At 65.7% G+C, this 113,023-nt stretch carries 104 protein-coding genes, 1 tRNA gene and 1 other RNA gene (1 of these 106 cut by a window edge); 61 read left to right on the forward strand and 45 right to left on the reverse strand.

Annotated features, from left to right (window positions below):
• From AB7F11_RS06675 to AB7F11_RS06700, 6 genes are all read right to left on the reverse strand, one after another.
• Positions 1 to 430, reverse strand: a 430-nt coding sequence (locus tag AB7F11_RS06675) for an ABC transporter substrate-binding protein (protein ID WP_428300729.1), incomplete at its 3' end; no start/stop codon positions are given.
• A 47-nt stretch (positions 431 to 477) separates the two neighbouring features.
• Entirely contained in the window at positions 478 to 2,334 is a 1,857-nt protein-coding gene (locus AB7F11_RS06680) for an AMP-dependent synthetase/ligase (protein ID WP_428299879.1), read from the reverse strand.
• Between the two features lie 1,201 nt (positions 2,335 to 3,535).
• Complete coding sequence (locus AB7F11_RS06685; RefSeq protein WP_428291438.1) at positions 3,536 to 4,324, reverse strand: ABC transporter ATP-binding protein; 789 nt, start codon at positions 4,322 to 4,324, stop codon at positions 3,536 to 3,538.
• Positions 4,321 to 5,151: an ABC transporter ATP-binding protein gene (locus tag AB7F11_RS06690; RefSeq protein ID WP_428291439.1), complete on the reverse strand. Its 831-nt coding sequence runs from the start codon at positions 5,149 to 5,151 to the stop codon at positions 4,321 to 4,323. The genes AB7F11_RS06685 and AB7F11_RS06690 overlap by 4 nt, the downstream gene beginning before the upstream one ends.
• On the reverse strand, positions 5,148 to 6,224 hold the full coding sequence (locus tag AB7F11_RS06695; RefSeq protein WP_428291440.1) for a branched-chain amino acid ABC transporter permease: 1,077 nt from the start codon (positions 6,222 to 6,224) through the stop codon (positions 5,148 to 5,150). The genes AB7F11_RS06690 and AB7F11_RS06695 overlap by 4 nt, the downstream gene beginning before the upstream one ends.
• Positions 6,225 to 6,236: 12 nt before the next feature.
• Positions 6,237 to 7,112 (reverse strand): branched-chain amino acid ABC transporter permease, encoded by an 876-nt coding sequence (locus AB7F11_RS06700; protein ID WP_428291441.1) that lies wholly within the window; start codon positions 7,110 to 7,112, stop codon positions 6,237 to 6,239.
• Between the two features lie 168 nt (positions 7,113 to 7,280).
• Between AB7F11_RS06700 and AB7F11_RS06705 the strand changes: the two genes are divergently transcribed.
• From AB7F11_RS06705 to AB7F11_RS06725, 5 genes are read left to right on the forward strand one after another with little or no spacing between them, the layout of a single operon-like run.
• Positions 7,281 to 8,675: an acyclic terpene utilization AtuA family protein gene (locus tag AB7F11_RS06705; protein ID WP_428291442.1), complete on the forward strand. Its 1,395-nt coding sequence runs from the start codon at positions 7,281 to 7,283 to the stop codon at positions 8,673 to 8,675.
• Positions 8,672 to 9,046, forward strand: coding sequence for an AtuA-related protein (locus AB7F11_RS06710; RefSeq protein WP_428291443.1), 375 nt, complete (start codon positions 8,672 to 8,674; stop codon positions 9,044 to 9,046). The genes AB7F11_RS06705 and AB7F11_RS06710 overlap by 4 nt, the downstream gene beginning before the upstream one ends.
• The gene (locus AB7F11_RS06715; protein WP_428291444.1) at positions 9,043 to 9,834 is read left to right on the forward strand and encodes a crotonase/enoyl-CoA hydratase family protein; all 792 of its coding nucleotides are present in this window, start codon (positions 9,043 to 9,045) and stop codon (positions 9,832 to 9,834) included. The genes AB7F11_RS06710 and AB7F11_RS06715 overlap by 4 nt, the downstream gene beginning before the upstream one ends.
• Before the next feature lie 9 nt (positions 9,835 to 9,843).
• Positions 9,844 to 10,683 carry an alpha/beta hydrolase gene (locus tag AB7F11_RS06720; protein ID WP_428291445.1) on the forward strand — a complete coding sequence of 280 codons (840 nt, stop codon included), beginning with the start codon at positions 9,844 to 9,846 and terminating at the stop codon, positions 10,681 to 10,683.
• A gap of 10 nt (positions 10,684 to 10,693) precedes the next feature.
• Positions 10,694 to 11,431: a type 1 glutamine amidotransferase gene (locus AB7F11_RS06725; RefSeq protein WP_428291446.1), complete on the forward strand. Its 738-nt coding sequence runs from the start codon at positions 10,694 to 10,696 to the stop codon at positions 11,429 to 11,431.
• 6 nt (positions 11,432 to 11,437) lie between these two features.
• On the opposite strand, the gene AB7F11_RS06730 is transcribed toward AB7F11_RS06725, so the two are convergent.
• Positions 11,438 to 11,878, reverse strand: a complete 441-nt coding sequence (locus tag AB7F11_RS06730) for an acyl-CoA thioesterase (protein WP_428291447.1) — start codon at positions 11,876 to 11,878, stop codon at positions 11,438 to 11,440.
• Between the two features lie 37 nt (positions 11,879 to 11,915).
• Between AB7F11_RS06730 and AB7F11_RS06735 the strand changes: the two genes are divergently transcribed.
• The 5 genes from AB7F11_RS06735 (at position 11,916) to htpX (ending at position 17,831) form a co-directional block, all read left to right on the forward strand.
• Positions 11,916 to 13,763, forward strand: a complete 1,848-nt coding sequence (locus AB7F11_RS06735; protein WP_428291448.1) for an ABCB family ABC transporter ATP-binding protein/permease — start codon at positions 11,916 to 11,918, stop codon at positions 13,761 to 13,763.
• Positions 13,764 to 14,060: 297 nt separating this feature from the next.
• Positions 14,061 to 14,987 carry a LysR substrate-binding domain-containing protein gene (locus AB7F11_RS06740; protein WP_428291449.1) on the forward strand — a complete coding sequence of 309 codons (927 nt, stop codon included), beginning with the start codon at positions 14,061 to 14,063 and terminating at the stop codon, positions 14,985 to 14,987.
• Positions 14,988 to 14,999: 12 nt separating this feature from the next.
• Positions 15,000 to 16,064, forward strand: coding sequence for a dihydroorotase (gene pyrC / locus AB7F11_RS06745; protein WP_428291450.1), 1,065 nt, complete (start codon positions 15,000 to 15,002; stop codon positions 16,062 to 16,064).
• A gap of 71 nt (positions 16,065 to 16,135) precedes the next feature.
• Complete coding sequence (locus AB7F11_RS06750) at positions 16,136 to 16,801, forward strand: DUF3025 domain-containing protein (RefSeq protein WP_428291451.1); 666 nt, start codon at positions 16,136 to 16,138, stop codon at positions 16,799 to 16,801.
• A gap of 160 nt (positions 16,802 to 16,961) precedes the next feature.
• On the forward strand, positions 16,962 to 17,831 hold the full coding sequence (gene htpX / locus AB7F11_RS06755; RefSeq protein WP_428291452.1) for a protease HtpX: 870 nt from the start codon (positions 16,962 to 16,964) through the stop codon (positions 17,829 to 17,831).
• A gap of 150 nt (positions 17,832 to 17,981) precedes the next feature.
• Here htpX and AB7F11_RS06760 read toward each other — a convergent pair whose 3' ends face one another.
• On the reverse strand, positions 17,982 to 18,686 hold the full coding sequence (locus AB7F11_RS06760; protein WP_428291453.1) for a glycine zipper 2TM domain-containing protein: 705 nt from the start codon (positions 18,684 to 18,686) through the stop codon (positions 17,982 to 17,984).
• 44 nt (positions 18,687 to 18,730) lie between these two features.
• Positions 18,731 to 20,596 carry an NAD(P)/FAD-dependent oxidoreductase gene (locus tag AB7F11_RS06765; protein ID WP_428287907.1) on the reverse strand — a complete coding sequence of 622 codons (1,866 nt, stop codon included), beginning with the start codon at positions 20,594 to 20,596 and terminating at the stop codon, positions 18,731 to 18,733.
• Between the two features lie 152 nt (positions 20,597 to 20,748).
• On the opposite strand from AB7F11_RS06765, the gene AB7F11_RS06770 reads away from it, so the two are divergent.
• From AB7F11_RS06770 to rnpB, 3 genes are all read left to right on the forward strand, one after another.
• Complete coding sequence (locus AB7F11_RS06770; protein WP_428287908.1) at positions 20,749 to 21,327, forward strand: DUF2239 family protein; 579 nt, start codon at positions 20,749 to 20,751, stop codon at positions 21,325 to 21,327.
• A gap of 27 nt (positions 21,328 to 21,354) precedes the next feature.
• Positions 21,355 to 22,710, forward strand: coding sequence for an MATE family efflux transporter (locus AB7F11_RS06775; protein ID WP_428287909.1), 1,356 nt, complete (start codon positions 21,355 to 21,357; stop codon positions 22,708 to 22,710).
• 23 nt (positions 22,711 to 22,733) lie between these two features.
• Positions 22,734 to 23,116: RNase P RNA component class A (gene rnpB / locus AB7F11_RS06780), an RNA gene on the forward strand.
• A gap of 3 nt (positions 23,117 to 23,119) precedes the next feature.
• Here rnpB and AB7F11_RS06785 read toward each other — a convergent pair.
• The 7 genes from AB7F11_RS06785 to AB7F11_RS06815 form a co-directional block, all read right to left on the reverse strand.
• Positions 23,120 to 24,841, reverse strand: coding sequence for an MBL fold metallo-hydrolase (locus AB7F11_RS06785; RefSeq protein ID WP_428287910.1), 1,722 nt, complete (start codon positions 24,839 to 24,841; stop codon positions 23,120 to 23,122).
• Between the two features lie 96 nt (positions 24,842 to 24,937).
• Positions 24,938 to 25,693, reverse strand: a complete 756-nt coding sequence (locus AB7F11_RS06790; protein WP_428299878.1) for an aspartate/glutamate racemase family protein — start codon at positions 25,691 to 25,693, stop codon at positions 24,938 to 24,940.
• Positions 25,694 to 25,700: 7 nt separating this feature from the next.
• The gene (locus AB7F11_RS06795; RefSeq protein WP_428287912.1) at positions 25,701 to 26,399 is read right to left on the reverse strand and encodes a GntR family transcriptional regulator; all 699 of its coding nucleotides are present in this window, start codon (positions 26,397 to 26,399) and stop codon (positions 25,701 to 25,703) included.
• Entirely contained in the window at positions 26,396 to 27,292 is an 897-nt protein-coding gene (locus AB7F11_RS06800; protein ID WP_428287913.1) for an ABC transporter permease, read from the reverse strand. The genes AB7F11_RS06795 and AB7F11_RS06800 overlap by 4 nt, the downstream gene beginning before the upstream one ends.
• A 2-nt stretch (positions 27,293 to 27,294) precedes the next feature.
• Entirely contained in the window at positions 27,295 to 28,194 is a 900-nt protein-coding gene (locus AB7F11_RS06805) for an ABC transporter permease (protein WP_428287914.1), read from the reverse strand.
• A 5-nt stretch (positions 28,195 to 28,199) separates the two neighbouring features.
• The gene (locus AB7F11_RS06810) at positions 28,200 to 29,495 is read right to left on the reverse strand and encodes an ABC transporter substrate-binding protein (protein WP_428287915.1); all 1,296 of its coding nucleotides are present in this window, start codon (positions 29,493 to 29,495) and stop codon (positions 28,200 to 28,202) included.
• 52 nt (positions 29,496 to 29,547) lie between these two features.
• Positions 29,548 to 30,573 carry an ABC transporter ATP-binding protein gene (locus AB7F11_RS06815; RefSeq protein ID WP_428287916.1) on the reverse strand — a complete coding sequence of 342 codons (1,026 nt, stop codon included), beginning with the start codon at positions 30,571 to 30,573 and terminating at the stop codon, positions 29,548 to 29,550.
• Positions 30,574 to 30,769: 196 nt separating this feature from the next.
• On the opposite strand from AB7F11_RS06815, the gene dapF reads away from it, so the two are divergent.
• The 26 genes from dapF to AB7F11_RS06945 all read left to right on the forward strand — a co-directional run bounded on the left by dapF (position 30,770) and on the right by AB7F11_RS06945 (position 59,450).
• Positions 30,770 to 31,645, forward strand: coding sequence for a diaminopimelate epimerase (dapF, locus tag AB7F11_RS06820; protein ID WP_428287917.1), 876 nt, complete (start codon positions 30,770 to 30,772; stop codon positions 31,643 to 31,645).
• Positions 31,646 to 31,666: 21 nt separating this feature from the next.
• Positions 31,667 to 32,350, forward strand: a complete 684-nt coding sequence (locus AB7F11_RS06825) for a DUF484 family protein (RefSeq protein ID WP_428287918.1) — start codon at positions 31,667 to 31,669, stop codon at positions 32,348 to 32,350.
• Positions 32,347 to 33,354: a tyrosine recombinase XerC gene (locus AB7F11_RS06830; RefSeq protein WP_428287919.1), complete on the forward strand. Its 1,008-nt coding sequence runs from the start codon at positions 32,347 to 32,349 to the stop codon at positions 33,352 to 33,354. The genes AB7F11_RS06825 and AB7F11_RS06830 overlap by 4 nt, the downstream gene beginning before the upstream one ends.
• A gap of 108 nt (positions 33,355 to 33,462) precedes the next feature.
• Positions 33,463 to 33,855 (forward strand): DsrE family protein, encoded by a 393-nt coding sequence (locus AB7F11_RS06835; RefSeq protein WP_428288168.1) that lies wholly within the window; start codon positions 33,463 to 33,465, stop codon positions 33,853 to 33,855.
• Positions 33,856 to 33,933: 78 nt separating this feature from the next.
• The gene (locus tag AB7F11_RS06840) at positions 33,934 to 35,010 is read left to right on the forward strand and encodes a CobW family GTP-binding protein (protein ID WP_428287920.1); all 1,077 of its coding nucleotides are present in this window, start codon (positions 33,934 to 33,936) and stop codon (positions 35,008 to 35,010) included.
• Between the two features lie 446 nt (positions 35,011 to 35,456).
• The gene (gene dksA / locus AB7F11_RS06845) at positions 35,457 to 36,437 is read left to right on the forward strand and encodes an RNA polymerase-binding protein DksA (RefSeq protein ID WP_428287921.1); all 981 of its coding nucleotides are present in this window, start codon (positions 35,457 to 35,459) and stop codon (positions 36,435 to 36,437) included.
• 41 nt (positions 36,438 to 36,478) lie between these two features.
• On the forward strand, positions 36,479 to 38,365 hold the full coding sequence (locus AB7F11_RS06850) for an STAS domain-containing protein (RefSeq protein ID WP_428287922.1): 1,887 nt from the start codon (positions 36,479 to 36,481) through the stop codon (positions 38,363 to 38,365).
• Between the two features lie 104 nt (positions 38,366 to 38,469).
• Entirely contained in the window at positions 38,470 to 39,018 is a 549-nt protein-coding gene (gene hslV / locus AB7F11_RS06855) for an ATP-dependent protease subunit HslV (RefSeq protein ID WP_428287923.1), read from the forward strand.
• 9 nt (positions 39,019 to 39,027) lie between these two features.
• Positions 39,028 to 40,368, forward strand: a complete 1,341-nt coding sequence (gene hslU / locus AB7F11_RS06860; RefSeq protein ID WP_428287924.1) for an ATP-dependent protease ATPase subunit HslU — start codon at positions 39,028 to 39,030, stop codon at positions 40,366 to 40,368.
• Positions 40,369 to 40,630: 262 nt separating this feature from the next.
• Complete coding sequence (gene mraZ, locus AB7F11_RS06865) at positions 40,631 to 41,056, forward strand: division/cell wall cluster transcriptional repressor MraZ (RefSeq protein WP_428287925.1); 426 nt, start codon at positions 40,631 to 40,633, stop codon at positions 41,054 to 41,056.
• Positions 41,057 to 41,061: 5 nt separating this feature from the next.
• Positions 41,062 to 41,988 (forward strand): 16S rRNA (cytosine(1402)-N(4))-methyltransferase RsmH, encoded by a 927-nt coding sequence (rsmH, locus tag AB7F11_RS06870; protein WP_428287926.1) that lies wholly within the window; start codon positions 41,062 to 41,064, stop codon positions 41,986 to 41,988.
• The gene (ftsL, locus tag AB7F11_RS06875; RefSeq protein WP_428287927.1) at positions 41,985 to 42,293 is read left to right on the forward strand and encodes a cell division protein FtsL; all 309 of its coding nucleotides are present in this window, start codon (positions 41,985 to 41,987) and stop codon (positions 42,291 to 42,293) included. The genes rsmH and ftsL overlap by 4 nt, the downstream gene beginning before the upstream one ends.
• Positions 42,290 to 44,023, forward strand: coding sequence for a peptidoglycan D,D-transpeptidase FtsI family protein (locus AB7F11_RS06880; protein WP_428287928.1), 1,734 nt, complete (start codon positions 42,290 to 42,292; stop codon positions 44,021 to 44,023). The genes ftsL and AB7F11_RS06880 overlap by 4 nt, the downstream gene beginning before the upstream one ends.
• The gene (locus AB7F11_RS06885; RefSeq protein WP_428287929.1) at positions 44,023 to 45,579 is read left to right on the forward strand and encodes a UDP-N-acetylmuramoyl-L-alanyl-D-glutamate--2,6-diaminopimelate ligase; all 1,557 of its coding nucleotides are present in this window, start codon (positions 44,023 to 44,025) and stop codon (positions 45,577 to 45,579) included. Before AB7F11_RS06880 ends, AB7F11_RS06885 begins: the two co-directional genes overlap by 1 nt.
• The gene (locus AB7F11_RS06890) at positions 45,576 to 47,012 is read left to right on the forward strand and encodes a UDP-N-acetylmuramoyl-tripeptide--D-alanyl-D-alanine ligase (RefSeq protein WP_428287930.1); all 1,437 of its coding nucleotides are present in this window, start codon (positions 45,576 to 45,578) and stop codon (positions 47,010 to 47,012) included. The genes AB7F11_RS06885 and AB7F11_RS06890 overlap by 4 nt, the downstream gene beginning before the upstream one ends.
• A complete protein-coding gene (mraY, locus tag AB7F11_RS06895; RefSeq protein ID WP_428287931.1) occupies positions 47,002 to 48,180 on the forward strand; it encodes a phospho-N-acetylmuramoyl-pentapeptide-transferase in 1,179 nt (392 codons plus the stop codon). Before AB7F11_RS06890 ends, mraY begins: the two co-directional genes overlap by 11 nt.
• Complete coding sequence (murD, locus tag AB7F11_RS06900; RefSeq protein ID WP_428287932.1) at positions 48,177 to 49,958, forward strand: UDP-N-acetylmuramoyl-L-alanine--D-glutamate ligase; 1,782 nt, start codon at positions 48,177 to 48,179, stop codon at positions 49,956 to 49,958. The genes mraY and murD overlap by 4 nt, the downstream gene beginning before the upstream one ends.
• Before the next feature lie 50 nt (positions 49,959 to 50,008).
• Positions 50,009 to 51,262, forward strand: coding sequence for a putative lipid II flippase FtsW (gene ftsW, locus AB7F11_RS06905; RefSeq protein WP_428288169.1), 1,254 nt, complete (start codon positions 50,009 to 50,011; stop codon positions 51,260 to 51,262).
• A 92-nt stretch (positions 51,263 to 51,354) separates the two neighbouring features.
• Positions 51,355 to 52,407, forward strand: coding sequence for an undecaprenyldiphospho-muramoylpentapeptide beta-N-acetylglucosaminyltransferase (gene murG, locus AB7F11_RS06910; protein ID WP_428288170.1), 1,053 nt, complete (start codon positions 51,355 to 51,357; stop codon positions 52,405 to 52,407).
• Entirely contained in the window at positions 52,404 to 53,813 is a 1,410-nt protein-coding gene (gene murC / locus AB7F11_RS06915) for a UDP-N-acetylmuramate--L-alanine ligase (RefSeq protein WP_428287933.1), read from the forward strand. The genes murG and murC overlap by 4 nt, the downstream gene beginning before the upstream one ends.
• Positions 53,810 to 54,787 carry a D-alanine--D-alanine ligase gene (locus tag AB7F11_RS06920; RefSeq protein ID WP_428287934.1) on the forward strand — a complete coding sequence of 326 codons (978 nt, stop codon included), beginning with the start codon at positions 53,810 to 53,812 and terminating at the stop codon, positions 54,785 to 54,787. The genes murC and AB7F11_RS06920 overlap by 4 nt, the downstream gene beginning before the upstream one ends.
• A gap of 17 nt (positions 54,788 to 54,804) precedes the next feature.
• Positions 54,805 to 55,608 (forward strand): cell division protein FtsQ/DivIB, encoded by an 804-nt coding sequence (locus tag AB7F11_RS06925; protein WP_428287935.1) that lies wholly within the window; start codon positions 54,805 to 54,807, stop codon positions 55,606 to 55,608.
• Positions 55,609 to 55,621: 13 nt separating this feature from the next.
• Complete coding sequence (gene ftsA / locus AB7F11_RS06930; protein WP_428287936.1) at positions 55,622 to 56,851, forward strand: cell division protein FtsA; 1,230 nt, start codon at positions 55,622 to 55,624, stop codon at positions 56,849 to 56,851.
• 166 nt (positions 56,852 to 57,017) lie between these two features.
• A complete protein-coding gene (gene ftsZ, locus AB7F11_RS06935) occupies positions 57,018 to 58,232 on the forward strand; it encodes a cell division protein FtsZ (RefSeq protein ID WP_428287937.1) in 1,215 nt (404 codons plus the stop codon).
• Positions 58,233 to 58,331: 99 nt separating this feature from the next.
• A complete protein-coding gene (gene lpxC / locus AB7F11_RS06940) occupies positions 58,332 to 59,255 on the forward strand; it encodes a UDP-3-O-acyl-N-acetylglucosamine deacetylase (RefSeq protein ID WP_428287938.1) in 924 nt (307 codons plus the stop codon).
• Between the two features lie 18 nt (positions 59,256 to 59,273).
• Positions 59,274 to 59,450, forward strand: a complete 177-nt coding sequence (locus AB7F11_RS06945) for a hypothetical protein (RefSeq protein ID WP_428287939.1) — start codon at positions 59,274 to 59,276, stop codon at positions 59,448 to 59,450.
• Here the strand turns inward: AB7F11_RS06945 and AB7F11_RS06950 are convergent.
• The 8 genes from AB7F11_RS06950 to AB7F11_RS06985 form a co-directional block, all read right to left on the reverse strand.
• Positions 59,447 to 60,703, reverse strand: a complete 1,257-nt coding sequence (locus AB7F11_RS06950) for an MFS transporter (protein ID WP_428287940.1) — start codon at positions 60,701 to 60,703, stop codon at positions 59,447 to 59,449. The genes AB7F11_RS06945 and AB7F11_RS06950 overlap by 4 nt on opposite strands.
• Positions 60,704 to 60,766: 63 nt before the next feature.
• Positions 60,767 to 61,315 (reverse strand): crossover junction endodeoxyribonuclease RuvC, encoded by a 549-nt coding sequence (gene ruvC, locus AB7F11_RS06955; RefSeq protein ID WP_428287941.1) that lies wholly within the window; start codon positions 61,313 to 61,315, stop codon positions 60,767 to 60,769.
• Positions 61,312 to 62,304: a phosphatidate cytidylyltransferase gene (locus AB7F11_RS06960; protein ID WP_428287942.1), complete on the reverse strand. Its 993-nt coding sequence runs from the start codon at positions 62,302 to 62,304 to the stop codon at positions 61,312 to 61,314. Before AB7F11_RS06960 ends, ruvC begins: the two co-directional genes overlap by 4 nt.
• Positions 62,304 to 62,921, reverse strand: coding sequence for a lysophospholipid acyltransferase family protein (locus AB7F11_RS06965; RefSeq protein ID WP_428287943.1), 618 nt, complete (start codon positions 62,919 to 62,921; stop codon positions 62,304 to 62,306). Before AB7F11_RS06965 ends, AB7F11_RS06960 begins: the two co-directional genes overlap by 1 nt.
• Entirely contained in the window at positions 62,918 to 63,664 is a 747-nt protein-coding gene (gene mtgA / locus AB7F11_RS06970; RefSeq protein WP_428287944.1) for a monofunctional biosynthetic peptidoglycan transglycosylase, read from the reverse strand. Before mtgA ends, AB7F11_RS06965 begins: the two co-directional genes overlap by 4 nt.
• 12 nt (positions 63,665 to 63,676) lie before the next feature.
• Positions 63,677 to 64,543 carry an energy transducer TonB gene (locus tag AB7F11_RS06975; protein WP_428287945.1) on the reverse strand — a complete coding sequence of 289 codons (867 nt, stop codon included), beginning with the start codon at positions 64,541 to 64,543 and terminating at the stop codon, positions 63,677 to 63,679.
• Between the two features lie 34 nt (positions 64,544 to 64,577).
• On the reverse strand, positions 64,578 to 66,650 hold the full coding sequence (locus AB7F11_RS06980; protein ID WP_428287946.1) for a ribonuclease catalytic domain-containing protein: 2,073 nt from the start codon (positions 66,648 to 66,650) through the stop codon (positions 64,578 to 64,580).
• Positions 66,651 to 66,692: 42 nt separating this feature from the next.
• On the reverse strand, positions 66,693 to 67,313 hold the full coding sequence (locus AB7F11_RS06985; RefSeq protein WP_428287947.1) for a YqiA/YcfP family alpha/beta fold hydrolase: 621 nt from the start codon (positions 67,311 to 67,313) through the stop codon (positions 66,693 to 66,695).
• Positions 67,314 to 67,336: 23 nt separating this feature from the next.
• On the opposite strand from AB7F11_RS06985, the gene rodA reads away from it, so the two are divergent.
• The 5 genes from rodA to AB7F11_RS07010 all read left to right on the forward strand — a co-directional run bounded on the left by rodA (position 67,337) and on the right by AB7F11_RS07010 (position 72,624).
• Positions 67,337 to 68,491 carry a rod shape-determining protein RodA gene (rodA, locus tag AB7F11_RS06990; RefSeq protein WP_428287948.1) on the forward strand — a complete coding sequence of 385 codons (1,155 nt, stop codon included), beginning with the start codon at positions 67,337 to 67,339 and terminating at the stop codon, positions 68,489 to 68,491.
• A complete protein-coding gene (locus AB7F11_RS06995; protein WP_428287949.1) occupies positions 68,488 to 69,387 on the forward strand; it encodes an NAD(P)-dependent oxidoreductase in 900 nt (299 codons plus the stop codon). The genes rodA and AB7F11_RS06995 overlap by 4 nt, the downstream gene beginning before the upstream one ends.
• Before the next feature lie 37 nt (positions 69,388 to 69,424).
• Positions 69,425 to 70,885, forward strand: a complete 1,461-nt coding sequence (gene tldD, locus AB7F11_RS07000; protein WP_428287950.1) for a metalloprotease TldD — start codon at positions 69,425 to 69,427, stop codon at positions 70,883 to 70,885.
• A gap of 208 nt (positions 70,886 to 71,093) precedes the next feature.
• Positions 71,094 to 72,227 (forward strand): 3-deoxy-7-phosphoheptulonate synthase, encoded by a 1,134-nt coding sequence (locus AB7F11_RS07005; protein ID WP_428287951.1) that lies wholly within the window; start codon positions 71,094 to 71,096, stop codon positions 72,225 to 72,227.
• A gap of 76 nt (positions 72,228 to 72,303) precedes the next feature.
• Positions 72,304 to 72,624, forward strand: a complete 321-nt coding sequence (locus AB7F11_RS07010) for a hypothetical protein (protein ID WP_428287952.1) — start codon at positions 72,304 to 72,306, stop codon at positions 72,622 to 72,624.
• Here the strand turns inward: AB7F11_RS07010 and mpl are convergent.
• Positions 72,618 to 74,072, reverse strand: coding sequence for a UDP-N-acetylmuramate:L-alanyl-gamma-D-glutamyl-meso-diaminopimelate ligase (gene mpl, locus AB7F11_RS07015; protein ID WP_428287953.1), 1,455 nt, complete (start codon positions 74,070 to 74,072; stop codon positions 72,618 to 72,620). The two genes, AB7F11_RS07010 and mpl, sit on opposite strands and share 7 nt — an antisense overlap.
• Before the next feature lie 89 nt (positions 74,073 to 74,161).
• Between mpl and AB7F11_RS07020 the strand changes: the two genes are divergently transcribed.
• From AB7F11_RS07020 to AB7F11_RS07050, 7 genes are all read left to right on the forward strand, one after another.
• Complete coding sequence (locus AB7F11_RS07020; protein ID WP_428287954.1) at positions 74,162 to 74,788, forward strand: hypothetical protein; 627 nt, start codon at positions 74,162 to 74,164, stop codon at positions 74,786 to 74,788.
• Positions 74,785 to 75,312, forward strand: a complete 528-nt coding sequence (locus AB7F11_RS07025; protein ID WP_428287955.1) for a TlpA family protein disulfide reductase — start codon at positions 74,785 to 74,787, stop codon at positions 75,310 to 75,312. The genes AB7F11_RS07020 and AB7F11_RS07025 overlap by 4 nt, the downstream gene beginning before the upstream one ends.
• Positions 75,313 to 75,553: 241 nt before the next feature.
• Positions 75,554 to 76,018, forward strand: coding sequence for an acetyl-CoA carboxylase biotin carboxyl carrier protein (gene accB, locus AB7F11_RS07030; protein ID WP_428287956.1), 465 nt, complete (start codon positions 75,554 to 75,556; stop codon positions 76,016 to 76,018).
• 16 nt (positions 76,019 to 76,034) lie between these two features.
• Entirely contained in the window at positions 76,035 to 77,384 is a 1,350-nt protein-coding gene (gene accC / locus AB7F11_RS07035; RefSeq protein ID WP_428287957.1) for an acetyl-CoA carboxylase biotin carboxylase subunit, read from the forward strand.
• Positions 77,385 to 77,391: 7 nt separating this feature from the next.
• The gene (gene prmA / locus AB7F11_RS07040; protein WP_428287958.1) at positions 77,392 to 78,303 is read left to right on the forward strand and encodes a 50S ribosomal protein L11 methyltransferase; all 912 of its coding nucleotides are present in this window, start codon (positions 77,392 to 77,394) and stop codon (positions 78,301 to 78,303) included.
• Positions 78,304 to 78,338: 35 nt separating this feature from the next.
• A complete protein-coding gene (locus AB7F11_RS07045; protein ID WP_428287959.1) occupies positions 78,339 to 79,424 on the forward strand; it encodes a DUF3426 domain-containing protein in 1,086 nt (361 codons plus the stop codon).
• Positions 79,425 to 79,440: 16 nt separating this feature from the next.
• Positions 79,441 to 80,325, forward strand: coding sequence for a carbohydrate kinase family protein (locus AB7F11_RS07050; RefSeq protein WP_428287960.1), 885 nt, complete (start codon positions 79,441 to 79,443; stop codon positions 80,323 to 80,325).
• 196 nt (positions 80,326 to 80,521) lie between these two features.
• Here AB7F11_RS07050 and AB7F11_RS07055 read toward each other — a convergent pair whose 3' ends face one another.
• The 8 genes from AB7F11_RS07055 to AB7F11_RS07090 form a co-directional block, all read right to left on the reverse strand.
• Positions 80,522 to 81,052 carry a histone H1-like DNA-binding protein gene (locus tag AB7F11_RS07055; RefSeq protein WP_428288171.1) on the reverse strand — a complete coding sequence of 177 codons (531 nt, stop codon included), beginning with the start codon at positions 81,050 to 81,052 and terminating at the stop codon, positions 80,522 to 80,524.
• Positions 81,053 to 81,284: 232 nt separating this feature from the next.
• Positions 81,285 to 82,472 (reverse strand): ribonucleotide-diphosphate reductase subunit beta, encoded by a 1,188-nt coding sequence (locus tag AB7F11_RS07060; protein ID WP_428287961.1) that lies wholly within the window; start codon positions 82,470 to 82,472, stop codon positions 81,285 to 81,287.
• A gap of 142 nt (positions 82,473 to 82,614) precedes the next feature.
• Positions 82,615 to 85,467: a ribonucleoside-diphosphate reductase subunit alpha gene (locus AB7F11_RS07065; protein ID WP_428288172.1), complete on the reverse strand. Its 2,853-nt coding sequence runs from the start codon at positions 85,465 to 85,467 to the stop codon at positions 82,615 to 82,617.
• Positions 85,468 to 85,930: 463 nt separating this feature from the next.
• Positions 85,931 to 86,551 (reverse strand): 1,6-anhydro-N-acetylmuramyl-L-alanine amidase AmpD, encoded by a 621-nt coding sequence (gene ampD, locus AB7F11_RS07070; RefSeq protein WP_428287962.1) that lies wholly within the window; start codon positions 86,549 to 86,551, stop codon positions 85,931 to 85,933.
• A complete protein-coding gene (locus AB7F11_RS07075) occupies positions 86,535 to 88,025 on the reverse strand; it encodes a sigma-54-dependent transcriptional regulator (protein WP_428287963.1) in 1,491 nt (496 codons plus the stop codon). The genes ampD and AB7F11_RS07075 overlap by 17 nt, the downstream gene beginning before the upstream one ends.
• Positions 88,022 to 89,827, reverse strand: coding sequence for a sensor histidine kinase (locus AB7F11_RS07080; protein ID WP_428287964.1), 1,806 nt, complete (start codon positions 89,825 to 89,827; stop codon positions 88,022 to 88,024). Before AB7F11_RS07080 ends, AB7F11_RS07075 begins: the two co-directional genes overlap by 4 nt.
• A 158-nt stretch (positions 89,828 to 89,985) precedes the next feature.
• Positions 89,986 to 90,228: a PP0621 family protein gene (locus AB7F11_RS07085; RefSeq protein WP_428287965.1), complete on the reverse strand. Its 243-nt coding sequence runs from the start codon at positions 90,226 to 90,228 to the stop codon at positions 89,986 to 89,988.
• An 11-nt stretch (positions 90,229 to 90,239) separates the two neighbouring features.
• Positions 90,240 to 91,040 (reverse strand): cytochrome C assembly family protein, encoded by an 801-nt coding sequence (locus AB7F11_RS07090; RefSeq protein WP_428287966.1) that lies wholly within the window; start codon positions 91,038 to 91,040, stop codon positions 90,240 to 90,242.
• Positions 91,041 to 91,192: 152 nt separating this feature from the next.
• On the opposite strand from AB7F11_RS07090, the gene ffh reads away from it, so the two are divergent.
• A complete protein-coding gene (gene ffh / locus AB7F11_RS07095) occupies positions 91,193 to 92,563 on the forward strand; it encodes a signal recognition particle protein (protein ID WP_428287967.1) in 1,371 nt (456 codons plus the stop codon).
• A gap of 52 nt (positions 92,564 to 92,615) precedes the next feature.
• On the opposite strand, the gene AB7F11_RS07100 is transcribed toward ffh, so the two are convergent.
• Complete coding sequence (locus tag AB7F11_RS07100) at positions 92,616 to 93,377, reverse strand: IclR family transcriptional regulator (protein ID WP_428287968.1); 762 nt, start codon at positions 93,375 to 93,377, stop codon at positions 92,616 to 92,618.
• 90 nt (positions 93,378 to 93,467) lie between these two features.
• On the opposite strand from AB7F11_RS07100, the gene AB7F11_RS07105 reads away from it, so the two are divergent.
• The 5 genes from AB7F11_RS07105 to AB7F11_RS07125 are packed head-to-tail and all read left to right on the forward strand — an operon-like array spanning position 93,468 to position 98,467.
• Positions 93,468 to 94,286 carry an SDR family oxidoreductase gene (locus AB7F11_RS07105; RefSeq protein WP_428287969.1) on the forward strand — a complete coding sequence of 273 codons (819 nt, stop codon included), beginning with the start codon at positions 93,468 to 93,470 and terminating at the stop codon, positions 94,284 to 94,286.
• Positions 94,283 to 95,590 carry a flavin-containing monooxygenase gene (locus tag AB7F11_RS07110; RefSeq protein WP_428287970.1) on the forward strand — a complete coding sequence of 436 codons (1,308 nt, stop codon included), beginning with the start codon at positions 94,283 to 94,285 and terminating at the stop codon, positions 95,588 to 95,590. The genes AB7F11_RS07105 and AB7F11_RS07110 overlap by 4 nt, the downstream gene beginning before the upstream one ends.
• 47 nt (positions 95,591 to 95,637) lie before the next feature.
• A complete protein-coding gene (locus AB7F11_RS07115; protein WP_428287971.1) occupies positions 95,638 to 96,564 on the forward strand; it encodes a bile acid:sodium symporter family protein in 927 nt (308 codons plus the stop codon).
• Positions 96,561 to 97,559, forward strand: coding sequence for an SDR family oxidoreductase (locus tag AB7F11_RS07120; protein ID WP_428287972.1), 999 nt, complete (start codon positions 96,561 to 96,563; stop codon positions 97,557 to 97,559). Before AB7F11_RS07115 ends, AB7F11_RS07120 begins: the two co-directional genes overlap by 4 nt.
• Positions 97,556 to 98,467, forward strand: coding sequence for an EamA family transporter (locus tag AB7F11_RS07125; RefSeq protein WP_428287973.1), 912 nt, complete (start codon positions 97,556 to 97,558; stop codon positions 98,465 to 98,467). The genes AB7F11_RS07120 and AB7F11_RS07125 overlap by 4 nt, the downstream gene beginning before the upstream one ends.
• 60 nt (positions 98,468 to 98,527) lie before the next feature.
• Here AB7F11_RS07125 and mdoH read toward each other — a convergent pair whose 3' ends face one another.
• The 11 genes from mdoH to AB7F11_RS07180 all read right to left on the reverse strand — a co-directional run bounded on the left by mdoH (position 98,528) and on the right by AB7F11_RS07180 (position 110,018).
• Positions 98,528 to 100,507: a glucans biosynthesis glucosyltransferase MdoH gene (mdoH, locus tag AB7F11_RS07130; protein WP_428287974.1), complete on the reverse strand. Its 1,980-nt coding sequence runs from the start codon at positions 100,505 to 100,507 to the stop codon at positions 98,528 to 98,530.
• Complete coding sequence (locus AB7F11_RS07135; RefSeq protein ID WP_428288173.1) at positions 100,480 to 102,012, reverse strand: glucan biosynthesis protein G; 1,533 nt, start codon at positions 102,010 to 102,012, stop codon at positions 100,480 to 100,482. The genes mdoH and AB7F11_RS07135 overlap by 28 nt, the downstream gene beginning before the upstream one ends.
• A 230-nt stretch (positions 102,013 to 102,242) precedes the next feature.
• Positions 102,243 to 103,673, reverse strand: coding sequence for a sigma 54-interacting transcriptional regulator (locus AB7F11_RS07140; RefSeq protein ID WP_428287975.1), 1,431 nt, complete (start codon positions 103,671 to 103,673; stop codon positions 102,243 to 102,245).
• Between the two features lie 14 nt (positions 103,674 to 103,687).
• Positions 103,688 to 104,380, reverse strand: a complete 693-nt coding sequence (locus AB7F11_RS07145; RefSeq protein ID WP_428287976.1) for a hypothetical protein — start codon at positions 104,378 to 104,380, stop codon at positions 103,688 to 103,690.
• Complete coding sequence (locus AB7F11_RS07150; RefSeq protein WP_428287977.1) at positions 104,374 to 105,786, reverse strand: sensor histidine kinase; 1,413 nt, start codon at positions 105,784 to 105,786, stop codon at positions 104,374 to 104,376. Before AB7F11_RS07150 ends, AB7F11_RS07145 begins: the two co-directional genes overlap by 7 nt.
• Before the next feature lie 49 nt (positions 105,787 to 105,835).
• Complete coding sequence (gene miaB / locus AB7F11_RS07155) at positions 105,836 to 107,179, reverse strand: tRNA (N6-isopentenyl adenosine(37)-C2)-methylthiotransferase MiaB (RefSeq protein ID WP_428287978.1); 1,344 nt, start codon at positions 107,177 to 107,179, stop codon at positions 105,836 to 105,838.
• 70 nt (positions 107,180 to 107,249) lie between these two features.
• Positions 107,250 to 107,669, reverse strand: a complete 420-nt coding sequence (locus tag AB7F11_RS07160) for a hypothetical protein (protein WP_428287979.1) — start codon at positions 107,667 to 107,669, stop codon at positions 107,250 to 107,252.
• A gap of 132 nt (positions 107,670 to 107,801) precedes the next feature.
• Complete coding sequence (locus AB7F11_RS07165; RefSeq protein WP_428287980.1) at positions 107,802 to 108,482, reverse strand: class I SAM-dependent methyltransferase; 681 nt, start codon at positions 108,480 to 108,482, stop codon at positions 107,802 to 107,804.
• A gap of 14 nt (positions 108,483 to 108,496) precedes the next feature.
• Positions 108,497 to 109,057, reverse strand: a complete 561-nt coding sequence (locus AB7F11_RS07170) for a YaeQ family protein (RefSeq protein WP_428287981.1) — start codon at positions 109,055 to 109,057, stop codon at positions 108,497 to 108,499.
• A gap of 58 nt (positions 109,058 to 109,115) precedes the next feature.
• Positions 109,116 to 109,192: transfer RNA gene (locus AB7F11_RS07175), tRNA-Met, on the reverse strand.
• Between the two features lie 37 nt (positions 109,193 to 109,229).
• Positions 109,230 to 110,018 (reverse strand): enoyl-CoA hydratase, encoded by a 789-nt coding sequence (locus AB7F11_RS07180; protein ID WP_428287982.1) that lies wholly within the window; start codon positions 110,016 to 110,018, stop codon positions 109,230 to 109,232.
• Positions 110,019 to 110,163: 145 nt separating this feature from the next.
• Between AB7F11_RS07180 and AB7F11_RS07185 the strand changes: the two genes are divergently transcribed.
• From AB7F11_RS07185 to AB7F11_RS07200, 4 genes are all read left to right on the forward strand, one after another.
• Positions 110,164 to 110,958 carry an enoyl-CoA hydratase-related protein gene (locus AB7F11_RS07185; RefSeq protein ID WP_428287983.1) on the forward strand — a complete coding sequence of 265 codons (795 nt, stop codon included), beginning with the start codon at positions 110,164 to 110,166 and terminating at the stop codon, positions 110,956 to 110,958.
• Positions 110,958 to 111,392: a hydroxyphenylacetyl-CoA thioesterase PaaI gene (gene paaI, locus AB7F11_RS07190; protein ID WP_428288174.1), complete on the forward strand. Its 435-nt coding sequence runs from the start codon at positions 110,958 to 110,960 to the stop codon at positions 111,390 to 111,392. Before AB7F11_RS07185 ends, paaI begins: the two co-directional genes overlap by 1 nt.
• Positions 111,389 to 112,684, forward strand: coding sequence for a phenylacetate--CoA ligase PaaK (paaK, locus tag AB7F11_RS07195; protein ID WP_428287984.1), 1,296 nt, complete (start codon positions 111,389 to 111,391; stop codon positions 112,682 to 112,684). The genes paaI and paaK overlap by 4 nt, the downstream gene beginning before the upstream one ends.
• A 161-nt stretch (positions 112,685 to 112,845) precedes the next feature.
• Positions 112,846 to 113,023 carry the 5' portion of a hypothetical protein gene (locus tag AB7F11_RS07200; protein WP_428287985.1) on the forward strand. The gene runs 323 nt beyond the window's last position, so the window shows 178 of its 501 coding nt (coding positions 1–178); it begins with the start codon at positions 112,846 to 112,848; its stop codon lies off the right edge, out of view.

A 113,023-nucleotide genomic window follows, 5' to 3' on the forward strand; every position in this document is an offset into this window, starting at 1 on the left:
GGAAGGGCTCGTACATTTCGCGCGCGGCCGTCACAGGGAAGAAGTTGATGACGTTCTTCTGGAACTGCACCGGCATGGCGGCCATGTTCTGTGCGGTGCCGATGTGGCCCACCATCATGAAGATCTTGTCCTGGTTCACCAGCTTCTGCGCCGCCAGCACGGCGTTGCGCGGGTCGTACTTCGAGTCTTCCACCAGCAGCCTGATCTTGCGGCCGTTGATGCCGCCTTGCTCGTTCACTTCGTCCACGCGCAGCATCATGCCCAGGCGCACTTGCTTGCCAAAGCCGGCAATGGGACCAGAGAGGTCCTGAATGGAGCCGAGCACGATCTCGTTCTTGCTCACGCCCTGCGTCTGGGCGTGGGCCGCGCCGGCCGCCAGCGCCAGGGCGGCTGCGGCGGTGGTCATGGTCAAAGTGAAACGGGTCTTCATGGTGCGTGTCTCCTGCGGGGGGTGGACGGTCGAGGGTGAGAAAAGGGTCAGCGGTACATGGCTTCGATCTGGGGCTCGTATTTGGTCTGCACCAGCTTGCGTTTGAGCTTCATGGTGGGGGTGAGTTCTTCGTCTTCTGCGCTGAGCTGGGTGTCGAGCAGGAAGAACTTCTTGATCTGTTCGACGCGGGCAAACTTCTTGTTCACGCGGTCGATCTCTGCCTGGATGAGTGCCTGCACCTCGGGGGCTCGGGTGAGGCTGGCGTAGTTGGAAAACGGCACGTCGTTGTCCTGCGCATACTTCTCCACGTTCTCCTGGTCGATCATGATGATCACCGTCAGATAGGGCCGCTTGTCGCCGATCACCACGGCGTCGGTCACGTAGGGCGAGAACTTCAACTCGTTCTCCAGTTCGCTGGGGGTGATGTTCTTGCCGCCTGCGGTGATGATGATGTCTTTCATGCGGTCGGTGATGCGGAAAAACCCTTCCTCGTCCACCACACCCACATCGCCCGTGTGCAGCCAGCCGTCGGCGTCGATGGTCTCGGCGGTTTTCTCGGGCAGGTTCAGGTAGCCCATGAACACATTGGGCCCGCGCACCAGAATCTCGCCGGTGGCCGGGTCCAGCTTCACTTCGTTGTAGCTCGCCGCAGGGCCGATGCTGCCGGGCTTGATGCGCTCGGCCGGAATGCCGGTGGATGCACCGCAGGTCTCTGTCATGCCCCACACCTCCAGCATGGGCACGCCCAGCGCCAGGTACCAGCGCACCAGGTCGGGCGAAATGGGTGCCGCGCCGGTCACGAGAAAGCGCGCGCGGTGGATGCCAATGAGCTTTCGCACGTTGTCCAGCACCAGCAGCCGAGCCACCGTGAAGCGCACTCGCAAGCTGCCGGGTACGGGCTGGCCGGACAACACGAGATCGGCCACCTGCTGGCCCACGCCAATCGCCCAGGCGTAGGCCGCCTGCTGCGCCTTGCTGGCTTCCTTCAGGGTGATCATCACGCCCGAGTAAAACTTCTCCCACACGCGCGGCACCGCGGTGAACACCGTGGGTGCGATCTCGCGCACGTTCTCGGGCACGGTTTCGGGGTTCTCCACGAAGTTGAGCTTGGCGCCGGTGTAGAGCGAGAAATATTCACCGCCCATGCGCTCGGCAATGTGACACAACGGCAGGAAACACATGCACTCGTCGTTCTGGTCGCGCGCAATCAGCGTGTTGTAGCCGCGCACGGTGTACACCAGACCGTGGTGGTTGTGCATGGCGCCCTTGGGCCGGCCAGTCGTGCCCGACGTGTAGACCAGGATGGCGAGATCGTCGGGCTTCACCGCAGCCACGCGAGCTTCCACTTCGCCAGGGTGTTGTTGCAGGTGCGTGCGGCCGAGCTCGCGCAGGGCGTCCAGGCTCATCACCTGCGGGTCGTTCAGCTCGCGCAGACCTTCCATGTCGCACACGATGATCTTCTTCAGCAGCGGCAATTGCGCACGCACTTCCAGCGCCTTGTCCAGTTGCTCGTCGTCTTCTACAAAAAGCACGGTGGTGCGCGAATCGGAGCAGAGGTAGTGCACCTGCTCGGCGGCATCGGTGGGGTAGATGCCGTTGGCCACGCCGCCAGCGCTGAGCACAGCCAGGTCGCACAGCACCCATTCGATCTTGGTGTTGGAGAGAATGGACGCGGTCTCACGCGCCTCGAAGCCCAGCGCCATCAGGCCATGGGCAATTTCACGCACCGCCTCGCCAGTCTGGTTCCAAGTCCAGCTGCGCCAGATGCCGTAGTCCTTCTGCCGCATCCAGATGTTGGGGCCGCGTTCCTTCACACCGTTCCAGAACAGGGCCGGAATGGTGTCGCCCTGCAGCACGACCTGCGTCTGCGGCTTGATGTGCGAGAGGTCCCAAAGGTAGCTCATGTTTTCTCTTCCTTCCAGGCAGAGCACACCCGCCATTCGTCTTCACCGCCCCACCGTTCAGGCCGAGCCTCCCACCGTTCGGGCTGAGCCCTCCACCGTTCGGGCTGAGCCTCCCACCGTTCGGGCTGAGCTTGTCGAAGCCTTCTTGCGATGCACCGTGCGAGCCCTTCGACAGGCTCAGGGCGAACGGGCAAGGGGCCATGCATCCAGTTCATCTGCTCGCCCGTCCAGCCTTCAACCCGAGCCAACCACCGTTCAGCTTGAGCCCCACAACGTTCGGGCCGAGCCTCCCGCCGTTCGGGCCGAGCCTCCCACCGTTCGGGCTGAGCTTGTCGAAGCCTTCTTGCGATGCACCGTGCGAGCCCTTCGACAGGCTCAGGGCGAACGGGCAAGGGGCCATGCATCCAGTTCATCTGCTCGCCCGTCCAAGCTTCAACCCGAGCCAACCACCGTTCAGCTTGAGCCCCACAACGTTCGGGCCGAGCCTCCCGCCGTTCGGGCTGAGCTTGTCGAAGCCTTCTTGCGATGCGCCTTGCGAGCCCTTCGACAGGCTCAGGGCGAACGGGCAAGGGGCCATGCATCCAGTTCATCTGCTCGCCCGTCCAGCCTTCAACCCGAGCCAACCACCGTTCAGCTTGAGCCCCACAACGTTCGGGCCGAGCCTCCCGCCGTTCGGGCCGAGCCTCCCGCCGTTCGGGCCGAGCCTCCCGCCGTTCGGGCCGAGCCTCCCACCGTTCGGGCTGAGCTTGTCGAAGCCTTCTTGCGATGCACCGTGCGAGCCCTTCGACAGGCTCAGGGCGAACGAGCAAGGGGCCATGCATCCAGTTCATCTGCTCGCCCGTCCAGCCTTCAACCCGAGCCAACCACCGTTCAGCTTGAGCCCCACAACGTTCGGGCCGAGACCCCCGCCGTTCGGGCCGAGCCTCCCACCGTTCGGGCTGAGCTTGTCGAAGCCTTCTTGCGATGCACCGTGCGAGCCCTTCGACAGGCTCAGGGCGAACGGGCAAGGGGCCATCCATCCAGTTCATCTGCTCGCTCGTCCAACCTTCAACCCGAGCCAACCACCGTTCGGGCCGAACCCCCCACCGTTCGGGCTGAGCCTCCCACCGTTCGGGCTGAGCTTGTCGAAGCCTTCTCGCGGTGCACCGCACAAGCCTTTCGACAGGCTCAGGGCGAACAGGGACGGGTGTGGGTCGCACGGTCATCTCCAGTTCTTCTTTTTCTTCCAGCGCCGTTCACCGCGCTCGCCGGCTTCTTTCATGCCCAGGTAGAACTCCTTGATGTCGTCCTTCTCGCGCAGGTGGGCACAGGTGTCTTCCATCACGATGCGGCCGTTCTCCAGCACGTAGCCATAGTCCGACGCGTTCAACGCCATGTTGGCGTTCTGCTCCACCAGCAAAATGGTGGTGCCACGTTCGCGGTTGATGCGAACCACGATCTCGAAAATCTCTTTCGTGAGCTTGGGTGAAAGGCCCAGGCTGGGTTCATCGAGCAGGATCAGGTCGGGGTTGGCCATCAGCGCGCGACTGATGGAAAGCATCTGCTGCTGGCCGCCCGAGAGCAGGCCCGCGTCCTGCGTGGCGCGTTCGCGCAGGATGGGGAAGTAGTTGAATACCGCCTCCATGTCGCGCGCCACGCCGTCACGGTCCTTGCGCGTGTAGGCGCCCATCAGCAGGTTGTCGCGCACGCTGAGCAGCGGAAACACCTCGCGCCCCTCGGGCACATGGCTCAAGCCCTGCTGCACGATGAAGGCCGGGTCCTGCGCGGTGATGTTCTCGCCTTTGAACTCGATGCTGCCCTTGCGCGGGTCGATGATGCCGCTGATGGTCTTGAGGATGGTGGTCTTGCCCGCGCCGTTGGAGCCCAGCACAGTGGCAATTTCGCTGCGACGCACCTGCAGGCTCACGCCGCGAATGGCCTTGATGGGGCCGTAGGCACTTTCCACGTTGAGCAGTTTCAACACGGGCGCATCGGATGTCGCAACGCTCATGCCGTCACCTTGTGGTTCTCGCGCCGCAGGCTCGAGACGTCGTCCACCGAGCCCAGGTAGGCCTCGATCACGCCCGCATCGCTCTGCACTTCTGCCGGCGTTCCGGTGGCCAGCTCGGTGCCCATGCTCATGGCCAGCACACGGTCGCTCACCTTGGAGACCAGGCTCATGTCGTGTTCCACCATCAGCACCGTGATGCCCAGTTCTTTCTGGATGTCGCTGATCCAGAACGCCATGTCTTCGGTCTCCTCCACGTTCAGGCCGGAAGAAGGTTCGTCCAGCAGCAGCAAGCGTGGTTCGGTACACAGCGCGCGGGCCAGTTCCACCACCTTGCGCACACCATAGGGCAGGCCCGCCACCAGCGATTCACGGTGGTGTTGCAGTTCCAGCAGGTCGATCACGTGCTCCACCTTTTCTCGCGCTTCGATCTCGGTAGCGCGCGTCTTGCTGGTGAAGAAGATCTCGCTCCACAGGCCGGTGCGCCGGTGCGTGTGGCGCCCGATCAGCAGGTTTTGCAACACCGTGGCGTGCTCGAAGAGCTCGATGTTCTGGAAGGTGCGTGCGATGCCCAGCTTGGCAATGCGGTGTGGCGCCTGGTCGGTCAGGCGCAGCGTGCCGTCGGGGCCGGCGTAGTCGATGGTGCCGGTGGTGGGCGTGTAGATGCGGCTGATGAGGTTGAACACGGTCGTCTTGCCCGCGCCGTTGGGGCCGATCAGCGTGAACACCTCGCCGCGCTTCACGTCGAAGCTCACGTTGTTCACCGCCAGCACGCCGCCGAAGCGCACGCTCAGGTTTTTCGCCGAGAGAAGGATGTCGTCTTGGTTCATTTCAGCCGGTCCGACTTCTGGAAGGTTTTCTGGCGCTTGAACATGCCCTTGCGGTAGAAGGGGAACAGCTGGAAGTACGCGCGCACCTTGAGCCAGCGGCCATACAGGCCCATGGGCTCGAACAGCACGAAGGCGATCAGCACCATGCCGTACACCGCTCCCTGGAGACCCGCCGCCTGGCCTATGGCTGCCGGCAGGAAGTCTTTGCCGAGCGAGATGAGCTGCGGCATGACGATGAGGAAGATCGCGCCGAGAAACGCGCCATGGATCGACCCCAGGCCGCCGATCACCACCATGAGCAGCAGGTCGATCGACTGGATGATGCTGAATTGCTCGGGCGAGAGGAACTGGATCTTGTGTGCGTACAGAGCGCCACCCAGGCCCGCCAGCGCCGCCGACAGCGCGAAGCTCAGGGTCTTGTAGCGCGCCAGGTGAATGCCCATGCTCTGTGCCGAGATTTCCGAATCGCGGATGGCCACAAAGGCGCGACCGGTGGACGAGCGCATCAGGTTGACCACGCCCAGCGTGGCCAGCACGGTCACCACCAGGCACAGGAAGTAGAACTCGTTGGTGGAATCCAGCTCCCAGCCGAAGAGACTGGGGTAGTTCACCATCAGTCCCTTGTTGCCACCGGTCAGGTGCTCCCAGCGCGCGATCACTTCTTCGACGATGAAACCGAACGCCAGCGTGGCCATGCCGAGGTAGATGCCTTTCACGCGCAGCGCGGGCAGACCCACCACCATGCCCACGGCGGCCGAGAGCAGGCCCGCGCAGGCCAGCGCGATCGGAAACGGCACGCCCGCGTTCACCATGATCGCCTGCGTGTACGCGCCCACGCCGAGGAAAGCCGCATGGCCCAGTGAGAACAGGCCGGTGAATCCGGCCAGCACCATCAGCCCCAGTCCCACGACGGAATAGATGAGCACGAAGGTGAGCTGTGCGAGCCAGTATTCCTGGATCACCCAGGGTGCAGCCACCAGGAACAGCCCGAGCAGGCTGTACCAGAACGTGTGGCCGCCGTGCTTGGCCAATCTGATGTCCTGGTCGTAGTCGGTCTTGAAGACGAAGCGCATGACGTGGTGGCCTCAGACTTTCTTGCGCAGCTTCTCGCCGAACAGGCCGTTGGGCTTGAGCACGAGCATGAGCAGCACCACGACGTAGGGAGCCACGTCCTTGAAGCCTTCGGGCAGGTAGAAGCCCGAAAGCGCTTCGACGATCCCGATGATGAGGCCGCCCACGATGGCGCCAGGCAGGCTGCCAAAGCCGCCCACCACCGCCGCAGGGAAGGCCTTGAGGCCGATGAAGCCCATGTTGGCGTGCACGAAGGTGATCGGCGCCAGCAGCAGGCCGGCGATGGCGGCCACGCCGGCGGCCAGTCCCCAAACCAGGCCGTTGAGCCGCTTGACTGGAATGCCCATGTAGTAGGCCGCCAGCTGGTTCTGCGACGACGCCTGCATGGCGATGCCGAGCTTGCTGTAACGGAACATGGCAAAGAGGCCGGCGCACAGAATGGCGGTGGAGCCGATCACCACCACCTGTTCGGCAGACACCACCAACCCGCCCATGCGCAGCACTTCGTTGGCGTAGGGAACGGGCAGGGTGTGCGTCTCGGTGCCGATGTCCGGAATCATGGTGATCAGCCCGCGCAGCACATAACCCACGCCGATGGTGAGCATGACGATGGAGAACGCGGGCTGGCCGAGAATGGGGCGGATCACCACGCGTTCAAGCACCACGCCGAACAGGCCCATGCCGATGATGGCCGAGGGCACCGAAAGCCAGAACGGGAAGCCCAGCATGGTCATGGCCGCCAGACCAAAGAAGGCGCCGACCATCATGAGATCACCCTGGGCAAAGCTCACTGTTTCGGTGGCCTTGTAGATCAGCACGAAGCCCAGCGCGATGAGTCCGTAGATACAGCCCTGGGCCACGCCACTGATCAGCAGCTGCAGCAGTTGCACTCGATGTCTCCTGGGTTTTCTTATGGGTCTGTGACAAGAGGGTGCTGCTGCAAACTTGATGGCAGCCTCCCTAGACAGTGTGGGCAATTTATAGCTGTCTTGCCCGGGACTGACGCTAGGGGTTGTCCCCCATCCAGAGTCGCCGATGCGCCATGAAGATGACGTTCCATGAAATCCATTCGCATCGGCGCAGGCCTCGGGTTCTATGGCGACAACTGGGAACCCGTGGCGGCGAGCATCGAGCGCGGCGGTGTGCAGTTCATCGCCAGCGACCACCTGGCCGAGCTGACGCTGGCCATCTTGCAGAAAGACCGGCAGCGTGACCCGGCGCTGGGCTATGCGCGCGATGTGGTGCCCATGCTCATGAAGCTGTGGCCGCTGATGCGCGAACGCGGCGTGCGCTTCGTCTGCAACGCTGGCGGGCTGAACCCGCAAGGTGCGGCGCAGGCGTTGCTGGCGGCATTTGGCGCCAAGGGCTGGAAGGCGCGCATCGCGGTGGTCAGCGGCGACGACGTGCTGCCTCGCTTGCAGGACGAGGCCTCGCCCCCTGGCGAATTTGCGCACCTGTTCACCGGCGAGGCGGTGGCGAGGGTGCGCAGCCACCTGGTGTTTGGCAACGCTTACCTGGGTGCGCGGCCTATCGTGCATGCGCTGGATGAGGGCGCAGACATTGTCGTCACCGGACGTGTGGCCGATGCCGCCCTGTTCCTCGGTCCGCTGGTGCATGGGCTGCGCTGGAATCTCGCTGGCGCCAACGCCTGCGAAGACCTGGACCGACTGGCCCAGGGCCTCACGGTGGGCCATCTGCTGGAATGTTCCGGCCAGGGCAGCGGCGGCAACTTCGGCAGCCAGGGCGCGTGGCAGGCCATCCCCGATCTGGCGCACATCGGTTACCCCATTGCGGAGGTGTGGGAAGACGGCAGCGCGCTCATCACCAAGGCGCCAGTCACCGGGGGGCGCGTGAATTTCGATACCGTGCGCCAGCAGCTGCTGTACGAGGTTCACAACCCGCACGCCTACTTTTCGCCCGACGTGGTGCTGGACATGGGAGGCATCGAACTGAAGGACGAGGGCGAGGACCGCGTGTGGCTGACCGGTGCGCGCGGCACCGCGCCCACGGACACATTGAAGGTGGTGGCGGGTTTCCGCGATGGCTACAAGGCGGAAGTCACGTGGGGGTTCTCCTGGCCCGACGCCTGGGACAAGGCGCAGGCCGCACAGGCCACCATTCGCGCGCTGCTGAAAGACAAGCGCATTCCACACGATGAGCTTTACGTGGAGTACCCGGGCCTGAACTCGGCGCACGGCGCACTGGCGCCGCTGCCGGCGGCCGACGCGCTCAACCAGTCCAACGAAATCTGGACGCGGCTGGTGTTGCGCACGCAGGACAAGACCGCAGCCGATGGTTTCGGGCGCCTTTTCCCCTGGATGGGCCTGAGCGGACCCGCCTACACCTGCGGCTTCACCGGCCTGCACAACACCAGCGAGCTGCTGGGCATCTGGCCGACGCTGATTCCGCGTTCGCTGGTGGAGCAGGCCGTTCGCGTGGAGGTGCTGTCATGAGCAGGGTCCGCATACCGCTGGTGCGCATTGCCCACGCCCGCAGTGGCGACAAGGCCGACTGGGTCGATTTCGGCCTGTTCGCCTGGAACGAAGCCGGCTACCGGCTGCTGGCGCGCGAGGTGACCGCCGAACGCGTGCAGGCGCACTTTGCACCCTGGCTGAACGGCGAGGTGGACGCCTGGCCACTGCCCAACCTCCTGGCGTTGAAGTTCGTGCTGCGCGGCGCGCTGCAGGGCGGCGGCGCGCGCAATCTGCGGCTGGACAACCTGGGCAAGTCGATGGCGGGCGCGCTGTTGAGAATGGAGGTGAACGTGACACAGGACGAGCTCAACGATGCCGTGAGCCAACCCCGCGTGGGGGTGTGGCCATGAACACGGTGACCACCGAAAAGCAGGGCGACGTCTGGATCGTCATCCTCAACCGCCCCGAGGTGCGCAACGCGGTGGACCGCCCGACCGCCCGCGCCCTGTTCGACACCTTCCTCGCGTTCGAGGACGACACCGACGCGAAGGTGGCGGTATTCCACGGCGCACACGGCCACTTCTGCGCGGGCTGGGACCTGCAGTACGGCGCGCGGCTCTCCGAAACGGGCGGAACCGGAGGCCTCGACCTGGATTTCAACGCCTGCGATGCCCGCCCGCTCGGTCCCATGGGCCCTTCGCGCCTGCATCTGACCAAACCCGTGATCGCCGCCGTGAGCGGCGCTGCCGTGGCTGGCGGCATGGAACTCGCCCTGTGGTGCGACTTGCGCGTGATGGAAGAGGACGCCTACTTCGGCGTCTACTGTCGCCGCTTCGGCGTGCCGCTGATCGACGGCGGCACCGTGCGCCTGCCGCGCCTGGTCGGCATGGGCCACGCCATGGACCTCATCCTCACCGGTCGCAAGGTGGACGCGGCCGAAGCCCTGCAGATGGGCCTGGCCAACCGCGTGGTGCCCACGGGCCAGGCGCGCGAGGCCGCCATCACCCTGGCGCGCCAGCTCGCTGCCTTTCCGCAGGCCACGATGCGCGCTGACCGCGAAAGCGCGCTGCGGCAATGGGACCTGCCGCTGGACGAGGCGCTTCACCAGGAATGGTCGCGTGGGCGAGAGCGCATACCCGACGCGCTGGAAGGCGCTCGGCGCTTCGCCTCGGGCCAGGGTCGGCATGGAAAGTTCTGACGGCTGCCGATGAAGCGCTTCTGGTGGCTCATCTGCCTCGGGGTCGCCAATGGCCTGGCCCACGCGCAGACCGCGCCCGGCGCCTGCGGCGAACCCCTGGCCCTGGAAGCGCCGCCGGGCAGCACGCTGCGCTACGCGTTTCAGCCGCCCAGCGGCACGGCGGCGCCCGTCACCCTGCTGCTGCTGCCAGGTGGGCATGGCTTTCTCGATCTGGACGCAAAGGGCTGTGCGCGCAAGCTCAAGGGCAACTCGCTGGTGCGTTCCCTGCCGATCTTCCAGGCGGCCGGCTTTGGCACCGCGCTGCTGGACGCGCCCGTTGGTTTCCAGGGCGAAGATGGGCTGGGCGGATACCGCATCGACCCGCACCACGCGCAGGACATCGGCCGTGTGATCGTCGACCTGCGTGCCCGCACGGGTGGCGCGGTCTGGGTGCTGGGCACCAGCCGGGGAGCGATCTCGGCGGTGAACGCCACATCCCGCCTCTCCGGTGAAGCCGCGCCCGATGGCGTGGTGCTGTCGTCGGCCCTGATGGCGGGCCAGCCGGGTGCGCGCAAGTCCTGGGTGGCGCACTCGGTGTTTGACCTGCCGCTGGAAAACATACGCCAGCCGGTGCTGGTGCTGGGCCATGCGGCGGACACCTGCGTCCGCTCACCCGCCAGCCTGATGGATCGCATCACCGCACGCACCCAGGGCGTGCGCGAACAGCTCGTCACTGTCACGGGTGGGCCGGGTGGTGCCCAACTTTCCAGCGTGGACGCCTGCGAGGGGCGCTCGCCGCACGGCTTTGTCGAACAGGAGGCCGAAGTGGCGGCTGGTATCGCACGCTTTGTGCGCGGGGGGCGGTATTAGGATCGGGTTCATGCGTGTCCCTTTGCCTGAGCCTGCCGATGTCCTCGTCCTGCAACATCTGAACGATGACGGCCCGGGCTACCTGGGCGAGTGGCTGGATGCGCAGGGCGTTGCCTGGCATGTGTGCTGCGCCGAGGCGGGCGAACCTTATCCCCTCAGCGTGCGCGGCTATGGGGGGCTGGCGGTGCTGGGTGGGGCCTGGAGCGCCAACGACGACCGCCCCTCGCTGCGCCAGGCCGAGGCGCTGATCCGCGAGGCGGACGTGCTCGGCGTTTCCGTGCTGGGGCATTGCCTGGGCGGCCAGCTCATGGCGCGGGCCCTGGGCGGCCGGGTGGAGCGCCTGGGCCAGCCCGAGGTGGGCTGGTGGCCGATCGCGCACACCGGCAGCACCGCGGCCCGCGACTGGCTGGGCGAGGATGTCGCACCCACGGTCTACCAGTGGCACCAGGACGGGTTCGTCGAACTGCCCACCGGGGCCGAGTTGCTGGCCTCGTCGCCCGCGTGCGCACACCAGGCCTTCGCCATCGGCCCTCACCTGGGCATGCAGTTCCACATCGAGATCACGCCGCAGAAGATCGCCGCCTGGCTCGCCGAGCCAGGCCAGGCCTATCCGGACAACGTGCGGCAATTTCCCGGTAGCGTGCAGGACCCGGCGACCATGAATGCCGCCACCCGGCGCCACCTGGCCGGTAGCCAGGCCTTGGCCGACCGCATCTACGGCACCTGGCGCTCGCGCTGGACCGGCTGAGTCCGCTCAGCCTGCCATGCCAGGCAGCTTGGGCCCGTCGGTGGGAATCGGCCTCGGCCGGCCATCCATGTCGATGGCCACATAGGTCAGGCTGGCCTCGGTCACCTTCACATACTGGCCCTGCGTGAGGAAGCGTTCGGCATACACCTCCACCTGCACCGTGATGGAGGTGCGGCCCACGCGCGTGACGTGGGCGAAGAAGCTCAGGATGTCGCCCACGCGCACCGGCTGCTTGAAGATGAACTGGTTCACCGCCACCGTGGCCATGCGCCCACGCACGTAGCGCGCCGGCAGCACGGCGCCAGCCAGGTCGACCTGCGCCATGACCCAGCCGCCAAAGATGTCGCCGTTGGCATTGCAGTCCGCCGGCATGGGAATGACCTTGAGCACCAGTTCCCGGTCTTGCGGCAGGGTGGTTTCGGGGTTGGGGCTTGATTCGAGGGACATGGGCACAATCTCTGGACGACGATCTCCATTCTCCTGCATGCGCCCCGATTCCTCCGCCCGCTCCTCCATCGCCTTGCCCGCCGGCCCCGGCGCAACCGGCATGCAGGCCGTTGCGCGTTCCGACTGGGCCTCCCTCAAGCGGCTGCTGCCTTACCTGTGGCAGTACAAACTGCGGGTGGTGCTGGCGCTGGCCTTCATGGTGGCGGCCAAGATGGCCAACGTGAGCGTGCCCCTGCTGCTCAAGCAGCTCGTGGATGCCATGACCATCAAGCCCGGCAGCGTGGAGGCGATGCTGGTGGTGCCGCTGGGGCTGCTGCTGGCATATGGCCTGCTGCGCCTGTCGACCAGTGTGTTCACCGAGCTGCGCGAGCTGGTCTTCGCCAAGGCCACCGAGGGCGCCACGCGCAGCATCGCCCTGCAAGTGTTCGGACACCTGCATGCACTCAGTCTGCGTTTTCACCTCGAACGCCAGACCGGCGGCATGACGCGCGACATTGAGCGCGGCACGCGTGGCGTGCAGTCGCTCATCTCCTACTCGCTCTACAGCATCTTCCCCACGCTGATCGAGGTGGCCATGGTGCTCACCCTGCTCGGCACGCAGTTCGACATGGGCTATGTGTGGATCACGCTGGTGGCGCTGGTGCTGTACGTCACGTTCACGGTGGTGGTGACGGAGTGGCGCACCCAGTTCCGCCGGCAGATGAACGAGCTGGAGTCCACCAGCCAGAGCCGCGCCATCGACTCGCTGCTGAACTACGAGACCGTGAAGTACTTCAACAACGAAGACTTCGAGGCACGTCGCTACGACGAGGCGCTGGAAAAATTGCGCCGAGCGCGCATCAAGAGCCAGACCACGCTGTCCATGCTCAATGCCGGACAGCAACTGGTGATTGCCGTGGCGCTGGTCCTCATGCTGTGGCGCGCCACCCAGGGCGTGGTCAGCGGTGAGCTCACGCTCGGCGATCTGGTGATGGTCAATGCCTTCATGATCCAGCTCTACATTCCGCTGGGGTTTCTGGGCGTGCTCTACCGCGAGATCAAGCAGAGCCTGACCGACCTGGACAAGATGTTCGTGCTGCTGGAGAAGGAGCGCGAAGTGGCCGACGAGCCGGGTGCGCAAGCGCTGGCCTTGGCCGGCCCGCCGGCGGTGCGCTTCGAGAATGTGCGCTTTTCCTACGAGACGGCGCGCGAGATCCTGCACGGCATCAGCTTCGAGATTCCCCCCGGAAAGACCGTGGCCGTGGTTGGGCCATCGGGTTCAGGCAAGAGCACGCTGGCTCGCCTGCTCTACAGGTTCTACGACGTGAGCAATGCAGAAGAAGGCGGTCGCATCACGCTCAACGGCCAGGACATCAAGGGAGTGACGCAATCCAGTCTGCGCCAGTCCATCGGCATCGTGCCGCAGGACACCGTGCTGTTCAACGACACCATCGAATACAACATCCTTTACGGTCGGCCCGACGCCGGTCACGAGGCGGCGGTGCAGGCGGCACAGGCGGCGCACATCCACAGCTTCATCGAGCGCCTGCCGCTCGGCTACAAGACCATGGTGGGCGAGCGGGGCCTGAAGCTCTCCGGCGGCGAAAAGCAGCGCGTGGCGATTGCGCGCACGCTGCTCAAGAACCCACCCATCGTGATCTTCGACGAAGCCACCTCGGCGCTCGATTCGGCCAATGAACGCGCCATTCAGGCCGAACTGCGGACCGCCGCGCGCAACAAGACCACCCTGGTGATCGCGCACCGCCTGTCCACCGTGGTGGACGCTCACGAGATCCTGGTGCTGGTGAACGGCGAGATCGTGGAGCGGGGGGCGCATGCGGATCTCGTTTCTCGCGACGGGGTGTACGCGGGGATGTGGGCTCTGCAGCAGAGCAGGGCTGAGTAGGTGGTTGCTTTCGTGGCTGGCCGAGTCTCGGCCCGGCGGCCGACTGACTTTCTTTTGCTTCGCCAAAAGAAAGTCAGCCAAGAAGAGGCGAGCCGAAGTCCGGGCCCCTTCGGGGTTCCTTGCGCTGCTCAGCCCGGCCACACGACGGAATACGGGGTCGGGCTCCCGCAGGCCCGCGTGCCTTGCCCCCTCTCCCTCTGGGAGAGGGCTGGGGTGAGGGCCCGCCTGAGGTCATGCAGCAGGCTGGTGTAACTCCCACCCGTTCGCCCCCCCGGCGCCGCTCCATAATCGCGCGTCATGGAAACCAAATGGCTCGAGGACTTCGTCAGTCTCGCTGAAACCCGAAGCTTCAGCCGATCGGCGCAGCTGCGCCACGTCACCCAGCCGGCGTTTTCCCGCCGCATCCAGTCGCTCGAAGCCTGGGCCGGCACCGATCTGGTGGACCGGTCGTCCTACCCCACGCGCCTCACGCCCGCCGGCCAGACGCTGTACGACCAGGCGCTGGAAATGCTGCAGGCGCTGCAAAGCACGCGCGCCATGCTGCGCGCCCACACCGCCGCCGCGCAGGACGTGATCGAGTTCGCCGTGCCGCACACGCTGGCCTTCACCTTTTTCCCATCGTGGCTCTCGGGCCTGCGCGAAACCTGTGGGCCGATCAAGAGCCGACTCATTGCCCTGAACGTCCACGACGCCGTGATGCGGCTGGTGGAAGGCAGTTGCGATCTGTTGATCGCTTACGACCACACCGCACAACCCATCCAGCTCGACGCCACGCGCTACGAGATGCTGCCACTGGGCAAGGAGTTGCTCGCGCCCTACGTGAAGCCCACGCCCAAGGGCGCGCCCATGTACGCCTTGCCGGGCAGCGCCAGCCACCCTCAGCCCTACCTGGCCTATGCCCCGGGCGCGTACCTGGGCCGCGCGGTGGACCAGATGCTCAAGCAGAGCAGCTCCCCGGTGCACCTGGACCGCCTGTACGAGACCGACATGGCCGAAGGGCTCAAAGCCATGGCACTCGAAGGCCACGGCATTGCCTTCCTGCCGGCCAGCGCGGTGCGCAATGAAGTGGCCGCCCGCAAGCTGGTCTCGGCCGGCGACGGGCTGGAGACGTCGCTCGACATCCGCATCTACCGCGCCCGGTCGCTGGACGCGCAGAAAGGCAAGCGGGCGGTGCAGGTGTTCTGGAGCCGGCTTGGCGAGAGCCTGGGCAACCCGGCGGTTTGAGACAATCGGGGCATGAACGCCCCTCGAACCCTGCTCGATAGCCTCACCCTCACCCTCACCCTCACCCGCCCCGACGACTGGCACCTGCACGTGCGCGACGGCGAGGCTCTTGCCACCGTGGTGCCGCACACCGCAGCGCAGTTCGGCCGCGCGATCATCATGCCCAACCTCAAGCCGCCGGTGACCACGGCAGCACAGGCCATGGCCTACCGCGACCGCATTCGCGCCGCCGTGCCGCCCGGCTTGAGCTTCGAGCCGCTGATGACGCTCTACCTCACCGATAACCTGCCGCCCGACGAGATCGCTCGGGCGAAGGACGCCGGCGTGGTGGCACTCAAGCTGTATCCCGCCGGCGCCACGACCAACAGCGACGCCGGCGTGACCGACATTCGCAAGACGTACAAGACACTCGAAGCCATGCAGCGTGCCGGTCTGCTGCTGCTGGTGCACGGAGAAGTGACTTCGCCCGACATCGACCTGTTTGATCGCGAGGCGGTGTTCATCGACCAGCAGCTCATTCCGCTGCGGCGCGATTTCCCCGAACTGAAGATCGTGATGGAGCACATCACCACAAAAGAGGCTGCGCAGTACGTGGCGGAGGCCGGCACCTTCACGGCGGCCACGCTCACCGCGCATCACCTGCTGTTCAACCGCAACGCCATCTTCACCGGCGGCATCCGTCCGCACTACTACTGCCTGCCGGTGCTCAAGCGCGAGACGCATCGCCAGGCCTTGCTGGCAGCGGCCACGAGCGGCAGCGACCGCTTCTTCCTGGGCACCGACAGCGCGCCGCACCCGGCGCACCTGAAAGAACACGCCATGGGTTGTGCGGGTTGCTACACCGCGCACGCCGCCATCGAGATGTACGCCGAGGCGTTCGACTCGGTGAACGCACTCGACCGGCTCGAAGCCTTTGCCAGCTTCCACGGCCCGGCCTTCTACGGCCTGCCGCGCAACAGCGGCAGCATCACCCTCCGGCGCGAAAACTGGTTCACGCCCGAGAGTTTCCGATTCGGCCAGGCAGATCTGAAACCCCTGCGCGGTGGCGAGGCCCTGCCGTGGCGGCTGGTGGCCTGACGCCCCGGCCCGACTGGAACGCGCCCTGGCTCGCGTCGCTGGCGCCCCACGGCACCGCGGTTGCCCTTGCCATGCAGCAAGGGAAGTCGCTGTTGCAGGCCTTGGGCGCCCGGCCATCCTGTCCCGTGTGCTTTGTCCCGCAGGACGCTCTGCCGTCCGGCGTGGCCTACGAGCAGTTCATTCACGACACCGCCCAGGTGCCCACGCGCGAGAACCTGCACGACTTTTTCAATGGCTTGTGTTGGTTGAGTTTTCCCCTCAGCAAACAGCGCCTGAACCTTTTGCAGGCGGCCGAAATTGCCCAGGTGGGCGTGCGCGCCGTGCGCGGGCCGGTGCGCGATGCGCTCACGCTGTTTGATGAAAACGCTGCTTTGCTGCAGGCGCCCGCGCCATTGTGGGATGCGCTGGTGGCGCGCGACTGGCGTGCGCTGTTTGTCACATTGCGGCCGCTGTGGGCGCAGGCCCGGCTGGTGCTGTTCGGTCACGCGCTGCTGGAGAAGCTGGAGACGCCCTACAAGTCCATCACCGCGCATGTGCTGCGCGAGCCGGTGCCCCTGGCGCTGAGCGACGATGTGGCCGCCTGGGACGCCTGGCTGGCGGACCGGCTGAACGCGCCCTGGCTGGCCACCAAACCCTTCACGCCCTTGCCGGTGCTGGGCGTGCCCGGTTGGTGGGCCGACAACGTAGCGCCCGATTTCTACGACGATCCGGCGGTGTTCCGCGCGCCACGCGCTTGATTTCGGGGGTGGCGGCCCCATACTGGATTCTCGGTATCATGCGCCGTCCCGAGGGGCGGCGCACCGTGCCGACACCCCCGAAACATCGGGAACCTGGAAGGCCCGCAAGGGTCACATGCGCAGCCGGCGACCCCGACGCCGCTGCACCAACGGAGAAAACATGAAGCGCATCCTGCTGTTCGTTCTGACCAACTTCGCCGTCATGGCGGTGCTGTTGATCACCACCCGCATTCTGGGCGTGGACCGGTTCCTCACGGCCAACGGGCTGAACATGACGGCGCTGGCCGGGTTTTCGCTCGTCATCGGCTTTGGCGGCGCCATCATCTCGCTGCTGATCAGCAAGCCCATGGCCAAGTTCAGCACCGGCGCACGCGTGATCAACCAGCCGCAGACGGCCGATGAAGCCTGGATCGTGGAGACCGTGCGCCGCTTTGCCGACAAGGCCGGTATCGGCATGCCCGAGGTTGCCATCTTCGAAGGCGCACCCAATGCATTTGCCACTGGCGCGTTCAAGAACTCGGCGCTGGTGGCGGTGTCGACCGGCCTTCTGCAGAACATGACGAAAGAGGAAGTCGAGGCCGTGATTGGCCACGAGGTGGCTCACGTGGCCAATGGCGACATGGTGACCATGACGCTGATCCAGGGTGTGATGAACACCTTTGTGGTGTTCCTCAGCCGTGTCATCGGCTACGCGGTCGACGCCTTTCTGCGCCGTGGCAGCGACAGCAATTCCGGCCCCGGCATCGGCTACATGATCACCACCATCGTGATGGACATCGTGCTCGGATTCCTGGCCGCCATCATCGTGGCCTGGTTCAGCCGCCAGCGCGAGTTCCGCGCCGATGCAGGCGCCGCCAACCTCATGGGTCGCAAGCAGCCCATGATCAACGCGCTGGCCCGCCTGGGAGGCCTGACGCCAGGCGAACTGCCCAAGACCATGCAGGCGCTGGGCATCACCGGCAATCTGGGCAAGCTGTTCAGCACCCACCCGCCAATCGAAGAACGCATCGCCGCGCTGCAAAGGAATTGAACCTCCGCGCCGCTTGCGGCGTCACCCCTCAGGGGGCGCAGCCGGCGGCCCGGCAGTGCCGGTTCCGGGGCTGCCCCTGAAAGAGGCACGCGTTCCGATCACGCGCAAGAAAAAAGCGACCCGAGGGTCGCTTTTTTCTTGCGCGTGGCATCAGCGGCTGCGGTCCCAGCGGTCGTTGTCACGGCGGTGATGTCCGTCGTGACGCGGGTGCTGGTAGTGGCCCGGGCCCCAGCGGTAGCCATGGATCGGCACCACGGCCTGACCACCGTAGGGATAGAACTGGGTGCCGATGGTGATGCGCGTGGCAGGTTCCACGTATTGCACCTGCGGGCGGTACGAGGGATAGGTGACGGCAGGTGGCGGGGGCGGCATGGCGTCCACGGGTGTGACGTTCAAGCGCACGAAGCGGCCAGGGTCCTGCGGCATCTGCACGCGGTACTGGCGGCCGGCGTACTCATAGACCACGTCGTAGGCCACGGTGCGATTTTCGTAGTAGGTCTGCGTGCCGCACTGGCGGTAGGTCTCGGTGTAGGGCTGCCCCGGTCCTTCCACGCGGTTGCCCACGATGGCACCGCCGATCAGCCCGATCACGGTGGCGGCTGCCCGGCCACTGCCGTTGCCAATGGCATTGCCCATGGCGCCACCGGCGATGCCGCCGATCAGTGCGCCGGCGCCGGACTTCTGGCCCGGGTATGTGACGCGTTCATCGCTGCACACCTCGCGCGGCACGGCCACCTGCTGGATCACCGGAGTGCTGCTGAGCACACGGCCTTGTTCTTCCTGCGCCTGGGCCACTCCGCTGCCAGCGAGCGCGAGCAGACCGGTCATCACGGGAATCAGAACGGGGGTTTTCATGGGGAACTCCTGATAGGGGTAGTCTCGACTTTGCTCTCGGCGTGTCAAGCCTGCGTGCGTTCTTTGTAAAGATTCGTTGCCGGTTCGCTCGACAGGCCCAGCAGGTCGACGGCCAGCGCTTCGGCGACCTTCAGACCGTCCACACCCGCCGAGAGGATGCCGCCTGCGTACCCGGCGCCTTCGCCGGCCGGGTACAGGCCGCGCGTGTTCAGGCTCTGGAGGTCGGGGCCGCGCGTGATGCGCAGTGGCGAAGACGTGCGAGTCTCCACGCCCGTCAGCACGGCGTCGGCCATGTCGTAGCCCTGGATCTTGCGACCGAACACCGGCACCGCTTCTCGCATGGCCTCGATCGCGTAGGCGGGCAGGGCGGCGGCGAGGTTGCCCAGCTTCACGCCAGGTTGGTAGGAAGGCTCCACCGAGCCGAGCGCGCTCGACGCCTGGTTCTTCAGGAAATCGCCCAGCAACTGGCCTGGCGCCTCGTAGTTGGAGCCGCCGAGCTGGTAGGCACGCGATTCAAGCTGGCGCTGCAGCACGATGCCCGCCAGCGGATGCGTCTGCCCGCGCTGCGCGAGCGTTCGAGCCTGATCGGCATAGCGAGTGCCGTCCCTCTCGCCGAAGGCGGCGGTCCACAGCGGCGCATCCTGAGGAAACGCCTGCGGAAAATCGGCCGGCTCGATGCCCACCACCAGGCCCGCATTGGCGTTGCGTTCGTTGCGCGAATACTGGCTCATGCCGTTGGTGACCACGCGCCCGGGTTCGGAGGTGGCGGCCACCACCATGCCTCCCGGACACATGCAGAAGCTGTAGACCGCGCGGCCATTCTTCGCGTGGTGGACCAGCTTGTAGTCGGCTGCGCCCAGCAGGGGGTGGCCGGCGTGGCGGCCCCAGCGTGCGCGGTCGATCACGCCTTGCGGGTGCTCGATACGAAACCCGATCGAGAAGGGCTTGGCCTCCATGAACACGCCCGCGTCCCACAGTTGCGAGAAGGTGTCGCGTGAGCTGTGGCCGAGCGCCAGCACCACGCGTCGCGTTGGCAGGACGAACCTTTCCCCGGTGTCCAGGCGCCGGACCTTCAGGGCTGCGATGTGCTGCAGATCGCCCTCGCGCACCAGTTCGAAGCCCTCCACCTGGTGCTGAAAACGAATCTCGCCGCCGAGCGCGATGATCTTCTCGCGCATCGCCTCGACCACCCGCACCAGCTTGAAGGTGCCGATGTGCGGGTGTGCGGTGTAGAGGATCTCGGCGGGCGCGCCAGCCTCGACGAACTCGTGCATGACCTTGCGGCCCAGGAAGCGCGGGTCCTTGATCTGGCTGTAGAGCTTGCCGTCGGAAAACAGGCCAGCGCCGCCTTCGCCGTACTGCACGTTGCTCTCGGGGTTGAGCACGTGCCGGCGCCAAAGACCCCAGGTGTCCTTGGTGCGCTCGCGCACCGGCTTGCCGCGTTCGAGCACGATGGGCTGCCAACCCATCTGCGCGAGCGCCAGCGCAGCGAACAGGCCGCAGGGGCCGAGGCCGACGACCACCGGCCGCTCGGCTTCATCGGCGGGCCAACCGGTCGATGCCTGGCCCGGTGGGTGCCAGGCCATGTCGGGCGTGGGCTGCACATGGGGCTTGCCGGCGTGCTGGGCCAGCAGCGAGGCTTCCCGCGCCGGGTTGGCCAGCGTCACGTCGACGATGTAGACCGCGAGCAGGTCGGCCTTGCGGGCGTCGAAGCTGCGCTTGAAGACTTGCAACCCCGCGATCTCTGGCGCTTCGATGCCCAGGGCGCCAGCCGCCAGGCGCGTCAGTGCCGCGACCGGGTGGGGCGGCGGCTCGCGGTCGAGATCGGTTTCGGCCGGCGCGTCGGCGGCGCGGCGATGTTCAGCGGGCACATCGGCCAGCGGCAGTTTGAGTTCGGAGATACGGATCATGTGTCGTGAGGCTTGTGTTGATCAAGCAGAGGACGGAGCCTGGGTATTGTCGTCAATGCCCGGCGTATCGCGGTGGCGGCTACAAGCGAGCAGTGTTGAGCAGTGTTAATATAATCCGGGTGAAAACAATAAATCCGGGTATAATTCGCCCCATGACACGTCCTGTTCCTTCCACCTGCACCGCCTTTCTGGGTGCGCGCCGCGTCGCTTTCGGCGCCTACGACGAGGTGGCGCGCTCCCTGGCCGCCCTTGATCTTTCCGTCGGCGGCCTGCTGGTGTTCGATGACGCCACAGGTGCGCAGGTCGATTACCCGTGGCCAGTGGGAGACCCGATGGCGGTGCCGGCCGAGGAGACGCAGCGGGTGACACCGGCTGCCGCGCCGCGTGTGGGGCGGCCGCGCATGGGGGTGGTTGCGCGTGAAGTGACGCTGTTGCCGCGCCACTGGGAGTGGTTGGCGCAGCAGCCCGGTGGCGCCTCGGCGGCTTTGCGGCGCCTGGTCGACGACGCACGGCGTACGCACGCCGATCGCGATGGGCAGCGGCACGCCAAGGAGCGCGCCTACCGCTTCATGAGCGCCATCGCGGGCGGCTTCGCCGGCTTCGAAGAAGCATCGCGTGCGCTGTTCGCGCAGGATGCCGAAACCTTTGCCCGCCGCATCGCAGACTGGCCCGCGGACGTGCAGGCGCACCTGGCCTGGCTCGCCCGCGACGCGTTCGCGCCCCATGCCTGACAGCCCCTCTTTTGGTTTGGACCCCCCATGCAAAATCCCGTGCAGCGGCCCCTTTGGCGCGTCTACCTGGTCTTTCTGGTGCCCATGGTGTTGTCCAACATCCTGCAAGGGCTTTCGGGCACCCTCAACGGCATCTACATCGGGCAGATGCTCGGTACGCACGCGCTGGCGGCGGTCTCCGGCATGTTCCCCATCGTTTTCTTCTTCATCTCGCTGGTGATCGGCATCGGCGCCGGTGCCTCGGTGCTCATCGGCCAGGCCTGGGGTGCGCGCGAGCCTGGCAAGGTCAAAGCCATCGCGGGCACAGCGCTCATGCTGGGCGGCCTGATTGGTGTCGCCGCGGCCGTCCTGGGCGTGGTCTTCGCACGCCAGGCGATGCAGGCCCTGGGCACGCCGCTGGACGTGATCGACGACGCCGTGGCCTACGCGCGCGTGATGTTGCTGATCATGCCGTTGCTGCTGGTGTTCATCCTGTTCACGCAGTTGCTGCGTGGCGTGAGCGACACCGTTTCGCCGCTGCTGGCGCTGTTGCTGTCGACCACGCTGGGCCTGCTGCTCACGCCAGCGCTTATCCGGGGCTGGGTCGGCCTGCCGCCGCTGGGCATTCAGAGCGCGGCCTACGCGGGGCTGGTGTCGTACGCGGTGGCGCTGGGCTTTCTGGTGTGGCGCCTCAGGCGGAGGCACCATGTGCTGGCGGTCGACGGCGAGTTGCTGGCGGCCCTGAAGCTGGATCGCGTCATCCTCGCCAAGGTGCTGCGCATCGGCCTGCCGACCGGGCTGCAGATGGTGGTGATCTCGATGTCCGAGCTGGTGATCCTGGCGCTCGTGAACGGCCACGGCTCGCAGGCCACAGCGGCGTATGGCGCGGTCACGCAGATCGTGAACTACGTGCAGTTCCCGGCGCTGTCGATTGCCATCACGGCGTCCATCCTGGCGGCGCAATCCATCGGCGGAGGCCGGGTTGATCGTCTGGGCGCTATTCTGCGCACCGGCCTGTGGCTCAACGCCGCACTCACCGGTGGACTGGTGCTGCTGGGGTATGCGCTTTCACACCGGCTGCTGGGGCTGTTCCTGACCGAACCCGAGGTGCGCCTGCAGGCCGAGCACCTGTTGCACATCATGCTCTGGAGCATCCTGGTGTTCGGCTTCCAGGCCGTGGTGGGCGGCATCATGCGCGCCAGCGGCGTGGTGCTGGTGCCCATGGCGATTTCTATCTTCTGCATTCTCGCCATCCAGCTGCCGGCGGCCTATGTGCTGGACGTCCACCTGGGATTGTCGGGAGTGTGGATCGCGTTCCCGGTGGCCTACCTGGCCATGCTCTTTTTGCAGACTGCGTACTACCGGTTGGTGTGGCGCCATCGCAAGATCGAGCGCCTGGTCTGATGACAGGGGATAATCCCCGCCGTGAAGCGCACCAGGCCGCCGCTGGCACGACATCCCGAAAGGGTGTGCTGGAGGAACGTCCGGACTGCACAGGACAGCGTAGGAGGTAACACCTCTCCACCGACAAGCCTCCAGGGTTCGCCCGAAAGGCCCTAAGGTGAGGATCAGAGCAACAGAGACGAGCCGATTCAGTTCGGGTGAAACGGGCAATCTCTACGCGCAGCAATACCAAATAGGCCAGTCTGAAGCGACACGGTTCGCCGTGTTGGTGATCCTCGTGGTTCCGCGAGGAGAGCTGGCGGGTAGGTAGCACCGAGCCGGGGAGCGATCCCCGGCCCAGATGAATGGCGGTCACATCCGGGGCAACCCGGATGCACAGAATCCGGCGTAACGGTGCGCTTCACACTTTTCAGAGATTGAAGCTACCCAGGCTCTGGATGCGTTCCACATGCGCCATGAGCGAGCGCTTGGCCACGGGCCACAGGCGCTCGGGCACGTCGTCGTAGGCGAGCTTCACCCAGTCGTCGGGAGAGCCTTCGGGCAGTGCCTGCAGCGCTTTGGCCACCTTGGCCTCGCGCTTGAGGCGGTGCGCCTTGAGTTGCGCAATGGCTGCACGTGCTCCGCCATGCACCGGCGCCGACGGGTTGTCCTGGGTTCGTCGCAGGTCGCCCAGCACGTGGCCGTGGGCGGGCAGGATGAACTCGATGTCGTGGCGCGCGCAGGCGGCGTCAAGCTTGTCCAGCGAGTCGAGGTAGGCACCCATGTTGCCGTCGGGCGGGTCGATCACGGTGGTGCTGCCATTGAGGATGTGGTCGCCGGTGAAGAGCAGGCCGTCTTCCAGGAGCGCCAGGCACAGGTGGTTGGCAGCGTGGCCCGGGGTGTGCAGCACCTCGAGCGTGTGCGAGACCATGCCCTCGCCCGACTGACCAATCAGCACGATCTGTTCCCCGTCGGCCAGCGAGCGCTCAGGCAAGAAACGGCTGTTTTCCCGTGCTGTGGCCTGGCTGGGCAGACCCAGGATGGGCGGCTTGGCCAGACCCGCGCCGGTGCACAGGGCCTGCAGGCGCGGCGCACCAGGGGAATGGTCGGGGTGCGAATGCGTGCAGACGATGGCGTTGATGCGCCCCCCGGCGGCGCGCCACAGGCGTTCGATGTGCTCGGGCTCGTCCGGGCCGGGGTCGATGACCACATGGCCGGCGGCCGGATCACCCACGACGTAGCTGTTGGTGCCGGGGCCGGTCATGTAGCCGGGATTGGGCGCGGTGAGGCGCTGCACGTTCTTGAGCAGTTGCACCGGCTGCTCGTGCTGCCAGTCCAGGGTGTGGACGATCTGGCCGTCCGGGCAGACCAGGGCCAGTTCGCCGAAGGGCGGCTCGTGTTCCATGTAGCGCGACTCGGCGCCATGCGTCAGGCCGGCACGCGGGCAACTGGTCCACAAGGGTTGATCGTTTTCTGCACAGGCTTGCAGCACCGCCTGCACATCGGCATAGGCCTGCAAGCGCTCCAGCGTGCGGATGGTCGGGAAGATGATGAAGAAGCCGCCGCCCTTGTGTCGCTCCAGCGCGTCGGCGGGGCGCACCCAGCAAGGTTCAAACTGCTCGGCCTCGTCGGCCACCGGTGCCTGGCCTTCGGGCATGCGAGCCACCAGGAAGGGCACATCGAAGCGGCGCGGAAGGTCGCGGTCGGTGATCCAGTGCGCCAGCACAAAAACGCCAGCACCATCCAGGGTGAGGCCTCTGGCCTGGCATTGAGCAGCGAAGGGTGCCTTGCGGTCGAGGGTGGCGATGTCGCTGTCGTCCACCGGCGATCCGTCGGCTCGGTGGGCGAGCAGCACACCCAGCTCCTCGAAGCTCTCTCGGATGGCGGCAATCGCCTGCGTGAGATGCAGGTCGCTCTGCGTCGGCCGCCGCGTGGCGATCGCGTGGGCCTGTGCATCGGCGGCGTCGATGCCGCCTCCCGGGAACACGTAGGCGCCGGGGGCGAAGCTCGCCGTCATGGAGCGGCGAGTCATCAGGACTTCGATGCCGGGGCGCGCCGGATCGGTGCTGTCGCGCAGCAGCAGCACGGTGGCGGCGGGGCGAACGGGAGCGCTCGGGCGGAGGGGATGCAGGAGTTGGGTGGGTCGGACCATTTCCGCATTTTGCGGCAAGGCGTCCCGGCTCGTTGGCAGGCAGCAAATTCCGTTCGCACTGAGCCTGTTGAAGTGCCCGCGAGGGCTTCGACAGGCTCAGCCCGAACGGTGGTCGGGGGTGACGCCCAAAGTGGTCATTTCGGCAGACAGGTTTTTCCAGGCCACATCGAAGCCAGGCACTTCGCGCAAAGGTGGAATTGGCGCACTTCGCAATGCCCAGTGCGCGCCCGCCACCACACTGTCGATGACAGGAATCGGTACCTCGGCCTGCACGAGCGCGGCCATGCCAGCCAGCCCGGCGCCGCCAAGAATGACGGCTTCCACGCCCAACTGGCGCGACGCATCGCGGCAGGCCTGGGCGAGCAGGGCGCGCGCGGCCACCGGGTTGACCGCCAGTTCGGCGCCGGTGGGTGCCACGGTGTGGATGCCCGCCAACTGCTGGGCCTGCCCCAGCGCCTGGGCCAGGCGTTGCAGCATCGGCCCCCAGCGGGCGCCTCCGGTGACGATGGCGTAGCGCCCATGGCGCGCCGCTTCGATGAAGGCGGCTTCGGCCAGGCCGGTCACCGGCACGGGGCTGCTCTCGCGCAAAGCCATGAGGCCGGGGTCGCCGAAGCAGCCGATCAGCACCGCGTCCGGCGGCCGGAGTTCACTGGCGAGGGCATGGGCCCAGGCGTCGAGCGCGGCGTGAGCGGCGACGGCGTAGCTCGCCTCGTCGGCGATGTAGGGTGAGCCGAAGCGGGCGGTGGCGGTCCGCACCGCCACGTGAAGCCCGGCCGCCTGTTGCACATGGGTTTGCAGCAGCGCGCTCACGCTGGTCGAGGTGTTGGGGTTGATGACCAGCAACTGGCGCATGGGCTCGTCAGATCGCTGAGAGGAAAAGACTCGCCAGGTCGGGCTCCTTGCCGCCCGGGGGAGAGAAATTCAGCTCGGCCTCTAGACGGTACAGATGCTCGCGCATCAAGCGTGCGGCCTCGCGGGCATCGCGCAGACGGATGGCGGCCAGCAGTGCGCGGTGTTCCACGCAGCCGCAGGCGGTGGCCTCCCGCCTCGCGTGGTTGTGGCTGCTGCTGTAGGTCATGAGGATGAGCGAGGTGCGCGAGACCATTTCGCGCAGGATGCGCCCCATGGTCTGCTGCCCGGCGCGATCGGCGATGTGCAGGTGGAAGTCGCCCGACAGGCGGATCGCACGGCGCATCTCGCCGGCCTCGCGGGCAGCCTCTTCGTCCCGGATGCACTGGGTGAGCAACTGAAGGTCGTCGCGTTCGGCGCGGTCCACGAAGCGTTCCACCAGCTGCGATTCGATCAGTCGGCGCACCTCGAAGACTTCGCGCGCCTCCTGCTCGCTGGGCTGGGCGATGGTGGCGCCCCGGTTGGGCGTGAGCGTGACGATGTGCTCGTTGGCCAGGCGCACCAGCACCGGGCGGATGAGCGTTCGCGAGACGCCAAACGCGTTGGCCAGGCGGTCTTCCACCAGCTTGGTGCCCGGCGGCAGGCGGTGGTCGAGGATGGCGGAGACGACGCGGTCGTAGATGGTGATGTCGCTGGCCGTGTGGCTCATCCCGAGCGTCCCTTCTTCTGGCGCCTGCCGAGCCACAGCGCCAGCGACACGGCCACACCCATGACCAGCAGCGAGACCACGGTGGTCACAGTGCCCAGCGCGTAGATGGCGGGGGTGGTCACGGTGGAGGTGAGACCCTGCAGTTCGAGCGGCAGCGTGTTCACGTCGCCAATGGCCTGCGAGGTGCGCGCGATTTCGTCCCAGCTCAGCGTAAAACCGAACATGCCGATGCCGACCACCGAAGGCCCGATCAGTGGCAGCACCACATGGCGAAAGCCCTGCCACGGTGTGGCGCCCAGGTCGCGGGCAGCTTCTTCGTAGGCCGGGTTGAATCGGTTGAATACCGCGAACATGATCAGCAGGCCGAAGGGCAGCGTCCAGGTCAGGTGCGCGCCGAGTGCCGAGGTCATGAGGCCGAGGGCCGTGCCGTAGTTCTCCAGCGCGCCTGTGGCGCCCACCGCCTCCAGCAGCCACTTCAGGGCGCCGTCGAGCAACCGGAACTGCAGGCCGATGCCCAGCGAGACAATGATCGACGGCATGATCAGGCTGGCCACTGTCATGAAGAAGAGGGCGTTGCCGCCGCGCAGCGGCTTGCGAAATGCCAGGCCGGCCAGCACAGAGAGCACCACGGTGAGCAGCATCACCACACCGCCAAGCAGCAGGGAGCGCAGGAAGGCCGCGCCGATGTCGACCGTGCCAAGACCTTCGGCCAGCTTGTGGAACCAATGCAGCGAGAGCCCCCGCAGCGGAAAGGTGAGACCGCCTTCGGGTCCCTGGAAGCTGAGCACGAAGATGACGAACATCGGCCCGTACATGAACAGCACGAACAGCGCGAAGACAATGGCCAGAGGCCAGAACCCGGGCGCGCGAGGATCGGAAATCTGTGAGGCCATGTTCACAGCTCCTTGCGGATGTCCACGAGCCGGGTGAGGCCCCAGATGATCATGAGCACGATGGCCAGCAGGATCACCGCGTTGGCGGCCGCCAGCGGAAACTGCAGATAGGACGTCTGCACCTGGATGATCTTGCCCACCGAGGCGATCTGCTGCCCGCCCATCACGCCGATGGTGACGAAGTCACCCATGACGATGGTGATCACGAAGATCGAGCCGATGATGATGCCTGTCTTGGAGAGCGGCACGATGACGTTCCACAGCGTTTGCCAGCTGCTCGCGCCGCTGTCGCTGGCGGCTTCGAGCAGGCTGCGGTCGATGCGCATCATGCTGTTGAAAATCGGCACGATCATGAACATGGTGTAGAGGTGCACGAAGGCCAGCACCACCGAGAAGTCGGAGAACAGCAGCCACTCCACCGGCGTGTCGACGAGGCCTGCACCCATCAGGGCCTGGTTGACCAGGCCGTTGCGGCCCAGCAGCGGCACCCAGGAAATCATGCGGATGACGTTGGACGTCCAGAACGGAACCGTGCACAGCACGAACAGCAGCGTCTGCATGCCCGGCGAGCGCACGTGTAAGGCAAGAAAGTACGCGACGGAGAATCCCACCACCAGCGTGATGCCCCAAACCAGCAGGCAGAACTTGAGGGTGGAGAGGTAGGTGGAGAGCGATACGCAGAAATCACCATGATCCGTGAGCGTGGAGCAGCCCTCGAAGATGGCGGTGTAGTTGCGCAGCGTGAACCCGGGGATCAGCTCGTACTCGTTGAAGTTCCAGAAGCTCACCATGACGGTGAGCGCCAGCGGGATCAGGAAGAACACCACGAACACCAGCGTGAAAGGCGCGGCCTGCCACCAGGCACGCACGGTCTTGACGGGGTTCGTGGTGGAAGTGGTCATGGCATTCAGGCTGCGACGAACTCGTTCCACTTCCTGACCATGTACTCGTTCTCGTCCATGACGGCGTTCCAGCAGGCAATGCCGCCCATGCGAGCCTCGTAACTGCCGCCGTCGCGCACCGCTCCGGCCTTGGCCAGCACGTCGCCATTTGGGCTCTTGATGTCCTGCGACGCGGGCTTGCCTTCCATCCAGTAGGCCCACTCATAGGCTTCCATCTTGGCCTTGGCGGTGTCGAGCACGGCGCTGTAGTAGCCCTGGCGATTCAGGTAGGCACCGGCCCAGCCGTCGAGGAACCAGTTGATGAACTCGTAGGCGCCGTCGAGCTTTTTGCCGGAGAGCGTGGCCGGCAGGCCAAAGCCGGCTGCCCAGGCGCGGTAGCCTTCCTTGAGCGGCTGGAAGTTGCAGGCGATGCCCTTGGTGCGCACGGCCGTCACGGCCGGCGACCACATGGACTGAATCACCACCTCGCCCGAAGCCATGAGGTTCACGGACTCGTTGAAATCCTTCCAGAGCGCGCGGAACTGGCCCGCCTTCTTGGCCTCGATCAGGGTCTTGATCGTCAGGTCGATCTCGGCCTTGCTCATGTTGCCCTTGTCCTTGTATTTGTGGATGCCCTTGGCCTCCACCACCATCGCGGCGTCCATGATGCCGATCGAAGGGATGTTGAGGATCGCGGCCTTGCCCTTGAATTCCGGGTTGAGCAACTCGGCCCAGCTCTCGATGGGGCGCTTGATCAGGTCGGGGCGAATGCCCAGCGTGTCGGCGTTGTAGACCGTGGGAATCAGCGACATGTACTGCGTGGGCGAGGCTGCGAACTTCTTGCTCTTTTCGCCTTCGAGGTAAATCACCTTTTTGGGCGCCGTGCCCTGGTCGCCCACGGCCTTGCCCGCTACGGTGCCGGTGGTGAACAACGGCGTGATCTTGTCGGCGTTCTTGATCTTCTTCGTGTCGATGCCCTTGAGGTTGCCGGTGGGCACGATCTTCTTGAGCGAGAAGTACTCGGTGTCGATCAGGTCAAAGCTGTTGGGCGCGGTCACGGCGCGCTTGGTCACGTCGTCGGTGGTCACCGCCACGTACTGGATCTCGATACCGGTGTCGGCCTTGAACTTCTCGGCGATGGCCTTGTCCTGGTTCACCGCAGTGCCCAGGTAGCGCAGCACGATCTTTTCCTGCGCGTGTACCGCAGGCGCCAGGCCGGTGGCCAGGATGCCGGCCATGCCGGCGGTGCCCTGCAGCAGGCTGCGGCGGCTCAGGCCGGCCGGGGCGGCGGTGATGGTGGGCTCTTGATCGGATGTCGACATGGCATTTCTCCTGCGGTGCGGGTTGGGGGAAAGAAAATGGGGCGCCCCGGGATCAGGCGTGGAGGGTCGGCGCAAAGCTGTGCGCCTGCCAGGCCGCCCAGCTCAGGCTGACCCGGTCGCCCGGCGCATACGGGTGCTGGGCAAAACTTGCCTCGGGCAACATCACCGAGACGCTCTCGCCCGACTGGCCTTCGGCCAGGTGCAGGCCGAGCAACACGTAGCTGCCCTGGTACTCGACATCGTTCACCGTCGCCGGCCAGCCGTTCTCGCCGCGGTCCAGCGGCGCCACGCGGATGTGGTCGTTGCGCACGGCGACCTTGCCCTGCGTGGTCTGCAGCACGTTGTGGCCCCCCATGAAACGCGCCACAAACTCGCTGGCCGGACGGTTGTAGACCTCGTGGGGCGAGCCCACCTGTTCGATGCGGCCGTGGTCCATCACCACCATGGTGTCGGCCAGCGCCATCGCTTCCTCTTGCGAGTGCGTGACGTGGATGAAGGTCAGGCCCAGTTCTTTCTGCCAGCGGCGCAGCTCGGCACGCATCTGCACACGCAGAAATGGGTCGAGGGCGGACAACGGCTCATCGAGCAGCAACACGCGCGGCTGCGTGATGAGGGCGCGCGCCAGCGCCACGCGCTGTTGCTGGCCACCCGAGAGTTCGCCCGGCTTGCGTGCGCTGAGGTGCCCCATGGCCACGCGTTCCAGCAGGTCCTGCGCCTGCTGGTGGCGCGCTTCCTTGCTGACGCCCTTCATCTTCAGGCTGAAGGCCACGTTGTCCAGCGCCGAGAGGTGGGGGAATAGCGCGAAGCTCTGGAACATCATGGCTGTGCCACGCCCGGCCGCAGGCAGGTGGGTGATGTTGCGGTTCTCCAGCAGGATGTCGCCGCTGGTGGTGGTTTCGTGGCCCGCAATCATGCGCAGCGTCGTGCTCTTGCCACAGCCAGAAGGGCCGAGCAGGCAGCAGTAGCTGCCGCTGGCGATGCGCAGGTTGATGCTGTCCACCGCCACGCTGCCAGCAGCGTACTGCTTGGTCAATGCAATGAGTTCAATGCCGGCAGCCTGGGGCGTGGGATCGTTCATGCGGCAACCTGATCGCATAAGCCGTGCCAGGCCTCGTGTACGCATTTTTCTCAGAATTGCGTACAAAAAGGCACCCGCTTTGTGCGCATGCGCCACCAGGCAATCGAGCGCCGGCCACAGCGGTGCGTGCGTCATGCACCAGCGTGTGGCCCCGCGCCAGGGCGGTGCACGGCGTGCTGGGCGGATAATCCCGCCCATGCACATCCGATTCACCAAGATGCAAGGCGCGGGCAACGATTTCGTCGTGCTCGACGAAACCCGGGGGCGTCTGGGCCTGAGTGCGGCCCAGTACCGCTTCCTGGCCGACCGGCATTTCGGTGTAGGCGCCGACCAGATCCTGAGCGTGCGGCCCTCGCCCGGCCCAGGGCTGGATTTCGAGTACACGATCCACAACGCCGATGGCGGTGAAGTGGAACATTGCGGCAATGGCGCACGCTGCTTCGTGCGCTATGTGCACGACAAAGGCCTGAGTCGCAAGAACCCGCTGCGCGTGAAGGTGGTCAATGGCGAACTGGAGCTGCGCATGCACGACGATGGCCGCGTCACGGTGGACATGGGACCTCCCGTGTTCGCGATCGACCGCATTCCCTTCCAGGCCGAGGGGCTGCAGGCCGAGTCCATGGGCGATTTCGAGCGCTGGCCGCTGGCACTGCCGTATGCCGGCGACGTGCCGGTGGCCGTGCTCTCCATGGGCAACCCGCACGCCGTGCTGCTGGTGGAAGACGTGCAGACCGCTTCGGTGCAGGCCTGGGGCCCGTGGATCGAATCGCACGAGCGTTTCCCCCAGCGGGTGAATGCCGGCTTCCTGCAGGTCGTCAACCGCCACGAGGTGCGCCTGCGGGTTTACGAGCGTGGCGCTGGCGAAACCCTGGCCTGCGGCACCGGTGCCTGTGCCGCCGTGGTGGCTGGCATCCGCCTGGGCCTGCTCGATCCAAGGGTCGACGTGCACACCCTTGGCGGTGTGCTCACCATCGAATGGCATAACAGTCCTGACCACGACCAGCCGGTGTTCATGACTGGACCGGCCACCACCGTGTTTGATGGCCAGATCGACGTGCCCGACCTGGCGTGATGTGGTCTACAGTGCAGCCCCATGAACCCCAACCAGATTCCCCCCATCACGGAAGACGACATCGCCAACTACCTGGCGAACACACCCGACTTCTTCGAGCGCCACGCCAGCCTGCTGGCTGCCGTGCAGCTCACCAGCCCTCATGGCCAGCGCGCCGTGAGCTTGCAGGAGCGCCAGGCCGAGATGCTGCGCGAAAAGATCCGGGGACTGGAGCTCAAGGCCGCCGAAATGATTCGCAACGGCCACGAGAACACGAACATCGCCGACAAGCTGCAGCGCTGGACGCGCGAGCTGCTGCTCACACGCGAGGCGGTCGAGCTGCCCACCGTGGCTGCCCGCGCCATCGGCGAGCACTTCCTGGTGCCACAGGTGGCCATCAAGGTCTGGGACGTGGCACCTGAATACGCCAACGAGCCATTCGCGCAGGGCGCGAGCGAAGACGTGATGGCATTTGCCTCTTCGCTCATGCACCCCTATTGCGGCGCCAATCCCGGCCTGGAGGCCGCGCAGTGGCTGGCCGACCCGACGTCGGCTGCATCGCTGGCCCTGATTCCGCTGCGCGCCGGCCTGGCGCCCCAGGCATTCGGGTTGCTGGTCCTGGCCTCGGCCGACCAGCAGCGCTTCGCCGCCGACATGGGCACCGACTTCCTGGAGCGCATCGGCGAGCTCTCCAGCGCATCCCTTTCCCGACTGAGGCCCCAGTGAGTCCCGCGCTCACCAGCGACGCAGATGCCGCGCTGGTGACGGCCTACCTGAACCACGTGCGCGTTGAAAAGCGCCTGGCCGATCGCACGGTCGAGCTCTATACCCTGGATCTGGAAAAACTCGCGGCCCAGGCGCGCGAAGCTGGACTGGCGCTCACCGAGGTGCAGAGCCCCCACATCCGGCGCTGGGTGGCGAAGATGCATGGCGGTGGCCGCAGTGCGCGCGGCATCGCTCTCATACTCTCGGGCTGGCGCGGCTTCTACGTGTGGCTGGGCCGCCAGGGGCTGGTCCACCACAACCCGGTGCAGGACGTGCGCGCGCCCAAGGCCGGCAAGCCCCTGCCCAAAGCGCTGGGCGTGGACGAGGCGGTGCAACTCGCCTCGCACCACGAAGCGGCCGATCACCCATCACTGGAGGCGCGCGACGCCTGCATCACCGAACTGCTCTATGGCTGCGGCATGCGCATCGGGGAACTGGTGGGACTGGACGTGGCCGCCAGCGCCAGCGCGCGCGGCTGGATCGACGCGCAGGCCAGCGAAGCCCACGTGCTGGGCAAGGGAGCCAAACGACGCAGCGTGCCGGTAGGCCGCCAGGCGCTGGAGGCCCTGGCGCGCTGGCTGGAACTGCGCGACGCCTGGGCGGGCGAGAGCCCGGCGCTGTTCATTGGCGCTCGCGGCCAGCGTCTGACGCCGCAGCACATCCGCCTGCGGCTCAAGCGCCGATCGCTGCTCGCCGGCCTGGCCACGCCGGTGCATCCGCACATGCTGCGGCATTCCTTCGCCAGCCATGTGCTGCAGTCCAGCAGCGATCTGCGCGCCGTGCAAGAGCTTCTGGGGCACGCCAGCATCAGCACGACGCAGGTGTACACCCGGCTCGATTTCCAACACCTGGCCAAAGCCTACGACGCGGCCCACCCCCGGGCGCATGCGCGGAGTGCCCCGCCCGGTGTTGCCGACGAATCCGTGCCACCGCCCGTGGAAGGACGCCCTCGGTCTCCCCGCTGACCTTCCGGTCGGGCCGTTGCTTGTAGGATGCGTCTTTGCCCGCATCCATCGGAGACCACTGTGTTCAAGTTCCTCGTCGCCTTCAAGTCCCTGCTGCTCGCCGCCGTGATGGCCACGTCGCTGCCGGCGCTGGCCCAGACGCCTCCGGCCATCAAGGTGGTCTATCACCTCAGCGATGGCATTGCGCAAGCCTCGCGGGCCGTTGCCAATATCCGCAACCACCTGGCCGCCGATCCCACAGCCAAGATCGTGGTCGTCACACATGGGGCTGGCATCGACTTCCTGCTCGATGGCGCCAACAACACGGCCGGCCAGTCGTTTGCCGGTGCCATTGGCGATCTATCCGCCAAGGGCGTCGGTTTCTTCGTGTGCAACAACACGCTGGTCTCGCGCAACATCGACGCCTCCAAGGTGGCCATGGAGGCCAGGGTGGTGCCTTCGGGCGTGGCCGAAGTGGCCCGCCTGCAGGCCCGCGAAGGTTACGTTTACCTGCGCCCCTGAGCGCAAGCTGCGCTCTTTTCCGGGGTCGCATACACTCCCCGGTTTGCTTTCGCCCCCCACCGACCGCTCCTGCCCGCCATGTCACTCATTCCCGCCACCATCCTCACCGGCTTTCTAGGCTCGGGCAAGACCACGCTGCTCAAGCGCGTGCTCTCCGAGGCCCATGGCCAGAAGATTGCCGTGGTGGAGAACGAGTTCGGTGAAGAGAACATCGACAACGAAATCCTGGTGGCCGACACGCAGGAAAACATCATCCAGATGAGCAATGGCTGCATCTGCTGCACCATCCGCGACGACTTGCGCGCCACGCTGCAGGACCTGGCTCAGAAGAAGCGCAAGGGGGAGCTCGATTTCGAGCGCGTGGTGATCGAGACCACCGGCCTGGCCGATCCGGGGCCTGTGGCGCAGACCTTTTTCATGGACGACGAAGTCGCCGAGCAGTACCTGCTGGACTCCATCCTCACGCTGGTGGATGCCAGGCATGCGGCCGAGCAGCTCAACGAGCGCCAGGAAGCGCGGCGTCAGGTGGGGTTTGCAGACCAGATCTTCATCAGCAAGGCCGACCTCGTGAGCGAGCAAGAGCTGGATGCACTGACCCACCGGCTCAAACACATGAATCCGCGTGCGCCCATGCGCCCGGTGCATTTCGGAGAAGTTTCGCTCAAGGAGGTGTTCGACCTGCGCGGCTTCAACCTCAATGCCAAGCTCGACATCGACCCCGACTTCCTCAAGGTCGACGATCACGATCACGATCATGGACATGAGCACCACGATCACCAGCACGGCGAGCATTGCGACCACCCGTCGCACCAGCACGACCACGGCGATCACGGTCACGGGCACCACCACCATCACGACGACGACGTGAAGAGCTTCGTCTATCGCGCCACGCGGCCTTTCAGTCCGGCCAGGCTGGAAGACTTTCTTGGCGCCATCGTGCAGGTCTATGGCCCGCGCATGCTGCGCTACAAGGGCGTGCTGCACATGGAAGGCACCGACCGCAAGGTGATCTTCCAGGGGGTGCATCAGCTGATGGGCAGCGACCTCGGGCCGGTCTGGGCCGAGGGTGAACCCCGGGTGAGCAAGATGGTGTTCATCGGCATTGACCTGCCCAAGGACATCCTGATCCAGGGCCTGGACCAGAGCCTGGCCTGACGGTATTGCGCCCAGGGTTTGAGCTCCTTTTCATCAGAACCAGGCCCGAACGTGTTGTTTGTCTCGCTTCCCCAACGCCTGGGCTTGCCCTGCGGACAGGAATCCGGGCCGCTCGGACCAGTCTCGTTACAATCGCGGCCCAAGTCGGCAGGCCGGCGCTCTGCGACGATCGCTCCCCGCCCACTTACAAAGGCACTCGGCAATGGGGGTATAAGGACGAGTCGGTCGGTCCAGTCGGGCCGTCGAGACGCCGCCCGGCATCCCGTCCGCAGCAGCGCCCCGTCCCCAGATCCCGCATCGTCAGGTACACAGAGGAGACCGTTGTGAAACCCCCGGCAACCAGGACAGCGAAATCAGGCAAACCCGCCACATCGGGAGCCAAGGCACGCGCGACGGTAGCCAAAAAGACCGCAACCGCCAAGGCGCCGACCAAGTCCAAGACCCCTGTGAAGCCAGCGGCCAAGGCGTCGGCCAAAAAGGCGCCGCTCAAGGCAGCTGCCAGACCCGCCGTCAAGAAGCCGGCACCCAAGCCGGTGGCCAAGAAGCCGGTCGCCAAGCCCGCCACCAAGCCAGTGGTCAAAAAGTCCGCAGCCCGCCCGGTGTCCAAGGCACCGATTGCCAAGGCTGCGGCTCCGTCCAAGACGATCAAACCGGTGGCCCAGGCCACCAGAACCAAGACCCAGCCCGTTGCCAAGGCGGCTGCTCCCAAAGTGATTTCTCCGGTTTCCAAGGCCGCGCCTGTCGCGGCGCCCGCTCCCAAGCCTTCCAGTGCCAAGCGCGCGCCCGCACCCGCACCTGTGGTGGTGGAGCCCACGCCGCGCCCTCTGGGCAAGCGGGCCGCCAAAAAAGTCATGATGGAGCAGATGACCCAGGCTGCGGTGGTGCCGACCCACGCCCCGGATGCTGCCAAAGCGACCTTTTCCCATATGAACGAACGCGCCGTCATGACCCCACCCGTGCCATCCTCCATCCAGAAAGATCCCAAACGAGCCAACAACTGGAAGACCCTGTCGGTCGAACAACTGACCGATCAGGATGTGCAGGCCATGCCCGATAGCGAGTACATGAGTGACCTGCAGCTGGCTTTCTTCCGCCGCAAGCTCTCCCAGCTCAAGGCCGACATGCTGGCCAACGCCGGGGAAACCACCGAGCACCTGCGCGAAGACACCGTGGTGGTGCCCGATCCTGCCGATCGCGCCACCATCGAGGAAGAGCACGCGCTCGAACTGCGAACGCGGGACCGCGAGCGCAAACTGCTCAAGAAGATCGAACAGGCCATTGCGCGAATTGATTCGGGTGACTACGGCTACTGCGAAGAAACCGGCGAACCCATCGGTGTGGGCCGGCTCATGGCCCGCCCCACCGCGAGCCTGTCGCTGGAGGCGCAACAGCGCCGAGAGCTCAAGCAGAAGATGTTCGGCGACTGAGCCCGGACTGGTCGCTTTTCTCTTTGCGGTAACGAGCACCCATGTCCAAGGACGACTCCAACGGCGGCTTCCTGTCCAAGGTGGTGAAGTTCGTTCGCCACCCGACCACCAGTTGGTCGGACCTGGACACGCGATCGGCCGACCGCGAGAGCGAGTACAGCAAGGCCGCGCTCAAGGAAATGATCGAGCGCAAGCGGCGCAACGACTTCGTGCGCAAACGCGAGTTCGACATGCTGCGCAAGATTCGCAGCCGCGAGGGCACGCCGGGCGAAGGGCAGGGCATGCGCCCATCCTTCTTCCAGAGCAGCCTGCCGTCCAAGCCGGACGACCGGGCCGAAACGCTCAAGAAGATCGACGAAATCGAAGCCCAGATGTCGATGCAGTGGTGGAAGACCAAAGGCCCTGACTCGCTGGTGAGCACGGGGTCTGGCCTGAACACAGCGCCTCACGGACCGGGTGGCCCCACTTCCAAGAAGGACGACGCCACTTCGGTGCCGGCCGCGCCGGACCCTGCCATCAGGCAGCGCAAGGCGCAGTACGACGAGACCGAGCCCGGTCCATTGCCCAATCCGGCAAACGGTGCGCCGAATTCGGCCAGCCAGAAACTCGACCGGGCGATGCAGGACACCCAGCCGGCCAGCGTCCCGGCGGCGCTGCGCAAGAGTTGGTCGCCCTCACGCGAACGCCAGGTGGCCGCAGCACCACCTCCGCCAGCTGCCGCGCCGCCGGCGCGCACCGGTCTGATGGCGCCCACCTCGCAACGCCAGTCCGGCAGCCCCGCTTCCCAGTTCTCCGCTTCGCATTTTTACGCGCTGGATGTGCAGGAAATTGCGCAGGACCCCGAGGTGGAGGAGGCCGCGATCCGCTTCGCCAATGGCGACGACGCGGGTGCCGAGCAGGGTTTGCTCGAGGCGCTGAACGATGGCGGCGCCAAGGCCGATCAGCAGGAAGACTGGCTCGCGCTGTTCGACCTGTATCGGGCTACCGGGCAGTTGGCGCCGTTCGAAAGCCGCGCGGTGGACTTCGTCAACCGTTTCAACCGCTCCGCGCCTCAGTGGTACGACATGCCCGACGCGGTCTCGCGCATGACGGGCAAGGTCTACACGCCGTCCACCGGCCACAACCGGGCGGTCTGGATCTGCGAACCAGAACTCGATGCCCATGCGGTGGGCACTTTGCAAAACGTGTTGCTGCGAGCGCCGCAACCCTGGGTGCTGGACTGGACGCCGCTGGAGAGCATGGACCTCAAGGCCGCGCGGGCCTTGCTGGGCATTTTTACGCTCTGGGGCGATCAGGACGTGGAGCTGCGCTTCCAGGGGGCGGGAGCTTTTCGCGACCTGCTCAAGAGCCAGACCCCGTCCAGCCGTCGCGATGTGGAGCAGCTCTGGTGGGAGTTGCGCATGGCGGTGCTTCGCATCATGAACCGCCCGGACGAATTCGAACTGACGGCACTTGATTTCTGTGTCACCTACGAGGTGTCGCCCCCGGGCTGGGAGAAGCCGCGCTGCCACTACATGTCGGTCTCCCACGACAAGCCGGGTGAAGCTGGCCAGTCGGTGCTGGGCGAATCCGTGCTGGAGCAGGTGGCCTCGGGCTATCCCGGCGGTGGCGAGTCCTTGCTTGACAGCCAGGGCTCGGAGACCAGCCAGCTTGGCCTGGTAGAACTCTCGGGCGAAATCCGTGGCGATCCGCAGACTACGCTGGATGCGTTGGAGCGCAAGCTCAAGGGCGCTGACGTGCTCATCATTTCCTGCCGCCATCTGATCCGGGTGGATTTCTCCGCCGCCGGGACGTTGCTCAACTGGGTGTCCAGCCACCACGCCGAAGGCCGGCTGGTGCAGTTTGTGGACGCACACCGTCTGGTGTCGGCCTTCTTCCATGTGATCGGCATCACCGAGTACGCCAAAGTCGTCGTGCGCGTCGATTGAACGCCGCGGCAGTGCGCTCTCTGGGGCTGGCCCCGGTACCATCTGTGGCAAAGCCCGTCACGCCGGGCCATTGCATTTCCCTCGCAAGACCCCAATTCGAACCCATGGAATCCTTTCACGGCACCACCATCGTCTGCGTTCGCCGGCAGACACCACAAGGTGTGCAAGTGGCGATTGGCGGCGATGGCCAGGTGACGCTGGGCAACATCGTGGTCAAGGGCACCGCCCGCAAGGTGCGCAAGCTGCACCACGACAAGGTGCTGGCAGGCTTTGCCGGCGCCACCGCCGATGCCTTCACGCTTTTTGAACGCTTCGAAGCCAAGCTGGAGAAGCACCAGGGGCATCTGGTGCGCGCAGCCATCGAACTCACGCGCGACTGGCGCACCGATCGTGTGCTGCGTCGCCTGGAAGCGATGCTTGCGGTGGCCGACCAGAGCGCTTCGCTCATCATCACCGGCAATGGCGACGTGCTCGAACCCGAGCACGGCATCGTCGCCATCGGCTCGGGTGGCGCGTACGCGCAGGCCGCTGCGAAAGCCCTCGTCGACCACACCGAACTGAGCGCGGAAGAGGTGGTGCGCAAGTCGCTGGCCATTGCCGGTGAGCTGTGCATCTACACCAACATGAACCACACGATCGAAACGCTGGACTGAGCCCGACACATGTCTTCGATGACTCCGCAGGAAATCGTTTCCGAACTCGACCGTTTCATCATCGGCCAGAAAGGTGCCAAGCGCGCCGTGGCCATCGCGCTGCGCAACCGCTGGCGCCGCCAGCAGGTCGATGAGAGGCTGCGGCCCGAGATCACGCCCAAGAACATCCTCATGATCGGTCCTACCGGCGTGGGAAAAACCGAGATCGCACGTCGCCTGGCGCGGCTCGCCGACGCGCCCTTCATCAAGGTCGAGGCCACCAAGTTCACCGAGGTGGGCTATGTGGGTAAAGACGTGGACAGCATCATCCGCGACCTGGCCGAAATTGCCATCAAGCAGACGCGCGAAGCGGAGATGCGCAAGCTGCGCACGCGTGCAGAAGACGCCGCAGAGGACCGCGTCCTCGACATCCTGATTCCGCCACCGCGCAGCATGGCCGCCGAGCCGGTCAGCGTGGTCGCCACCACCGAGAGCACTGCGCGCCAGAATTTCCGCAAGAAGCTGCGCGAGGGCGGGCTGGACGACCGGGAGATCGAAATCGACCTGATCGAGCAGCGCCCACCCATGGAGATCATGGGCCCGGCCGGCATGGAAGAGATGGCCGAGCACCTGCGCGGCATGTTCAGCCAGATGGGGGCCGCCAGGCGCCAGACGCGGAAGCTTCCGATTGCCGAGGCGATGAAGCTGCTGATCGAGGAGGAGGCGGGCAAGCTGGTCAACGAAGACGAGATCCGCACGCGGGCTCTGCACAACGCCGAACAGAACGGCATCGTGTTCATCGACGAGATCGACAAGGTCACCTCGCGCAACGAAGGTGGCGGCAACGCCGAGGTCTCGCGCCAAGGGGTGCAGCGTGACCTGCTGCCGCTGGTTGAAGGCACGTCGGTCACCACCAAATACGGCGTGATCAAGACCGACCACATCCTCTTCATCGCCAGTGGCGCTTTTCACCTGGCCAAGCCGAGCGACCTCATCCCCGAACTGCAGGGCCGTTTCCCGATCCGCGTGGAGTTGCAGTCGTTGTCGGTCGACGATTTCGAGGCCATCCTCACGCAGACGCACGCCTCGCTGGTGCGCCAGTACCAGGCGCTGCTCGCCACCGAAGGCGTGACGGTCCAGTTCGGTCCTGAGGGCATCCGCCGCCTCGCGCAAATCGCCTGCGACGTGAACGAGCGCACCGAGAACATTGGCGCGCGCCGCCTGGCCACCGTCATGGAACACCTCCTGGACGAGGTCAGCTTCGATGCCGCCCACCTCAGCGGCCAGACCATAGCCATTGATGCGGCATACGTCGACGGCCGCCTGGGCGCACTCAGTCAGAACGAAGATCTGTCTCGTTACATCCTCTGAGTCCACACAGGTCCGTCACGCGGATACCTGATTGCCCGTACAGCCCTGCCTGCAGCAGGGTTTTCAAGCAACACATGCAGTGCTTCTTGTAAGTGCTTGCTTTTAATGCATTTTTGATTCGAAAAGGATGTGCGTTTCCCTCCTAAGTGGTTGATTTCATTGAAAAAATCTGTAGCCGCAGGCTTGCACCGCAATCTTTTCCTGCTAAAGTGGGGAAAAGTGCAATTAAGTGGTGAAAAGTGTTTTTCAAGGATTGACTTCGGTGTTCCAGGGTGCGTCTTCTCTCAGTCTCGATGCCAAGGGTCGGCTCTCCGTGCCGACGCGGCACCGTGACGCCCTGGGCGCGGGTTCGAATCAGCTCACCATCACCAAACACCCCCATGGCTGCCTGATGATCTTCCCGCGCAGCGCGTGGGAGGAGTTCCGGGACCGCATCGCATCGCTGCCGATGTCTGCCCAGTGGTGGAAGCGCATTTTCCTGGGCAATGCGATGGACGTCGAGATGGACGGCACCGGGCGCGTGCTGGTTTCGCCCGAGTTGCGCGCAGCGGCAGGCATCACCAGGGACGCGATCCTGCTGGGCATGGGCGCCTACCTGGAGTTGTGGGATGCCCAAGCCTATGCGGCACAGGAAGCCGAGGCCATGAAGGCCGACATGCCCGATGTCTTCAAGGATTTCTCCTTTTAAGGGCGATGGTGCAAGGCACATGGATTCACCACACCGTCCTGTTGAACGAAGCTGTGCAGGCTCTGTCGATCAACCCGGATGGGCACTACGTCGATGCCACTTTCGGACGCGGTGGCCACTCGCGCCTGCTGCTGGAGCACCTGTCTGCGAAAGGGCGGCTGACCGCCTTCGACAAGGACCCACAGGCGGTGTCGGTGGCAAAGGAACTGGCGGCCAGCGATGGCCGTTTTTCCATTCGGCACGAAGGCTTCGCTCATCTGGCGGAGCTGGGTGCGGCCAGCGCGCACGGTGTGCTGCTGGACCTGGGGGTGAGTTCACCTCAGATCGACGATCCCCAGCGGGGATTCTCCTTTCGCCACGACGGACCCCTGGACATGCGCATGGACACCACGCGCGGCCAGAGTGTGGCGCAGTGGCTGGAGACGGCCGAAGTTTCCACTCTGGCGGAGGTCATTCGTGAGTATGGCGAAGAACGGTTTGCTCAATCGATTGCAAAGGCGATTGATCGTCGCCGACAGGAACGGGGCGCTTTTCGAACCACCGGCGAATTGGCCGAAGTCGTGGCTGGCGCGGTCAAAACCCGCGAGCCGGGCAAGGACCCTGCAACGCGCACATTTCAGGCTTTTCGGATTTTCATCAACGCCGAGCTTGAAGAGTTGCAACAAGCGCTAGAGGCCAGCCTGAAGGTGTTGCGTCCGGGAGGAAAACTGGTGGTCATCAGCTTCCATTCGCTCGAAGACCGCATGGTCAAGCAGTTCATGGCCCGCCATTCGCGCGCCGTCGTGGACCGCCGCGTGCCCTTTGCCGAGCCTGCTCCCATGGCGCTGCGCGCGCTGAAACGCGTGATGCCCTCTGATGAGGAGGTCAAGGGCAACCCCCGTTCGCGCAGTGCCGTCATGCGTGTGGCCGAACGCACCGAGGCGCCGGCATGATCCGCTTGAATCTGGTCCTGCTGGTCGCGGTGATCGCGAGCGCGTTCTACCTCGTGCACACGCAGTACGAATCGCGCCGGCTCTACGCTGCGCTGGACCGCTCGCAGGCACAGTCGCGCAAGCTGGAATCCGAGCACGAACAATTGCAGGTACACAAGCGAGCCCAGGCCACGCCTGCGCGCGTGCAGCAACTGGCTGCACGGCAGTTGCAGATGCGCCCGGTCACGCCGGGCATCACGCAGTACGTCACCGTGTTCGAGCCGCCGCCCGCGCCCACGCCTGCCACACCGGAGCGGCGACCATGAGCCGCAGCATCAACTACTCGGCAAGCCCCTTGCTGGCCAGCCGCACGCCGGTGTGGCGCAGCAAGTTCATCGTCGCGGGTCTGGCTGTGGCCTTCGCTGGTTTGGCCGGGCGGGCGGCCTACGTGCAGGTGTTCGGCAACGATTTCTTTCAGCGCCAGGGCGAAGTGCGCTTCGCTCGCACGCTGGAACTGCCCGCCAACCGAGGTCGCGTGCTGGATCGCAATGGCCTGATCCTCGCGTCCAGCGTGGTGGCGCAGAGCATCTGGGCGATTCCGGAAGACGTGGACCGCACCGATCCCAAGCTGCGCCAACTCGCGAAACTGCTGGAGATGCCTCTGGCCGATCTGCGCAAAAGATTGGCCAACGAAGACAAGACTTTCGTGTGGGTCAAGCGCCAGGTGGACGACCCGGTGGCCAAACAGATCGCTGAACTCGGCATCAAGGGCATCTACCAGCGCCGCGAGTACAAGCGTGAATATCCGGAGGGCGAGGCTGCTGCTCATGTGGTGGGCTTCACCAACGTGGAAGATATCGGTCAGGAAGGCGTCGAGCTGGCATTCAACAAGCAGCTGGCGGGCAAGAGCGGTTCGCGCCGCGTGATCAAGGACCGCCTGGGGCGCGTGGTGGAAGACGTGCGTGACGTGGTCCCGCCAGTAGACGGGCCCGATCTGCAGCTCTCGATCGACAGCAAAGTGCAGTACTTCGCTTACCAGAAGCTCAAGGACGCGGTGTTGCTGCACAAGGCGCGGGCGGGCAGCGTGGTGGTGATCGACACGCTCACGGGTGAGGTGCTGGCACTCGCCAACTACCCGAGCTACAACCCCAACCGGCGGCAGAATCTCACGGGCGAGCAACTGCGCAACCGCGTGCTCACCGACAGCTTCGAACCCGGTTCGACGATGAAGCCCTTCATCGTCGGGCTGGCGCTGGACAAGGGGCTGGTCACGCCCAACACTCCCATCAACACCGCGCCGGGCCGCATCACCATTGGTGGCTCCACCATCAGTGACTCGCACCCGAACGAGGTGCTGACGGTCTCGCAGGTGATCCAGAAGTCGAGCAACGTGGGCACCGTCAAGATGGCGATGCAGATGAGTCCGCGCGAGATGTGGGAAACCTATGCTCAGGCAGGCTTCGGCCAGAAGCCGCAAGTGCCGTTCCCGGGTGCCGTGGCTGGGCGGCTGCGTCCCTACAAGAGCTGGCGTCCGATCGAGCAGGCCACCATGAGCTATGGCTACGGGCTTTCGACCTCGCTGTTCCAGCTGGCACAGGCCTACACGGTGTTTGCTCGCGACGGAGAACTGATTCCTGTGACGCTGCAGAAGTCGGCCGACACGGTGGCGGGCGTGCGCGTGTTCAGCCAGAAGAACTCGATCGCCGTGCGCCAGATGCTGGGGCTGGCTGCTGGTCCAGGCGGTACGGGCTCCCGTGCACAGACCATGGGCTATTCGGTCGGCGGCAAGAGCGGCACCGCGCGCAAGCAGGAAGGCAAGGGCTACGCCGACAAGAAGTACCGCAGCTGGTTCGTGGGACTGGCCCCGGTGGAATCACCGCGAATCGTGGTGGCCGTGATGGTCGACGAGCCCAGCAACGGCGTCTTCTACGGCGGCGTGGTGGCGGCCCCGGTGTTCAGCGAGACCGTGCAGCAGACGCTGCGCATTCTCGGTGTGCAGCCCGACATGAACGTCAAGCCGCAGATCGTCACCGACGTGGTCGAGGAATCTTTCTGATGCGCACGATCCTCCATCCCCACGCCGTGGCCGAGTGGCTGCGCGAGCGCGTGACAGGCGAGCTGCATTGCGACAGCCGCCGTCTGCGCGCGGGCGATGGATTCGTGGCCTGGCCGGGGGCAGCCACCGATGGCCGCCGCTTCGTCGCCGAGGCCCTGCGCGCCGGCGCCAGCGCGGCCTTGGTCGAACTCGAAGGCGTGGAGGCCCACGGCTTCACGGATGAGCGCATCGCCGCCGTTCCTGGGCTCAAGGCATCGGCTGGGGCCATCGCCAGCGCCTTTCATGGCATGCCCAGCGCGGCGTTGGACATGGTGGCCATCACCGGGACCAACGGCAAGACCTCCACCGCCTGGTGGACCGCCCAGTTGCTCTCCTCTTGTCAGAAGCCCTGCGCGGTGGTGGGCACGTTGGGCATGGGTCGTCCGCCGGCATCGACGAGCCACGGTGTGGCGCTGGTACCCACCGGGCTCACCACGCCCGATCCGGTGATGCTGCAGGCCCAACTGCGCCGGTTTGCCGACGAAGGCCTGAAGGCCTGTGCGATCGAAGCCTCGTCGATCGGGCTGGTGGAAGGGCGTCTGAACGCCACACGCTTGCGCGTGGCGGTGTTCACCAACTTGACCCAGGACCACCTCGATTACCACGGCAGCATGGAAGCCTATTGGGCTGCCAAGGCTGCCCTCTTCGACTGGCCAGCGCTGGTCAGCGCGGTGGTGAATCTGGACGACCCGCGAGGCGTGTCGCTTGCCGCCTCTCTGGCCAGCCGGGGCCTTGATCTCTGGACGGTGGGCATCGAGGCCGAAGACGTGGTATCTGAACGCCTGGCCCGCTCCCGCCTGTTTGCCACCGGAGTGCGTTTCACCGACCACGGCATGGCCTTGCAGGTGGGCGAGCGCCAGGCCCAGGGGCGGGTGCTGGAGACCCATGACCTGGCCCTGCCACTGGTCGGCCAGTACAACGTCTCGAACCTGTTGTGCGTGCTGGCCACGGCGCGCGCTCTGGGTGTGCCCCTGCACGATGCCGTGCGAGCGTGCGCCATGCTCACGCCAGTGCCGGGTCGCATGGAGCAGGTCGCTTCCGCCGCGCCGGGGCTGCCTCTGGTGCTGGTGGACTACGCCCACACGCCCGATGCCCTGCAAAAGGCCTTGCAGGCCTTGCAGCCGCTGGTGCAGCAGCGCGGCGGCTCACTCTGGGTGGTCGTGGGCTGCGGGGGGGATCGCGATGCCGGCAAGCGACCCCTGATGGCTGCTGCTGCCGAGCGCGAGTCCGGCCATGTGGTGCTGACCAGCGACAACCCGCGCAGCGAAGATCCGCAGGCCATCCTGCGCCAGATGGTGGCCGGTCTGTCCAGCGAGGCTGCAGCGCTGGTGGAGCCCGATCGCGCCAGCGCCATCGAACTGGCGGTGTCACGGGCCGACGCGCGCGACGTGGTGTTGATCGCCGGCAAGGGACACGAGGACTACCAGGACGTGATGGGTGTCAAGCGACCATTCTCCGATCTGCACGAAGGGCGCAACGCGCTGCAACGCCGCGCACGCCAGGGAGCCACCGCATGAAGACCATCGGCCAGTTGCTCTCGCAGCTCATCGGCGCACAGGTGGTGGGCCACCTGGACCTGCCCCTGACCCGCGTGCACACCGACACGCGCAGCCTGCGGACCGGTGACCTGTTCGTGGCGCTCAAGGGTGAACGCTTCGACGCGCACGAATTCCTGCCTCAGGCCAGAGCCCAGGGGGCGCTGGCCGCCTTGGCCGAGCATGGCCTGCAGGAGGCTGGCCTGCCCGGTGTACTGGTGCCCGACTCGCGGCGCGCACTGGGTGAGCTGGCGCGGCTGTGGCGCAGCCAGTTCAGCCTGCCGCTGATTGCCGTGACGGGCAGCAACGGCAAGACCACGGTCACGCAGATGATCGCGTCCATCCTGCGAGCAACCGCCGGCGAGGCCGCACACGCCACACTGGGCAATTTCAACAACGACATCGGCGTGCCGCTCACGCTGCTTCGCCTGCACGCAGGCCACCGCCTTTCGGTGGTTGAACTGGGCATGAACCACCCTGGCGAGATCGCCGAGCTCGCCGCGCTGGCGCAGCCCACGGTCGCGCTGGTGAACAACGCGCAGCGCGAGCACCAGGAGTTCATGGCCACGGTCGAGGCCGTGGCGCTGGAGAACGGTCAGGTTATCCAGGCGCTCGGCGCGGGCGGTGTGGCCGTTTTTCCTGCCGACGATACCTACACGCCGCTGTGGAGCAAGCTGGCCGCGGGCCGTCGCACGATCACGTTCAGCGACACCGACGCCAGCGCCGATGTGACCGCCGCTCGGGCCGAATGGCAGGACGGCGCCTGGACCTTGAATGTGAATGCACCCGCCGGCCAGGTCACGGTACGCCTGCGCATTGCCGGTCGCCACAATGTGCGCAATGCGCTGGCCGCCGCCGCCTGTGCGTTGGCCGCTGGCGTATCACTGGAAGCCATCGCTCGCGGGCTGGACGCGTTCGAGCCAGTGGGCGGGCGCTCGCGCGCGCTCTCGCTGCGGCTGGGCGAGCGCCAGATCACGCTGATCGACGACACCTACAACGCCAATCCCGACTCGGTGCGCGCCGCCATCGACGTGCTGGCCGAACTGCCCGCTCCACGCCTGCTGGCGCTCGGCGACATGGGCGAGGTCGGCGACCAGGGGCTTGCCTTCCACGAAGAAGTTCTGCGCCACGCCCGGGCGAGGGGCATCGAGGCCGTGCATGTGACGGGCGACTGGATGGCCCGTGCCTGCGCCGCGATGCGTGAGGCGGGTGAGCCCGTTCCGGTGCATTGGGTCGAAGTCCCCGCCATGGCTGGTGCCGTTTGTGCCGCCATCACCGACGACCGACCGGTCTTTCGCAGCGTGCTCGTCAAGGGATCGCGCTTCATGCGCATGGAGCGTGTGGTGCATGCCCTGCAAGCGCTTGAACATGCGCAACAAGCCGACAACGACAAGGACAACGCCCATGCTGCCTAGCCTGGCCCTCTGGCTGCAAGGCCTTTCGCCCGAATTCGGTTCCCTGCGGGTGTTCCAGTACCTCACGTTCCGCGCCGTGATGGCCGCGCTCACCGCCCTGCTCGTCGGCCTGGTGGCTGGCCCGTATTTCATTCGCCGGCTGGCAGCGCTCAAGATCGGCCAGCCGATCCGTGAGTATGCGATGCAGACGCACCTGAGCAAGGGCGGCACGCCCACCATGGGCGGTGTGCTGATCCTGTTCGCCATCGCACTCTCCACCTTGCTGTGGTTCGACCTGTCCAACCGTTTCGTGTGGATCGTGTTGCTGGTCACCCTGGGTTTTGGCGCGATCGGGTGGGTGGACGACTGGCGCAAGGTGGTTCGCAAGGACCCCGAGGGCATGCGCTCGCGTGAGAAGTATTTCTGGCAGTCGGTCATCGGCCTGGTGGCGGCGTTCTACCTGGTGTTCAGCGTGTCCGAGAGCAGCAACCTGCGCGTGATGGAGCTCTTCGTCGCCTGGGTCAGTTCGGGCTTCACGGTCGATCTGCCGCCGCAAGCCGGACTGCTGGTGCCGTTTTTCAAGGAAATCAGCTACCCGCTGGGCGTGTTCGGCTTTGTCGTCATGACCTACCTGGTCATCGTCGGTTCGAGCAACGCCGTCAACCTTACCGACGGGCTGGATGGTCTGGCCATCATGCCGGTGGTCATGGTCGGCTCGGCGCTGGGCGTGTTCGCCTACGTCACCGGCAACGCGGTGTTCTCGCGCTACCTGCTGCTGCCCCATATTCCAGGCGCTGGCGAGCTGCTGATCTTCTGCGCCGCGATGGCCGGCGCCGGCCTGGCCTTTCTCTGGTTCAACACACACCCTGCGCAAGTCTTCATGGGTGACGTGGGAGCGCTGGCGCTCGGTGGCGCACTGGGCACCATCGCCGTCATCGTGCGCCAGGAAATCGTGCTCGCCATCATGGGTGGCATCTTCGTGGTGGAAGCGCTTTCGGTGATGCTCCAGGTGACCTGGTTCAAGTACACCAAACGCCGCTACGGCACGGGCCGGCGCCTGTTCCAGATGGCGCCGCTGCACCACCACTTCGAGAAGAAGGGCTGGAAAGAGACGCAAGTCGTCGTGCGCTTCTGGATCATCACCATGCTTCTGTGCCTCGTGGGGCTGTCCACCTTGAAACTTCGATGAAAGACCAGGCCGTTCTCATCCTCGGGCTCGGAGTTTCCGGCCTGGCCATGGCACGCTGGTGCCTTCGCCAGGGTGCGCGCGTGACGGTGGCCGACACGCGCGAGGCGCCACCGCAGCTGACGGCATTGCAGGCCGAGTGTCCGCAGGCCAGTTTCCTCGCCGGGCCTTTCGGCGACGCCCTGCTGCAGCGCGACGAATGGCAATTGATCGCCCGCAGCCCCGGCCTGGCGCCTTCGTCGCTTCAGCCGGTGTTCGATTGGGCGCTCGCGCGCGGCGTGGCCGTGGCGGGGGAACTCGATCTGTTCGCCCGCGCGCTGAGTGAACTCGGGCAACGCGATCGCCTGCCCTACCGACCGAAGGTGCTTGCCATCACCGGTACCAACGGCAAGACCACGGTGACCGCGCTCACCGGCCTCCTGCTGCAGCGCGCGGGGGTGAACGTGGCGGTGGCGGGCAACATTGGCCCGCCCCTGATGGACGTGTTGATGGCCGCACTGGACCATGAGTGCATTGCCCAGCAGGCCGACGACGAGCGCGCGGCCGCGCAGGCGCAGGCCGATGCGCCGCCTCCTGCACTGGCGCAGGCAACGCCGGTGCAGGAGTCGGCCGTCGAAGGCGATCCCGACGACGCCAATCCGGATGCCAATCCCGACACCGAAGTCGATGCAGAGGGCGAAGACGAAGGCTCGACCCAGCTTGTGCCACCGCCCATCGAACCGCCGCAGCCGTTGCACCTGCCTTCGGTCTGGGTGCTCGAACTCTCCAGCTTCCAGCTCGATGGCACGGCCGGCAGCGCCTGGGACCGCGTGCCCACGGCGGCCACCGTGCTCAACCTCACCGAAGACCACCTCGACTGGCACGGCGGCATGGTCGCTTACACCCAGGCCAAGGCGGCGGTCTTCGGCGCGCAGGCGCTCATGCTGCTCAACCGCGACGATCCATTGGTGATGGCCATGCAACCCGGGCTCGTGACGGTCAAGGTGGGCAACCGCAACCGGCAGCAGAGTGCGCGACCCTGGACGACTTTTGGCCTGGACGTGCCTGCGCGCGCGGGCGACTGGGGCATCGAAACGGTCAATGGCATGGCCTGGTTGGTGCGAGCGCTGGCGCTGGACGAAACGCGCAAGCGCGGCCGCGGCTCTGACGAAGAGGAAGAGATCTATTTCCAACGCTTGATGCCGGTGGACGCGCTTCGTATCCGAGGTCGTCACAACGCTGCGAACGCTTTGGCTGCGCTCGCGCTGGCAACTTCCACCGGCGCTGCGCTGGGGCCCATGTTGCACGGCCTGCGCGAATACCGGGGCGAGCCGCACCGCGTGGAACCTGTGGCCATCGTCAACGAGGTCGAGTATTTCGACGACAGCAAGGGCACCAATGTGGGCGCCACGCTGGCTGCCGTTCGCGGACTCGGCGCTGAACGGCGCCTGGTCGTCATTCTGGGTGGCGATGGCAAGGGGCAGGATTTCGCACCACTGGCCGAACCGCTGGCGCGCCATGCGCGCGCGGTGGTGTACATCGGTCGCGATGCTGCCCTGTTGCGCGCTGCCGTGAGCGCCGCGCTGGATGATTCCGGCGTTCACCAGCTCGATGCCGCCTCGTTGCCCGAAGCCGTGACACTGGCCGCGCAGCAGGCCCGAGCGGGCGACGCGGTGCTGATGTCGCCCGCCTGCGCCAGCCTGGACATGTTCGACAACTACGGGCACCGTGCGCGCGTTTTTGTGGAAGCGGTTCGGACGCTCGCGCTCGAACATGGCGTGAGTCTGGAGAGCGGTCAGTGAAGAAGAAGCCCGCACCCAACAGGTCCTGGCTGCAACGCTTGCGCGAAACCCTGCCGCGCCTGGGCGGCCGAGACCTTGCGGGTGCGCTGGCGGGTGGCTCCTCGCGCGACGACCTGCCGGTGCGCCTGTCCAACCGCACCTATGCCGGCACGCGCAATGTGGCGGTGCGCGAACTCGGTTTTGACCAGCCTTTGCTGTGGGTGGTGGTGGCGCTGCTGGCCTGGGGCCTGGTGATGGTCTACTCGGCCTCCATCGCGCTGCCCGACAACCCGCGTTTCGCCAACTATGCGCACACGCACTTCGTGCTGCGCCACGGCATCTCCATGGTCATCGGTGTCATCGCAGCCATGATCGCGTTTCAGTTTCCGCTGCGTTCATGGGAAAAAATGGCGCCCTGGCTGTTTGCGGCCGCGCTGCTGTTGCTCGTGCTGGTGCTGATCCCCGGAATTGGCAAAGGTGTCAACGGTGCGCGGCGCTGGATTTCGCTGGGCATCATGAACTTTCAGCCCTCCGAGCTGGGCAAGCTGGCCGTGCTGCTCTACGCCGCCAGCTACATGGTGCGCAAGATGGAAGTCAAGGAACGCTTCTTCCAGGCCGTGGCACCCATGGCGGTGGCCGTGGGCGTGGTGGGCATGCTGCTGCTGGCCGAGCCGGACATGGGTGCGTTCATGGTGATCGTGGTGATCGCCATGGGCATCCTGTTCCTGGGCGGCGTGAACGCACGCATGTTCTTCCTCATCGCGGCGGTGGTGGTGGGGGCTTTCGCGCTGATGATCATGGCCAGCGAGTGGAGGCGCGATCGCATCTTTGCCTACCTCGATCCCTGGAGCGAGGAGCATGCGCTGGGCAAGGGCTACCAGCTCTCCCACTCGCTCATCGCTTTCGGGCGGGGCGAGATCTTCGGCGTGGGTCTGGGTGGCAGCGTGGAGAAGCTGCACTGGCTGCCTGAGGCCCACACCGACTTTCTGCTTGCCGTCATTGGCGAAGAGTTCGGCCTCATCGGTGTGGTGGTCCTCATCGGTCTGTTTCTCTGGCTCACGCGGCGCATCATGCACATCGGCCGCCAGGCGATTGCGCTCGACCAGGTCTTTGCCGGCCTGGTGGCCCAGGGGGTGGGTCTGTGGATGGGTTTCCAGGCCTTCATCAACATCGGTGTGAACCTGGGTGCGCTGCCGACCAAGGGACTCACGCTGCCGCTCATGAGCTATGGCGGATCGGCCATCCTGCTCAACCTCGTGGCCGTGGCCATCGTGTTGCGCGTGGACTACGAGAACCGGCAGATGATGCGGGGAGGGCGGTCATGATGAGCGCAGCGCCGGGCCGCCCCAGGCAAGCGAACGCCAGCGACCCGCGTGAGCGGCGGAGCGTGGGGGCCACCCAACCCTGCGCTCTCATCATGGCCGGTGGCACGGGCGGTCATATATTTCCTGGACTCGCCGTGGCGGAAGCCCTGCGCGAGCGCGGTTGGCGCGTGCACTGGCTGGGCGCACCCGGCAGCATGGAAAGCCGGCTGGTGCCGCCGCGCGGGTTCACGCTGGAGACCATCGACTTCGGCGGCGTGCGCGGCAAGGGAATGGTCACGCTGGCATTGCTGCCACTGCGCCTCCTGCGTGCCTTCTGGCAGTCGCTGCAAGTGGTGCGCCGAGTGAAGCCCGACGTGGTGCTGGGCCTGGGCGGCTACATCAGTTTTCCAGGCGGCATGATGGGTGTGCTGGCCGGCAAGCCGCTGGTGCTGCATGAACAGAACTCGGTGGCCGGGATGGCCAACAAGGTGCTGGCCGGAGTTGCAGACCGCGTGTTCACGGCGTTCCCGCACGTGTTCAGGAAAGCCGAATGGGTGGGCAACCCTCTGCGCTCGCCGTTCCTGCGCCAACCCGACCCGACCACGCGTTTTGCCAACCGCAGTGGCCCGCTGCGCGTGCTGGTCGTCGGTGGGAGTCTGGGCGCCAAGGCCCTCAACGACACCGTGCCGCAGGCGCTGGCGCTGCTGTCCGAAGCAGAACGCCCCATGGTCACCCACCAGAGCGGCGAAAAGCAGATCGACGCGCTGCGCGCAAGCTACGCCGCTGCGGGCGTGCAGGCGGAACTCACGCCCTTCATCGACGACACCGCGCAAGCGTTTGCCGATGCCGACCTGATCGTCTGCCGAGCCGGCGCCAGCACCGTCACCGAGATCGCCGCCGTGGGTGCCGCGGCACTCTTCGTTCCCTTCCCCGCCGCGGTGGATGACCACCAGACCACCAATGCCCGCTTCCTGGTGGACGTGGGCGCGGCCTGGCTGGTGCCACAGCCACAGTTCACAGCCCAGTCACTTGCGCAGACCTTTCAGGCCACACGTCGCGACCAGTTGGTGGCGATGGCATTGAAAGCCAAGCAAATGGAAAAGACGCAAGCCGTGGTGGCCGTGGTGTCCGCCTGCGAGCAACTCGCGAAAGTTCAGAAACCATGAAGCACGCCATTCGACACATCCACTTCGTTGGCATTGGTGGCGCCGGCATGAGCGGCATCGCCGAGGTGCTGCTCAACCAGGGCTACCGCATCTCGGGCAGCGACCTGGGCGAGAGCACGGTCACGCGCCGGCTGGTGGCGCTCGGTGCCCAGGTGTTCGTGGGCCATGACGCAGCGCACATCGAAGGGGCCGACGCCATCGTCACCTCCACGGCCGTGAAGGACGACAACCCCGAGGTGATGGCCGCGCACGCGAAACTGGTGCCGGTGGTGCCCCGCGCGGTGATGCTGGCCGAGCTCATGCGCATGAAGAAGGGCGTGGCCATCGCCGGAACCCACGGCAAGACCACCACCACCAGCCTGGTCACCAGTGTGCTCGCCGCAGGCCACCTGGACCCCACCTTCGTGATCGGCGGACGCCTCAACAGCGCCAACGCCAACGCGCAGCTCGGCTCGGGCGAATACATCGTGGTCGAGGCCGACGAGTCCGATGCCTCCTTCCTCAACCTGTTGCCCGTGCTATCGGTCGTGACCAACATCGACGCCGACCACATGGACACCTACGGCCACGATTTCGGCAAGCTCAAGGCGGCCTTCGTGGACTTCCTGCACAAGATGCCGTTCTACGGCGCGGCGGTGGTGTGTGTGGACGACCCTGCGATCCGCGAGATCCTGCCGCAGATTGCACGTCCCATCACCAGTTACGGCTTCTCGGAGGATGCTCAGGTGCGGGCTGTCAACGTGCGTGCGGTAGACACGCAGATGCATTTCACCGTGCAGCGGCGCAACGGTGTCGAACTGCCCGACCTGGACATCGTGCTCAATCTTCCAGGCGAACACAACGTGCTCAACGCGCTGGCCGCCATCGGCATCGCGGTGGAGCTCGGCGTGGAAGACGCCGCTGTGCAGCGGGCGCTGGCGGATTTCAAGGGCGTGGGCCGCCGTTTTCAGCGATATGGCGAGGCCGCACTGCCCGCTGGCGGCAGTTGCACCGTGGTGGACGACTACGGTCACCACCCGGTGGAGATGGCGGCCACGCTCGCGGCAGCGCGGGGAGCCTACCCGGGGCGGCGGCTGGTGCTGGCGTTCCAGCCGCACCGCTATACCCGCACGCGCGACTGCTTCGAGGACTTCGTGAAGGTCATCGGCCAGGCCGACGCGGTGCTGCTGGCCGAGGTCTATGCAGCCGGCGAGGCACCCATCGTCGCCGCCGACGGGCGCTCGCTGGCGCGCGCACTGCGGGTGGCGGGCAGGCTCGAACCCGTGTTCGTGGACGATATCGCAGCGATGGCGCAAGCGGTGCTCGACAACGCCCGCGATGGCGACGTGGTGCTGTGCATGGGCGCCGGGACCGTGGGCAATGTGGCCGCGCAGGTGATCGAACTGGCGCAGGGAGTCCAGGCATGAATGGAACGGAGAACAAGGTGGTGAATGTGAAGGCGTTGGGCAAGGTCGCAGTGCTCATGGGTGGGAGCTCGGCGGAGCGCGAGGTTTCCATGATGTCGGGCACGGGCGTGCTGGCCGCGCTCCGGTCCAAGGGCGTGGATGCCCACGCCTTCGACCCGGCAGAACGCGAACTGGGCGAGCTCAAACGCGAGGGCTATCAGCGCTGCTTCATCACACTGCATGGCCGCCATGGTGAGGATGGCACGGTGCAGGGCGCACTGGAACTGCTGGGCATTCCTTACACGGGTCCGGGCGTGCTGGCCTCGGCCATTGCCATGGACAAGGTGATGACCAAGCGCATGTGGATCGCAGAAGGCCTGCCCACGCCGCGTTACGTGGTGCTGGCGCCCGGACACCAGACGCGCGAAGACACCCGTGCCGTGCCCGATGTGCTGGGCCTGCCGCTGATTGTCAAGCCACCACGCGAGGGTTCGTCCATTGGTGTCACCAAGGTGGGTGGTTACTCGGACATGCAGGACGCCGTGGCGCTTTCGGTGCGCTACGACCCCGATGTGCTGTGCGAAGAGTTCATCGAAGGCGAGGAAGTGACTTGCCCGGTGCTGGGCACTGGCGAGGATGCACGCGCCTTGCCGGTGGTGCGGATCGTGGCGCCCGATGGCGCCTACGACTACCAGAACAAGTACTTCACCGATGAAGTGAAATACCACTGCCCCAGTGGTCTGCCCGAAGCCGAGGAGCGCGAGATCCAGCGCATCGTGCTGGCCAGCTACCGCGCCCTGGGCTGCCGGGGCTGGGGCCGCGCCGACGTGATGATCCGCGCCAGCGACCGCAAGCCGTTCCTGCTGGAGCTCAACACTTCGCCCGGCATGACCGGCCACTCGCTGGTGCCGATGTCGGCCAAGGCCGCGGGCCTGTCCTACGAAGACCTCTGCGTGCGCCTGATTGCCAGCGCCGCGCTCGACAACCCGGCCTGAAACCCGGAGATCCTGCCATGGCCACCCTTCGCCCGAACCCGCTGCCACTGGACGTCAGACTCATGACGCTGGTGACGCGCGTGCTCGTGGTGATGTTCGTGGTCCTTTGCTCGGCCCTGCTGGTCACCTGGCTGGTGCAGCACCCCGTGTGGTCGGTGCGCGCCATCACCGTGCAGGGCGACGTGGCGCACCAGAACGCGGTGAGTTTCCGCGCCCAGTTGGCGACACAGATGAAAACGCGGCTCACCGGCAGCTTCCTCACGGTGGACCTCGGGCAGGTGCGGGACCTGTTCGAGGGCGTGCCCTGGGTTCGCAAGGCCGTGGTCCAGCGTGAGTTCCCGAACCGGCTTCGCGTGACGATCGAGGAACACGAGGCCGTGGCCTGGTGGGGTCAGTCGGGTTCGGGCCAGCTCGTCAACCAGCAGGGCGAAGTGTTCGATGCCAGCCCGGACGATGGGGATGGCCTGCCCGAACTGGCAGGCCCCGCGGAACAGTCGGATCTGGTGTGGGCGCTCTACCAGACGCTGGCTGCCGAATTCGCCCGCCTGCAGCTCGGCCTGGAGCGGCTCGAACTCAGTGAACGCGGTGGATGGCAGGCACGCCTGGACAGCGGCGCGGTGATCGAGCTGGGCCGGGGCACACCGGATGAGCTGATGGAACGCACTCGGCGCTTCACCGCCACCCTGGGCCAGCTCACCGAACGCTACGCGGGCGCTGTGCAGTCCGCTGATCTTCGCTATCCCAATGGATACGCCCTGCGCATGCGCGGCGTGACCACCGTCACCGACGCCCCCGCCGGCACAACGCATACCCCGAGGTAATCAAGAAGCAATCATGGCCAAGGAATACAAGGATTTGGTGGTCGGACTCGACATTGGCACTGCCAAGATCATGGTGGTGGTGGCGGAGGTCCAGCCCAACGGCGAACTCAAGCTGGCCGGACTGGGCGTGGCGGCCAGCCATGGCCTCAAGCGTGGCGTGGTGGTCAACATCGACGCCACGGTGCAAAGCATCCAGCAGGCACTCAAGGAAGCCGAGCTGATGGCCGACTGCCGCATTGCCCGCGTCTACACGGGCATCACGGGCAGCCACATCCGCGGCATCAACTCCAGTGGCATGGTGGCCATCAAGGATCGCGAGGTCAGCGCCACCGATGTGGCGCGCGTGATCGAGACCGCCAAGGCGATCAACATCTCCACCGACCAGCGCCTGCTGCTGGTGGAGCCGCAGGAATTCGTGATCGACGGCCAGGAAGTCAAGGAGCCCATCGGCATGAGCGGCATCCGGCTCGAAGCCAAGGTCCACATCGTCACCGGCGCACAGAGCGCCGCCGAAAACATCATCAAATGCGTTCGCCGCTGCGGCCTGGAAGTGGACCAGCTCATGCTCAACCCGCTGGCGTCGAGCCAGGCGATCCTGACCGACGACGAGAAGGAACTTGGGGTAGCGCTGGTCGATATCGGTGCGGGCACGACCGATGTGGCGATTTTCTCCGGCGGTGCGATCCGACACACCGCGGTGATCCCGATCGCAGGTGATCTCATCACCAGCGACATCGCCATGGCGCTGCGCACGCCCACCAAGGACGCCGAGGACATCAAGGTCGAGAGCGGTTGTGCCAAGCAGTTGCTGGCCGACCCGGAGACGCAGGTGGAGGTGCCGGGCCTGGGCGACCGGGGCCCGCGCATGCTCAGTCGCCAGGCCCTGGCCGGCGTGATCGAGCCGCGCGTGGAAGAAATCTTCTCGCTGGTTCAGCAGGTGCTGCGCGATTCCGGCCACGAGGAAATGTTGTCCTCGGGCATCGTGCTCACGGGTGGCAGCGCGGTGATGCCGGGCATGGTCGAACTCGGCGAAGACATCTTCCTCAAGCCGGTTCGCCGTGGAATCCCCAACTACACCAGCGCGTTGTCGGACATGGTGGCGCAGACGCGCGCGGCCACGGTGATGGGTCTTCTCGAGGAAGCTCGCCTCGCACGCGTGCGAGGGCACAAGGTGTCGCAGAAGGCGGGTTCGATGCAGGGCGCCTTTGAACGCGTGAAAAACTGGTTTGTGGGGACGTTCTGATGAACACAAACACCTTCGTTCCATTTCCGACTCCCCGCACGCGACCACGGCCCCGGTGCGCTGATTGCACCGGGCCGCCTGGCTGAAGGCCAGCACCGATTTTTTGAATCCCAAGCGTTTTTCTGAATCACCGGCGCCCTGAGAAGGGCCACACAAGGAGCACCAAATGAGCATCGAAATGATTGAAGTTGAGGAATTCAACCTGGGTACGCAGATCAAGGTCATCGGCGTGGGTGGCGGCGGCGGCAATGCGGTCGAGCACATGATCTCGCGCAGCGTGCAGGGCGTGGAGTTCATCTGCGCCAACACCGATGCGCAGTCGCTCTCGCGCAGCGCGGCGCACAAGACCATCCAGCTGGGCACCAGTGGCCTGGGCGCAGGCAGCAAGCCTGAGAAGGGGCGCGAGGCCGCAGAAGTGGCGGTGGAAGACATCCGCGAAGCGATCGCCGGCGCACACATGCTGTTTATCACCGCCGGCATGGGCGGCGGGACCGGTACCGGTGCCGCGCCCGTGATCGCGCGCGTGGCCAAGGAAATGGGCATCCTCACCGTGGGCGTGGTCACCAAGCCCTTTGACTGGGAAGGTGGCCGCCGCATGACCAACGCCGACAACGGCCTGGCCGAGCTGGAAGCCAACGTGGACTCGCTGATCGTCGTGCTCAACGAGAAGCTGCTCGAAGTGCTGGGTGACGAGGTGACTCAGGACGAAGCCTTCGCGCATGCCAATGACGTGCTCAAGAACGCCGTGGGCGGGATTGCCGAGATCATCAACGAGTACGGCAACGTCAACGTCGACTTTGAAGACGTGCGTACCGTGATGGGCGAGCCCGGCAAGGCGATGATGGGCACGGCAGTGGCCTCCGGTCCGGACCGTGCGCGCATCGCTGCCGAACAGGCCGTGGCCTGCCCGCTGCTGGAAGGCATCGACCTCTCTGGCGCCAAGGGCGTGCTGGTGCTGGTGACGGCGGCCAAGGGTTCGCTCAAGCTTTCGGAATCGAAGCTGGCGATGAACACGATTCGCGCCTACGCTTCGCCGGAAGCGCACGTGATCTACGGCGCCGCCTACGACGACAACCTGGGCGACGAGATGCGCGTGACCGTGGTGGCTACCGGCCTGTCGCGCCAGGGCGTCCGCCGCACCGCGCCGCCACTGCAGGTGCTGCGCACCGGCACCGACAACGTGCCGTTCAACGTACCCACCGTGAACGCCGCCGTGGCGGGTCCGGGCGTGGGTGCCGCTCAGCCAGACTACAACTCCATGGCCGTGCCCAGCGTCTGGCGCACCAACCGCACGCAGGCCGCTGCGAAGGTGGACGCGCTGGCGTCGGGCGGCATGGACGACTTCGAGATTCCCGCCTTCTTGCGCAAGCAGGCGGATTGATAGGCTCGCCCCTGCGCCCCTGCGCCCCTGCGCCCCTGCGCGGCTTCCCCCTTGAGGGGGGAAGACGTGCAGCGGCGCAGGGGGGAATAAAATCCAGCCATGCTCGCGCAACGCACCCTCAAATCCCTGACCAAAGCCGTCGGCGTAGGCTTGCACAGCGGTCAGCGCGTGGAGCTGACCCTGCGGCCTGCCGCGCCCGACACCGGCATCGTGTTCCGGCGGGTGGACCTGTCATCGCCCGTGGAGATTCCGGTCAATGCGGAAGCGGTGTCCGACACGCGCCTGGCCTCCACCATCTCCAACGGCGGCGTGAAGGTGCACACCATCGAGCACCTCATGAGCGCGTGCGCCGGCCTGGGGCTGGACAATCTCTACGTGGACATCACCGCCGAAGAAGTCCCCATCCTCGACGGCTCGTCCGCTTCCTTCGTCTACCTGCTGCAGAGCGCAGGCATTGTCATGCAGAAGGCCCCCAAGCGCTTCATCCGAGTGACCAGGCCGGTGGAGGTGCGCGAGGGCGAAGGGCGCGCACTCAAGTGGGCGCGGCTCGATCCCTTCCATGGCTACAAGCTCGCGTTCGAGATCGAGTTCGACCACCCCGCCGTGACATCCACAGGGCAGCGGGTGGAGTTCGATTTCGGTAGCGGCCAGTACGCGCGTGAAATCGCCCGCGCCCGCACCTTCGGCTTCACACGCGACGTGGAGATGATGCGCTCCAACGGCCTGGCCATGGGTGGTGGGCTGGACAACGCCATCGTGATGGACGACGTGAAAGTGCTCAACGCCGACGGCCTGCGCTACCGCGACGAGTTCGTCAAGCACAAGATCCTGGACGCCATGGGCGACCTCTACATCGTCGGCAAACCATTGCTCGCGGCCTACAGCGCGTTCCGCAGCGGCCACGCCATGAACAACCAGCTATTGCGTGCCCTGCTGGCGAGGCCTGACGCCTACGAGGTGGTGAGCTTCGAGCAGGACCGCGAAGCGCCGAGCGGTTTCGCTCAGCTCGCACCCGCCTGGTAGAGCGACGCCTGCCGCGCCATGCTGCTGTTTCGCTGGACCGTCCTCCTGCTGCTTCTGGCTGCGGGCGTGTGCTTTGCGTTCTACATCGGCACCGGGCAGATGCGTTTTCGCCACTGGGGAATCATCATACTGAAGTGGACCGTGCTCGCGGCGCTCGGCTTCTTCGCCGTGCTGATCCTCGAGCGGTTGATCTAGGTACTGACGTGCTGGGCTGCCGGTTTGATCCGCACCGGCAGACTCATCGACACCACGGCCGCGGCCACCAGCAGTGCGCTCGCTGAGCCAAACGATACCCAGTGCGTGCCGAAGGTGTCAAACGCCCAGCCGCCCATGAGGGAGCTGATGGTGGCGCCCACCTGGTGGCCCAGGTAGGTCCACCCGTAGAGCACACCCACCAGACGCACGCCATACGTGTCTGCCAGGATGGCCGACGAGAGCGCGATGCTGCCGGCCCAGGCCAGGCCACCGATGGCGGCGGTGCTGTAGAGCTCCCAGTGCAGCGTGACGGCGGTCATGGCGAAGAAGCCCAGGCCACGCACCAGGTAGATCGCAGCCAGCAAGGTTCGGCGTGGCATCACATCCGAAAGGCGGCCCAGCACCAGCGTGCTGAAGATGGCCACCAGCCCGATGGTGCCGATGCCCAGCGAACTGGTGACCGCGTCGAAGCCGTGATCCATCAACATGGGCATGCCGTGCGTGCCCATCAGGTTCATGCTGAAGCCGCAGGTGAACAGACCGAAGCCGATCTGCCAGAAGGTGGCTGTGCGCAGCGCGTCGCGCACGCGCGTGAAGGGTGCGGGCGCCGCACTGGCGTTGGTGGCTGTGGCAGACAGGTCTTGCGGGCGCTGGTCGGCATGCGTGGGTGCGTCGTCGCGCATCACCAGCAGCACTGTGGGCAGGGCCAGCAAGGCGAAGGCCGCCGCAAAGCCGAGCAGCGCCTGTTGCCAGCCAAAAGCCGCAATGGCCCAGGAAAACACCGGCGTGAGGATGGCGATGCCCGCCATGGAACCGGTGGACAGAAAGAACAGGGCGGTGCCCCGGCGCCGCACGAACCAGCGGCTGAGCACCGGCGTGAGGGCCACCGGGCTGGTGAAGGCCAGGCCGATCGACGAGAACACGCCGAACGCCAGGAAGAAGCTCACCGGATCGCGCGCAAGCACTGTCCAGATGGTGGACAAGACGATGATGGCCGTGCCCGTGAGCAGCACGAAACGTGTGCCGCGAATGGCCACCAGATAGCCGGCGAGCGGCATGCCGATGCCGTAGCACAACATGCCCGCAGCGATGATGCCCGAGAGCAGGCTGCGGCTGAAGCCGAGGTCTTCGGCCATGGGCAGGAAAAACGGGCCGATGCTCATGCGCATGCCCACGGTGAGCAAGGTCAGCACAGTGGCCGCGGCCACGATGTTCCAGCCGAAATACCAAGCTTCTTTGCGTTCCGGGTTCACGGTCTCGTCTCCTTTTGTCGGGCCAATATACCCCAACAAGGGAGAATGGTCATACCAATTGGCTCAGTAGTTTCGTCCGCCCCGGTAAGCGCCGTGCGTGCGCGCCTGCAATGTCGAGACCTTGTTGATCGCCATGGTCGTGCGGCTCACCTGCGCGTGCGTGATGGCCAGACCCAGCGCATCGGCCGCGTCCTTGCCGGGCAGGCCGGGCAATTGCAGCAGGCGCTTCACCATTTCCTGCACCTGCGGCTTGGCGGCCTTGCCGTAGCCCACCACCGCTTTCTTGAGCTGCAGGGCGGTGTACTCCGCCACCGGCATGCCGTTGGCCACCAGCGCGGTCAGGCAGGCGCCGCGCGCCTGGCCCAGCAGCAGCGTGGCCTGCGGATTCACGTTGACAAACACGATCTCGCAAGCCGAGACATCGGGTTCGTAGCGCTTGACCACCTCGGAGATGCCGTCGAACAGCACCTTCAGGCGCGCGGGCAGCAGCGCACCGTCTTTCGGGCTGGTCTGGATGGTGCCGCTGGCCACATAACTCAGTTGCCCGCCTTCGGTGTCGATCACGCCAAAGCCGGTGCATTGCAGGCCCGGGTCGATGCCGAGGATCCTCATAGGTTGAACGTCCAGCGCACCGAATGGAAGAACACCGGGGCGGCAAAACACAACGCATCCACGCGATCGAGCAGGCCGCTGGCGCCAGTGACGGATCGCCCTCCCTGGCCCCAATGGGTCACGCCACGGTCGCGCTTGATGGCCTTCATGACCAGGTGGCCCAGGCTGCCTGCGACGCAGGCCACCAGTGCCATGGCCAGCGCCGGCAGCGGCTTGAAGGGTGTGAAGCCGGAGAGGGCCGCGCCCAGCAGGCCACCGGCGGCCAGGCCCATGGCCCAGCTGCGCCAGTGAAAGCTGTGGCTGATGGCCGGTGCCGCTGGCCGGCGCAGGCCCCGCGCCGCCAGGTGTTGCACCAGCATGCAGGTCTGCACCACGAGCACCAGGAAAAACACCAGAAAAGCGGTCTTGCCAGCGAAACCAGGGAAGTTGAGCAGCAGCAGCGCGGGCACGTGGCTCATGCCGTAGACGCAGACCATGATGCCCCATTGCAGCTTGGCGTTGCGCTCCAGGAAGCGCTGCGGGTCGTTGCCCAGCGCGCTCACCACCGGGATGAGCAGGAACACGTAGACTGGTATGAACACGGTGAAGAGGTTGAAGCGCTCGGTCCAGACCAGCGCGTACTGCAGCGGCAGCACGATGAAGAAGGCCAGCACGAGGCTGCGGTGGTCGCCCCGGCGTGTGGGCGAGAGGCTGATGAATTCGCGCAGGATGAAGAACGAGACCAGGCCGAACAGCACGATGGCGAACCCTTCGCCCATCGCCCAGCCAACCCAGAAAACCAGCATCATCATCCAGGAACTGCGCAACAGCGCCTGGTTGTCTTGCATCAGCAGGGCGCGCACGCCCGTGGCGTCGTCATCGGCCGCTCGGCGTTCGCGCAACGAGAGCAACACGCCCACACCGCTGGCGACCAGCAGCAGGCCGAACAGCACCACGAACACCAGGCTGACCTGCTGATCGGGGGTGAGGCTGCGCAGGAAGGAGCCCATCAGACTTCCCGAAGTGCGATCACGGCGTCGCGCGCGCGCCGGAGGAAATCGGCGCGAGGTTCGTCGGCAGCAAGTGCCAGCGGTTCTCCGAAGGTGACCGAGCACAGCACCGGCACTGGCACCACCTCTCCCTTGGGCATGACCCGCTGCACGTTGTGGATCCAGGCCGGCACCAGCACCACGCCCGGAAAGCGTTGCGCGAGGTTGTACAGGCCCGATTTGAACGGCTGCGGGTCTTCATCGTGGCCGCGCGTACCTTCGGGAAACAGGATCAGCGAATCGCCGCTTTCCAGAGCGTTCACCAGCGGTTGCAGTGGGTCCTCGTCTCCCTTGCGCTCTCGCTCCACATAGACCGCGTTGAACACTTCGGTGGTGATCCAGCGCTTGAAGTTCGATGCCGTCCAGTAGTCCTTGGCCGCGATCGGGCGCGTGATGCTGCGCAACTCCTGCGGCAGCGCGGCCCAGATCAGCACCAGGTCGGCGTGGCTCTGGTGGTTGGCGAAATAGATGCGCTGTTCAGCCTTGGGCGGGCAGCCGTACCAGCGCGCCTGCGCGCCAGTGAGCAGACGCACCAGGCCAAGCAGGAACACGCTCATGAGGGAGGCGGATGCCCTCATGGCGGGGTCACGGCGCCCATGCGTGCCACGATGGTGCCGGTGCGCCTGGCGAGGTACGCCGAGCCCTGGCGGGTTTCAAAGAACTTGGGCGAGGGCAGCATCACGGCCAGGCGTGCGGCTTCGTGCGGGCTCAGGCGGCTGGCCGGTTTGTTGAAGTAGCGCTGAGCGGCAGCTTCGGCGCCAAACACGCCCTCGCCCCACTCGACGCTGTTGAGGTAGATCTCCAGGATGCGGCGCTTGTCCAGCAGCGCTTCCAGCAACAGCGTGAGCAGCAGTTCCTGCCCCTTGCGCAGCAGTTGTCGCTCGCCAGAGAGCAACAGGTTCTTGGCCAGCTGTTGCGTGATGGTGGAGCCCCCGACGATCTTGGGCTCGCGTGCCGGCTTTTCGGGCTGGCGTGCGGCGCGCTTCTCGGCCAGTTGCTGTCGACGCTCGTTTTTCTGCCAGGCGCCTTCGATCGCGGCCCAGTCCACGCCGCCGTGTTCGGTGAAGCCCGCGTCTTCCGACGCGATCACTGCGCGCTTGAGGTGCGGGCTGATCTGCGCATGGTCCACCCACTGGTGCGACCAATTCCACGATTTGTCATTGTCCCGACTGCCACTGGCCATGCGCCAGGCTTCGGATCGCATGAACGCGGTGCTGGTGGGATCGACCACCGCCATGAGCGCGATGCGCGCCACGAAAAAAAGCTGGAGGGATGCGCCCGCGAGCAGGATCCAGAGCAGCCAACGTCCGAACGATCTCATGCGGTTTGGCGCCTACTGGCTCGTCATCTGGGTTTGCAGCGTCTCGTCGCGCGTGAACCGAAAGCGCGACACGACCACGATCTGGTCCGCCTGGCGGCGCATGGCGTCGTTGAAGCGACCGAAGCTCAGGCTGCGCACGATGGCCTGGGCACGGCGGTCCAGCAGCGGTGTGCTCGAGGTCTGCACGACCTCGGTGTCGAGCACCGCGCCGTTGTGGTTGACGGTGATGATCATGGTCAGCTCGCCATACAGCTTTCGTCCGCCGGCCTCCGGAAAGTTGGACGTGCCCCGGTCCTCGATCTTGCGGCGCAGATCGTCGTAGTAGATGGCGTAGATTTCCTCGCGCGTGGCCGGACTGATGTAGCGCTTCTTCGGGCGGGCGTTTTCTTCGTTGATGCGTTTCTCGATCTCGGCCAGGATCTTCACCAGGGCCTTGCGCTTGTGCTCCCGTTCCACCGATTCGCGGCTGGGTGTGACCGATTCCAGATCGGGTGGTGGCATGTTCGCGAGTTCGCGGCGCACCTGGGCGAGCAACTGGCTCTGCTGCTCGCGCAACGCCTCGATCATGCGTTCGTCCTCTTCCGGGGTGTCGCCGATGCGCGCGACCGTGGCGGGGGGCAGAGGTGACGTGGCCCGACCGCGTTCGGCCTCTCCGCCACCGGCGAGCGAGGCTTGCGCGATGGCCGTTGCCTTCTCTGGCTTCTCGTCGCTGCGCGCGTTGACCAGGATCACCTCAAGCGGCGTGTCTTGAAACACCCGGTTGAAGCCCTCAGGGTTCACGAAGCGCACCGTGAGCAGTGCCGCATGCACCGCCACCGACACCGCCAGCGCCAGTTGCAGCGTGCTCAGTTGTTTCAGGAACTTGACGGGGGACTTCACGGGCGCATTATCCGTGCTTGGAACGCGGCGGACGTCAGTGGGTGGCCGGGTCGGGCGTTTGAGGGGGCTGGGCGGTTTCCTCGGCCTCGCCCATGTCGATCGCCAGCGCCAGCGGCGCGGCCAGGGCCTCGTCTTCGCCGTCCTCGCCCGAATCGCCCTCTTCGGGCAGGTCGTCCACCGGCAGGTCCAGCCGTTCGATGACGGTGCCGTGCACGTCGAGCGTGATGTCGTCGATCTCGCCCAGTCGCACCCGCAGGTGCGCGCCTCGCGGCAGGCTGTCCGCGCCCATCACTGGCAGCACCAGGGGCAGGGTGTCCGCGCGGACAAGATTGTCCTTGATCAGTGTGGCGGTGAGTTCCGTGGTGCTGTTCTGGCGCAGGTGCTGCAGCGTCCAGTAGCGCTCCATGCCGTTCTGGAAGCCGTTGTAGGCGGTGTAGGCAGCATCAAAGGCGCTGATGATGGAGAACAGATTGGCGTCTTTGGGCTTGAATGGCGCGACCAGCGCGGCGGTGCGGCCGTGGCGGGCGCACGCAATGATCTGCCACTGGTTGACCAGATCGACGTACCGGCGCAGTGGCGAGGTGGCCCAGGCGTAGCTTTTCACGCCAATGCCGGCGTGTGGCCTGGCCTGCGTACCCATGCGCACCTTCACACCCGGCGCCATGCTGGCCTGGCTGCGGTAGATGCCGGGCACGCCGCATTCGGAGAGCCAGTTGCCCCAGGTGCTGTTGGCCAGGATCATGGCCTCGGCCACCATCAGGTCCAGGGGCGCGCCGCGCTGGCGGGTGCCGATCAGCACGCGCTCGTCGCCCGCCGGTTCGTTGCCATGTACACCTTCGAGGCGGAAGGTGTAGTCGGGCCGGTTGAAATTCTCGGGCTTGCCACGCACCACCTCGCGCTGCGTTTTGAGATGGCGCGCCAGGCGGTGAAGGAACGCCAGCGAGGGTTGCAGCGCAGTGATCTCGGGCGTGGCCTCGCCAGACGGAGCTTCGCCGTTCAGCCAGGGCTCGGTAATGACGGTGTCGAGCTGGTCGTGCCGCAGATTGAGCGCGATCGGCACGCGTTCGAGCGCGGTGCGGTGTTCGCGTTGCTCCAGCGTGGCTTCGTCGAAGCTCACGTACAGCGAAACGGCGGGGCACTCGCGACCGGCCATGAGCGTGTAGGCCTGCACCACCTCGTCGGGCAGCATGGTGATCTTGTGGCCTGGCATGTAGACGGTGGACAGGCGGTGGCGCGCCACCTGGTCCAGCGCACCTTCGGGCTGGATCGCCAGGCCCGGCGCTGCGATGTGAATGCCCAGCGTGACGGTGCCGCTGCCAAGGCCTTGCAGCGAGAGCGCATCGTCGATCTCGGTGGTCTGCGAGTCGTCGATCGAGAAAGCCTGCACCGGTGCCTGCGGCAATTCGTCGGCGATGGCAGGGGCTTGCAGCGCGGGAAAGCCCGTGCCCTTGGGGAATTGCTCGAACAGGAAGCGCTGCCAGTGGAACTGGTAGGCGCTGGTGATGGCGCCCGCCTTCTGCAGCAGGACCAGCGGTGCGGTGTGGCTCAGATGAGCCGCCTCCACCACGGCCTTGTATTCCGGCGCGTTCTTGTCCGGCCGGAACAGGATGCGGTAGAGCTGTTCGCGCACCGGATCAGGGCACTGGCCCGCAGCGAGTTCGGCGGCCCAGGTGTCGATCTGTGCCTGCACCTGCTTCTTTTTCTCGATGGCTGCCAGTGCCTGGGCGAGGATGTCGGGTGGGGCCTTTTTGTACCGACCTTTGCCGGCTCGGCGGAAATAGTGGGGCGCTCCCTGAAGGCACAGCAGGGCGGCGACCTGCTCGGGGGTGCCGGCGCTGGCACTGAAGTACTCATGCGCGAGGTCGACAAAGCCGAATTCCGCTTCTGGCGCGAACTCGTAGGCCAGCTCCAGTTCCATGGTCTCGGCCAAGGCCGTGGCGGCGGGCATGAGCTGGCTGGGCGCGGGTTTGTCGAAGCGCAGCAGGGCATTGGCAGCCTTGACCTTGACGCGCTTGCCCGAATCGAGTTCGACCTGGAGCGAATTTTCGGCTTCGGACAGCAGGCGGCCGGTCAGCAGCTTGCCGGCTTCATCAAACAGAATGTGCATGGGCGTGATTGTCCCATGCGGGTAGGGGGGCGTTCCCCGGTATCACCCGGAGGAAAAGAGGAAATGGAAGACAGCGTCAATGTGGTCGTCGAAGTCGCTGATGGCGTGGTCGCTGCCGGGGAGCAGGCGGATGGCGCCGCCAGCGCAAAACGCCTGCATCTCACGCCAGTCCAGAACCTCGTCGCCCTGGGCCAAGACGGCCATCTGGCGCTCGGGCGTGGCCCTTCGATCCGTCGCCAGCCGCTCGATGTCTGCCTGCATCGTGAACAACTCATCGACATAGCCGGGCAGGAAGAAAAAGCGCTCCTGGGGATCGTGCCAGGAGGTCTGCTCGCCGATGTGTTTCGACAGGTCGCGGGCCGGAAACGCCGCCGGGTTGAGCAACACCGCACGGCAGTCGGTCTGCAAGGCCACCCAGCGAGCATAGAAGCCACCCAGCGATGAGCCCACCACCGCCATGCGTTCGCGAGGCCAGTCGCCAATGCCCTGCATGACCTGGGCCATGGCCTCGGCGGGGGAGGGCGGCAATGGCGGGCACCACCAGCGCACGTCAGGGTGCTGCTCGATGACCCGCGCTCCGACCTTCTGCGCCTTCATTGAACCGGGAGATGAACGGAAGCCGTGCAGGTACAGCAGGTGGGTGATGGGGGCGGGCGGATGCATGGAGCGAAGGATAATCGGCGTCCATGGCCGTCGTCTTTGACAAACCCACACCGCTGCAGCGCCTCGCCCCGATTTTCCAGGGCTTCGACCTGCCGTTGCTGCTGGCGATCCTGATCATGGCCAGCGCCGGGCTGCTCACCATGTATTCGGTGGGTTTCGACCACGGCACGCGATTCGCCAACCACGGCCGCAACATGATGCTGGCTGCGGGGGTGCTGTTCATCGTCTCGCAGATCCCGCCACACCGGCTCATGGCACTGGCGGTTCCCATCTACGTGGTGGGTGTGACCCTGCTGCTGGCGGTGGCGCTGTTCGGCATTGAACGCAAAGGTGCCCAGCGCTGGCTCAACGTGGGGATCGTGATCCAGCCGAGCGAACTGCTCAAGATCGCCATGCCGCTGATGCTGGCCTGGTGGTTTCACCGCCGCGAAGGTCAGCTCAAGCCGCTGGATTTCGTGGTCGCAGGCATCCTGCTGCTGTTTCCGCTGGCGCTCATCCTGAGGCAGCCCGACCTGGGCACTGCGCTGCTGGTGCTTTCCTCGGGCCTGTTTGTCATTTTTTTCGCCGGCCTGAGCTGGAAACTCATCCTGCCCCCGCTGGTGCTGGGGGTGGTGGGCATCGTGGTGCTGATCTTCATGGAGCCCCAGCTGTGCGCGCCCGATGTCGACTGGCGCGTGCTGCACGAATATCAGCGCCAGCGCGTGTGCACGCTGCTCGATCCATCCAAGGACCCACTGGGCAAGGGCTTCCACATCATCCAGGGCATGATCGCCATCGGCTCGGGCGGCGTCTGGGGCAAAGGTTTCATGCAAGGCACGCAGACGCACCTGGAGTTCATTCCCGAGCGCACCACCGATTTCATCTACGCCGCGTTCTCCGAAGAGTTCGGCCTCGTGGGCGTGCTCACGCTGATGGCCGGCTTCATCTTCCTCATTGCGCGCGGCCTGGTCATCGCCGTCGAGGCGCCCACGCTGTTTTCTCGCCTGCTGGCCGGCGCCATCACGCTCAACATCTTCGTCTATGCCTTCGTCAACATGGGCATGGTCAGCGGCATCCTGCCGGTGGTGGGCGTGCCCCTGCCTTTCGTTAGCTACGGCGGTACGGCCATGGTGACCATGGGCGTTGGGCTGGGCATCCTGATGTCGATTGCCAAGTCGCGAAGGTTCATGCAGTCATGAGTGGCGCACCAGTGGGCGTGATCGGCGCGGGCAACATGGGCGGCGCCATGGTGGAGCGCCTGCGCGAAGCTGGCTGGGCGGTGACGGTTTGCGATATCGACCCACTGCGTCAGCGGCAGGCCATGGCGGCCGGGGCCTCGCTGGCGGATTCGCCCGAACAGGTCGCACGCACGCTCGGGCCAGGCCATGCCCTGATCGTGGTGGTGGTGGACACCGCCCAGGTTCGCGAGGTGCTGTGGGGGCCGCGTGGGGCTGCCCAGGCCCTTCAGCGCGGCCAGACGGTGCTGTTGTGCCCCACCATTGCCCCGCAGGACGTGGAGGCCATCGCCGGCGACCTCGAACGCCAGGGTGTGGATTGCATCGACGCCCCGCTCTCAGGTGGGCCCGTGCGCGCTCGGGATGGGCGCATGAGCCTGATGGTGGCTGGACCCGAGCCGGTACTGGCGAGCCAGGCCGCCCTGCTGTCGGCCCTGTCGGACCACGTCATGCGAATCAGCGACCGCGTGGGCGACGGTGCTCGCACCAAGCTGGTCAACAACCTGCTCGCCGGCATCAATCTGGTCGGTGCGGCTGAAGCCCTGGCCATGGCCGAGCGCTTGGGGCTCGATCTTTCCACCACGCTGGACGTGATCGAACGTTCCAGCGGCCAGAGCTGGGTCGGCAGCGACCGCATGCGCCGCGCCGTGGCTGGAGACTTCGCGCCTCGCGCGCATGTGACGCTGCTGGAAAAGGACACGCGCCTGGCGGTGGCCGCCGGCCGCGCTGCGGGTTTCGAGGGCCCGCTGGGCGCGCGCGCGGCCCGCGTGTTCGAGCAAGCCCACGAAGCCGGCATGGCTGCGCTGGATGATGGGGCCTTGCTCAAGCTGCTGCGGCAGGCGCCGCCCTCAAAACCCTGATGCCCGCGCGCGGGGCCGAGGTTCTTACAATGGCCCGATGATTGCTCGCGAACCCACCCTGGCCCGACTGGCCACCGCCCAGAACCTCCTGCTCGAACCTTTCGGGCTGAGCCCCTCGCATTTGCAGCGCGCGCTGGGCGAGATCATGTCGCACGGCGTGGACGACGCCGACCTGTATTTCCAGACCACGCGCAGCGAAGGCTGGAGCCTGGAAGAGGGCATCGTCAAGACCGGCAGCTTCAGCATCGACCAGGGCGTGGGCGTGCGCGCGGTCAGCGGCGAGAAAACCGCGTTCGCCTATTCCGACGACCTGTCGTGGGACTCGCTGCTCGATGCGGCCCACACCGTGCGTTCCATTTCGGCCCAGGGCCAGGGCCGCAAGGCGCGCGTGCCTTCGGCCAAGGTGGCGAAGTCGCGGTCGCTCTATCCCGGTATTGATCCCATTGCCACCCTCGACAGCACAGCCAAGGTGGCTCTGCTGGAAAAGGTGGAGCGTCTGGCGAAGGCCAAGGACCCGCGCGTCAAACAGGTCATGGCCGGCCTGGCGAGCGAATACGACGTGGTGCTGGTGGCGCGTGCCGACGGCACGCTGGCCGCCGACGTGCGCCCGCTGATCCGTCTCTCGGTGACGGTGATCGCCGAACAGTCCGGGCGACGCGAAGCCGGTTCGTCTGGCGGTGGCGGCCGCTACGGCCTGGCCTATTTCAACGATGAGATGGTCCAGTCTTACGTGGACGAAGCCGTCTCCTACGCGCTGACCAATCTGGATGCGCGCCCCGCGCCGGCCGGCGAGATGGTCGTGGTGCTGGGCTCAGGCTGGCCCGGCATCCTTCTGCACGAAGCCGTGGGCCACGGCCTTGAAGGCGATTTCAACCGCAAGGGCTCCGGCGCCTTTGCCGGCCGCATCGGCCAGCGCGTGGCGTCCAAAGGTGTCACTGTGCTCGACGACGGCACCATCGCCGACCGCCGTGGCTCGCTCAACGTGGACGACGAGGGTCACGCTTCGCAGCGCAACGTGCTCATCGAGGACGGCATCCTGCGCGGCTACATCCAGGACTCGATGAACGCGCGCCTGATGGGCGTGAAGCCTACCGGCAATGGTCGCCGCGAGAGCTACGCCCACGTGCCCATGCCGCGCATGACCAACACCTACATGCTCGGTGGCGACAAGGCGCCCGAAGAAATCGTGGCCAGTATCAAGAAGGGTCTGTACGCCACCAACTTCGGTGGCGGCCAGGTCGACATCACCTCCGGCAAGTTCGTGTTCTCAGCCAGCCAGGCCTACTGGGTGGAAAACGGCCAGATCCAGTACCCGGTGAAGGGCGCCACGCTGGTGGGCAATGGCCCCGATGCGCTGACCCGCGTCTCCATGATCGGCAACGACATGAAGCTCGACAGCGGTGTGGGCACCTGCGGCAAGGAAGGCCAGAGCGTGCCGGTGGGCGTGGGGCAGCCCACGTTGCGCATCGACGGCCTGACTGTGGGCGGTACCGCCTGACGGGCGCTTCCAGTTGCCTGTGCTACATTTCGATCCCATGTCTTCGCGCTTCTCCTTTTTTGCCTTTTACTTCTGGTTCTCAGTCCCCGGCGGACGAGAGGCGAGGCTGTAAGCGCATCACCGAATCTCGAAACAACCGCCGGAGCTGAAAAGCCCGGCGGTTTTTTTTCGTCCCTTTCCCATCCATCCCACCCTCAGGAGCTCCGTGATGACCGCGAAAAATGCCCCCGCCAGCAGCGACGCCTGGCACGCCCGTCCTGTCGACAAGACCAGCCAGACCGACGACGAACGCATCAAGGACATCACCGTGCTCCCCCCGCCCGAACACCTCATCCGCTTCTTTCCCATTGGCGGCACGCCGGTTGAGACTCTCATCAGCCAGACCCGGCGGCGCATCCACCGGATCCTGCATGGGCAGGACGATCGCCTGCTGGTGGTCATCGGGCCCTGTTCCATTCACGATCCGGCCGCCGCTCTGGACTACGCGCGCCGCCTCAAAGTCCTGCGCGAGAAGTACGCGGATTCGCTGGAGATCGTGATGCGCGTGTACTTCGAGAAACCGCGCACCACGGTCGGCTGGAAGGGACTGATCAACGATCCTTACCTGGACGAAAGCTTCCGCATCGACGAAGGTCTGCGCATGGCGCGCCAGCTGTTGATCGACATCAACCGGTTGGGTGTTCCCGCCGGCAGCGAGTTCCTGGACGTGATCTCGCCGCAGTACATCGGCGACCTGATCGCCTGGGGCGCGATCGGCGCGCGCACCACCGAAAGTCAGGTGCACCGGGAGCTGGCTTCCGGCCTGTCGGCACCCATCGGCTTCAAGAATGGCACCGATGGGAACATCAGAATAGCAACCGACGCCATTCAGGCGGCTTCGCGTGGTCATCACTTCCTTTCGGTTCACAAGAACGGTCAGGTCGCCATCGTGCAGACCAACGGAAACAAGGATTGCCACGTCATCCTGCGCGGCGGCAAGGCACCCAACTACGACGCCGCCAGTGTGGCAGCCTCGGTGAAGGAACTCGAAGCGGCCAAGTTGCTGCCGCGCCTGATGGTCGACTTCAGCCATGCCAACAGCAGCAAGCAGCATGAGAAACAGCTCGACGTGGCGCGTGACATTGCCAGCCAGATCGCCGGTGGTTCACGCAGTGTGTTCGGTGTGATGATCGAGAGTCACATCGAAGCCGGCGCCCAGAAATTCACGCCCGGCAAGGACAAGGTGGCAGACCTGAAGTACGGGCAGAGCATCACCGACGCCTGCCTGGGCTGGGTCGACTCGGAGCAGGCGCTGGAGATGTTGTCGGAGGCGGTGCTCGCAGCGCGCCGTGCGCGGGGCTGATTCGGTCCACCGGGGTTTCACGGGGTGGAGTTGGGAGCGGGCGCGGTTCACAATGGCTCCAACCAGGAGAATCGCCATGCGCAGCCAAGTCATCGTGAGCTGGGGTGAGCCGGCCACCTACCACTTCGACCTCGAGGAAGTGCAGCCCATGCCGCACGACCTGGCGCGCCATTGGCTCGACGAGCAGTTCACCTTCCTGGGCTGCGACCCGATCCGGCCGACCGGCAAGGTGCTCACCGCCGACAAGATTCTCTGTGTGGCGCAGGCGGCGGGCGAGATCCGTTTTCGTGATGCCGTGCATCGACCCTGGGCCATGGCATTCGCTCGCGCAACCAGCGCTGCGCTGGCCAAGCCGGTGGTGTCTGTGGACGTGCCCGGCCAGGCGCTGAATTACTGAGCTTGTAGCGCCGCGAGCAAGCGCTCGTGCACGCCGCCGAAGCCGCCGTTGCTCATGCACACGATGTGATCGCCCGCTTGCGCAGCAGCACTCACCATCTGCACCAGTTCGTCGATTCGGCTGCTCACCTGTGCGCGTGAGCCCATGGGCGCCAAGGCCTCGGCGGCGTCCCAGTCCAGCCCGCCGGAGTGGCAGAACGCCAGATCAGCCGCTTCCAGGCTCCAGGGCAGCTGCGACTTCATCGTGCCCAGCTTCATGGTGTTGCTGCGCGGCTCGAACACGGCCAGGATGCGCCCTGGCGAGGTGCCCAACCTCCGGTGCAGGCCATCGAGCGTGGTGCGGATGGCAGTGGGGTGGTGGGCGAAGTCGTCGTACACCGTGATCTCTCCACCGGGCCGCGCCACGGTGCCTCGCACTTCCATGCGGCGACGCACATTTTCAAACGTGGCCAGCGCGCGGGCTGCATCGGCAGGCGCCACGCCCACGTGTTCGGCCGCCGCGATGGCGGCCAGCGCATTGAGCTGGTTGTGGGTGCCTGTGAGCGCCCACTCCACCCGGCCCACGACCTGGCCCTTTTGCAGCACGTCGAAGGCGTGGGGTTCGCCGTGAGCGGTGAAATCGCTCACCGCCGCGCCGAAGCTGCGCAGTTCGCTCCACAGGCCTTTGTGTAGCACGCGCTCCAGGCTGTCCTCCAGCCCGTTGACGACCACCCGGCCGGTCGATGGCACGGTGCGCACCAGGTGGTGGAACTGCCGCTCGATCGCGGGGAGGTCGTCGAAGATGTCGGCGTGATCGAACTCGAGGTTGTTCAGGATCGCAGTGCGCGGCCGGTAGTGCACGAACTTGCTGCGCTTGTCGAAAAAGGCGGTGTCGTACTCATCGGCCTCGATCGTGAACACGGGAAGATGGGCCGACTTCGCCGCCGGGCCGCCCCAAGGCGAAACAGCCCCCTCGGGGCGCGTGGGGGCCGCATGACCCAGCCGCGCCGATACCTTGAAATTCATCGGAACGCCGCCGATGAGAAAGCCGGGCTCCAGGCCGCAGGATTCCAGGATCCAGGTCAGCATGGCGGTGGTGGTGGTCTTTCCGTGTGTGCCGGCCACGGCCAGCACATGGCGGCCTTGAAGCACGTGTTCAGCCAGCCATTGCGGTCCACTGGTGTAGGCCGCGCCGCTGTCCATGATGGCTTCCATCAGAGGGAACCTGGGTGTGCCGTCGGACTGCCCGGCCCGGCTGACCACGTTGCCGACCACGAAGAGGTCGGGCTTGAGCGCCAGTTGATCGGCGCCGAAGCCCTCGATGAGGTCGATCCCCAGTGCGCGCAACTGATCGCTCATGGGGGGATAGACGCCGGCGTCGCAGCCAGTGACGCGGTGTCCGGCTTCGCGGGCCAGGGCGGCCAGGCCGCCCATGAAGGTGCCGCAAATGCCCAGAATGTGTATGTGCATCCGGCGATTCTAGGGGGCTGGCGCAGTGCCTTTGCGGGTATGCGCTCGCGCTGGGCGCAGCACGGCCCAAGCGGGCACAATCGCCTCCCATGGATCTGCGCCGAGACGACATGACCGCCGAGATCGCTGCCGTGGCCGCCCGCTTCGTCGTCGACGAAGGGCTGGAGTACGCCGCGGCCAAACGGCGCGCGGTCAGGCAACTGGGCCTGCCTGCCCGCACCGCATTGCCCGACAACGCAACGCTGGAGGCGGCGGTGCGCGAAGACATCGCAGTTTTTTGTGCAGACCACCAGCCCGCCGAGTTGCGCGCCTTGCGCGAACTGGCGCTGGTATGGATGGACCGGCTGCAGACTTTTCGCCCGCACCTGGGCGGCGCCGTGTGGCATGGCACCGCCACGCGCCACAGCGACGTGTACGTCCAGCTTTTCTGTGACGACCCCAAAGCCGTCGAATGGACGCTGATCGACCACCGCGTGGAATACCACCCTGGCGAAGTGTCCGGCGGGCGCGGCGAGCCCGTTCAGGCCCTGAGCCTGCGCCACCGCAGCGAAGCCCTGGGCGAGTGGGTGCTGGTGCATCTGATGGTGTACGGGCATGACGACCTGCGGGGCGCCTTGAAGCACGATGCACAGGGTCGCAAGCCGCGCGGTGACGCGGCCGCGCTGCGCCGGCTGCTGGCCGACCAGGGTGAAGCGCGCCACGAGGACGCCACATGAAACTGCGGCGGCGCACCTTGGGCATGGCGGGCGTGGCGCTGGCGGCGGCTGGCGCGGGTGCGTGGTGGTCGCAACGCCGGTTTCAGCTTCGGCCGGTGCTGGACAAGGCGGAGGCGGCCTTCTGGCAGGGTGAGTTTGACGGACCCGATGGCGGGAAGGTGCGTGTGGCCGATTTCCGTGGCCGGCCGCTGCTGGTGAACTTCTGGGCCACATGGTGCCCGCCCTGTGTGGAGGAGTTGCCGATGCTCAATGCGTTTCAACTGGCGCAAGCCGCACGTGGCTGGCAGGTTCTGGGCCTGGCGGTGGACCAGCCAAGTGCGGTGCGCTCGTTTCTGAAGAAGCTGCCACTGAAATTTCCGGTGGGCATGGCCGGTTTCGGTGGCACCGAACTCAGCCGCACGCTGGGCAATCCCTCCGGCGCCTTGCCCTTCAGCGTGGTCTTCGGTGCTTCGGGCGAGGTGCAGCACCGCAAACTCGGCAAAGTGTCCGATGCCGACCTGAACCAATGGGCCGAGCTGGGCTGATGCGATGGCGACCTTTGGTCATCCCGCAGGGAATATCGTGTAAATCGAGGTAAATTCCGACTTCTTTCAAAAAGTCGGCGGGACCGGGGGGCAGATCGAACGGGCATCGAAGCCGCCCTGGAGCCGGTGGAGAATCCGCCACCGTCGTGTACACTGCGGCACCCCGGCGAATTGATGTGCGTTCACTTTCAGCAAGTTGAATGCTTTTAAATCAATTTGACCGAAATTCGTTGGAGAAAACATGGATTTAAGAAAACTGAAGACACTGATCGACCTCGTGTCCGAGTCGAACGTGTCGGAACTTGAGATCACCGAAGCCGAGGGCAAGGTGCGCATCGTCAAGAGTTCGCCGGTGGTAGCAACGGCCCCCGTCACTTACAGCATGGCGCCGGCACCCGTGGCGCCCCCTGTGATGCCCGTGGTGGAGGTGACGCCCGCCCCGGCAGCTGCGGCCACCCCTGCGGCGCCCGCTGGCCACACGGTGAAATCACCCATGGTGGGCACCTTCTACCGCGCCTCCAGCCCGGGCGCCAAGCCCTTCGTCGAGGTGGGGGACAGCATCAAGGAAGGCGAAACCATCTGCATCGTCGAGGCCATGAAGATCCTCAACGAGATCGAGGCCGACAAGTCCGGCACCGTGACCCAGATCCTGGTGGAAAACGGCCAGGCAGTGGAATATGGTCAACCGCTCTACGTGATCGAATAAAGAAGACGCCGATTCCATGTTCAAGAAAATCCTGATCGCCAACCGGGGAGAGATTGCGTTGCGCGTCCAGCGCGCCTGCCGGGAAATGGGCATCAAGGCGGTGATGGTGTACTCCGAGGCCGACCGCGACGCCAAGTACGTGCGCCTGGCCGATGAAGCGGTCTGCATCGGACCGGCACCCAGTGCCCAGAGCTATCTCAGCATGCCGGCCATCATTTCGGCCGCGGAGGTCACCGATGCCGAAGCCATCCACCCTGGCTACGGTTTCCTGTCGGAAAACGCCGACTTTGCCGAGCGCGTGGAGAAGAGCGGCTTCACCTTCATCGGCCCCACGCCGGATTCGATCCGCATCATGGGCGACAAGGTCTCGGCCAAGCAGGCCATGATTCGCGCGGGCGTGCCCTGCGTGCCCGGTTCGGAAGGAGCCTTGCCCGACGATCCCGTGGTGATCAAGCGCACTGCCAAGGCGGTGGGCTATCCCGTGATCATCAAGGCGGCTGGCGGCGGCGGTGGTCGCGGCATGCGTGTGGTGCATACAGAGGCGGCGCTGCTGCACGCGGTGCAGACCACCAAGGCGGAAGCGGGCGCGGCCTTCGGCAACCCCGAGGTCTATATGGAGAAGTTTCTCCAGAATCCGCGCCACATCGAAATCCAGATCCTGGCCGACCAGCACCGCAATGCGGTCTACCTCGGTGAGCGTGACTGCTCCATGCAGCGCCGCCACCAGAAGGTGATCGAGGAAGCGCCAGCGCCCGGCATTCCGCGTCGCCTGATCGAGAAGATCGGCGAGCGCTGCGCCGCGGCCTGCAAGAAGATCGGCTATCGGGGTGCAGGCACCTTCGAGTTCCTGTTCGAGAACGGCGAGTTCTACTTCATCGAGATGAACACGCGCGTGCAGGTGGAGCACCCCGTGACGGAGTGGATCTCTGGTGTGGACATTGTGCGCACGCAGATTGCAGTGGCCGCTGGCGAAAAACTGCCTTTCACTCAGCGGCAGATCCAGTTGCGCGGGCATGCCATCGAGTGCCGCATCAACGCCGAGGACGCCTACAAGTTCACGCCCTCGCCCGGTCGCATCACGACCTGGCACGCGCCGGGCGGGCCCGGCGTGCGGGTGGACTCACATGCTTATGCCAATTACTTCGTGCCGCCCAACTACGACTCCATGATCGGCAAGATCATCGTGCACGGCGACACGCGCGAACAAGCGCTGGCGCGCATGCGCACGGCGCTTGCCGAAACGGTCATCGAAGGCATCAAGACCAACATCCCGTTGCACCGCGAGCTGATGGTGGACGCCAGCTTCGTGGCGGGCGGCACCAACATTCACTACCTGGAAGAGTGGCTGTCCCAACGTGAGCGCTGAAGCATCCATGCTGACCCTGCCGCCGGCAGGGACCCTTTTCGAACTGGTCCTCCTTGTGCCCGAGGCGGCGGTGGACGACGTGGGTGATGCCTTCGTGGCGCTGGATGCCCTGAGCGTGTCGGTGGAAGATGCCGACGCCATGACCGACGCGGAGTCGGCGCTGTTCGGCGAACCCGGCATGCCGCCCCCCAAGGGAGGCTGGCAGCGCTCGCGCGTGGTGGCGCTCTTCCCCACCGAGGCGGCGGCCAAGGAGGCAGCGGCCTTGCTCAAGTTGCAGGATTTTTTTGAAGGCTGCGTGGTGCAGGGCGTACGCGCTGTGCTGGAACAAGACTGGGTGCGGCTGACCCAGTCGCAATTCGAACCGGTGGCCATCACGCCGGCGTTCTGGATCGTGCCCACCTGGCACGAGCCGCCCGCCGCCGCAGAGCAGGTGATCCGGCTCGACCCCGGCCTGGCCTTTGGCACTGGCACCCATCCCACCACGCGCATGTGCCTGCGCTGGATCGCGAAGCACCCGCCCCTGGATCAACGCGTGCTCGACTACGGTTGTGGCTCGGGCATTCTGGCCATCGGCGCAGCGAAGTTCGGTGCGCGCGAGATCATCGCGGTGGACATCGACCCTTCGGCGGTCGAGTCGACCCGGCTCAATGCCGAGGCCAACCATGTGCAGATCGGCGCTGGTTTGCCGAATGCAGCTTCCGGCGAACACGACCTGGTGTTGGCCAACATCCTGGCCACGCCCTTGCGGGTGCTGGCGCCACTGCTTTGCGCCCACGTCCGACCGGGCGGATACCTGGTGCTCGCCGGCATTCTCACGCGCCAACTCGACGAGTTGCGCAACGCCTATGCGCCCTGGATTGCGCTTGAAGTGAGCGACGAAGAGGACGGCTGGATCCTCATGACCGCACGCAAGGCCTGAGCTTTTGAGCGGCGAGCGCCTGCAATAATCGGCGCATGAGTTTCACCACCCGTTGCCCCGCGTGCGGAACGATGTTCAGGGTCGTTGCCGACCAGCTGAAGATCTCCGAGGGCTGGGTGCGTTGCGGCCATTGCGCCGATGTGTTCGACGCCACGCTCTACCTGCAGCCATGGACGGCCCCGGGCTCCGCCACCGAATCCGACAGCCCTGGGCAAGACGCGCCCGCGCCCGAATACGACCTCGACGCCGAACCCGAAACCGCCATCATGGAGGATTCGGAGATGTCGGGTGAGTGGGCCGAGCTGGAGGGTTCGCACAGGTTTCAGGATGCTTCCGAGGAGCTGGCACCACCACCGTTGGCGCAAGCGCCGCAGGCCACGGACGCCGATGACGACACCGATGACTCCGAGGTGTCGGACTTTCACACCGATCTGCAACGCTTCGCCGCCGGCGTGGGGCGAACCGGGGACCCCGAGTTTGACGACTCGTCCAACGGGATTGCGGCAGAGGTCAGCGCTGCGGCAGAAGCCGCTCGCGGCGCTCCCAGCACCAACGCGGGCCCGTCAGGATTCGAGGGCAGTGGGCTCGATGACCCAGAGGCGGTGCCTGGTTTCGTGCGACAGGCTCGCCGCCGAGCGTTCTGGTCGTCCAGAGGCATGCGTGCATCGCTCGCCTTGCTGGCCTTGTTGCTGGGGGTCCTGCTGATCGGGCAACTGGCCCTGCACGAGCGCGACCGACTGGCGGCGGCGCGGCCAGACCTGCAACCCCTGCTTCAGCGTGCCTGCGATGCATTGGGTTGCCGACTGGCGCCGGTGCGACGCATCGACGCCATCGTCATCGACAGCACCGCGCTGGTGCGCCGACTGGGCGACTTCTATTCCTTTGACCTCGTGCTCAAGAACACCGCCTCGATGCCGCTGGCCCTGCCCGCGCTCGAACTCAGCCTGACCGACACACGTGATCAGGTGATTGCGCGCCGTGTTTTCCTTCCCGAAGAGTGGCCTGATGCACCCTCGTTGCTGCCCGCCCAGGGTTCGGTCAGCGTGAGCCTGCGCCTCTCCCTCTCACTGGGAGACGCTTCACCCATGGCGGGTTATCGCGCCCTGGTTTTTTATCCCTGATCACGGAAACCTTCACATGCCCATTCTCGTTTGTGGCTCGCTGGCCTTCGACACCATCATGACTTTCGAGGGTCGCTTCGCCGAGCAGATCCTGCCCAGCCAGTTGCACATCCTCAACGTGTCCTTTCTGGTGCCCGGCCTGCGCCGCGAGTACGGCGGCTGCGCTGGCAACATTGCCTACGGCTTGCGGCAACTGGGTGCACAAGCCGTTCCCCTGGCCATGCTTGGCAACGACGGGCAGGAATACCTGGAGCGATTGCAGGCGTTGGGCGTGGACACGAGCCACGTGTCGAAGGCCGCCGACAGCTACACCGCGCAGGCCATGATCATGACCGACCGCGACAACAACCAGATCACCGCGTTTCACCCCGGCGCGATGTCGATGGCCCATGACAACCCTGTGCCGCCACGCAGCGACCTCTCGGTTGCCATCATCTCGCCCGATGGCCGCGAGGCCATGCTCACCCATGCGCGCCAGTTGCACGCGGCGGGCGTTCCCTTTGTGTTCGATCCGGGGCAAGGGCTGCCCATGTTCAACGGGGAAGAACTGAGGCAATTCATCGAGCTGGCCACCTGGGTCACGCTCAACGACTACGAGGCCCAGATGCTTTGCGACCGCACCGGTCTCACGCTGGACGCCATCGCGACGCAGGTGAAAGGGCTCATCGTCACGCTGGGCGCGCAGGGGTGCGATGTATGGGATGGCGCGAACAAGGTACACGTTCCGGGCGTTGCTGCCTCGGAGGTGGTGGACCCGACGGGGTGTGGCGATGCTTTTCGCGCGGCGCTGTTGCACGGCCTTGAACAGGGCTGGCCCCTGCAGCGCTGTGTCGAGCTTGGCAACCGCATGGGAGCGACCAAGATCGCCAGCCGTGGTGGCCAGAACTACACGCTGAACTGAAGCACCCCCTGCGCGCCATCGGCGCTCACCCCTGAGAGCGGGGGGGGCGACACCTGGGGCCGTCGGATCGGGACATTCGATGTCCCTGGAATGGACCGTTTCCTGCGGTGCGGGTCCTGCCCCGGCCCGGTGAAGAACAGAAAAGAAAAAGCCCGGCGCTTTCGCGCCGGGCTGCAGGGTCATCTCAACGAGTACTTCAGGGCTTGCTGGACGTGGGGAACGGCCAGGCAGCCTGAGGGTTGAGCTTCGTCTGCGCCGCAGGTGCTGCAGCAGGGGCTGCCGGCTTCTTGGCCGGCTCAGCTTTTTTTGCTGGGGCTGCCTTTTTCGCGGGGGCCTTCTTCGCGGCGGCCTTTTTAGCAGGAGCCTTTTTTGCAGCGGCCTTCTTCGCAGGCGCCTTCTTCGCAGCGGCCTTTTTAGCAGGGGCCTTCTTTGCAGCGGCTTTCTTCGCCGGCGCCTTCTTGGCCGCAACCTTCTTCGCAGGCGCCTTCTTGGCAACGGCCTTCTTCGCCGGAGCCTTCTTCGCTGCGACCTTCTTGGCCGGAGCCTTCTTCGCCGGAGCTGCCTTCTTCTTGGCCGGTGCGGCTTTCTTCGCCGGGGCCTTCTTCACAGCGACCTTCTTGGCCGGAGCCTTTTTGGCCGGAGCTGCTTTCTTCGCAGCGGGTTTCTTGGCCGGAGCCTTCTTAGCCGGTGCGGCCTTCTTGGCCGGGGCTTTTTTTGCAGTTGCCATTGTTTTCTCCTTGATCAAGTTGCAATGAGCACTTCATCCGGTCTTGTCGCCGGTGAAGTGATTCAGCACCCTGGAGCCGCGCGGATGCATCCGCGGCTGGCCCCAAGGCGTTGAATCCTGTGACAAGACCCTGCCACCGGTGCCAGCGCGCCGGGTACAGGGTCTTGAATGAGCGGAATACATTTCAATGTCAGGTTGTGGCGGGCAATGCAGCCCCGGCTGTCGTGTGGCATCAATCCCAGGAAAGTGCCCCGCCGGACTGGTATTCGATCACGCGGGTTTCAAAGAAATTGCGTTCCTTCTTGAGGTCGATCATCTCGCTCATCCAGGGGAACGGGTTTTCCTCATTCGGGAACATCGGCTCCAGGCCGATCTGCGTGGCGCGCCGATTGGCGATGTAGCGCAGGTAGCCCTTGAACATCGAAGCGTTCAGACCGAGCACGCCGCGAGGCATGGTGTCTTCGGCGTAGCGGTATTCGAGTTCGACGGCTTTGAGGAACAGCTCCTTGATCTCGGCCTTGAATTCGCTGGTCCACAACATCGGATTTTCCATCTTGATCGCGTTGATCAGATCAATGCCGAAATTGCAATGCATGGATTCGTCGCGCAGGATGTACTGGTACTGCTCGGCGGCACCGGTCATCTTGTTCTGGCGACCCAGCGCCAGGATCTGGGTGAAGCCGACATAGAAGAACAGGCCTTCCATGAGACAGGCAAAAACGATCAGGCTCTTGAGCAGGGTCTGGTCGGTTTCTGGCGTGCCGGTGTGGAAGTTGGGGTTCATGATCGCCTCGATGAAGGGGATCAGGAACTCGTCCTTGTCTCGGATGGACTGGACTTCGTTGTAGGCGTTGAAGATCTCGGACTCGTCCAGACCCAGCGATTCCACGATGTACTGGTAGGCGTGCGTGTGGATCGCTTCTTCAAATGCCTGGCGCAGCAGGAACTGGCGGCATTCAGGCGCGGTGATGTGGCGGTAGGTGCCCAGCACGATGTTGTTGGCGGCCAGCGAATCGGCCGTGACGAAGAAGCCGAGGTTGCGCTTGACAATGCGGCGCTCGTCTTCGGTCAGGCCGTTGGGGTCCTTCCAGAGCGCGATGTCGCGGCTCATGTTCACTTCCTGCGGCATCCAGTGGTTGGCGCAGGTGGCGAGGTATTTTTCCCAGGCCCATTTGTATTTGAAAGGGACCAGCTGGTTGACGTCGGTCTGGCCGTTGATGATGCGCTTGTCGGCCACGTTGATGCGGCGTGCGGGCGCGGTCGTGGCGACGGCCTTGGGTGCAGAAGCGGTGGGGATCGAAGCGGAGAAGATGGGGGCGCGCTCACTGGGCAGTGAGGCTTGCAGACCCGACATGCCGGTGGGCAGTGGGCTGATCGCTGGCTTCGATGAGGGCGTGATTTGGTCGTCCCAGGTCAACATAGATTTGTCCAATGCTCGGATTATCAAAGTGTCTGCTTGAAATGCAAAGTGATCATGTGCGTTGAGCGCAATTTGTGTTGCGGTGTTGCATCGAATGCGAAATGCATTCGACCGCATCCGCATGCGTCAACGCACACAGGCATCACTGACAAGCCTCGCATCCTGGGTCGTCGATGGCGCAGAACTTGATGTCGGTCGCTGGCTCGGCATCCACCGTCGGCGCGCTCGTCGAGATTGCCTGTGCAACGGCAGGACTGAGAGAGACCGCATTGAGCTGGCCAGTGCGACCGGTCGATTTTTCGACCTGAGTGGCCGAGGTGGTGCGAAGGTAGTAGGTGGTCTTCAGTCCACGCAGCCACGCGAGCTTGTACGTGTCGTCGAGCTTCTTGCCCGATGCACCCGCCATGTAGATGTTCAGGCTCTGCGCCTGGTCGATCCACTTCTGGCGACGGGCCGCAGCCTCCACCAGCCACAGCGGTTCCACTTCGAAGGCGGTGGCGTACAACGCCTTCACTTCCTGCGGAACGCGGTCGATCGGACGCAGCGAGCCGTCGAAGTGCTTGAGGTCCATGACCATCACGTCGTCCCACAGCCCGAGCCGCTTGAGGTCCTTCACCAGGTAGCTGTTGATGACGGTGAACTCGCCGGAGAGGTTGGACTTGACCGAGAGGTTGCCGAAGCAGGGCTCGATGGAAGCGTCCACGCCGATGATGTTGGAAATGGTGGCGGTGGGCGCGATGGCCACGCAGTTGGAGTTGCGCATGCCGTCGGCAGCGATCTTCTTGCGCAGTGCATCCCAGTCCAGCGAGCTGGAGCGGTCCACGTCTACATAGCCGCCGCGTTCGCGGGCCAGCAGGTCCAGCGTGTCCGAGGGCAGGATGCCCTTGTCCCACAGCGAACCCCGGTAGCTGGCGTAGCGGCCGCGCTCGCGGGCGAGTTCGGTGGATGCCCAGTAGGCGTAGTAGCAGACAGCTTCCATGGAGCGATCGGCAAATTCCACGGCTTCGTTGGAAGCGTAGGGAATGCGCAGTTCGTACAGCGCGTCCTGGAAGCCCATCACACCCAGGCCCACCGGGCGATGGCGCATGTTGGAGTCGCGCGCCTTCTTTACCGCGTAGTAGTTGATGTCGATCACGTTGTCGAGCATGCGCATGGCCGTGGCGATGGTCTTCTGCAGCTTGGCGTGGTCGATCTGGCCACCCTTGACGTGTTGCAACAGGTTGATGGAGCCCAGGTTGCAGACGGCGGTTTCGGTGTCGCTGGTGTTGAGCGTGATTTCAGTGCAGAGGTTGGAGCTGTGCACCACGCCGGCGTGCTGCTGCGGGCTGCGCACGTTGCAGGCGTCCTTGAAGGTGATCCAGGGGTGGCCGGTCTCGAACAGCATCGAGAGCATCTTGCGCCACAGGTCGCTGGCCGGTACCTTGCGGTAGGGTTTGATCTCGCCACGCGCGGCCTTTTCCTCGTAGGCCACATAGGCCTTCTCGAAGTCGGCGCCAAAGAGGTCGTGCAAGTCGGGCACGCTGTTGGGCGAGAAGAGGCTCCATTCGCCCTTTTCCATCACGCGCTTCATGAACAGGTCGGGAATCCAGTTCGCCGTGTTCATGTCGTGCGTGCGGCGACGGTCGTCGCCGGTGTTCTTGCGCAGTTCCAGGAATTCCTCGATGTCCAGGTGCCAGGTTTCCAGGTAGGTGCAGACCGCGCCCTTGCGTTTGCCGCCCTGGTTCACGGCCACGGCCGTGTCGTTGACGACCTTCAGGAAAGGCACGACGCCTTGCGACTCGCCGTTGGTGCCCTTGATGTGGGAACCCAGTGCACGCACGCGGGTCCAGTCGTTGCCCAGGCCGCCGGCGAACTTGGAGAGCAGCGCGTTTTCCTTGATGGACTCGTAGATGCCGTCCAGGTCGTCTGGCACGGTGGTCAGGTAGCAGCTGGAGAGCTGCGAGCGCAGGGTGCCTGCATTGAACAGGGTGGGGGTGGACGACATGAAGTCGAACGAGGAAAGCACCTCGTAGAACTCGATGGCGCGGGCCTCCCGGTCGATCTCATTGAGCGACAGTCCCATGGCCACGCGCATGAAGAACGACTGGGGCAGCTCAATGCGGCTCTTGCGCACGTGCAGGAAGTAGCGGTCGTACAGGGTCTGCAGGCCGAGGTAGTCGAACTGCAGGTCGCGCTCGGGCTTGAGCGCCGCACCCAGGCGGGCGAGGTCGAACTGAAGCAGCTTCTCGTCCAGCAGTTCGTTGTCGACCCCCTTCTTGATAAAGAGAGGAAAGTGCTCTGCGTAGCGCGCGCCCATCTCGGTGGAGGGCACTTCCTCGCCCATGACTTCCTTGACGATGGTGTGCAACAGCAGGCGCGCGGTGGCGTAGGTGTAGTCAGGGTCCTTCTCGATCAGCGTGCGCGCAGCCAGGATGGACGCCTTGTAGACCTCTTCGATCGGCACGCCGTCGTACAGGTTGCGTTTGGTCTCGGCAACGATCGGGGCGGCCTTGACGTCCTTGCCCAGGCCCTTGCAGGCGTCTTCGATCAGGTCCTGCAGGCGCTGCAGGTTCAGTGGCACGCGCTCGCCGCCGTCGATCACGTGCAGCGTGGGCTCGGCAGGCTGAGCAGCCTCGGCCTGGTGGGCGCGCTCCTGCGTGCGGCGCTCGCGGTAGAGCACGTAGGCCCGGGCCACTTCATGGTGACCGCTGCGCATGAGGCCGAGTTCGACCTGATCCTGCACGTCTTCGATATGAAAGGTGCCGCCGCCTGGGCGCGAGCGCATCAGCGCGCGCGCCACGTTCTGGGTGAGCTCGTCCACCGTTTCCCGCACACTGGCCGAGGCCGCGCCCTGCGTGCCATGCACAGCCAGGAAGGCTTTCATCATGGCCACGGCGATCTTGCTGGGCTCGAACGACACCACGGCACCGTTGCGGCGGATGATCTGGTAGTGGGCGAAAACCGAGCTGCTCGCTGCGGGCGATGCCGCGCCAGGCGTACCGGCGGTGGGCTTCATCTGGGCCTGCGCGGGGGTGTGGATGGGGGAAGCGGTCAGCATGGTTCCTCTTTCATTTGTTGTGTGGTGACTGCACCGGATGCTCGGCGTCAGGGGTGAAGCGTGGTCGCGGTGCCGTCGTCAGGGCAGTGCGCGCAGTGGCTCGACAAAAGCCGCCTGAATGCCATGGTTCAGGTGGGGTCGTTGCTGGACGGGAAATGTTCCGAAACTCACAGCGCACACTATATCTGGTGTACAGGCCCCATTCAAGCCACTACCGGTAGTGTTTGAAAAATACCACCGGGTGAAGCAAGCCGATCAATTCGCCTGCCCGGCGAGGCCTGTGCGCAAGGGCGGCGGCAAGCGCTGATCGGAGCTGGTGATGATTTCCCGGAGGCAGCCAGGGTGCGCCATTCAGGCCGATTTGTCGTCGAATGCCGCGCCGTTGCGCGCCTGTCTCACGTGGTGTTTTTCCTGTGCTCGTTCAGGCTGGCGACGAGACCCGTTCGTCGCCGAGAACGCACTGGGGAAAACACGAATGCACCCAGCCGAGTTCGCGGCGCAGTCGCGTCCAATCGAAGCCCGGCCCCGGATCCTGTTTGCGTTGTGGCGCGATGTGTTCATGTCCTGCGATGTGCACCACGGGGCAGCGCAGTGCCAGATCGGTGCACAGTCGGACCAGGGTTCGATATTGGGCCGATTCGAAGGTGTCGCCTTCGAGTCCTTCGAGCTCGATGCCGATCGAATCGTCATTGCGGTTGTCTCGTCCTTGCCAGTGCGAAGCTCCCGCGTGCCACGCGCGCGATTCCACGTCCACGAACTGCACCAGCTCGCCGTCGCGCCGGATGAAGAAATGGGCCGACACCTCCATTCCCCGGATCTGCTCAAAGTAGGGATGGGCCTTCCAGTCCAGTGTGTTGGTGAAGAGCTGTTCCACTTCGGGGCCACCGTATTCGCCAGGCGGCAGGCTGATGGAGTGGATGACGATGAGGTCGATGTGAGCGCCGGCCGGCCGCGCACCATGGTTGGGCGACGGGCAGTGGCGAGCAGTCAGCAGCCATCCGCCGCGCCAGGACGCCAGCGCCGACTCACGCGGCATCGTCATCGGCCGTCGGCATGGAAATGCCCAATCGCTGGATGCGGTAGCGGATCTGCCGCAAGTTCAGACCCAGACGGGCCGCCGCCGCCGTGCGGTTGAAGTCGCATTCGCGCAGGGCCTTGAGCAGCACCTGTCGCTCCTGCTCATCCAGGTAGGCCTGGAGATCGGCGGGGATGTGCTCGGGTGGGCGGGATGCCATTTCCACGAGGGGGCTGGGCTCGGCCAACGGGTCCGGCTGCGTCGGGACCTCGGAGAGGTCGTCGCCATCGCCGAAGTCTTCGGGCTCCAGGATGTCGCCGCTGCTGAGGGCGAGCGCACGCTGCAGCAGGTTCTCGAGTTCGCGCACATTGCCGGGCAGCTCCTTCGCCTGCAGCCAGGCCAGAGCGCGCGGCGACAGCGCAGGCACGTTCTGGGCAGACTCGCCGCACAGGCGAGCGAGCAATGCACCCACCAGGCTGGTCAGGTCTTCGCGGCGTTCGCGCAAGGCGGGCGTGCGGAGTTCAATCACGTTGAGCCGGTAGAACAGGTCTTGTCGGAACTGCCCCATCTGCACCAGGGCGGTGAGGTCGCGGTGGGTGGCGCTGACCAGCCGCACGTCCACCGATTCCTCCTGCACGCCGCCGAGCGATCGCACACGTCGCTCCTGTATGACGCGCAGCAGCTTGGCCTGCATGGCCAGCGGAAGGTCGCCGATCTCGTCGAGAAACAGGGTGCCTCCACGGGCAGCCTGGAAGTAACCTTCGCGGTCCTGGGTGGCGCCGGTGTAGGCGCCCTTGCGAGCGCCGAAGAACTCGGCCTCGATGAGGTTTTCAGGTATCGCGCCGCAATTGACGGCGACAAAGGGACCGGTGCTGCGGTGGCTGCAGTCGTGCACCGCGCGGGCCACGAGTTCCTTGCCGGTGCCCGATTCACCCAGGATGAGCACCGGTGCCATGCTGGTGGCCACTTTCTCGATGCGCCCTTTGATCTGCACGATGCTGGGCGAGTGACCCACGATGCGGTTGAGCGACTGCACGCCACTGGGAGAGGTCGCGACCCTGCGTGCGGTTTCGCCGGCTATGGCCGTGGTGGAGGCGGCCGTGCCGTTCGGGCCGGGCTCAGGCCGCTGGCTTTGCACCGCCGCCGTGACCGCACCGCGCAACTGCTTGAGATCCACCGGCTTGGTGAGGTAGTCGAAAGCGCCGGACTTGAGGGCTTCAACCGCGTTTTCTGCCGAGCCGTAAGCGGTGATGACGATGCATTTTTCGTGACGTTGCTGCTCGCCCAGTTCGCGCAGCAGTTCCAGGCCCAGACCGTCGGGCAGCCGCATGTCGGTGATCAGCACGTCAAAGCGCCGCTGTGCCAGCCACTCGCGCGCCTGCGTCAGATCGGGCGCGGCCACCACCACATGGCCTTCGCGCAGCAGCGTGAGTTCGTACAGGGTGCGCAGGTCGGGTTCGTCGTCAACGACCAGCACGGAGGCGGTGGCGGGGGCGTTCATCGCGTGGCCAGAGGAGGTTCGCCCGACAGTGTGCTGCCCTGGGCACCGGAACGCGTGGCCAGGGAGTCGACCACAGGATACGACAGGCTTTGCTGCACCGGCTGGTGTTGGCCCGAGGCATGCACCGAGCACGGCATGAGCACGTAAAACTCGTTGCCCTCGCGCTGGTCCAGCCGGGTTCGCTGATACGCGATCTGCGCGCCGTAGCGCTCGCACAGTTCGCGGCAGATGTAGAGCCCCAGGCCGCTGGAGCGGCTCTCCGAAGAAAAGAAGGGCTCGAACAGGTGGCGCATCACGCTCGCCTCCAGCGGCTGGCCATCGCTCCAGACCGACATGCGGATGTGGTCACTCCCGCTGGGCTGCGTGATCAGTCGGATCGACGACGGCTTGCCGCTGGCGTGGCGAATGGCGTTGTCCAGCAGATTCACCAGCAGGCGGCGCAGGTGTTCAGGGTCGAAACCCACGTGCGCAGCGGGCGCGTGCGTGTGCACGCCCAGGGTGCGCTGGGCCTGGTTCTGCCGGGCCCACTCGTGCGTGATCTGACGCACCATCTGGTCCAGCGGCAGCGAGGTTGCGGCGCCCACACCCTGGCTGGGCTGGGCCCGGGCCACGTTGAGGATGTCGTCGACGATGCGCGAGAGGCGTTGCGCGTTCTGCTCGATCATGCTCGTCAGGCGCTTCTGCGCCGGCTCACGGACTTCTTCGTCCAGCAAGGCATTGGCCTGCGAAATGGCCGAGAGCGGGTTGCGGATCTCGTGCGCCACGGCCGCCGACATGCGGCCCATGGAGGCCAGCTTCTCGGTGCGCACGCGGGCCTCGACCTCACGAAGATCTTCCAGGAACAGCACGCACAGGCCCGAGCGCCGACCGCCCTGCGCGGTGAGCTTGGTGCGTGCATGCAGGCGCTGGCTGGGCCGCTCCTCGTTGTCGATGGTGGTTTCGGCTTCCAGCGACTGGCCTGAGGCAAAGGTTTCGTGCACGAGCGCGGCCAGATGGTGCCAGCTCGAACGGGCCGACAGCAGCAGCTTGGCAGGCTGGGCCGACACTTCGCCCAGCAACATGGCTTGTGCCGCCGGGTTGGCGTTGCGCACCACACCATGTGGGTCCACCACCAGCACGCCCACGCTCAGGCTTTCGATCACCAGTTCATTGACCTGGGCCTGGGTGCGCGCGGCAGCCTGGCTGCTGGCGGCCAGTGCCTCTTCGCGCGCCAGGCGCAGCGCCAGCTGGTTGGCCAGCACCGCCACGATAAAGAAGCCGGTGCCGGTCAGGCCCGTTTGCAGGAAGCGTGCGGTGGACACGTCGCTCAGCAAGGGCGCGCTCGCCCAGGCCTCGCCCAGCAGATAGAGCGTGACGCTGGCGGCCGTGGCCAGTGCCAGCAGCAGTGGTCCCAGGATGGAGGCCAACAGCACCGGCAGGGCAAACAACGGCGTGTAGTTGATGCCGCCGACCTGAAAGAACTGCAGCAGGCCGAACACCACCACATCGACGCCGATGGTCACCAGCCATTGCACCTGCATGGGGCGGCCCTGTTCGACCGGCCGCCAGAAGTACAGCACCCCCAGCGTGGCGCAAAGGTGCAAGGCGCACAGCAGCACCAGCCAGTCCGGGCCGCCATTCTTGGTAACCACCACAAAGACTTGCAGCGCCAGCAGCACGGCGGCAATGAAAACGCGTGCCCGCATGAACGCCCGCCACAGCCGCACAAAGGCCCGCATGCGCTGCTCGCGGCTCTGCGAGGTGCTGCCCTCGAAGGCGGAATACCACGAAGGAGCGAACTGTGAACTGTGGTCCCGGGCCATGTCAGTGGCTCCAGCGCGCCGAGCACGACCCGCGACAGATGACGCAACGCGTTGCAGGGGCACCGTGGGACCGGCTTCGCCGGACCACGGGTGCCGGCCCCCTCCCGCCGAAGGCGAGAGAGGGGGAAGACGCGAAGCGGCGCGGGGAGTGTTTCATCCTAGCCAGCGTTGCCTTCGTGTAGTCGCTGGTGCTCAATGCTGCAATACGCGCCGTCGCGGCCGCGCACCGCCTCGCTGTCGGGCAGATGGGTGCCGCATTGCAGACAGGCCACCATGATGGCCGGCGTGTCCGGTTTGCGGCTGGGCGCCTTGGGGGCAGCTTCGCTTCGATCTGTGAGCCGGTTGTTGCGCCATATATAGAAGGCGATCAACACCACGGCCAGGACGAGCAGGTATTTCATGTGGACGGGTCCTAGCTTCGCTGCAGCAGCACCTCAAGCACAAACCGTGAGCCCACGTAGCCCAGCAGCAGGAATCCGGCGCCCACATACAGCGTTCGCACAGCCACGCGCCCGCGCCAGCCGAGTTGCCAGCGGCCCCACAGCAGCACGCCCATGGTGAGCCAGGCCAGCACGGAGAAGGTGGACTTGTGGTCCCAAACCCAGCGGTGGTTCAGGCTCTCGGAAAAGTACCAGCCTGCCAGAAGCGTGGCGCTGAGCAGTGCGAAGCCGGCCGCCACGAAGCGGAAGGTCAGTCGCTCCAGGGTGAGCAGTGGCATGGAGGATTCGGCTGTGGTGCCCAGGCGCATGGCGCGTTCGGCGCGCTGCATCAGCCAGGCATGTACGACGGCGGCTGCGATGAGGCCGTAGGAAGCTATGCCCAGCGCCCAGTGCAGCGGCAGCCAGCTCGAGCGCAATGCCGGGTAGGGTGAGCCGGGAAACATCAGGGCGAGCAGGACGACCACGGTGCCCAGCACGGCCAGTGTCCAGCGTGCGCGCAGTTGGGGAAACAGGCGACTTTCGACCAGGTAGACGGTGAGCACGAGCCAGGCGGTGACTGAGAGGGCCGGTGCGAAGCCGAAGCGAGCGGGCTGCTCGAACAGGCCGAGCACCAGCACCACCAGGTGCAGCAGCCAGGCCAGAATGAGCAGGCCCCTGCTCTGCGGAGCCGTCATGCGGAGGTGGGCCATTGCCAGCCCGGCATAGGCCAACGCCGCGAAACCGGACAGCACCGTGACCGGCAGGTTGGACGCAAGCGCGGGCAAGAGGCTCATCCAGGGTTACTTTGATCAGGCTCTAAAATCATCTGCACAGTTTAACGGGCCTTGTGCGCCCTGGCCGCGCCGACCCGCCGGCCAATCCCGCCGCTGGCCGGCCCGCGCGATGCGGGCGCCGCGGCAGTGTCCCTCCCCAACCCGAGCGCAGCATGGCCTCAGCCCTATCAGATCGTCTCTCACGCATCGTCAAGGAAATGCGCGGCCAGGCCCGCATCACCGAGAGCAATGTCACCGACATGTTGCGCGAGGTCCGCATGGCCCTGCTGGAGGCCGACGTTGCCCTGCCGGTGGTGCGCGACTTCATCGCTCGCGTGAAAGAAAAGGCGCTGGGCCAGGAAGTGGTGGGGTCGCTCACGCCCGGCCAGGCGCTGGTGGGTATCGTCAACCGCGAACTCGCCGCGACCATGGGCCATGGCGTGGCCGACATCAACCTGGCCGCGCAGCCGCCGGCGGTGATCCTCATGGCGGGCCTTCAGGGGGCAGGCAAAACCACCACCACCGCCAAACTGGCCAAGCACCTGATCGAGAAGCGCAAGAAGAAGGTGCTCACGGTCTCGGGCGACGTCTACCGCCCGGCCGCCATCGAGCAGCTCAAGACCGTGACGGCGCAGGCCGGTGCCGAATGGTTCCCGAGCACGCCCGACCAGAAGCCGGTGGACATTGCCCGCGCCGCCATCGACTACGCCCGCAAGCACTATTTCGACGTGTTGCTGGTCGACACCGCTGGCCGCCTGGCGATCGACGAAGCCCTGATGCGCGAGATCCAGGAACTGCACGCGGTGCTCAAACCGGTGGAGACACTCTTTGTGGTGGACGCCATGCAGGGCCAGGACGCGATCAACACCGCCAAGGCGTTCAAGGATGCGCTGCCGCTCACCGGCATCGTCCTCACCAAGCTGGACGGTGACTCGCGGGGCGGTGCCGCGCTGTCGGTGCGACAGGTCACCGGCGCGCCGATCAAATTTGCCGGTGTGTCGGAGAAGCTAGACGGCCTGGAGGTGTTCGACGCCGAACGCCATGCGCAGCGCGTGTTGGGCATGGGCGACATTCTGGCCCTGGTGGAGCAGGTCACGGCGGGCGTGGACATTGCTGCTGCGCAGAAGCTGGCGGCCAAAGTCAAGAGCGGCGAGGGCTTCGACCTCAACGACTTCCTGGACCAGATTCGCCAGATGAAGCAGATGGGGGGACTCTCCAGCTTCATGGACAAGCTGCCCAGTGCCATGGCTGCCAAGGCCAGTCAGGTCGACATGGGGCGTGCCGAAAAGGACATCCAGCGCAAGGAGGGCATCATCTGCAGCATGACGCTGAAGGAGCGCCGCAAGCCCGAGATCATCAAGGCCACGCGCAAGCGCCGCATTGCCGCCGGCGCGGGTGTGCAGGTTCAGGAAGTGAACCGCCTGCTCAAGGAGTTCGAGCAGATGCAGGACATGATGAAAAAGATGAAGGGCGGCGGCATGATGAAGATGATGAAACGCATGGGGGGCATGAAGGGTATGCCCAAGTTGCCCGGGATGGGGTGAGCGCCGCCTCCGTTGCCTTCGCCCTCCTTGTTTCCATCCTCCTCCGAACGGCTCATCCCAACGTGCGGGCCAATGCCTGCGCAGCCACCTGCAGACGGGGCAACTGCAAACGCGCCTGCAACAGCGACATCCGGGCTGCCGGTGCCTGCAAGGCCAGCGCGCAGCGCACCGTGCGCTGGCCCGGCGCGAAAACCGGCACCGCCACGCACACCAGCCCTTCGACGAATTCCTCCGCGTCGACTGAGAAGCCATCGCGTCGAATGGCCGCCAGCTCGGCTTCGAGCGCTTTGCGCTCGGTCAGGGTGTGCGCGGTGTAGCGGGTAAGCACCAGGCCATCAAGCAACGCGCGTCGCTGGCGGGTTGCCATCCACGCCAGAAAGAGCTTGCCGCTGGCAGAACAATGCACCGGCACGCGGGTGCCCGCACGCAGTTCCAGCCGCAGTGGAAACGCGGACTCCACGCGGTCCAGATACACCACCTCCGCACCCGACATGGCGGTGAGGTTGCAGCTCTCGCCCACCTCGTTCACCAATTGACGCAGCACCGCATGGCGAACGCCCTGTTGCGTGCTGTTGGAGAGCGCGGATTCGGCCATGCGCAGCAGGCGTGGAGCCATCGCGTAGCGCCTGCCGTCCGGCTCGCGGTCCAGCCAGCCGCCACCTTCGAGCTGTGCCAGCATGCGGTGTACCGTGGGTTTGGGCCAACCGGTGAGCGCCATCACTTCGGGCAGTGCCAAGGGTTTGGCGTGCCGGGTCAGCAGGTCCAGCAACTCCATGAGCCGAAGGCCAGGGCTGTGGTCGGGTTCTGTGCTCATATCTCGAAAAATGAGACGAATTCTTAAATTTTTCCGAGACAAATTCTATATCCCACTACATTGCGGGCACAAGCTTGAGGAGCGGCGGGTTTGACAGTTTCGAAGTTTCACAACGCGGTGGTGACGGGAGCCTGCGGTGGCCTGGGCCAGGCGCTGGCGCGCGAACTCATCGACGGTGGCGCGCGAGTGGCTCTGGCGGGCTTGCAGCGCCCGGCTCTCGATGCCCTGGCCTCGCTCGCGCCCGAACGATGTGCGGTCTACCAGCCCGACGTGTCCGATGCGCAGGCCATGCAGGCCATGGCCGCCGATTTCATGGACCGCTTCGGCGTGCCCGACCTGGTGATCGCCAATGCCGGAGTGGCGGGTGGCTTCGATACCGCACAGGCGAGCGATCTTTCGGTGCTGCGTCGCATGCTGGAGATCAACCTGCTCGGCGTGGCGACCACCTTCCAGCCCTTTCTGGAGCCCATGCGCGCCAGCGGCCGACCCGGTGCGCTGGTGGGTGTGGCCAGCGTGGCGGGCTGGCGTGGCATGCCCGGCAATGGCGCGTACTGCGCGAGCAAGGCCGGGCTGATGGTCTACCTGCAAAGCCTGCGCGCCGAACTGCGGCCGACCGCGCTGTCGGTGCACACCGTCAGCCCTGGCTACCTGCGCACGGCGCTCACCGCCGGCAACCGCTTTGCGATGCCAGGCCTGCTTGAGCCCGACGAGGCGGCAAGACGCCTGCTCACCGGCGTGGGAGCCGGTACCGAGCACATCGTGCTGCCTCGGCGCGTCGGCTGGCTCGCGCGCCTGCTGGGCTTGTTGCCCGCGAGGCTGCATGACCACATCCTGCTTGGCCAACCGCGCAAGCCCCGCGTGGGCGAGGCGGGCGCCACCGAAATCCCCGGCATCAAGAAACCAAGATGAACACCACCGAACAGATTGCGCTCATCGGCGCCGGCCCTTCGGGCCTCGCTGGCGCGCGCTGCCTGCAGAAGCACGGCATTCCCTTCCAGGGCTTCGAGGCCCACACCGACGTGGGCGGGCTCTGGAACATCCACAATCCGCGCTCCACGGTGTACCAATCGGCGCACCTGATCTCCAGCAAGCGCATGACGGAGTTCAGCGAGTTCCCGATGGACGAGCGCGTGGCAGACTACCCAAGCCACCGGGAGTTGCTGGCGTACTTCAGTGCCTTTGCGGATCACTTCCGCTTGCGTGAGCACTTCCACTTCGGCACGCGTGTGCTGAAAGTAGAACCCGTGAGCAATGCGCCCGACACGCGCTGGCGAGTGACCTCGGAAGACCACCAGGGTAAGCAGGCCGTCGCGGACTACAAGGGCGTGGTGGTGGCCAACGGCACACTGGCCGAGCCCAGCATGCCGAGCTTCGAGGGCCGCTTCGCCGGCGAGCTGCTGCACACCTCGGCCTACAAACATGCAGACCTCTTCAAGTACAAGCGCGTGCTCATCGTCGGTGCAGGCAACTCGGGCTGCGACATTGCGGTGGACGCTGTGCACCAGGCGCGCAGCGTGGACATCTCGGTGCGGCGCGGTTACTACTTCGTGCCCAAGTACGTGTTCGGCAAGCCGGCCGATTCGGTGGGTGGCAAGATCACGCTGCCGCCGTGGCTCAAGCAGAAGATCGACAGCACCATCCTGAAGTGGTTCACCGGCGACCCGGTGCGCTTCGGGTTCCCCCGGCCCACGTACAAGATGTACGAATCGCACCCGGTGGTGAATTCGCTCATCCTGTACCACATCGGCCATGGCGACGTGGGCGTGCGCGCCGACATTGCGCGGCTCGAAGGCCACACCGTGCACTTCAAGGACGGCACTCAGGGCGAGTACGACCTCATCCTTGCGGCCACGGGTTACAAGCTGCACTACCCATTCCTCGACCCTGCCTTGCTGAACTGGAAAGGCATGGCACCCTCGCTCTACCTCAACATCTTCGCGCCGCGCTTTGACCGCCTGGCCGTGCTCGGCATGGTCGAAGCCAGTGGCCTGGGCTGGCAGGGCCGCTACGAACAGGCCGAACTGGTGGCGCGCTACTTCAAGGGGCTGGACGAGGGCAAGGCCAGCGCCTTGGCGCTCAAGGCCGCCAAGACGGGTCCACCGCCGGATCTCTCCGGCGGCTACAAATACCTGCAACTCGAACGCATGGCGTACTACGTGAACAAGGACGTCTACCGCGCCACGGTGCGCAAGGCGACCGAGGCCCTGGCCTGAACCACGCGATACCAGCCAAACAACAACAGGACAACAGGAGGCCCGCCATGCTCCCCGTAGACGAAATCCGGCTGAACTTCAACCCGGCCTCGCTGGCCGTGCTCAATGGCGTGCTGGCCTTCCTGATGTTCGGTATCGCGCTGGACACACGCATCGACGATTTCCGCCGCGTCATGCGCATGCCGGTGGCGTTTACGGTGGGCATCGTGGCGCAGTTCATCGCGCTGCCGGCCATCACCTACGCGCTCACTCTGGTGCTGCAACCCGGACCCAGCATCGCGCTGGGCATGATCCTCGTGGCCTGCTGCCCGCCCGGCAATGTGAGCAACATCCTCACGCACCGCGCCAATGGCAACGTGGCGCTGAGCGTGTCGATGACGGCCGTATCCAACGCCATCGCCATCGTTGCGATGCCCCTGAACTTCGCCTTCTGGGGCGGCATTCACCCCACGGCCGCACCTCTGCTCAAGACGATTGCGCTGGATCCCCTGGAGATGTTCGGCCACATCCTGCTGATCATCGGCGTGCCCTTCGTGCTCGGCCTGTGGTGTGCGCACCGCTTTCCGAACTGGACCCTGCGCTTCAAGAAGCCGGTGCGCATCCTCAGCTTTCTCGCGCTCATCGCCTTCATCGTCGGTGCCATCGCCGGCAACTGGCGTTACTTTCTCGACTACGTGGGCCTGGTGCTGCTGGCGGTGGTGATCCACGATGCGCTGGCCTTCGGCACCGGTTATGCCATCGCGCGCGCCGCCGGATTGCCGGACTACGACCGCCGCGCGCTGTCCATCGAGGTCGGCATCCGCAACGCGGGGCTGGGCCTGGTCATCATCTTCAGTTTCTTCGGCGGACTGGGCGGAATGGCCGTGGTGGCCGGTGTCTGGGGCTTCTGGGACATCATCGCCGGCCTCGTCCTGGCGGGCTGGTGGGCGAAGCGCCCCTTGAAAGGCGGCGTGCCCACCGCGTCGCGATCATGACCACCGGCCACGCGGCGAGTCGCGTGCTCATCACGGGCGCCGACGGGTTTCTCGGGCGTGGTCTGGTCGCGGCTCTCGCCGAGCAGAAGGGCATCGCGCAGGTGGTGGCCGTTGACGTGCGCGAGGTGCCACCCGTGCGTCGACTGGCCGGGGTGCTCTACGTGGCTCAGGATGTGCGCGATGCGGCACTGGTCGACACCGTGGCGCGCCATGGCATCGACACCGTGGTGCACCTGGCCTCCATCGTCACACCGGGCAAGGGCTCCCATCGGGCTTTCGAGCACTCGGTGGACGTGGGTGGCACACGCAACGTGATCGCCGCCTGCCTGTCCCATGGCGTGGCGCACCTGGTGATCTCCAGCAGCGGTGCGGCTTATGGCTACCACGCCGACAACCCACCCTGGCTCACCGAAGAACATCCGTTGCGCGGCAACGAGGTGTTTGCCTACGCGCACCACAAGCGCCTGGTGGAAGAGGTGCTGGCCGAGACACGCACCACGCATCCAGCCCTGCGCCAGACCGTGCTGCGCATTGGCACCATCCTCGGCGAGCGGGTGGACAACCAGATCACCGCACTGTTCGAGAAGCCGCGCATCCTCGCCATCGCGGGCAGTGACAGCCCTTTCGTGTTCGTGTGGGACGAAGACGTGACGGGTGCCATCGTGCATGCGCTGAGCGGACGCGGGGAGCCCGGCTGCTACAACCTGGCGGGCGATGGTGCGCTCACTCTGTTCGAGATTGCGCGGCGCCTGAACAAGACGCCGCGCGTGCTGCCCGCCGGCCTGCTGCGCGCCGCTCTGCGGGTGGGCTCGGCGCTGGGTCTGACCCGCTACGGGCCCGAGCAACTGGACTTCCTGCGCTACCGGCCGGTGCTGCTCAACACCGCGCTCAAGGAGCGCTTTGGCTACACGCCGCGCAAGACCAGCGCCGAAGCCTTCGATGCCTTCGTGGCCGCACGCGAAGCACAGGGTCGCCCGGTGAGAGCGCCGGCATGACGGCATTGCCGCTGTCCCGTGGCGACCTGCTGCGCGCCCTCGGCGTGGTGGTGATCTGGGGTCTGAACTTCGTGGTGATGAAGGTCGGTTTGCAGGACGTAGGCCCCATGCTGCTGGGCGCATTGCGCTTCTCGTTTGCCGCGTTGCCGTTCCTGCTTTTCGTGAAGTTTCCGAAACTGCCCTGGCGCTACGTGGTGGGGTATGGCCTGGCGCAGGGGCTGGGCCAGTTCGGGTTTTTGTTTCTGGGCCTGAAACTGGGCATGACGGCGGGCATGGCTTCGGTGGTGATGCAGACACAGGCTTTCTTCACACTGTTGCTGGCGGTGCCGGTGCTCGGCGAGCGTGCGCGAGGAGCGCAATGGCTGGGACTGGGCGTGGCGTTGGCGGGGCTGTTGCTGATTGCCACGGCGCACGGCGACGGGCCGGGGCAGATGACGCTGACCGGTTTCGTGCTCACGCTGTCTGCCGCCTTCATGTGGGCGGTGTCGAACCTGGTGGCGCGCCTGGCCAACCGGGTGGCCGACTACGACCCCTTGCCTTTCATCGTCTGGAGCAGCGTGTTTCCCATCGTGCCGTTCCTGCTGCTGTCGCTCTGGATCGACGGGCCCCATCTCGTGTGGCAGCAGGTGGCGGGCCTGAGCCTGCCCTCTTTGCTCGTGGTGTTGTTCCTGGCCTGGTTCGCGACCTTGCTGGCCTACAGCCTGTGGACACGCCTGCTCAAGCGCCACCCGGCCGGGCGGGTCACGCCGTTTTCACTGCTGGTACCGGTGGTGGGCCTGTGGGCGGCCTGGGTGTTCTTTGGCGAGTTGCCTTTGCCGCAGCAATGGCTGGGCACAGGGCTGGTGCTCCTGGGGCTGGTCGTCAATCAGCTTGGTGGCTTGTGGCTGACCTGGCATCGAACGAGGTAGCGCCCATGCTGAGACACCAGGGGTCCGGCTGCGCCGGCCCCAGGTGCCGCGGGGCGTGGTTCAAGTGAGCGCAAAGCGGCTGGCATGCCGCCACGCACGACGCAGGACGGCCGGCGACCACGATTCCTCGGGGATCAGCAGCACGCCCCGCGAGCGCATCCACGCGCCCAGGTCCACATGGCTGGTGGCCACGGTCAGCGGCACCGCCAGCAGCAGCGGCAGGGCCACGGGAGCGAGCCATATCAGCGCCATGGGGTTGATGGCCGCCACGCCAAGGGCCAACAGGCCAATCACCAGCGTCATCGGTGCCAGGCGGGCGACCGCGTCACGCCAGCTCACGCCATTCGCTTCGCGCGGGGGCGACTTCCATTCCAGCTTGATGCCAGTGATCGCCACCAGCACGAACAGCGAGTGCGCCAGCATGCGGATGGGGGCCTGCAACAGAGCCATCGCCGTTTCCCAGATGGCGCTGGCCAGCAATGGAACGGTACCGCCAAAGGCCTTCTGCTCGCGCCGGAGGAACACCGCCAGCAGGCCCAGCAAGCGGGGCAGGAACAACATCGACAAGGTCCAGGCCCAGAGCGCGCGCAGTTCATCGGGCACGGCATGCCAGAAGGTGGACATGCCCGCGTCCGACACCCAAAGCGCAGTGCCAAAGCTCAGGAAGGCCAGCCACAGCGGCGCAGAGAGGTAGGACATGGCGCCAATGGCGAACATCGTGCGGTGTACGCGGTGAATGCCCGGCTCGGCCATCAGGCGCGAATTCTGCAGGTTGCCCTGGCACCAGCGGCGATCTCGCTGCAATTCGCTGAGCAGGTCCGGCGGTTGCTGCTCGTAGCTGCCGGTGAGGTCAGAGACCAGCCACACGTGGTAGCCGGCGCGTCGCATCAGCGCGGCTTCGACGAAATCGTGCGACATGATGCCGCCGGACATGCCGCCCGTGCCCTTGATCGGGGCCAGCGCGCAATGCTTCATGAAGGGCTCGACACGGATGATGGCGTTGTGGCCCCAGTAGTGCGACTCGCCCAGTTGCCAGAACTGCATGCCCAGCGTGAACAGTCGGCCCGTCACTCGCGAACCGAACTGTTGCGCGCGCGCATGCAGCGTGGCGTGGCCGATCGCCTGCGTGGCGGTCTGCACGATGCCGGCCCGGGGGTTGGCCTCCATCAGCTTGACCATGGAGACGATGCAACTGCCGCTCATGACGCTGTCCGCATCGAGCACGACCATGTAGCGGTAGTCCTTGCCCCAGCGCCGGCAGAAGTCGGCCACGTTGCCGGCCTTGCGGTGCGTGCGGCGCGTGCGAAGGCGGTAGTACACCTCGATCTGCGGCAACTCCGGCTGTGCGGCCAGCGCGGCGCGCAGACCCGCCCAGGCCGATTTTTCGGCCGCAGCAATGGCAGGGTCGTAGCTGTCGGACAGCACGAACACATCGAACTGGCGCGCGTGGCCTGTGGCGGCCAGCGATTCGCAGGTGGCGCGCAAGCCGGCGAACACCGTGGCCACGTCTTCATTGCAGATCGGCATGACGATCGCCGTGCGCGCGTCCGGATTCATGGGGTGGTGCCGCACGGCGGCGGCCGAGAGCGTGTGCGCGTCACCGCGCAGCGAAACCCAGAAGCCCATGAGCGCGGTGACAAAACCCGTGACCACCCACGCAGAGAGCAGGGCAAACAACGAAAGCTGGCCGTATTGCAGCCACGGGTTGGGATGCACCGGTTGCGCATCGGCAAAGAGGCTGGTGGCAAAGGCCGTGCTCAACACCGTGAGCAACGCAAACACCGCGCGCCGGCGGTTGGCCGCGCGCTGCCAGGCCATGGGCGGTTCGATGCCCTCGGTGACTGTGTGGTTTCGTGTGTACGGTGGCAAGGCGCGGCTGGCCGTGCTCAGCAGGGCGGTGCCAATGCTGTTCCAGAAACCGCGCCAGGGGCGGGGTGGCATGGAGCCCCGGTTGATCGGCGGCGCGGTCACCGAATTCGGATGGCGCTCTTCGCGCAGGTGGGAAGAGGAGCTCACTCGGGTAGCAGCAGATGTGTCCATGTTTCGCTCACGGTGTCGTTGGTGTGTTGGAGGAAGGCGCGCAGCTCTACGGGCTGTGTCGCGTCAATGCGCTCGACGCGCAGGCTCACGCGCCAGGAGCGCGTGGCGGGATTGGGGTAGGCCAGGGCTTCGATCACGCGGCCGTTGGCGTTGGCCGTGACCACGGCACGCACGGGTGCGCCGGCAGGCAGAGCGTCCAGCGCGGGCCCGGTGAAATCGAGCACGTACTGCGGTTGCTTCAGTTGCTCCGCCGACGTGAGCCGGGTAAAGCCGTAGCCGCGCCGGGTTTGCGTGACCCAGCTCGACGGCGGGCGCTGCTGAGCGTCGCCCTGCCAGGCCAGTTCGTAGGCCACTTCCAGCGGCTGGCCCGGGGCAGGCAGGTTGGCGGGCACCCAGTAGGCGACGATGTTGTCGTGCGTCTCGTCGGGTGTCGGCAGTTGCACCAGTTCCACGCGACCTGCACCCCAGTCGCCCAGGGGCTTGATCCAGGCGCTCGGGCGGCGCTCATAGCGGGCCTCCACGTCCTCGTAGCTGGCGAAGTTGCGATCGCGCTGCATCAGACCGAAGCCGCGCGGATTCTGCAGGGTGAACGAACTCACCGTCACCGAGTTCGGGCGTTGCAGCGGCCGCCACAGCCACTCGCCTTCGCCGCTGACCATCATCAAACCGTCGGAGTCGTGCACCTCAGGTCGGAAGTCGCCCGGTTGGGGCTGGTTCTCGCCCGAGAGGAACATGCTGGTGAGGGGCGCGATGCCCAGGGTACTCACGGGGCCTGTGCCCGCGCGCAGAAAGATTCGCGCGTTCACCGTGGTGGTGGTCTGGGCACCGGGACGCACGACGAACCGGTAGGCCCCGGTGGCGCGCGGCGACTCCAGCAGCGCCAGCACGGTGACCTCGGTGGCGCCTGCAGCCGGACGCTGGATCCAGAACTCGGAGAAACGCGGAAACTCCTCGCCGCTGCCACCCACGGTGTCAATGGCCAGGCCGCGCGCGGAGAGGCCGTACTGCTGGCCCGCGCCCAGAGCGCGGAAATAGCTCGCGCCCTGAAAGACGATCAGCTCGTCCTTGTAGGCGGTGCCGTTGAGCGGGTAATGCAGGCGAAAGCCGGCGTGGCCCAGGTCGCCCCAGGGCGCGGGATCGAAGGTGTTCTGGCCGTAGTCGAAATCGGCGCCCCGGTACGGCAGATGGCTCACCCGGCCCTGAGGCGTGATCTCGTGGATGCGCACCGGTTCGGTCTGGTAAAGGCCGAGGTGGAAAAACTGCGCCTCAAACGGCAACTGTTCGCCGCGCCAGACCGACTGGGCCGGCTTGAACCGGATGTCGCGCAACTGGTCGTAGGTGATGTGGGCGAGCTCCGCTGGCAGCTTGTCGCTGTTTGCGCGGTGGGGCTCGGCGGCGCGGGTCTGCGCCAGGCGACTCACGCTGTCGAAATCAAAGGTCTGCGCCTGCGCCGAAGCCCCGAACAGCAAGGCCTGCAGGGCACCCAGCACCATCCAGCGGCGCATTCGCTGAAGGAGAAGAATCTGTGCAGGAACCAGGGTCATGCCCTTGAAGGGGCAAACCCTGTGCCAACCCGAAAATCTCTTTGAAAATCAACAGCTTGAGAGGTGCTGAAAACTGAAGACCGAGATCAGGGTATTCCCCAGGGGCCAAAAGGCCACTTTTTTGTCGCCGTTCGGCGACAGCGCTGCGACCATCGCAGAAAAAAGGCTTTTAAAGCAAGGGGTTGCGCTTGTCACTCATCGGCGACAAGGTCGTTACCCGGGGTGCTGGGGGCCGAGGGCAAGTCGCTTTTGAACAGCCCGGGAGTGAGGGCGTGTTTTTGCAGAAGGCGGTAGAACTCGGTGCGGTTGCGCTGCGCGAGGCGGGCCGCATCGGCCACGTGGCCGTCGGTCATCTTGAGCAGGTCCACCAGGTATTCGCGCTCGAAACGCTGCTTGGCATCGGCAAAGCTGAGCACCTCCACCGAAGGCGTGCGCAACGCGCGCTGCACCAGCGCCAGCGACACCAGCGGCGTGGTGGACAACGCGCACACCTGCTCGACCACGTTGTAGAGCTGGCGCACATTGCCCGGCCAGGCGGCCATGGTCAAAGCCTTGAGCGCCTCGGGCGCAAAGCCCGAACTGCGCTTGCCGTACTTGGCCGCCAGCCTGGCCAGGAAGTGATTGGCCAGCAGGGCGATGTCCTCGCGCCGCTCGGCCAGGGTGGGCAGGGTCAGCGTGACCACGTTGAGCCGGTAATACAGGTCCTCGCGGAACTGCGCCGCGGCCATGGCGTCTTCGAGGTGGCGGTGGGTGGCCGAGATGATGCGCACGTCCACCGGCAGCGACTGGCTCGAACCCAGCGGGCGCACCGCGCGCTCCTGGAGCACGCGCAGCAACTTGACCTGCAGGGCAGGCGGCATGTCGCCGATCTCGTCGAGCAGCAAGGTGCCACCATCGGCCGCCTGAAAAAGGCCCTTGTGGTTGGCCACCGCATCGGTGAAGGCGCCCTTCATGTGGCCGAAGAGCTCGGATTCGAGCAACGCCTCAGGGATCGCTCCGCAGTTCACCGCCACGAAAGGCTTGTTGGCGCGCGCGCTGGCTTTGTGGATGGCGCGCGCCAGCATCTCCTTGCCGGTTCCCGAGTCGCCCCGCAGCAGCACGCTGGCATCGCTCTGCGCCACCATGCGCGCTTCGGCCAGCAGGTCGGCCATGCGGTTGGAACGGCTCACGATCTCACTGCGCCAGGCTTCATCGGTGTGCGTGTTCTGGTGGGCCGGTGCGCCCAGCGCCAGGGCCTGGGCAATCTTTTCCAGCAGTTCTTTTGCGTCGTAGGGCTTGGTGAGGTAGGTGAACACGCCGCGCGCCGTGGCCTCCACGGCGTCGGGGATGGTGCCGTGCGCCGTGAGCAGGATGACGGGCAGCGACGGGTGGCGGGCGCGGATCTCGTCGAACAGCGCCAGACCATCGCGCCCAGGCAGGCGCACGTCGGAGAGCACGAGCTGCGGGCGCTCGATATCCAGCTGCGCGAGCGCGGCTTCGGCCGAACCCACGGAGGTGACCTGGTAGCCCGCCGAGCCCAGCCGCATGGCCAGCAGACGCAGCATGTCCGCGTCGTCGTCGACCACCAGCAGGCGCGCGCGCGGCGTCCCCGAGGCGGTGGTGGTGGAGGTGGCGACGTTCATGGCGAGGTGCGTGCTCAGGGTGTGGCCGGCCGGGCCGGCGCTGGCGTCGAAGCCGGCGGCACGGGTGCGGTGCTGGGGCGCGAATTCAGGCTGCGTTCAATGGCGCGCATCGCCTCCAGGCGGTCGCTGAGCTGCTCAATGCGGCGCTGGCTCTCGCGCAGTTGCTGTGCCTGGCGTTCATTGGACTCCTCCAGCTTGCGCATTTCCGCAAGGCGTTCGGCCATCAGGCGTGCCAGAGGTTTGAGTTGCACGCTCTCGGGCCCGGGATGACCCACCACGCGCTGCACCAGTCCCAGCGCGCGTGCCGTGTCGGCGGGCTGGTGGGTGTGCATGAGCGCCAGCGCCAGCTGCATCTGGCGCAACGGCACGTTTCCCGGGTCGCCCAGGACCACGATCTCGGCGGCCAGATCGGCGGGATTGAGCACGCGCACGCGCTCGGCGTACGTGAGCAGCGCTGTGATGACGTCCGGCACCGACCGCGTCTGCGAGTCCAGCACCACTGGTGGCTGCACGGGTGGAGGCTGCACCGGCGTCACGGTCAGGGGGGGCGGTGGAGATGGCGTGGTCGAGAACGGGGGGGCGATCGGCGCAGCTTCGACCGACGGCGCAGCAGGCGCGGTACCGCAGGCGGCAAGCGCGAGAGCCAGCCAGGCGAACAACGCGATGCGCGAAGCGCGAGGAGGAAGCAGACGAAAAACAGTCAACATGGAAGCTCGATGCGGAAGTGGGCGCCCTGGCGCCGGGGAAGCAATTCGATGCGACCCCCGTGGGCCACAATGTACTCATGCACGATGGACAGTCCGATGCCCGTGCCGCGCGCCGCACCCTGGGGTTGTCTTTCGCCGCGGTAGAACGGCTCAAAGATGCGGTCTCGATCGGTCTCTGCCACGCCAGGACCCTGGTCCAGGATGTCCAGGCAGGCGCGGCCTGGCAGCTCGACCAGGTTGAGGCGGATCTCCCCCCCCTGGGGTGAGAAGCGAATCGCGTTGGAGAGCAGGTTGCCCACGGCAGAGGCAACCTTCTCGCGGTCGATCGGCAGCACCACCGGCGCACCCTCCGCGTGCACGCGCAGTCCCTGCGCCTGCCATTGCAAACGCTGGGTGTCGATCTGGTCTTCCACCAGCGCCAGCAGATCGGTGCGCTCGCGTTTGAGCTGGCGTGCCTCGAACGCGGCGGCGTTGAAACGCAGCAGCGCCTCAATCTGGTGCTGCAGCAATTGCGTGTTGTGGCGCAGGATGTTCACCACCTCCGCCTGGTTGGCGTTGAGCGCGCCAGCCACCCCGTCGCCCAACACCGCCACGCCCTCGTGCATGGAAGCCAGCGGCGTCTTGAGTTCGTGCGACACATGGCGCAGGAATCGCGCCTTGTCGGCATCGAGCTCGGTGAGCCTCAGGCGCAGCCAGTCCAGTTGCTGGCTCACGCGGCGCACGTCGGACGGGCCAGGGATGTCGATCGGAACGTCCAGCCGGTTCTCGCCCAGCCCCTGGATGGCCTTCTCCAGCCGCTGGAACGGCCGCGCGAGCCAGATGCCAAAGGCCAGCGCCATCACTGCCGCCACGCCGATCGAGCCCACCACCTGCTGAGTGAGCTCCTGACGGCTGGTCTCGAAACGCGCCTGCAGTGCGTCGTTGCGCGCACCGATGATGGACTGCACCTTCTGCGCAATCGAAGCGCTGTGTCCATCCACTTCCCGGAACATGCGCGCCACTTCACGTTCGCGGTCCAGGGCGGTCTCGGGTGGGCCGTCAAGCAGGTTGGCGATCACGTCCAGCCGTTCACGCCAGTTGTAGGCGTATTCCGGTGGCAGCTCGTTGTCCTCCAGCCGGCGCAGGATGTCGCGCGCGTTGCCCGCCGCCTCGTCGAACCGCTGGCGCAACTGGTTGTCTCGCAGCACCAGCGACTGGCGCGCTGCGCGCTCCATGGTCAGGCTGCGCTCGGAAAGCGACTGCGCAGCGGTGGACAGCGCAATGGCCTGCGCCGCGCTGTCGCGACTCTGCGCCATGAGTGTTTCCAGCGAGAACAGCGCACGCAGCGCCGCCGCACCCAACAGCGCGCCGATCAGCAGAAAGGCCACCAGCAGCAACTGCTGGAAGGAAAAGCGCATCGGCTTCATCTCGCAAGCATCGGGGAGGCCAGGATGGTCGAGAAACACCGCGGGGGTGTCATACCGGTTCACGCAGCAGCACTTCACCGCGCAAGGAATGAGGCCGGGTTTCGGTGATGCGCACGTCGATCATCTGACCGATCAGGCGAGTGGCCTGCGCGCCGCCCTCGAAGTTGACGATGCGGTTGCATTCTGTGCGGCCCATGAGTTCGGCCTCGCTCTTGCGAGAACGGCCTTCCACCAGAATGCGTTGCACCGTGCCTTCACGGCTGGCGCTGATGCGCTTCACGTTGTCCTCGATGACGGCCTGCAGGTGTTGCAAACGCCGCAGCTTTACCTCATGGGGCGTGTCGTCGGGCAGATTGGCCGCCGGCGTGCCGGGGCGTGGACTGAAGATGAAGCTGAAACTGGCGTCAAAGCCCACATCGTGAATGAGCTTCATCATTTTCTCGAAGTCCTCGTCGGTCTCGCCGGGGAAGCCGACGATGAAGTCGCTGCTCATGGACAGTTCGGGCCGGATCGCGCGCAGCTTGCGCACCGTGCTCTTGAACTCCATGGCGGTGTACCCACGCTTCATGGCCATGAGGATGCGGTCGCTGCCATGCTGCACCGGCAGGTGCAGGTGGTTCACGAGTTTCGGGATCTTTCCGTAGGCCTCGATCAGGCGCGGCGTGAACTCGTTGGGGTGGCTGGTGGTGTAGCGAATGCGCTCGATGCCGGGAATCTCGGCCACGTATTCGAGCAGCAGCGCGAAATCGGCGATCTCGCTCGTGTCGCCCATGGCGCCTCGATACGCGTTCACGTTCTGGCCCAGCAGCGTCACCTCCTTCACGCCCTGGTCGGCCAGGCCCGCCACCTCCACCAGCACGTCGTCGAACGGCCGGCTCACTTCCTCGCCGCGCGTATAGGGCACCACGCAATAGCTGCAGTACTTGGAGCAGCCTTCCATGATCGAGACGAAGGCAGACCCACCGTCGACCTTGGCCGGCGGCAGTTGGTCGAACTTCTCGATCTCGGGAAAGCTGATGTCCACCTGCGGCAGCGCCTGGCGCGCACGCTGGTTCAGCAGCTCAGGGAGACGGTGAAGCGTCTGCGGGCCGAACACCACGTCCACATACGGCGCACGCTTGATGATCTCCGCGCCCTCCTGGCTGGCCACGCAGCCGCCCACGCCGATCAGCACGCCTTTTTCCTTCAGGTGCTTCACACGGCCAAGGTCGGAGAACACCTTTTCCTGCGCCTTCTCGCGCACCGAGCAGGTGTTGAAGAGAATGAGGTCGGCTTGCTCTACGTCCTGCGTGGGCTCATACCCCTGGGCCGCGCCCAGCACGTCGGCCATCTTGTCCGAGTCGTACTCGTTCATCTGGCAGCCGAAGGTTTTGATGAAGACTTTTTTGCTCATGGGAAATTCCGATCGGAAATGGCCGCAGCCTGCCGGACCTGGCCGGTCGACAAAGACCGCGCAGAGGCGCTCAGTTGGACTGGACGGGGGCCGCCGTGCTGGCGGCGGGGGTGGTCTGCTGCGACTCGAACACGTAGTTGCGCTGCACGCCGTGGCCGGCGCGCTTGACCTTGGCTTCCGCCTCGGACAGAAGCCAGACCTGGTGCACCTGGCCACGCAGGTCAAGCGTGTAGTTCACCGTGAGTTCCTGGTTCACCAGGGCGGCGGGACGCACCAGCCGGTTGCTCGCGTCGAGAATGCGCGCGCCGGGTGCAAAGCGCGTGGGCTTGTCGTCCATGGCCACCAGCGGTGGCTGCACCACCACCATCGAGCCACGCAGCGCCTTGGGTGGAAATTCGCGTTGCACGGCCTGCGCATGGGCCGACGACAACGGTGCGAGTGAGAAGAGCAGGACGGCGATCAGGCCCGTCGGAGGCAAGCAGCGGTTCATGGTGTGTGTCCAGAGGCTGTAGGGGAGAAAACCGTATCGGATGCCGGGGGCATGCAGACGGGTGCGATTGTCTCACGCAAGGCGCCGCGCACAAGGCCGGCCCACCATGAAGCCACACCGCCCATCGCCCCCTTACCACCTCTGGGTACTCGCCCGTGACAAATGGTTGCCCGACGGCGTGTGCGACCGGCGAAGCAGGATCACGTTGGGCGCGGCGACCTCGCAGGTCCATTGGTGCGTGCGGGCCAGGTGCTCGAAGGTGGCTTGCCGGTAGAACACCACATGCGTCGGATCGCGTCGGTAGTGCCACTGCGCAAAGCGTGCGTCGTCGGTCTGCAAGCGCGTCATCACCGCAAGGGTGCCGCCGGGTTTCAGCAATCCGTTCAGACGCCGGAACTCGGCCGCGGGGTGGTGGAAATGCTCGACCACTTCGGTGCAGGTGATGAATTCGTATTGCGCGTTCAGCGCCGCCGGATCGGCGTGGAAGAACGGGTCGTACAGAACCACCTGGTGCCCGGCTTCGCGCAGCAGATCGGCCAGCACCGGGCCCGGGCCGCAGCCGAAATCCAGCCCCTGGCTGCCAGGTGCCAGGCGCTTGATCAGCGGCGCGGCCAGCCGCGAAAGAAAGGCCCTGTAGCCGATGTCGTCGGCGGTGTTGCGGTGCAGTTCGTATTCGGCCCGTTCGGCCTCGGGCGTGGGCAGGTGCGGCGGCAGCAGGAAGGTGGCCTCGCAACACGGGCAACGGGCGTAGGCGAGCCCATCGACGGTTTGAAAGAGATGGCCGTCCGGGCCTTCACAGACTGGGCAGCGCACGGCCTGGCGAGGGTTTATTTCCAGCGCACGGGCTCGATGTGCACGCTGCCGCGCTCACTGGAGAGGGTGAGCGCACCTTCCTGCACCGTGGCCTGCAACTGCATGCTGCGCTCGGCCAGCTGGGCCAGGGCCGGTGCCACCTCGGTGGGCAGGCGCCAGGCCTGCAGGCGGTCCAGCCGCGAGAGCTTGCCCTCGATGCCGCGCCACCACACATCGGCCGCGCTGCCGAAGGCGTAGACCACCACCGCGTCGGCCTTGCTGCAGGCTTTGGCCAGCGGCTTGTCTTCGGGCTGGCCGACCTCGATCCACAGGCGCTTGCGGCCGGTGAAGTCGGTCAGCGAGACGTCGGGGTCTTCCGGGTCCGACAGGCCAGAACCGAAGGCCAGCGTGCCGTCACCACGGCAGGTGTCCTGCAACTCGTGCGCGTGAATCGCCAGCGCCACCAGCCGGACCATCATGCGTTCGTCGGTCTCGCTGGGGTGGCGGGCCAGCGTGAGCGCGTGATCAGCGTAGTAGCCGTGGTCGATGTCGGCGATTTGCAGGTTCGCTTTGAAAATGGTTGATTTCAACGCCATGCTGCATGCCCAAATGAAAGAAGCGGGCCCGTTGCCGGGACCCGCTTCTGGAATGTGCTGGTGGCGATAGGTGGACTTGAACCACCGACATCAGCATTATGAATGCTGCGCTCTAACCAACTGAGCTATATCGCCAGCGAAGCGCGCATTATAGCCAGCTTTTCAGGGCCACTCAGCGGTGTCGGAAGGTGGCCTGCCGCTTGTTCACAAAGGCGTCCATGCCTTCCTTCTGGTCTTCGGTGGCAAACATCGCGTGGAACAGGCGGCGCTCGAACATCACACCATCGGACAGGCTGCTTTCGAACGCGCGATTGACCGATTCCTTGGCCGCCATGACGCTGGGCAGCGAGAAACCACAGATGGTGAGCGCGGCGCCCAGCGCCTCTTCCATCAGCTTGTCCAGTGGCACCACGCGGCTCACCAGGCCGGCGCGCTCGGCCTCGCTGGCATCCATCATTCGGCTGGTGAGCACCAGGTCCATGGCCTTGGACTTGCCCACCGCGCGTGGCAGGCGCTGCGTGCCGCCCGCGCCGGGAATGATGCCCAGCTTGATCTCTGGCTGGCCGAACTTCGCGTTGTCGGCGGCGATGATGAAGTCGCACATCATGGCCAGTTCGCAGCCCCCGCCCAGAGCAAAGCCGCTGACCGCTGCGATCACCGGTTTGCGGATCGTGCGGATGGTTTCCCAGTTGCGGGTGATGTAGTCGCCGTTGTAGACGTCGGCGAAGGTGTAGCTGGCCATGGCACCGATGTCCGCGCCGGCAGCAAAAGCCTTCTCGCTGCCGGTGACGATCATGCAGCCGATGCCCTCGTCGGCGTCGAAGGCCTTGAGCGCCGCGCCGAGCTCGTCCATGAGCTGGTTGTTCAGCGCATTGAGCTGCTTGGGGCGGTTGAGCGTGACGATGCCCACGCGACCTTCGGTGCGCACGGTGATGAATTCGGGTGGGGTGGCTGCGTTCATGGTGTCTCCTCGGGCAACGGCGCCGGGTTGAAAGCCCGTGACTATATATAGAGACGCCCCGACCCCGGGAAAACATTAGCCGACCGATTGGTTGGTTAATGGTAAATTGCAGCGCAAACCACCCATCCGAGGAGACGACAGGATCATGACCACAGCCACCGTTGTGTACGAAGAGCGCGGGGCCGTTGCCCTGCTCACGCTCAACCGGCCCGATGCGCTCAACAGTTTCACGCGCCAGATGCACCGCGAACTGTGGACTGCACTCGATCGCGCCGAGGCCAATCCGGCGTTGCGTGCCATGGTCATCACCGGCGCAGGGCGTGGCTTCTGCGCTGGCGCCGACCTCGCCGAATTCGATTTCGAGCCCGGTCCCGATCTCGTGCAGCGGGCCGACCCGGGCCCCGTGATCGACCAGGCCTTCAACCCCACGGTGCGCAAGCTGCAGGGCCTGCGCATGCCCACCATTGCCGCCGTCAATGGCGTGGCTGCGGGCGCGGGCGCCTCACTGGCCATGACCTGCGACATCGCCATCGCCGCCACGGGGGCGAGTTTCATCCAGGCGTTCAGCAAGATCGGCCTGATTCCCGACGCGGGTGGCAGCTGGTTCCTGGTCGAACGCCTGGGCCTGGCGCGTGCCATGGCGCTGGCCATGACGGGCGACAAGCTGCCCGCTGCGCAGGCGAAGGACTGGGGGCTGGTGTGGGACGTGTCGGACGACTGCCTGGGCGCGGCGCTCGCGCTGGCCGAGCGGCTGGCGGTCATGCCCACCAGGGCGCTGGTGGCCACTCGCGCCTTGCTGCGTGATGCGGGCACCCGCACGCTGAACCAGCAGCTCGACGCGGAGCGCGACATGCAGTCGGCTTTGGGCCGCACGCACGACTACATCGAGGGTGTGATGGCGTTCCGCGAGAAGCGGCCGGCGAAGTTCAAGGGGGCATGATGAGCCCCCACGAAAAAGCGCAACGGGTCGGCGAGACCATGTTCGCCAACGATACAGCGAGCAAGGACACCATGGGCATGGAGTTGCTGGCCTGTGAACCTGGGCGCGCCGTGATGCGCATGGCTGTCAAGCCGCTGCACCTCAATGGCCACCAGATCTGCCACGGCGGCTTCATCTTTACGCTCGCGGACTCCACCTTTGCTTTTGCCTGCAACAGCCACAACAGGAACGCTGTGGCGGCAGGCTGCAGCATCGAATTCCTGCGGCCCTCGCACGCGGGCGATGTGCTGACCTGCGAAGGCGTGGAACAGACGCTCGCCGGCAGGCACGGCATCTACGACATGAAGGTCACCAACCAGCGCGGCGAGGTGGTGGCGATGTTCCGTGGCAAGAGCGCGGTCATCCAGGGCACCGTCTTCCCGGAGGCAGCATGAACACATTTCCCCTCGAACCGATCGAGAAGGCCAGCGTCGACGAGTTGCGCGCGCTGCAGCTCAAGCGCCTGCAGGGCACGTTGCGCCACGCCTGGCAGAACTCACCTGTCTACCGCACCAAGTTCGAGGCCGCCGGTGTTCACCCGGATGACTGCCGCAGCCTGGCCGATCTGGCGAAATTCCCCTTCACCACCAAGAAGGACCTGCGAGACAGCTACCCCTTCGGCATGTTCGCCGTGCCGCGCGAGCGCTGTGCGCGCATCCACGCCAGCAGCGGCACCACCGGCAAACCCACGGTGGTGGGCTACACGCTGAAAGACATCGACACCTGGGCCGGCGTGATGGCGCGCAGCATCCGCGCCAGCGGCGCGCGCCCGGGCGACCTGGTGCATGTGAGCTACGGCTATGGCCTGTTCACCGGTGGGCTGGGCGCGCACTATGGCGCTGAAAAGCTCGGCCTCACGGTGGTGCCTTTCGGTGGTGGGCAGACCGAGCGCCAGGTGCAGCTGATCCAGGATTTCCGGCCCGACATCATCATGGTCACGCCCAGCTACATGCTGGCGATTGCGGACGAGTTCGAGCGCATCGGCATGGACCCGCGTGAAAGCAGCTTGCGCCTGGGCATCTTCGGAGCCGAACCCTGGACCAACGACATGCGCCTGGCCATCGAGGCGCGCATGGGGATCGACGCGGTGGACATCTACGGCCTGTCCGAGGTGATGGGCCCCGGCGTGGCCAACGAGTGTGTGGAGACCAAGGACGGGCCCACCATCTGGGAGGACCATTTCTACCCCGAGATCATCGACCCTGAAACCGGCGAACCGGTGCCCGATGGCGAAATGGGCGAACTGGTCTTCACCAGCCTGACCAAGGAGGCGTTGCCCATCATTCGCTACCGCACACGCGACCTCACGCGTCTGTTGCCCGGCACCGCGCGCACCATGCGCCGCATGGAGAAGATCACCGGCCGAAGCGACGACATGATGATCGTGCGTGGCGTCAATGTGTTTCCCACCCAGATCGAGGAACTCATCCTCAAGCGACCGGAACTCAGCGCACACTACCAGTGTGTGCTCACCCGCGAAGGCCCCATGGACAACCTGACGGTGGCGGTGGAGACGCGCCCTGGCCTGGCGCCCGACAGCATCGAGGCGCGGTCAGCGGCCACGCTGCTGCAGCACGAGATCAAGGTCTACGTGGGCAGCAGCGTGGCGGTCGAGCTCAAGGCTGAAGGCGGTGTGGAACGCAGCCAGGGCAAGGCCAAGCGCGTGGTGGACCTGCGACAGCGCTAGCCAGACATCATGGTCGCCAGCACGCACGGCTCGGGCTTGTGCGAAAAGTCCCTCTTTCGCCGCCGGATCGCCACACCAGCCTCGGAAATCGACCGTTGAGGGGCAACCCGCTTGGCACGTTCCCCGGGCAGCGCTTACATTTCGGCAAAGTTTGGATGCCCATGGACAAAAACACACTGTTCGTCAAGACCGACCAGGGGCGCGAAGCGCTGACCAGTCGACCGCCCGGCCTGGGACCCCGTTTGCGCTCCTTGCTCATCATGGTCGATGGCAAGCGCCCGGTGGCCGAGCTGGACAAGCTCTCCGGCGGCGAGGGCAGTGCTGCACCCTTGCTGGAGC

This window comes from Hydrogenophaga sp. (assembly GCF_050250835.1).
Classification (GTDB): Bacteria; Pseudomonadota; Gammaproteobacteria; order Burkholderiales; family Burkholderiaceae_C; genus Hydrogenophaga.

Coding starts and splice junctions, on each gene's coding strand:
- AB7F11_RS06810 (WP_428287915.1), bottom strand. CDS start 29,495: ATGTCGACATCCGATCAAGAGCCCACCATCACCGCCGCCCCGGCCGGC.
- AB7F11_RS07025 (WP_428287955.1), top strand. CDS start 74,785: ATGAAACTGCGGCGGCGCACCTTGGGCATGGCGGGCGTGGCGCTGGCG.
- AB7F11_RS06960 (WP_428287942.1), bottom strand. CDS start 62,304: ATGGGCTCCTTCCTGCGCAGCCTCACCCCCGATCAGCAGGTCAGCCTG.
- AB7F11_RS07100 (WP_428287968.1), bottom strand. CDS start 93,377: ATGAGCACAGAACCCGACCACAGCCCTGGCCTTCGGCTCATGGAGTTG.
- AB7F11_RS06980 (WP_428287946.1), bottom strand. CDS start 66,650: ATGCACATTCTGTTTGATGAAGCCGGCAAGCTGCTGACCGGCCGCCTG.
- accB (WP_428287956.1), top strand. CDS start 75,554: ATGGATTTAAGAAAACTGAAGACACTGATCGACCTCGTGTCCGAGTCG.
- AB7F11_RS06785 (WP_428287910.1), bottom strand. CDS start 24,841: ATGGTCCGACCCACCCAACTCCTGCATCCCCTCCGCCCGAGCGCTCCC.
- AB7F11_RS06770 (WP_428287908.1), top strand. CDS start 20,749: ATGACACGTCCTGTTCCTTCCACCTGCACCGCCTTTCTGGGTGCGCGC.
- dapF (WP_428287917.1), top strand. CDS start 30,770: ATGCACATCCGATTCACCAAGATGCAAGGCGCGGGCAACGATTTCGTC.
- hslV (WP_428287923.1), top strand. CDS start 38,470: ATGGAATCCTTTCACGGCACCACCATCGTCTGCGTTCGCCGGCAGACA.
- hslU (WP_428287924.1), top strand. CDS start 39,028: ATGTCTTCGATGACTCCGCAGGAAATCGTTTCCGAACTCGACCGTTTC.
- rsmH (WP_428287926.1), top strand. CDS start 41,062: ATGGTGCAAGGCACATGGATTCACCACACCGTCCTGTTGAACGAAGCT.
- paaK (WP_428287984.1), top strand. CDS start 111,389: ATGAACACATTTCCCCTCGAACCGATCGAGAAGGCCAGCGTCGACGAG.
- AB7F11_RS06720 (WP_428291445.1), top strand. CDS start 9,844: ATGAAGCGCTTCTGGTGGCTCATCTGCCTCGGGGTCGCCAATGGCCTG.
- murG (WP_428288170.1), top strand. CDS start 51,355: ATGGCCGGTGGCACGGGCGGTCATATATTTCCTGGACTCGCCGTGGCG.
- mdoH (WP_428287974.1), bottom strand. CDS start 100,507: ATGGACACATCTGCTGCTACCCGAGTGAGCTCCTCTTCCCACCTGCGC.
- AB7F11_RS07120 (WP_428287972.1), top strand. CDS start 96,561: ATGACCACCGGCCACGCGGCGAGTCGCGTGCTCATCACGGGCGCCGAC.
- AB7F11_RS06760 (WP_428291453.1), bottom strand. CDS start 18,686: ATGAAAACCCCCGTTCTGATTCCCGTGATGACCGGTCTGCTCGCGCTC.
- miaB (WP_428287978.1), bottom strand. CDS start 107,179: ATGAGCAAAAAAGTCTTCATCAAAACCTTCGGCTGCCAGATGAACGAG.
- accC (WP_428287957.1), top strand. CDS start 76,035: ATGTTCAAGAAAATCCTGATCGCCAACCGGGGAGAGATTGCGTTGCGC.
- AB7F11_RS07065 (WP_428288172.1), bottom strand. CDS start 85,467: ATGAAGCCCACCGCCGGTACGCCTGGCGCGGCATCGCCCGCAGCGAGC.
- AB7F11_RS06840 (WP_428287920.1), top strand. CDS start 33,934: ATGTCACTCATTCCCGCCACCATCCTCACCGGCTTTCTAGGCTCGGGC.
- AB7F11_RS07160 (WP_428287979.1), bottom strand. CDS start 107,669: ATGAACCGCTGCTTGCCTCCGACGGGCCTGATCGCCGTCCTGCTCTTC.
- AB7F11_RS07090 (WP_428287966.1), bottom strand. CDS start 91,040: ATGAGCCTCTTGCCCGCGCTTGCGTCCAACCTGCCGGTCACGGTGCTG.
- AB7F11_RS07185 (WP_428287983.1), top strand. CDS start 110,164: ATGACCACAGCCACCGTTGTGTACGAAGAGCGCGGGGCCGTTGCCCTG.
- murC (WP_428287933.1), top strand. CDS start 52,404: ATGAAGCACGCCATTCGACACATCCACTTCGTTGGCATTGGTGGCGCC.
- AB7F11_RS06715 (WP_428291444.1), top strand. CDS start 9,043: ATGAACACGGTGACCACCGAAAAGCAGGGCGACGTCTGGATCGTCATC.
- AB7F11_RS06730 (WP_428291447.1), bottom strand. CDS start 11,878: ATGTCCCTCGAATCAAGCCCCAACCCCGAAACCACCCTGCCGCAAGAC.
- AB7F11_RS07075 (WP_428287963.1), bottom strand. CDS start 88,025: ATGAACGCCCCCGCCACCGCCTCCGTGCTGGTCGTTGACGACGAACCC.
- AB7F11_RS06925 (WP_428287935.1), top strand. CDS start 54,805: ATGGCCACCCTTCGCCCGAACCCGCTGCCACTGGACGTCAGACTCATG.
- AB7F11_RS06725 (WP_428291446.1), top strand. CDS start 10,694: ATGCGTGTCCCTTTGCCTGAGCCTGCCGATGTCCTCGTCCTGCAACAT.
- AB7F11_RS07050 (WP_428287960.1), top strand. CDS start 79,441: ATGCCCATTCTCGTTTGTGGCTCGCTGGCCTTCGACACCATCATGACT.
- tldD (WP_428287950.1), top strand. CDS start 69,425: ATGATTGCTCGCGAACCCACCCTGGCCCGACTGGCCACCGCCCAGAAC.
- ruvC (WP_428287941.1), bottom strand. CDS start 61,315: ATGAGGATCCTCGGCATCGACCCGGGCCTGCAATGCACCGGCTTTGGC.
- AB7F11_RS07135 (WP_428288173.1), bottom strand. CDS start 102,012: ATGCGCCGCTGGATGGTGCTGGGTGCCCTGCAGGCCTTGCTGTTCGGG.
- AB7F11_RS06995 (WP_428287949.1), top strand. CDS start 68,488: ATGAGTGGCGCACCAGTGGGCGTGATCGGCGCGGGCAACATGGGCGGC.
- AB7F11_RS06890 (WP_428287930.1), top strand. CDS start 45,576: ATGAAGACCATCGGCCAGTTGCTCTCGCAGCTCATCGGCGCACAGGTG.
- AB7F11_RS06740 (WP_428291449.1), top strand. CDS start 14,061: ATGGAAACCAAATGGCTCGAGGACTTCGTCAGTCTCGCTGAAACCCGA.
- AB7F11_RS07085 (WP_428287965.1), bottom strand. CDS start 90,228: ATGAAATACCTGCTCGTCCTGGCCGTGGTGTTGATCGCCTTCTATATA.
- AB7F11_RS07170 (WP_428287981.1), bottom strand. CDS start 109,057: ATGGCGTTGAAATCAACCATTTTCAAAGCGAACCTGCAAATCGCCGAC.
- ftsL (WP_428287927.1), top strand. CDS start 41,985: ATGATCCGCTTGAATCTGGTCCTGCTGGTCGCGGTGATCGCGAGCGCG.
- AB7F11_RS06680 (WP_428299879.1), bottom strand. CDS start 2,334: ATGAGCTACCTTTGGGACCTCTCGCACATCAAGCCGCAGACGCAGGTC.
- AB7F11_RS07045 (WP_428287959.1), top strand. CDS start 78,339: ATGAGTTTCACCACCCGTTGCCCCGCGTGCGGAACGATGTTCAGGGTC.
- AB7F11_RS06815 (WP_428287916.1), bottom strand. CDS start 30,573: ATGAACGATCCCACGCCCCAGGCTGCCGGCATTGAACTCATTGCATTG.
- AB7F11_RS06965 (WP_428287943.1), bottom strand. CDS start 62,921: ATGAGGGCATCCGCCTCCCTCATGAGCGTGTTCCTGCTTGGCCTGGTG.
- mtgA (WP_428287944.1), bottom strand. CDS start 63,664: ATGAGATCGTTCGGACGTTGGCTGCTCTGGATCCTGCTCGCGGGCGCA.
- rodA (WP_428287948.1), top strand. CDS start 67,337: ATGGCCGTCGTCTTTGACAAACCCACACCGCTGCAGCGCCTCGCCCCG.
- lpxC (WP_428287938.1), top strand. CDS start 58,332: ATGCTCGCGCAACGCACCCTCAAATCCCTGACCAAAGCCGTCGGCGTA.
- AB7F11_RS07125 (WP_428287973.1), top strand. CDS start 97,556: ATGACGGCATTGCCGCTGTCCCGTGGCGACCTGCTGCGCGCCCTCGGC.
- AB7F11_RS06765 (WP_428287907.1), bottom strand. CDS start 20,596: ATGATCCGTATCTCCGAACTCAAACTGCCGCTGGCCGATGTGCCCGCT.
- AB7F11_RS06850 (WP_428287922.1), top strand. CDS start 36,479: ATGTCCAAGGACGACTCCAACGGCGGCTTCCTGTCCAAGGTGGTGAAG.
- AB7F11_RS07115 (WP_428287971.1), top strand. CDS start 95,638: ATGCTCCCCGTAGACGAAATCCGGCTGAACTTCAACCCGGCCTCGCTG.
- AB7F11_RS06945 (WP_428287939.1), top strand. CDS start 59,274: ATGCTGCTGTTTCGCTGGACCGTCCTCCTGCTGCTTCTGGCTGCGGGC.
- ftsZ (WP_428287937.1), top strand. CDS start 57,018: ATGAGCATCGAAATGATTGAAGTTGAGGAATTCAACCTGGGTACGCAG.
- AB7F11_RS06825 (WP_428287918.1), top strand. CDS start 31,667: ATGAACCCCAACCAGATTCCCCCCATCACGGAAGACGACATCGCCAAC.
- AB7F11_RS06985 (WP_428287947.1), bottom strand. CDS start 67,313: ATGCATCCGCCCGCCCCCATCACCCACCTGCTGTACCTGCACGGCTTC.
- ftsA (WP_428287936.1), top strand. CDS start 55,622: ATGGCCAAGGAATACAAGGATTTGGTGGTCGGACTCGACATTGGCACT.
- mraY (WP_428287931.1), top strand. CDS start 47,002: ATGCTGCCTAGCCTGGCCCTCTGGCTGCAAGGCCTTTCGCCCGAATTC.
- mpl (WP_428287953.1), bottom strand. CDS start 74,072: ATGCACATACACATTCTGGGCATTTGCGGCACCTTCATGGGCGGCCTG.
- ampD (WP_428287962.1), bottom strand. CDS start 86,551: ATGACGATGCCGCGTGAGTCGGCGCTGGCGTCCTGGCGCGGCGGATGG.
- AB7F11_RS07150 (WP_428287977.1), bottom strand. CDS start 105,786: ATGAAGCCGATGCGCTTTTCCTTCCAGCAGTTGCTGCTGGTGGCCTTT.
- AB7F11_RS06920 (WP_428287934.1), top strand. CDS start 53,810: ATGAATGGAACGGAGAACAAGGTGGTGAATGTGAAGGCGTTGGGCAAG.
- AB7F11_RS07080 (WP_428287964.1), bottom strand. CDS start 89,827: ATGGCCCGGGACCACAGTTCACAGTTCGCTCCTTCGTGGTATTCCGCC.
- AB7F11_RS06775 (WP_428287909.1), top strand. CDS start 21,355: ATGCAAAATCCCGTGCAGCGGCCCCTTTGGCGCGTCTACCTGGTCTTT.
- ffh (WP_428287967.1), top strand. CDS start 91,193: ATGGCCTCAGCCCTATCAGATCGTCTCTCACGCATCGTCAAGGAAATG.
- htpX (WP_428291452.1), top strand. CDS start 16,962: ATGAAGCGCATCCTGCTGTTCGTTCTGACCAACTTCGCCGTCATGGCG.
- AB7F11_RS06705 (WP_428291442.1), top strand. CDS start 7,281: ATGAAATCCATTCGCATCGGCGCAGGCCTCGGGTTCTATGGCGACAAC.
- AB7F11_RS07055 (WP_428288171.1), bottom strand. CDS start 81,052: ATGGCAACTGCAAAAAAAGCCCCGGCCAAGAAGGCCGCACCGGCTAAG.
- AB7F11_RS07060 (WP_428287961.1), bottom strand. CDS start 82,472: ATGTTGACCTGGGACGACCAAATCACGCCCTCATCGAAGCCAGCGATC.
- paaI (WP_428288174.1), top strand. CDS start 110,958: ATGAGCCCCCACGAAAAAGCGCAACGGGTCGGCGAGACCATGTTCGCC.
- prmA (WP_428287958.1), top strand. CDS start 77,392: ATGCTGACCCTGCCGCCGGCAGGGACCCTTTTCGAACTGGTCCTCCTT.
- AB7F11_RS07140 (WP_428287975.1), bottom strand. CDS start 103,673: ATGAACGTCGCCACCTCCACCACCACCGCCTCGGGGACGCCGCGCGCG.
- AB7F11_RS06695 (WP_428291440.1), bottom strand. CDS start 6,224: ATGCGCTTCGTCTTCAAGACCGACTACGACCAGGACATCAGATTGGCC.
- AB7F11_RS06800 (WP_428287913.1), bottom strand. CDS start 27,292: ATGGCCTCACAGATTTCCGATCCTCGCGCGCCCGGGTTCTGGCCTCTG.
- pyrC (WP_428291450.1), top strand. CDS start 15,000: ATGAACGCCCCTCGAACCCTGCTCGATAGCCTCACCCTCACCCTCACC.
- AB7F11_RS06690 (WP_428291439.1), bottom strand. CDS start 5,151: ATGAACCAAGACGACATCCTTCTCTCGGCGAAAAACCTGAGCGTGCGC.
- AB7F11_RS06835 (WP_428288168.1), top strand. CDS start 33,463: ATGGCCACGTCGCTGCCGGCGCTGGCCCAGACGCCTCCGGCCATCAAG.
- AB7F11_RS06710 (WP_428291443.1), top strand. CDS start 8,672: ATGAGCAGGGTCCGCATACCGCTGGTGCGCATTGCCCACGCCCGCAGT.
- AB7F11_RS06790 (WP_428299878.1), bottom strand. CDS start 25,693: ATGCGCCAGTTGCTGGTCATCAACCCCAACACCTCGACCAGCGTGAGC.
- AB7F11_RS06885 (WP_428287929.1), top strand. CDS start 44,023: ATGCGCACGATCCTCCATCCCCACGCCGTGGCCGAGTGGCTGCGCGAG.
- murD (WP_428287932.1), top strand. CDS start 48,177: ATGAAAGACCAGGCCGTTCTCATCCTCGGGCTCGGAGTTTCCGGCCTG.
- AB7F11_RS06795 (WP_428287912.1), bottom strand. CDS start 26,399: ATGAGCCACACGGCCAGCGACATCACCATCTACGACCGCGTCGTCTCC.
- AB7F11_RS07020 (WP_428287954.1), top strand. CDS start 74,162: ATGGATCTGCGCCGAGACGACATGACCGCCGAGATCGCTGCCGTGGCC.
- AB7F11_RS06685 (WP_428291438.1), bottom strand. CDS start 4,324: ATGAGCGTTGCGACATCCGATGCGCCCGTGTTGAAACTGCTCAACGTG.
- AB7F11_RS07145 (WP_428287976.1), bottom strand. CDS start 104,380: ATGTTGACTGTTTTTCGTCTGCTTCCTCCTCGCGCTTCGCGCATCGCG.
- AB7F11_RS06750 (WP_428291451.1), top strand. CDS start 16,136: ATGCAGCAAGGGAAGTCGCTGTTGCAGGCCTTGGGCGCCCGGCCATCC.
- AB7F11_RS07005 (WP_428287951.1), top strand. CDS start 71,094: ATGACCGCGAAAAATGCCCCCGCCAGCAGCGACGCCTGGCACGCCCGT.
- AB7F11_RS06880 (WP_428287928.1), top strand. CDS start 42,290: ATGAGCCGCAGCATCAACTACTCGGCAAGCCCCTTGCTGGCCAGCCGC.
- AB7F11_RS07180 (WP_428287982.1), bottom strand. CDS start 110,018: ATGAACGCAGCCACCCCACCCGAATTCATCACCGTGCGCACCGAAGGT.
- AB7F11_RS07010 (WP_428287952.1), top strand. CDS start 72,304: ATGCGCAGCCAAGTCATCGTGAGCTGGGGTGAGCCGGCCACCTACCAC.
- AB7F11_RS06735 (WP_428291448.1), top strand. CDS start 11,916: ATGCGCCCCGATTCCTCCGCCCGCTCCTCCATCGCCTTGCCCGCCGGC.
- AB7F11_RS07110 (WP_428287970.1), top strand. CDS start 94,283: ATGAACACCACCGAACAGATTGCGCTCATCGGCGCCGGCCCTTCGGGC.
- AB7F11_RS06805 (WP_428287914.1), bottom strand. CDS start 28,194: ATGACCACTTCCACCACGAACCCCGTCAAGACCGTGCGTGCCTGGTGG.